Raw genomic sequence first — 114,513 nt, 5'->3', positions numbered from 1 at the left:
CTCCCCATTTGTGGCAGAGGCCAAAAATGGAGAGGATCTAAAAAGTTCAGCTTTCCTTCGCGCACAGAGAATTGCAACTTTGCGAGCACCAGCAAAGGTTGTGCTTGAAGAGTTTGAAGTCGCTGTCGCGCGAATTGTCGAAGTTGGTAAAGGGCGCGTCAAACCGGCGGAGTGATCACCGCGCGTACCCCTCCACCATCAGCTATGCGGATGGTCCCCCTCCCCGTAACGGGGAGGATTACAGCGCCGAAACGCCCAGGAAGCTTGGCACCGGGCCGTTCCATACACCCGGTTCGTCCTGCTCTTCGGCCTGGCGGCGGTCATCGCGGCGGGGCGGCTTGGTGCCGTCGCGCTTGGGGCGATCCTGGCGAGGCTTTTCGGCGCGCGGCGCTTCTTCCCGATCCTTCCGCTCTTCGCGCGGGGCACGTTCGCTGCGCGGTTCGCGCTTGGGCCTGTCTTCCCGCTTGGGCTTCTCTTCGCGGCGGGGCCGCTCTTCGCGCGGGCCCTTCCCTTCCAGCACCACTTCGAACACCGGAACCTTGCCGCCGGTCAGCTTTTCGACGTTCTCGATCGCTTCCTGATCTTCAGGCGCAACCAGGGTGAAGGCGCGACCGGTGGCGCCGGCGCGGCCGGTGCGGCCGATGCGGTGGACGTAATCGTCCGGGTGCCAGGGGGTGTCGAAGTTGAAGACGTGGCTGACGCCCTTGATGTCGAGCCCGCGTGCGGCAACGTCCGAGCAGACCAGAATGTTGACCGCGCCATCCTTGAACCGCTGCAATTCGGCCAGACGCTGCGGCTGGTCCATGTCGCCGTGGATTTCGGCGCTGGCAAAGCCGTGGCGCTGCAGGCTCTTGTTCAGTTCGCGCACCGTGGTCTTTCGGTTGCAGAAGATCATCGCGGTTGCGACATCGTCAGTCTTGAGCAGGTGCCGCAACACATCGCGCTTCACCCGGCTTGAGGCGACCGGCACCTTGTGCTGGGCGATGTTGGTGTTGGTGGTGGCGGGGCGGGCAACCTCGATATATTTGGGGTTGCTCAGGAACTTGTCGGCCAACTTCTTGATCGGCGGCGGCATGGTCGCGCTGAACAGCAGAGTCTGGCGGTTGGCGGGCAGCTTGGAACAGATCGTCTCGATATCGGGGATGAAGCCCATGTCGAGCATCCGGTCGGCCTCGTCGATCACCAGCAGATCGCAGCCGGTCAGCAGGATCTTGCCGCGTTCAAACAGGTCCATCAGCCGGCCCGGGGTGGCGATCAGCACATCCACGCCTTCGTTGAGCGCCTTGACCTGATCACCCATCTGCACGCCGCCGATCAGCAGCGCCATCTTGAGATCGTGGTTGACCCCGTAGAGCGCGAATTCATCGGCGACCTGGGCGGCCAGTTCACGGGTCGGTTCCAGGATCAGGCTGCGCGGCATCATCGCGCGGCGGCGGCCGTGGGCCAGAACATCGATCATCGGCAGCACGAAGCTGGCAGTCTTGCCGGTGCCGGTCTGCGCGATCGCGATCAGATCCTTCATCATCAGCACGCTGGGGATCGCCTGGGCCTGGATCGGCGTAGGCGCGTCGTACCCCTTCGCGGCAACCGCGCTGAGCAATTCGTCTGACAGGCCGAGATCGGCAAACTTCATAAGCGCTTCTTCAATGCAGGAGGAAATTCTGTGGTTTGGCCCTGAATGCCCCGGCCGAACACGCGCGCGCCCTAGGCGCATTGGGCGGCAGGAGTCAAGGAATCGCGCGTGTTATGCGCAGGTTTCAGCCGCCCAACTGGATGATCTGCTTGAACCCGCTGATCTGGCACGAGGCCCCCGTGCGCGAGAGCAGCGCATCGCGGCTGACGCAGACCTGCCCATCGGCGTTGGGCTTGACCAGGAAGCCCGAATAGAACTGACGGGCCTGGCAACCCTTTTCCAACTGGGCAGTGATCATCCGGTTGTCGCGCAGGATCAGCAGCAGCGAGCTGTTGGTAACCGGCTGGACCCCGAAAATCGCGTTGATCGGCAGGCACTTGCCAAACTTCCGCTCGATAAAACGCGGTTCTACCGTGTTGTCGAAACCGGGCGCGAAAAAGGCCGACTGCATCGGTGCGGGGGCCGGGCGCGGGCTGATCCGGACTGTCACGCTTTGCTGGATCGAAACCTGCTCGGCCACCGGCGCCGCCGCCGGATCAACCGACGGGTAGGCGCCCTGCGGCGACACGTCCCCGCCCAGGGCAGGAAGCACCATCACCAGTGGCGCAAGCAGTTGCACGACAGGATTCATCGACCCGTTATATAACCCCGATCCTTGAACCACCGCTTAACCCGCTGGCGCGCGGATTCAAGCCCCTCTGGCCCTGTCCCCCCGGCTTGTGCCATAGCCGGGTTGCAATGAACGGACCCGACCAGACCTTTCTTGATGCCGCCGCCGCGCTGCTAGGCCCGCGCGGGTTCACGCAGGATCCCGATTTGCTGGCGCCGTGGCAGACCGATTGGCGCGGGCGCTATACCGGGCAGGCCTGCGCCCTCGCCTCGCCCGCCGATGCGGCTGAAGTGGCAAAACTGATGCGGCTGTGCGCCGCGCACCGGGTGGCAATCGTGCCGCAGGGCGGCAACAGCGGCATGTCGGGCGGCGCCACGCCCGATGCCAGCGGACGGCAATTGCTGCTCTCGCTGCGGCGGCTCGACACGATCGGGCCGGTCGATGTGGAGGCGCGGCAGGTAACCTGCGGCGCCGGTGTGATCCTGCAGCACCTGCACACCGCCGCCGAGCAGGCCGGCTTGCGCTTTCCGCTCAGCCTGGGCGGCAAGGGATCGGCGACGGTCGGCGGGCTGATCTCGACCAATGCCGGGGGCACGCAGGTGCTGCGGCACGGCTCGATGCGGGCCATGGTGCTGGGGATCGAGGCGGTGCTGGCCGATGGCTCACGCTGGACGTCGCTCACCCCGCTCAAGAAGGACAATCGCGGCTTTGACCTCAAGCAGCTGTTCATCGGCGCGGAAGGCACGCTGGGGGTGGTTACCGCCGCGACGCTGGCGCTGGCCCCGGCACTCGCCGGGCGGCGGGTGGTCTGGGCCGGGGTGGGCTCGATCGAGCAGGCCCGCAAGCTGCTGGTCCTGGCCGATCGCGCGGCGGGAACCACGCTTGAAGGGTTCGAGGTGATCCCGGACAGCTGCCTGCACGCCGTGCTGGCCCACCTGCCCCAGGCCCGCGCGCCGCTGGCCGGATCGCACGCCTGGCACGCGCTGATCGAGCTGGCGAGCGAAGATCCGGACTGCGATCTTGATGCCCTTGCGCTGGACCTTCTCGAACAGGCCGCCGGGCAGACCCTGCTGGAGGATGCGACAATCGCCGCCTCGGAAGGCCAGGCCGAGGCCTTCTGGACGCTGCGCGAATCGATCTCCGCCGCGCTGCGCGCCAAGGGGGCGGCGGTGCAGCATGATATTGCCGTGCCGGTGCCCGACATGGCCGGTTTCATCGCCATGGCGATCCCGGTGATCGAGGCCGAGTTCCCCGGCTGCCGGGCCTTTGCGTTTGGCCACCTGGGCGATGGCAATGTCCATTTCCACGTTACCGGCCCGGCCGGCGCGGTGCGCGGCGAATGGGAAGAAGCCCAAGGCAAGGCCGCCAGCCGCCGGGTCCATGACCTCGTCACCCAGTGGCACGGGACCATTTCCGCCGAGCATGGCATCGGCCAGATGAAGCGCGATGAACTGGCGCGGCTGGGCGATCCGGTGGGGCTGGCGATCATGGCCAGCGTCAAGGCCGCGCTCGATCCGCTGGAGCTGATGAATCCCGGCAAGCTGCTGGCGCTTGCGCCCGGCGGCTCCAGCGCCTAAAGGCGCGGTTTCGCGCCGGGCGATCCGGCAATTCTGTTGCACTTACCGGAGATTACCCATGGCCAGCGCGCCCCAAGCCGCCAACCTGCCGATGTTCTACCAGGACCTGATGCCGCTCAACAGCCGCGATCACGCGAACTGGAGCAGCCGCACCACCGAAAACGCCAAGTGGCTGGTCGGCCAGCACGCGATTCCGCTGACTGCAGAGGAATTCGTCCACGCCTCGCGCCACTATCCGGTGATCTTCTCGATCAGCGACAACCCGGTGCCGCTGGCGCTGATGGGCCTGAACGAAAACGTCAACGTGTTCTTCGACGATGACGGCAAGCTGAGCACCCCGGTCTATGTCCCGGCCTATGCCCGCCGCTATCCCTTCATGCTGGCGAAGCTGACTCCGGACACCGAAGAGCTTTCGCTGTGCTTCGATCCCACCAGCGATCTGGTTGGCGAATTCCCGGAAGGCACGGCGCTGTTCAACGGTGCCGAACCCAGCGAAGCCTGCCAGGCGACGCTGGAATTCTGCCGCAACTTCGAGGAAGCCGGCTTCCGCACCACCGCCTTCGTGGAAGAACTCAAAAAGCTCGACCTGCTGATGGACGGCGAAGTTTCGATCCAGCAGCAGGGCAACGACCAGCCGTTCGTCTATCGCGGCTTCAAGATGATCGACCAGGAAAAGCTGCGCGAACTGCGCGGTGATGTGCTGCGCACGCTGAACCAGAACGGCATGCTGGCGCTGATCTATGCCCACCTGTTCAGCCTTGAACACATGAGCGAAGTGTTCGGCCGTCAGGTCCAGCAGGGCAAGGGCCCGGTCCCGGCACCTGCCGCCTGATCGAGTCGTAACGCCGAAGTATTGGGCGCGGTTCCGGCAAATAGCCGGAATCGCGCCTTTTCATTCGTATGCGCAAGACTTCGCTTGCGCCCGAAATGCATCAGGCCTATTTTAACCACCGTCTGGCTGCAGCTTCCCTCATGGCTCAGTTGGACATGGTGCGCGCAAGCGTACCTCCTCCCTGAACCTTGGCCACCTCGTGCTCCCTGCACGAGGTGGTTTTTTCTTGGGTTTGAGATTTTTCCACTGACGTGGAAACAACACCGGCCCGTTTCAGCGAAGCGGAAAGAAATCCCTATTCGGCCGCGTTGGCCCACGGCTGGCCGCCAAGCCGGCCCAGGTCCGCCACCTCGCCCGCCAGCCGCCGAACCAGCCCGGAAAGCAGGCCGACTATCCCGGCAAAGCCCGCCCCCGGTTCAACCATGCGCGCATCGAGATAGCTTGACCGATCGATCTCCAGCTGCAGGGCGTGGATGCCTTCATCCGGGCGGGCATGGCGTTCCAGCACATAGCCACCGGCATAGGGCCGGTTGTGCGCGGTGCCGCGCCGCATTTCCGCGAAATAGCCAAAGCAGCTGCCGACCAGCGAGCCGTGGCATGTCGCGCCAAACCGATCCCCCAGCACAAATTCTGGCGCAGCCTGCCCGCCCCTGAAGCCCAGCGGCGGCATCGAATGCAGGTCGATCAACAAGGCGGCCCCCCACCGGTCGCGCAGCGCGGTCAGCGTTTCAGCCAGACAGGCATGGTACGGCGCATGGATCGAATCGATCCGTGTGGACAGGTCTTCCTGCTCGTGTCGGCGCTTCCACAACTCGCCCAGTCCCGGCAGGCGGCGCGGGATCAGGCCCAGCCCGCTGCGCACCCGCATCCCGGGGGTGTAGCTGCCGAGGTTGTCGGGCCGGCCCCGGGCGAACATATCCCAGTCAACATCGTCGGTCGCGCGGTTGAGGTCGATCATCGCGCGCGGCGCGTGGGCCACCAGCAGACTGGCGCCGGTTTCGCGCGCGACCTGTTCGGCCAGCCGGTCAACATAGCGGTCTTCCAGCTTGAGCGCGGCAAACCCGGGATTGCGCATCCGTTCCAGCAGCGATCCCGGATATGCCCGCCCGGCATGCGGCACCGCAATCAGGACCGGCAATTCGGACGGCTCACGCGCGGACAGCGAGAAGGCCGGAATCCCGTTGGCACCCGGGATCGATCCCCCTTCGCGGCGCCGCGAATCGCCTGATCTGTCAGAACCCGATTCCATCCAGACTTGCTGGCCGCACTGGCGGTTTGTGTCAAAGTAAGTCAGCCCGGAAATGCAGGCGAGATTGTTAACCCGAAGGGTGTATAGAACCTGCCGAACGCGCCAAAACGCGCACAGTACAACACCAGCGACCAGGGATAAGCGCTCAATGATCCGCATCCTTCTTGCCGAAGACGAAGAGGCCATGCGCACTTACCTGGCCCGCGCGCTGGAAAACGCCGGCTATGATGTGACCGCGGTTGATCGCGGTACCCTGGCGGTTCCGCTGCTGGAAGATGGCGAATACGATCTGTTGCTGTCGGACATCGTCATGCCTGAAATGGACGGGATCGAGCTGGCCCAGCGCTGCGCCGAAATAAGCCCCAAGACCAAGGTGATGTTCATCACCGGATTTGCCGCCGTGACCCTGAAGGCCAGCCGCGAGGCACCGCAGGCCAAGGTGCTGTCCAAGCCCTTCCATCTCAAGGATCTGGTGCTGGAAGTGGAACGAATTTTCGGCCAACAGGCACAGGCGTCGATCTAGGCCTTGCCAATCCCCGGGAGCGCGGCTAATGGCGCTCCCCTGTCAGGGGCGACGGCCCCTGGCAGACCTGAATGGTGCGGGCGTATAGCTCAGTGGTAGAGCACTATGTTGACATCGTAGGGGTCGCAAGTTCAATCCTTGCTACGCCCACCATCAGGACTCAAAAGGGCGGCCATCAGGCCGCCCTTTTTGCATTTGGCTCCCCTCCCGCCTGCGGGAGGGGTCGGGGGAGGGAATGTTGGCGTGGGCTGGAACAGGCCCTCCCCTTGCCCCTCCCGCAAGCGGGAGGGGGATTTGGAGAGCGGCTTGCTGCGCTCGCCGCGCTGCTTCTACTTGCCCTTCCAGTTGGGCTTGCGCTTTTCGGCGAAGGCCGCTGCGCCTTCGCGGGCGTCTTCGCTGACGAACACCGGCATCACGATCGCGCCCTGGTTGGTCCACATGTCCTGATCGCTCCAGGTGTGCGACTGGCGAATCACTGCCTTCGAGGCGATCAGCGCCAGCGGACCGTTGGCAGCGATAGCGCGGGCCAGTTCCTTGGCCCCTTCGATTGCCGGACCTTCGACCACCCGGTTGACCAGGCCCAGATCATAGGCGCGCTGGGCGTCGATGAAATCGCCGGTCAGGGCCAGTTCCATCGCGATCCGCGGCGGGATCTGGCGCGGCAGCTTGATTAGCCCGCCGGCAGCAGCAGCCAGGCCGCGCTTCGATTCCGGAATCCCGAACTTCGAACCCGAGCTGGCCACGATCAGATCGCAGCTGATCGCCAGTTCCAGCCCGCCGGCCAGCGCATAGCCATCAACCGCGGCAATCACCGGCTTGCTGGGGGTCCATTCGGTCAGCCCGCCAAAGCCGCGTCCTTCGATGCTGGGCCGTTCGCCGCGCAGAAAGCCCTTCAGATCCATGCCTGAACAGAAAGTGCCATTCGCGCCGGTCAGGATCGCACAGCGCAGGTCACCATCGGCTTCAAGCCGGTCCATCGCCGCTGCGATCCCTTCGGCCTGGGCCTTGTTCATCGCATTCTTGGCTTCGGGCCGGTTCATCGTGACGATCAGCACGCCGTCTTCGACTTGGGTCAGGACGGGATTTTCCTCGCTCATGGTCTTGGTCCTCTCGTTGGGTCTTTAACCGTTCGATTAAAGCGCCACAGGCTTTGCGTCCAGCCCTTACTTGCGCGCGACAATCGACCTGCTAAGGGGACCCTTGAAACACCTTCCCCGGGAAAGAGAGCAGCATGGCCAAGATCAAGGTGAAGAACCCGGTCGTCGAACTCGACGGCGATGAAATGACCCGCATCATCTGGCAGTGGATCCGCGAACGCCTGATCCTGCCCTACCTCGACATCGATCTGAAGTATTACGATCTCGGCGTCGAAAAGCGCGACGAGACCAACGACAAGATCACTGTCGATGCCGCCAATGCGATCAAGCAGTACGGCGTGGGCGTGAAGTGCGCCACGATCACCCCGGACGAGGCCCGGGTCGAGGAATTCAAGCTCAAGAAGATGTGGAAGAGCCCGAACGGCACGATCCGCAACATCCTGGGCGGCGTGGTGTTCCGCGAACCGATCGTGATGCAGAACGTGCCCCGCCTGATCCCGGGCTGGACCGATCCGATCGTGGTCGGCCGTCATGCCTTTGGCGATCAGTACAAGGCGACCGACTTTGTCGTGCCCGGCCCCGGCAAGCTGCGGCTGGTCTGGGAAGGTGACGATGGCAGCAAGATCGACGAGGAAGTGTTCCACTACCCCTCGCCCGGCGTGGCGCTCGCCATGTACAACCTTGACGATTCGATCCGCGATTTCGCCCGCGCCAGCTTCAACTATGGGCTGGGCCTGGGCTGGCCGGTGTACCTCAGCACCAAGAACACCATCCTCAAGGCCTATGACGGGCGCTTCAAGGACCTGTTTGCCGAAGTGTTCGAAACCGAAGGTTTCAAGGAAAAGTTCGACGCCGCCGGGATCGTTTACGAACACCGTCTGATCGACGACATGGTCGCCTCCGCGCTCAAGTGGTCGGGCAAGTTCGTCTGGGCCTGCAAGAACTATGACGGCGACGTCCAGTCTGACCAGGTTGCCCAGGGCTTCGGCTCGCTGGGGCTGATGACCTCGGTGCTGATGACCCCGGATGGCAAGACCGTTGAAGCCGAAGCCGCCCACGGCACTGTGACCCGCCACTACCGCCAGCACCAGCAGGGCAAGCAGACCAGCACCAACCCGATTGCCAGCATCTTCGCCTGGACCCGGGGGCTGATCTATCGCGGCAAGTTCGATGACACCCCCGATGTGGTGCGCTTTGCCGAAACGCTGGAACGCGTCTGCATCGATACCGTCGAAGGCGGCCAGATGACCAAGGACCTGGCGATCCTGATCGGCCCCGACCAGCCGTGGCTGACCACCGAGGGCTTCTTCGAAGCGATCGTGCAGAACCTCGAAACCGAGATGAAGAACTGGCAGTGACCAAACGCTGGCGCCAGGGCATGCTGGGAATTGCAACGCTGGTTGCAATTGCACCGTTTCTGGCGCCAGAGGTTCTGGCCTTTCCCTACAAGCAGGAATTCGGCGCCGATCACGTCTGGTCCACCGCACCAATCCCCACCGCACGCATGTCGGCAATCCTGACTGATGCGAACACGCGAGTTGCGAAAAGCCCGCTTGCCAGTGGCAGCGAGGGGCGGCGGATATTCCTCACAGACGGTGGCTGGCGCTGGCGTGTCCTGGCACTGCAATCCCATTTCGCGTTCGGATTGACCCGTGCTCTTCGTGAAGACGTGATACTCAATCGCACTGACGTGCAATCCGACAAAGTCAACAACGGTCTGGGCGATGGCCGGACCAGAACGATCACTGGTGTGATCGCGCACGAAAAATGCCATGGCATGGAGCGACGCCATTTCGGCAACTTTGTGGATATGACCAAGCCCGTTTGGTTGCGTGAGGGCTATTGTGATTATGTCGCACGGGAATCGACACTCAATGCGGACGAAGTCGCAGCAATGAAGAAGTCCGACCCGAACAATCCCGCCCTGCCCTATTACGAAGGCCGGACCAGGGTCACGGCGATCTTGGAGGCCAACGGCGGCGACGTAGACGAGCTCTTTGCCCAGACGCGCTAGCCTGCCATAGTCGCACTATGGCCGAACCGACCACCATTGCCGCAAGTTCCTCACTATCCGATGCGCTGGTGATCCTGGGGGCAGCGGGCATCGTGATCCCGCTGTTTGCGCGCTTTCGCATAACGCCGGTAATCGGGTTTATCCTGGTCGGGATTCTGGTTGGCCCGTTCGGGCTGGGCGGTCTGGCGGTGAGCAATCCCTGGCTGGGCTGGGTGACGATCAGCGATCCGGTGCGGCTGGAACCCTTCGCCGAATTCGGGATCGTGCTGCTGCTGTTCTCGGTCGGGCTGGAACTGTCGTTCAAGCGGCTGTGGGCGATGCGGCAGGAAGTGTTCGGGCTGGGCGCAAAGGAGCTTTTTGGCAGTGCGATGCTGATCGCGCTGGTCCTGATGGTCCTGGGCAATTCGCTGGCCACGGCGCTCGCGCTGGGGCTCGCACTGGCCCTGTCCAGCACCGCACTGGTGCTGAAGATCGCTGGCACCAGCACCCCGGTCGGGCGGTCGGCACTGGCCATGCTGTTGTTCGAGGATATCGCGCTGGTGCCGATCATCTTCCTGCTCGGCGCGCTGGGCCGCGGCGATCAGGCCGGCGACCTGGGGGCTATTTTCAACACGCTGGTGCTGGGCAGCCTGGTGCTGGTCGCGTTGCTGGGCGGCGGGCGCTTCCTGCTGCCCAAACTGTTCGACCAGGCGGCACAGACCAAAAGCCCGGAACTGTTCTTTGCGGTCAGCCTGCTGGTGGTGATCGGCGCCTCGCTGGCAACCGGCGCGGTCGGGCTCTCGCCAATCGTCGGCGCGCTGGTCGCCGGACTGCTGATTGCCGAGACCGAATATCACGGCGAAGTCGAAGCGATGATCGCCCCGTTCAAGGGTCTCGCGCTGGGGGTGTTCCTGATCACTGTGGGCATGGGGCTGAACCTGGGTATGGTCTGGGACCGGCTGGGTGAGGTCCTGCTGGCTACCGCGCTGGTGCTGGGCGCCAAGGCGCTGGTCACCGCATTGCTGCTGCGCCTGTCGGGCGCGCGTGCGGGCACCGCGACCGAGGCAGGAATCCTGCTGGCCAGCCCGTCCGAAACCACCCTGATCGTGCTGGGTGCCGCCGAAGCCGGCAAGCTGATCCTGCCCAGCGCGGCGCAGTTCTGGGAAGTGGTCACCGCGCTGGGGCTGACCATTACCCCGATCCTGGCGATCGCCGGACGCTGGGCCGCGCGGCAGGTCGATCATGCCATGCAGCCCGGCAGCGACGAAGCGCTTGCCCCGCACCACGCGATTGTCGTGGGCTGCGGGCGCGTGGGCCGGCTGGTGGCCGAACTGCTGGTAGAGCACGACCAGCCTTATGTGATGATCGATGTCGATCCCGAACTGGTCAAGGAAGCGCGCGGCTTCGGGCTTTCGGCGCGCTTTGCCGATGCCGCCCGGCCCGATGCGCTGGAGCGGCTGGGGCTGGACGAGGCGACTGCGGTGATCCTGACGATGGACCAGCCGGTGGTCGCCCAGCGGCTGGTCCGCCGCCTGCGCGCCGCCCAGCCGGGCCTACCGATCATCGCCCGTGCGCGCGATGCCAGCCACGCCGCCGAACTCTATCGCGCCGGAGCCAGCCACGCGGTGCCCGAAACGCTCGAAAGCTCGCTGCAATTGTCAGAGGCGGTGCTGGTCGATCTGGGAGTGGCGATGGGCCCGGTAATCGCCTCGATCCATGAAAAGCGCGACCAGATGCGTGCGCTGATCATGGAACAGGGCGAGCTGGACGAGATGCCCAAGCTGAAGAGCACGTCCTTGCGCGAGCGCAGCCAATCCTGAATGACCAGCCGGTAAAATTGCAGAGCCCGCCTTTGGCGCTGGCTTAGCGCCGCGCAGTTACACCCCGCAGCCGATCCAATCAGCCTGCGGGGAATCCATGCCAAGCCGCCTAGCCCGTTCCGCCATTGCCGCCCTGCTGCTCGCCGCCCCTGCGCTGGCCAATTCCGGCCGCGCGCCGGGATCCCATGACCGGCCGGAACACCCTTCGGGCCCGGCCCCGGCCCACGCTGGCAGCGCTCCGCACTGGAGCTACAGCGGCGAAGGCGGTCCCGACAGCTGGGGCGCGTTGGCGGATGAGTTCAAGACCTGCAAGCTGGGCCGGATGCAATCGCCGATCGACCTGGGCGGCGCCGACATCGAAGGGCGGATCAGCGTGCGCGCGAACTACCGCCCGGGGCAGATGAGCATCCTCAACAACGGCCATACGGTGCAGGTGAATTTCCCCGACGGCTCGATCCTGTCGAGCGGGATTTCACACTACAAGCTGGTGCAGGTTCACTTCCACACCCCTTCCGAAGAGACTGTCTATGGCGTGCCCTACCCGATGGTCGCGCATTTCGTGCATGCCGATCATGCCGGCAATCTCGCGGTGCTGGGCGTGCTGTTCGAGGAAGGCGCACACAATCCCGAGCTCGACAAGGTCATCAAGGCTGCCCCCCGCCAGCAGGCGGCCGCGCATGTCGTGGGTGGGGTTACACTCGATCCGGCCCGACTGCTGCCCGCCAGCCTCGCGGTGTGGCGCTATGACGGTTCGTTGACCACCCCGCCCTGCAGCGAGGGCGTGCGCTGGCATGTTGCAATCCAGCCGGTCACGGCCAGCGCTGCCCAGATCGCGGTACTTCACGCGATTGTCGGTGATAACGCCCGCCCGATCCAACCGCGCAACGGACGGCTGCTGGTCGCCGGGGTGAACTGACGGAAACAGGGAATGGCCAAGCGGGCTGGTGCCTTGCGAGAAGACATCTCATGCACCAACGCTCACCAGGCCCACTCGATTTTTTGCACCGGGTCTCACTGCATCCCGACGAGAGCAAGGGCAAGATTTCGCGTCCGCAATGTGACGACTGCATCATATGAAATGTTCAAAGCGGCAGCGAAGCCAAGCGTTGTAGCACGAGCCCTTGGAACCGGAACTTAGCAATCCGGCGAACGCTATTCGGCGATTGCCTCGTTTCGCGTATCCTCGGCAGGGTACACAGCGGCGATGTGACAGGTAACGCCGTCGTCGGCGCACCATTTGGCGATTTGACGCTCAGCCTCATCCCGTCGCTGCGAGCCGGTCCAAAATTGGCCGCCCTTGCTAGTGCGAACCTGATGAAGCGCACCGCTCCCAATCACATAGATCGCCTGACACTGAATTTTCAGCTGTGCCTCGCACAAGGCGATCGCGTCCAGGTCCGCGCGCTCACGGGTCGGTCTGCCGCTGCTCAGGAAGTAGCGGCGCTTGACATCTTCGGGCTTTGGAACCGCCAAGCTCGCAAAGGACATCGCCAAAGAGGGTGATCGACCCGGCAATCGACCGTTTTGCCTGAGCGGAGGCGCTTCGCGCGGATCATGGCTGACCGGGGCGGCAGTGAAATGATCGATCAAGTCACATTGCCATCCGGCGGTTTGGCATTTTTCCAGCACGGCGCGATCTGCGCTGGCTGGATCGGGTCCTCCATCGGCAAAAAAGAAGCCCCGCGGATCGCGCGCAACAGAAATTGATGTGTTGTAGCCCCAGCGCTCGATCCAGCAGCCGTTGCCCATTGCCTTGCGGCAGGCCCCTAATGCCTTACTCTCGGCTTGCTCACGGCTTGGCACATTCGAGACGGCCCAGAAATCGCGCGCTTCAGGATGAAAGGCTACCGCAACGAAACTGTTGGACCAGACGGGATCTACCGACTCCGGTTCGTACGCCTCGGTCGGATCCGCGTCCTTGAGCTTTAGGCACCCAGTCGTGAAGCCATTGTTGTCGCGCACTTCGACTTCACATTGCGCCAAAGCCGGCGACACTCCGGACATGCCGAAAGCGAACCCTGCCAGCAACACGGCACAAGCCAAACGAAATGCTCTGCTGCACGGGTGAATGGCACGCAGATCGAGTCTCATACCGTCCGATACCACGGCGAGCCCATCCCTGTCCGATCGGCGTTGTACTAGGTCACTTTAGCACGGCCTTCACCGCGGCGATCGCCTCGGCGGCCTTGCTGCCATCGGGGCCGCCGCCCTGGGCCATGTCGGGCCGGCCGCCGCCGCCCTTGCCGCCCAGCGCCTCGACCCCGGCGCGGACCAGATCGACCGCGCTGATCTTGCCGATGAGGTCGTCAGTCACGGCCGCAGCGATGCTCGCCTTGCCATCGTTGACCGCAACGATTGCCGCCACGCCCGAACCCATCCGCTTCTTGGCCGCATCGAGCAGCCCGCGCAGTTCCTTGGGGTCGAGCCCATCGAGAACCTGGCCCGAGAACGTGACACCGCCCACCTCTTCGTCGGCAGCTTCGGCCTTGCCCCCGCCGCCGCCCAGCGCCAGCGCTTTCTTCGCCTCGGCCAGTTCGCGCTCCATCTTCTTGCGCTCGTCCAGCAAGGCAGCGATCCGGGCCTCGACCTCATCGGGCGTGGTCTTGAGCAGACCGGCGGCGTTCTTCAGCGCATCTTCGCGGCCGATCAGCCACTGCCGCGCGCCCTCACCGGTCAGTGCCTCGATTCGGCGCACGCCCGAGCTGACCGCGCTTTCGCTGACGATCCGGAACACACCGATATCGCCCAGCGCGCGCACGTGGGTGCCGCCGCACAGTTCGGTCGAATAGGTCTTGCCGCGTTCGGTGCCCATCGACAGCACGCGCACTTCATCGCCGTACTTTTCGCCGAACAGCGCCATCGCGCCGGCCGCGATCGCATCGTCGGGGGTCATCAGCCGGGTCACCACCGCCTCGTTGCCGCGCACCTGCGCGTTCACTTCGGCTTCGATCACCGCAATGTCCTCGGCCGAAAGCCCGGCGGGGTGCGAGAAGTCGAACCGCAGGCGGTCGGGCGCGACCAGCGAGCCCTTTTGCGTGACATGTGTCCCCAGCCGCCGCCGCAGCGCCTCGTGCAGCAAGTGCGTGGCTGAGTGGTTGGCCCGTGTGGCATCGCGGCGCGCCACATCGATATCGAGCTTGATCGTATCGCCCAGCTTCACCGAACCGGTTTCAACCACGGCATTGTGCGCATGGAGCCGGCCCAGCGGCTTGGCGGTATCGGTTACCACCAGTTTCAGCCCGTCGGCACCGGTTATCGAGCCGGCATCGCCCATCTGCCCGCCGCTTTCGCCATAGAACGGGGTCTGGTTGACGATCACGGTTACCCGATCGCCGGCATTGGCCTGATCGACTTCCTGGCCATCCCTGACCAGCGCCATCACCTGCGCCTCGGCAGTGACGGCGGTATAGCCGGTGAATTCGGTTGCGCCGACGCGTTCGGCGATGTCGTACCACACCTCGTCGTCGGCAGCCTGCCCGCTGCCCTTCCAGGCGGCGCGCGCGGCAGCCTTCTGCTGGGCCATCGCGGCGTCATAACCGGCGCGGTCGATCCCGATCCCGCGTGAACGCAGTGCATCCTCGGTCAGGTCATATGGGAAGCCGTAAGTGTCATAAAGCTTGAAGGCGACTTCGCCGGGCAGCTCTGCCCCCTCGCCCATCCCGCCGCTGGCTTCGTCGAGCAGCTTGAGCCCGTTGGCCAGCGTGCGGCGGAACTGCACTTCCTCGCGCTGCAGGGTTTCCTCGATCAGCGGCTGCGCGCGGCCCAGTTCCGGATAGGCCTGGCCCATCTCGGTCACCAGTGCGCCGACCAGGCGGTGCATCAGCGGATCCCTGGCGCCCAGCAGGTGCGCGTGGCGCATCGCCCGGCGCATGATCCGCCGCAGCACATAGCCGCGCCCTTCGTTCGACGGCAGCACGCCATCGGCCAGGAGGAAGCTGGTCGAGCGCAGGTGATCGGCGATCACGCGGTGGCTGGCCTGATGCTCGCCTTCGGCCTTGATCCCGGTCAGGCTTTCGCTGGCGGCGATCAGCGCCTTGAAGGTGTCGGTGTCATAGTTGTCGTGGACGCCCTGCATCACCGCGGCGACGCGCTCGATCCCCATGCCGGTGTCGATCGACTTCTTGGGCAGTTCGGAAACGATCTCGCCCGCCGTCTGCTCGAACTGCATGAACACCAGGTTCCAGATTTCGATGAACCGGTCACCATCCTCCTCCGGCGATCCCGGAGGGCCGCCCCAGATATGGTCGCCGTGGTCATAGAAGATTTCGCTGCACGGGCCGCACGGGCCATCATCGCCCATGGCCCAGAAATTGTCCTTGGTCGGGATGCGGATGATCCGGTCCTCGGGCAGTCCGGCGATCTTCTTCCACAGTTCGAACGCTTCGTCGTCTGTGTGATAGACCGTGGCCAGCAGCTTGTCCTTGGGTAGCCCCCATTCCTTGGTCAGCAAGGTCCAGGCATGGGTGATCGCCTGATCCTTGAAATAGTCGCCAAAGCTGAAGTTGCCCAACATCTCGAAAAAGGTGTGATGCCGCGCGGTATAGCCGACATTGTCGAGATCGTTGTGCTTGCCACCTGCCCGCACGCACTTCTGCGACGAGGTGGCGCGCGGTACGTCGCGAGTTTCAAGGCCGGTGAACACGTTCTTGAACGGCACCATCCCGGCGTTGACGAACATCAGCGTCGGATCGTTGTAGGGCACCAGCGGCGCGGAATGCACCACATCGTGCCCGTGCGAGCCGAAGTAATCGAGGAAGGAGCGGCGGATATCGTTCGTCGAGGTCATAACTCGCCGCCGATAAGCCACGCTTTGCCGTGCGGCAAGCGCGAAGGCGCCTATTTGCTGGCGGTGACGATCCAGGCAGCCGCCGGGAAGGCCACCAGATTGCCGCTGCGATGTTCAGCCAGCCAGTCCCGAATCCACTGCTCGGCCCGTTCGCGGGCATCGCCGCTCATTGCGCGCAGCGCCGGTGCAGCCGGCCCGATCCGCTTGAACAGCTCCAATGCGTCGTCGATCGGATCTTCCCCGACCCCGGCGACATAGGCAAAATCGACTTCCTCAAATTCGATCTCGCGCCAGCCGGCATTGTCGAGAATGCCATGGACGTACCCGCTATCGGCAAAGGCAAACGGACCCGGCGCGGTGCTGCTTCCCGGCGCCGGAACATTGAGAATTCCAGCAAGCTCGCTGGCCCAGGGATTGAGTCGGGCATCGCGGAAACAGGAAAAGACAATTCGCGCTTCATCGGCGGCGATTGCGCGCAGATTAGCAAAGGCCATCACCGGCACATCGAAAAACATCACCCCGTGGCGCGAAACCAGCAGGTGCGGTGAAATGTGCTCGGGCTTCCAGGTTCCCGCGTCGGCCAGCACGAAATCGACATTCTCCAGCGCGGCCCCGCGCTGATTGGCGGCTTCGATCAGATGTGGCGAAACATCCACCCCAACCACCTTCGCACCGGGATTGCCCCGCGCCAACGCCAGCGAAATTTCCCCCGCGCCGCAGCCCACATCGAGCACATCGCGCCCATCGCAGCCACCGATCCGCCCCAGCAATCGCTCGGTCAGCCCGGCAAAGGCGCGATCGGTCAGTCGATAGTTGTCGGCCCAGCTGCGGCCAACCTGCTCACGCCATTCGTTTCCGGTTGTCATGGCCCGAGGCTAGGCGCTGGTCGGTTGCGGCACAAGCAACAAACGCGGTGAAGATTTCACTTGCGACTCACCCGGGACAGGCAGAGCATCCCCCCATTCCCAGTGCGCGTCTGACGCACGCACAGCGCCCGGCGCGCCTTCGCAAAAAAGGAGGCGGACGATGGGCAACACCCAAAATGGTCAAGCAAACGGCAGTGCAGCAACCCGTGCGGTCGCTCTGGTGGGGCCGGCCGGCACGGGCAAGACAAGCCTCGCCGAAGCCCTGCTTTTCGCCAGCGGCGCGATCAATCGCCAGGGCAACGTGGAAAGCGGCAATACGGTGGGCGACAGTTCGCCCGAAGCCCGCGCCCGGGGCAGCTCCACTGAAATCAACCTGACCCATTTCGATTACCTGGGCGATCGCTTCGCGCTGATCGACGTGCCCGGTGGGGCCGGCTTTTCCGCCGACGGACTGGCCGCATTGCAATCGGCCGACATGGCGCTGGTGGTGATCGATCCCGCGCCCGAACGGGCCGCGCTGGCCGAACCGATGCTGCGCCAGCTTGATGCGCTGGGCGTGCCCCACGTCATTTTCATCAACAAGATCGAGCATGCCCGCGCCGGGGCGATCCGCGACCTGATCGGTGAATTGCAGCCGATGAGCCGCGAGCCGCTGGCGCTGCGTCAGATCCCGATCCGCGAGGGTGAACATGTCACCGGCTATGTCGATCTCGCGCTCGAACGCGCCTATCGCTATCGCCCTGGCAAGGAGAGCGAGCGGGTGGAAATTCCCGGCGAACTGCTCGATCGCGAACGCGAAGAGCGTGGCCATCTGCTGGAAACGCTGGCCGATTTCGACGATCAGCTGCTTGAAGCCTTGCTAATGGACGAAGTGCCAGACCAGGCCACCGTCATGGCCGACCTGGCGCACGACACGCAGGAGAACAAGGTGGTCCCGGTGGTGCTGGGTTCGGCGCTGAGCGATGGCGGGGTTCACCGTCTGCTCAAGCTGCTGCGGCACGAGGCCCCTGCCCCCGGTGCGGCGGCCGAACGGATGGGCGTGGCCCAGGGCGGCGCGTTGCATGTGTTCAAGATCGCCAACGGCGGCGCGATGGGCCGGCTTGCCCTGGGCCGCGTGCTTGGCCAGGGCCTGACCGAGGGAGACGAACTGGTGGTGGGCAACGAGCCCGAGCGAACCGGCTCGCTGTTCTTTGTCCAGGGTGACAAGACTGCCAAGCAACATACTGCGCAAGCCGGCGATATTGTTGCGGTGGCCAAGGTCGATGGGGCCCGCGCCGGGATGGTGCTGGGCCGCAAGGGCACGGCGGCGCCCGAAGGCGGGCTGCTCTCCTATCCGGCGCGCAATGCCGCGATCGCGATCACCACGCGTGACCGCAAGGATGACGTCAAGCTCTCCACTGCACTGCACCGTCTGTGCGAGGAAGACCCGGCGCTGGAATGGAGCCAGGACGATTCGAGCCACGAAACGATCCTGCGCGGGATCAACGACGATCATCTGGCGGTGGTGCTGGGCCGCCTGCAGCGCCGCTATGGCGTTGCGGTGGATACCCATGCCCCGCGGATCGCCTATCGCGAATCGATCCGCAAGCCGGCCTCGGTGCGCGGCCGGCATAAGAAGCAGTCGGGCGGGCATGGCCAGTATGGCGACTGCGTGATCGAGATCCGCCCGCTGGATCGCGGCGAAGGGTTCAAGTTCGAAGACAAGATCACCGGCGGGGCGATCCCCCGGCAATACATTCCGGCGGTCGAAGCCGGGGTGAAGGACGCGATGGAGCGCGGGCCGCTGGGTTTTGCGGTGGTCGATGTCGCGGTGACGCTGGTCGACGGATCGTTCCATTCGGTCGACTCGTCCGAACTGGCCTTCCGGATCGCTGGCCGCATGGCGATGGGCGATGCTCTGGCCCAGGCCGCGCCCTATCTGCTCGAGCCGATCGCCAAGGTGACGGTGGACACTCCGGCCGGAACCGGATCGAAGGCCGGATCGGTGCTATCGGCCCGGCGCGGGCAGATCCTGGGGCTGTCGCCGCATCCCGACTGGGCCCGGTGGGAACGGGTCGAGGCGCTGCTGCCCGAAAGCGGCATCCACGGCCTCGACGCGGAACTGCGTTCGCTGAGCCAGGGGCTGGCGAGCTTTGTGGCCGAATTCGATCACCTTGCCGAACTGGGTGGCAAACACGCCGACGATGTGGTCAAGGCCCGCGCGGCCGAGGCCCACTGAACGGAACGGCCGGACCTGGTGGTCCGGTCTGACCAACGTCAGGGGATCACGCGTACTTCGCGGGTCCATGGCGCCGAGGCGGAGAGTGTGCAGCCCGCGGAATCGAGCTTCACAGCTACGGTTCCGCCGGTGCTTTGGGTGCGGATCGTGCCGTCGCTTTCACCCCACAGGAGTGGGAGATAGATCGTTGACCAGTTGCCGGACGAATCCGCCAGCACGTTCCACGCGATCGGCTTCATCCAGGCATTGGTCATGGCAAAGCCGGCGCGGGTGCCGGGAACCATGCCCTTCACTGCGATCTGCATGAACTTGCCGTTGCCGGTAATCTGTAGCTCACACTGATCCCGCCGGTCAAAGGCCAGCAAGGTCCAGCTGTCGGTGAGCGAGCGGGCTGGTGCAGAGCTGGCGGTCAGCAGCACGGACAAGGCAAGCAAGGCAAGGCGGGACATGGCATTGGCCTCCGATCAGATTGAACGGAGGCCTAGCCTGCCGGACCTGGCTTCGTCGCCTGCCGTTTTGGGGCTGGTTCAGGCCGGGACACCCGGCACTGGCTCAGCCGCCAGTCGGGGCCGGTGACGATGCGGGCTCTGGTGTTGGCGTCGCAGCAGGACCGGTTGCCGATAGTCCGGCCGCTTCATTGCCAATCGTCTTGGCCACATCGACACGCACCTTGTCGTTGTTCGCGGCGACGGTGCCCAGTTCCTTGCCCTTCTTGTCGAACAACACTTCCTGACCCTGGCCATCCATCGGTACCAGCTTGACGATCACCGGGTTGGGCGTGAGCTGGTTGGTCGCGCCGTTCGAGCTGTCGACGATCCCGCCGATCAGGCCACCCGCGATGATGTTGCCGAAAGTTGCGCCGCCCAGCTTGGACTGGACCAGCACATAGACCGGACGGTAGCCTTCCTTGGCGATATCCACGCGCAGGTCATGCCGGCGCGGCAGTTCGGTCTTGCAAGGTGAGGTACAGGTGAAGCCGTTGGTCATCTTGACCGTCGCACCATCCGGGTCAGTCTTCACTTCGAAGTCCTGATTTGCGCCGTGCATGACCGTGGCACAGCCCTGAAGTGCGAAAGCACCGAAAGCAACAAGCATCGTATTGGTAATTTTGTTCACGCGCCCCTCCTTTTATTTATCAAGTGTTTGTACCCGACATTTTATTTGGTCAAGCGGCGAAATGCGTGATTGATGAAAAGATCACTATACTCGCGATCCACAGAAAACCGGCGCGGTGTTCGCTTCCGAACACCGCGCCGGTCCTGTTTGTTGGAGGACGTTCCCGAAGGGGTACGGGGGACCGGGAACGCCCTCCTTTCAACTCCGACCGGCGGACGGGCTCCGCCAGGCCGGAAGCTCTCGAAGATCAGATGTCCTCGTCCCCGTCGGGACCGGCCATCATTTCCCCGGACAGACCATCGGTTTGGCCGCGGATTGCAGCCTCCAGCCGGTCGCAGATTTCGCGATTTTCCTTGAGATAGGTCTTGGCGTTTTCGCGCCCCTGACCGATCCGGATACTGTCATAGGAGAACCAGGCGCCGCTCTTTTCGACGATCCCGGCCTTGACCCCCAGATCAAGGATCTCACCGATCTTGGAGATTCCCTCGCCGTACATGATGTCGAATTCGACCTGCTTGAACGGCGGCGCGACCTTGTTCTTGACCACTTTGACGCGGGTGGTGTTGCCGACGATATCGTCGCGGTCCTTGATCTGCCCGGTGCGGCGGATGTCGAGCCGGACCGAAGCATAGAACTTGAGTGCATTGCCGCCGGTGGTGGTTTCCGGATTGCCGTACATCACCCCGATCTTCATGCGCAGCTGGTTGATGAAAATCACCATGCAGCGCGAGCGGCTGATCGAACCGGTCAGCTTGCGCAAACTCTGGCTCATCAGGCGGGCTTGCAGGCCGACGTGGCTGTCACCCATTTCGCCTTCGATTTCGGCGCGCGGCACTAGCGCGGCGACCGAGTCCACCACCAGCACGTCAATCGCGTTCGAACGCACCAGCGTATCGACGATTTCCAGTGCCTGCTCACCCGTATCGGGCTGCGAAACGATCAGTTCGTCGATATCGACGCCGAGCTTCTTGGCATAGACCGGATCGAGCGCGTGTTCGGCATCGACAAAGGCCGCGGTCCCGCCGCTCTTCTGCGCTTCGGCGATGGCGTGCAGCGCCAGCGTGGTCTTGCCCGAGCTTTCCGGCCCGTAGATTTCGATCACCCGCCCGCGCGGCAGCCCGCCAATTCCCAGCGCGATATCGAGCCCGAGCGAACCGGTGGAAATCGCTTCCACCTCCATCGCTTCCTTCGAGCCGAGCTTCATCGCGCTGCCCTTGCCGAACGCGCGATCGATTTGCGCCAGCGCCGCCTCGAGCGCCTTTTGACGATCCATGTTGTCCTTGCCTTCCTGAATCAGCTTGAGCTGTGCACCCATTGTACGTCCCCTTGCCTAACCAGCCGACCCGGAAGGTCAACTTGGTACTGATGTATCGCATTTGTTCTCACGGAACAAGTGGGGAACGGAACATTTCTGGAACAGGCTGGAACCCGCAGATTTTCGGGTGAGTGGACACTATGGACACTGTCAAAACTGAAATTTCCTGCAAGGCGTCGACAGTTCGGTTCGCCGCGCCGATCACGCTGATTCGGCTGGATGCGAGCGCGCCCGGATTCGAATGGCAGACAAGCGCGTCGATGCCGCCGGTGATGGCTCATACCGGCAATGTAGGAAAGCCTTGCGCACCACCCCGGATCGGGCGCGCCCAAACCGGTTGATCAGGATCGCAGTCAGGTCCGGGTTCTGGTCCTGCAGTGAGAGGCAGGCCTCACCAGGTGCAAGCCGCCTGGCCGAACAGAAACACGTCTCGGCACCGCGCCGCACAGCAAGGCCTTGACCTGGCTCCGGCTCCGCACATATCCGGTTGCGTTGCGAGGTATCTGATATGGCTGGAAGAATTGAGAACAACAAGCGAAGCGCCAGATTGGATGAACCCAATAGCGAGTTGGGGTTGGTCGCCAGCGATGCGGTCACTCACCGGCTGAGCCCGGCCGAAGTCGAGGATCAGTTCCGCCAGTTGTTTCAACACCACCTGGAACGACGACAGATCACGCTGGCCCAGGCAGCCGGACGCATGCGGATGAGCCCGCGCAACCTCCAGCGAATCCTGGCGGGCGATCAGCGGCTGACCACGCAATTGCTGATCGAGTTCGGCAATGCGCTCGAACTCGACAAGAGCCGCGCAGTGATCGCGATCGAGCGCTTCCGCGACTGGCGGACTTACTACGATCCGACGCTGGAATCGGCGGTCGATCTGCTCCGCCCGGTGATCGAGCGGATCAATCAGGCTGGCGGAGTGTCCGAACCTCTGCACCCCAAGGCGATCGAGCAACTGGCCAGCTGGGTTGCCGAGGTCATTGTCAAACACCAGGAGCAGGTTGCCCGGCGGCGCGAAGAGATCGCGGTGCTGCGACAGGTTTCATAGACCGCCGCCGGGTAAGCGTTCGTTTGCCCGAACGGATCAGCCCCGTTCTGCGGCCCATTCATCAAACCCGCGCACCAGCAGCCACAGGCCCAGCACCAACTGAACCAGCGCCAGCGGGGCAAGGAAGTAGAACGACACGTCAAAGCCCAGCACCCCGGTGAACACCCCGGTCATCTGCGAAGCGGTTGCCAGCAGTCCGGCCAGGGCCAGCCAGCCCGGAACCCAGCGGCTTTGCTTGAGCAACAGGTAGAACGTGAAGGCCCCTGCCCCGCCCAGCAGCATGGTCGGGTAATGCAGCGCGTTACGTTGCTCGGTCACCAGGGTCCAGACCGGGCCGACCATCCTGGCCAGTTCGCCGCCCGGATCGGCCAGCATCGCATCCCCGAGCGCGCGATAGAGCTGGTAGCTGGCCAGTTCCGCCCCGCCCATGCCGAACGAAGTGGCCTTGAAGCCCAGAAACAGGAAGGCGAGCCAGGCGAAAGGCCGACCAACCGATTCACGGCACAACAGTGCAGCGATCAGCAGCGAAACCACGCCTGAAACAATTCCGATCAGTACCACGGTGCCAATCAGACCCGGCTGTCCGGCCGCTCCGGCAAACAGACCCATAGGCCCTTCGCCAGTGCGGATCCTTGGCTGGATGAAGAAGTTGTTGGCAATGTCGAAAACATAGCCGGCAACAATGCCGGCGCCGATCAGGCGCCCGGTCGTCGCAGTAGAAATCATGCTTGGCCCTTTTGGGTTAGTGCGGAGGAAGTCGAAGCGCCATCATCGGCTTTCGATCGGGTGAAGCCGATGATGGCGCCCAGCCAGTTGCGGGCGAAACGGACCCGCAGTATCCAGTAAAGCAGGAAGACCAGCGTCAGCAGCGAGGGCACCAGCAGCACCGGCGATCCCTGCATCCAGGGAAAGACATCGTCCTGCTGGCCCAGGAACAGCGAGGTCACCGCCAGGAATGTGGCGGTGGTCATCCGCCACAGGTGGCGAGCCACGCGTTGGCGCGGGGCCAGGGCCCGGCGCCAGATCAGACTGGCATCGAGCCCCAGCGATAGTGCCGTGAACAGGCCGAACACCATGAAACCGGCCATGCCGGTACCTTCGAACTGCCCGTCCTGGGCCTGGGCAGCCATCAGCGCCCCATCGCCAAATGCCAGCAGCGCGGCAAAGCCCGGGATCAGGGCCAGCAGCCCGGTTCCTTCCAGCTTGCCGGCACGGCTGCGCACGGCCTGTTGTGAGGTGTGGACCAGGTAGAGCGTCCACAGCCCGGCCCCCATGGTGAGCCGGTCAGGCTCCCACCAGGTGAGCACGACGGCACTGGCGGCCATCGCGCTCATCATCAAGACGAACAGGCTACCTGCCCGGGCATGCAGACCGCCGCCGCGCTTGCGGCTGGCCATGGCAATCAGGGCGGCCAGCAGAGCAAGGGCGCCGGCGGCGATATGCAAAACGAGAAGCGGGAAGAACATTGCGAATCCAGATATTGACACTGTCAATTTGCATTGCGTGATTGACGGTGTCAATATAGTCAAATGAAACGCGGTCATCATCATGGCGATTTGCGCGAGGCATTGCTGACAGCGGGCCAGCATCTGCTTGATCGCGAAGGGATCGAAGGGGTCACCATCCGCGCCTGTGCCCGCTCTGCCGGGGTCTCGCACGCGGCGCCAATCAACCATTTCCCCGATCGCCGCGCATTGCTGACCGCGCTGGCGGTGCAATGCATGGACCAGCTTGACCGCCAGACACGCGATGCGCTGGCGCTGGCCGAACCAGCACCGCGCGCCCGGCTTGAGGCGCTGTGGGACGTGTCGGTGGCCTATGGCCAAGCCTATCCCAATCGTTACCGCCTGATGGGCCGCGCCGACCTGCGCGATACGGAGGATCCGGCGCTGAAGGACATGCTGGAACGCTTGCTGGAGCCGATCGCTGCGCTGGGGGCACAGCTGGTTCCCGGTCGTCTGGCGGCCAGATCGCTGGTGCTGGCGCTGTGCGCCGCGTTGACCGGTTATGTCTTCATGATGATCGATGGCAACCTGGCCACGGCCCATGATCCCGACAGCGGCCAGCCGCTGCACCGCGCGATCCTTGACCTGTTGCTGGCCGGTCAGGGCTGAACCAAAGCGCGGCAACAGCACTCTTGCCCCCTCGTCCGATCTGGTTCACCTTTATCCTCGCGTTCCAGGCAAGGAGAGGGGCCCGTGAACCCGTCAGAACCGTTCCAGATTCCGCCAATCCAGGTTGCCAATGACCTTACGCTTGCCGATCTGCGCGTGGCGCTGGGCAAGGGTTGGGCCGATTTCCGTGCGCATCCGCTTTACGGGATGTTCTTCGCGTCGATCTATATCGCCGGCGGGCTGGTGCTGGCCTGGCTGTTGGCAACCTATGGCAATTCGATGTGGCTGATCCCGGTGGCCTCGGGCTTTCCGCTGATCGCACCGTTCACCGCAGTTGGACTCTATGAAGTCAGCCGCCGGCGCGAGGCCGGGCTGCCGCTTGGTTGGGGTGCGGTGCTCGGTGCGCTGCGCGGGCGCGGAGATGATCAGCTGCTGATGATCGGCGGCTTCGTTTTTGTCGGCTTCACCTTCTGGATGATCCTGGCCCATGGGATCTTCGCGATCTTCATGTCGGAAAGCGGGATGGGATCGCAGTCGCTGTCACTGCTGCAAAGCCCGGCAGGTCTGGGGATGCTGGCAGTGGGCACGGTGACCGGGGCGATGATGGCTTTCCTGTTTTATGCGGTGACGGTGATCAGCCTGCCGCTGCTGGTCGATCGCGACATCGATTTCCTGACCGCAATCATCCGCAGCCTGCGCGCGGTACAGCTGAACCAGCTGGTGATGACCACCTGGGCGGCAATCATCGCGCTGACGCTGTTCGCGGCGATGGTGCCGGCGTTTTTGGGGCTGCTGGTGGTTCTGCCGGTGCTGGGGCATGCGACCTGGCATCTGTATCGGCGAACGGTGGACTAGCCGGGACCTACTTTGGCAGACAGAAAGCTACCTCGCCTTTCGGGATTCGCACGCGGATTCGACACCGCGTTCGACATGCAGACTGCCGAGCTGGGGCAGGCGCGTGTGCGGGTGTGGTTTGGCCTGATCTGCGCCAGCTACATCGTGGCGCGCTGGGCGGGGCTTGGCCAGGCCCCCCTGCCCGATCAGTCCGCAATCCACTTGCTGGCGTTCACTGCACTCAGCACGGCTTACGCAGCGATCGTCTTCTGGATCGTAAAGCGATTTCCGGTCGATCGGGTCGGCCGAAAGTTCTGCACGCTGCTGATCGACATGTTCGTGCTGACCTATACCATGGCGATCGGCGGCGAGCCGATGATGCTGATCTATGCGCTGCTGGTCGGCGTGATCATCGGCAACGGGATGCGCTATGGTGTGCTCTACATGGCGGCTGCAGCGATCCTTGCGCAGGTGTCGCTGTCAACGCTGGCGCTGCTCAGTCCATTCTGGCGGGCAAATCCCGAACTGGTTTTCACGTTTTCGATCACCGCGATCGTCTTGCCCAGTACTGCCTTGGCGCTCTTGCGGCAGACCGCCAAGGCCCGCGACGCGGCGCTGGAAGCAATGCAGGTCAAAAGCCGGTTTTTGGCCCAGGCCAGCCATGACCTGCGGCAACCGATCCATGCAATAGGCTACTACCTGGGCAATCTGCGGGAATCGACCACCAAGGCGGAGCGCGAGGGGATAATCGACCGGATCGATCGCGCGCTCGATTCGGTGTCCGGCCTGTTCAAGTCGCTGCTTGACGTTGCGCAGCTGGACAGCGGCACGATCGCGGCGCGCCCCGAACCCACCAGACTAGGCCCGCTGCTTGCGGAAATCGTCCAGCAGAACGAGCAGTCAGCGCACTGGCACGATGTCCGCCTGCGACTGGTGCCGACGACCGCCGAAGTGATGGTCGATCCGGTGCTGCTTTCGACGATGATCCAGAACCTGGTATCGAACGCCATCAAACATGCGCGCGGCTCGTCTGTGCTGATCGGCGTCAGGCGAACCGGCCAGACCGTTTCGATCGAGGTCCATGACCAGGGAATCGGGATTGAAGAAGCGCATCTGCCGCACATCTTCACCGAATTCTACCGCGCCCACATGGCCGGTGACCGTGATGTCGGCGGGGTTGGCCTGGGGCTCAATATCGTTGATCGGCTGGCCAGACTGTGCGGCATGCGCCTTGAACTTCAGTCACGGCGCGGCGTTGGCACGGTTGTTCGGATTGCGCTGATACCGCGCACATCTGTTGCGCTGGACACGGCTGCTGCAGCACCGCAGCCAACCGGTACTCCCCTGTCTGGCATGCGGATCATTCTAATCGAAGACGATCAGGATGTGCTGGAAGGGGTCAGCGCGCTGATGGCCCGTTGGGGCTGCCAGATCCAGCCGTTTCTGACGATACCAGCGACGACCGAATTGGCCGACCTGATCATCGCCGACTACGATCTGGGCAATGGCCAACTGGGCATCGCTGCAATCCACCAGATCCGCAGTGCGCACAACCGGCCGATACCGGCTTTCCTGATGACCGGACACAGCAGCAGCGATGTCGAACAGCTGGCGGCCCGCGAAGGCGTCGAACTGCTTACGAAACCGGTGCATCCCGCACAGTTGCGATCGATGCTAGCTACCTTGCGCCTCTCGCAGCGTGACCAGGTTCAGGGACTTGACCCGCTGCAGGATCTGCCCCCGCCGGTTGGTGCCATAACGGCGCATCAGGGTTGAGACATGGTTGCGCACCGTAAACGGCGACAGCCCCAGCTCACGCGCGATGACCTTGTTGCTTTTGCCGCTGACGATCATTTCCAGAATTTCCAGCTGGCGCGGTGACAGGCTGGTCTCCTCGACCACCCCGACCGGACCGCTCATTCCCAGTTTGACCACGAAATCGCCGGCAAAGATCGCTTCGATACCAGCAATGATTTCACCGGCGGGCAGACCTTTGCCAAGATACCCGTCCGCCCCGGCTTCGAGCATCTGCTGCGCGACCTGCGGATCCTCCAGCATCGAAACCAGCACCAGCGATGCCGACGGGAATTCCCGCCTCAACCGGCTGATCGAAGTTGGGCCGTCCATTCCTGGGAAAAGCAGGTCGAGCACGAACAGGACCGGCGGGGTTCCGCGGCGCGCGCAGTCCAACATCGTGTCAAAGCAAGCCACCGCATCGATGGTTGAATCGGCGAAAACGCGGTCGAGCCTTTGCACCAGGGCATCGCGAAACATCGGATGGTCATCGGCAACTATGATGCGGTTGTGCACTTCCATTTCCAAACTACCTGTCGCGCCCTTCGGTTTGGTCAGCATGCATTGCATCAGGCCCCCGTTTGCCCTTCTCCCGGGCCGGAACTGTCGATAGATCATCATTGCTGTACGCTGAACATGCGGGCTCGACGGGCGGCGCATTCTGACCGGCAGGCGTATAATTCAGCGCATCGTCACCATGCGCCGAAAAAGCACATCCCAGGCCTTCAGCGCAGGCTTGCCCTTGAACTGCGGATCGGCCAGCCCGATCGAGCCAAACAGGGGGAGGCTGGGCGGGATCGGCGCCGGGAAAGTATCGAGATCGAGATCGGCGAATTGCAGTTGGAACCAGGCCAGCGCCTGAACGCCGTCGAGCAGATCAGCATGCCGTTCGATGTAGCGTGCCTGATTTTCGGGGGAGCTGACCACTGGTCCAAAGCTTGCGCTGGCCCAGCCGCCTTCGGTGACAATCACCGGCAAATTGCTCTTCCCGCGCAGGCGGCTGTAATAGTCCGCCGGCAAGTCGTCCGGCCGGCCCCATCCCAGATAGGGATAGGATGAAATGCCCAGCGCCTGGGTAAAGGCAAAGTCCGTCAGATCCTGGGCAACCCCCAGATAGCCCTTGTTGCTCATCACGAGCCGGCCCCAGGCAGATTCAGCCTGAATGCTGACAAACCTGCGCGCCCGCGCCCCGCTGCTGGCCAAGGCAGCTTCGATCAATGCCGCCGTAGCCTTGACCGCCTGATAGATCGGGGCCGGCGCAATCTCGCGGATCAGGTTCGTTTCGACAGCCAGACCCAGCCATTCGGGCGCCAGCATCCGTTCGACCGCCAGGGCATAGTCGCGGGCCAGTGCCTGCACCACAGGATCACCCAGGCTGCGGCCCGCCTTGACCAGTGCCGGGGCTTCCTCCTCCCGGGCCAGACCATTGGTCAGATCGAGCATGAAATGCAGGCCCAGCCCCTTGCCGCGCAAAAACTGAACCAGTTGCACCTTGTCGCGATTGAGCACCTCTTCGGCCGACATGCCGCGCAGCAAGTCGGCCCAGGGCAGTTCTTCATGGATGATTACCAGTTCGGCGCGCTGGCTCCAGATGCCGATCCCCTTCAGCACGTCCTCGACAGTGAAGCGCGGTGGATTGGGGGAAAAACCCATCCGCCAGGACCGCTTGCCGGGATTGCTTCTGGGCGGCATGGCTGCCTCACCCGAGCCGCAGCCAATCGTTGCGCAAGTCAGTCCGCCAAGAGCCAGTCGCCCCAGCGCCTTGCGCCGTGGGATAGAACGCCCGCTTGCTCCGTCAGACATCGTGGGGCTCCTTCCTATCCGCCGGCCAGCACTGCTCCCACCTTGTCGCAGATTTGCTGAACGGTGAATGGCTTGGGCAGGAATTCGACATTGTCGAGGTCCAGTTCCTTGCGCAGCTGTTCCTCGGCATAGCCCGACATGAACAGGATCGGCATGGACGGGCGCAGCTTGCGCACTTCGCGGGCCATGCTGGGGCCGTCCATCGCTGGCATTACGACATCGGACACGATCAGATCGAAGGGGGCGCCGCTTTCGATCACTTCCAGCCCTTCGTCGCCATCGCTGGCGGTGGTGACTTCAAAGCCGGCCCGGGTCAGCGCGCGTTCGGCGACCGCGCGGACCATGTCCTCGTCCTCGACCAGCAGGATCTTGCCTCCGCCCGACCATTCGCTTTGCGGCGCGGCTGCGGCGAGTTCGGCCGTGCCGACAGACTTTTCGACTGGGCCATGGTGGACCGGGAAATAGACCGTAAAGGTCGTGCCCTTGCCCATCTCGCTATCGGCAAAAATGAAGCCGCCCGATTGCTTGACGATCCCGTAAACGGTCGAAAGCCCCAGCCCGGTCCCCTTCCCCTGTTCCTTGGTGGTGAAGAAGGGTTCGAAAATCTTGCCCAGATTGTCAGGCGCAATGCCGGTGCCGGTGTCCTGCACCACCAGTGCGGTGTAATCGACTTGCGGCATGATCGCATTGCGCATGCCGCGCACCTGCGCTGCGGTAACCTTCCGGGTCGCGATCGCCAGCTTGCCGCTATCGCCCTTTGACAGCATGGCATCGCGGGCATTCACCGCCAGGTTGACGATCACCTGTTCCAGCTGGGTCGGATCGGCGCGAACCGGGCCCAGATCGCGGTCATGGGTGACGGTCAGCTGGATCTTCTCACCGATCAGGCGCTTTAGCATCTGCGAGATGTCGGAAACCACATCGGGCAGTTGCAGCACTTCGGGGCGCAGCGTCTGCTGACGGCTGAAGGCCAGCAACTGACGCGTCAGGCTGGCCGCGCGGTTCGAATTGGCGCGGATCTGCTGGATATCGTCATAGTCGCTGTCACCGGGGGTATGGCGCAGCAGCATCAGGTCGCAGGTGCCCAGGATCGCGGTCAGCACATTGTTGAAATCGTGCGCCACCCCGCCGGCGAGCTGGCCTACCGCCTGCATCTTGGTGGCCTGGGCCACCTGCCGCTTGAGCCGGGTTTCCTCGGTATTGTCGGTCAGCCCCAGCAGCACTGCCGCCTCGCCCAGCCCGCGCACACCCGCCAGGCTCAGCGTTACCGGATCTTCGGCCTGGCCCTTCAGCCGCACCGCCAGGTCGCCGCTGCTGGCGGGGCCCTGCGCAAAGCGGCGGATCGCGTCGGAGATCGGACCCTTGTCTTCCTGAACCACCAGATCGGTCGGGTAGATCGGCGGCGGATCGCCATCGCGCCCGGCGGCGCGCATGAAAGCATTGTTGGCAAACAGCAGTCGCCCATCGCGATCGGCCATGGCCAGGCCCAGCGGTAATTGTCCCAGCAAGGCTTCAAGGTGCGGAACCGAAGCCGCGCCTTCACTGGCCCCGCCGCCCAGCCCCACGCCGTGATCGGCAATCACGATCAGCGAGGGGGTGGAATCGTAATCGGGTTCGACGGCAGCATCGGGATCGGCAACCGGCATGTAGAACATCGTCAGCGGCGCGCCGCGCTTGCCATCGCGGGCCCAGGTGATCCGGTCCGCCTCGTCCTGACGCAGCAGGCTGGTGAATTCCTTGCCGGTCAGGATCGCGGCGCCATCACCAGTGGCGCGCGCAGCAAAACCGGAACTGGCGGCGCGGATCAGGCCATCGGGATCGACGATCGCCAGGCTGAACCCGGCCTGCGCCAGCGCCCGGCCCAGCTTACCATCAAGATGCGGAACCAGTTCGGCAACCAGATCAGGCGCGGACAGCGGGGTAATCGTCCAGACCAGATAGTCATCGCCGCGCCCGGCGCGCAGCACCTGCGCCTTCCAGCGGCCGGCTTCGCCCTCGATCAGGTCGGCCAGCCCCTTGCCATCACGCCAGGCCGCACGGCCAGCCTTGGCCAGCCGTTCAAGGCTGGCATTGTCGGCCGGCAGGCGCGGCGGTGCGTGGCCGATCCCGAACCAGCTTTCATAGCGCGGGTTGGCGCAGACCAGCCGTCCGGCGCGATCGGTGATCGCCACCGCGCAATCGCTGCGATCAATCGCGGCGACGGTAACCGACCAGTCGGGCAAGGCCAGCTCGGCCTCGGGCGTTTTGGCGGTGCGGCGGGTCAGCACCCAGGCGATCGCTCCCAGTGCCAGGACCCCGGCCAGGAACACCAGCAGTGTCATCCATTCGCCGGTCGCGAACCAGACCAGCGCCGCGCTTGCCAGCAGCGCCGCGCCGATCACCCCCTGCTCGCCGGCGGCCCGGCGCGGCGCGGCGGCGGGCAGGTTCATGGCGTTTTCGGTTCCGATGTAATCCCGCGCTGGAAGCGGGCGCGATGCTTGTGTCCGATCCACCAGTTCCAGCCGAACGAGGCGACCAGATAACCAACCGTCGCGGTAATCGTGGAGATCACGAACAGGCCGAACAGCACGGCGGGTGCGGCGTCAGACAGGAACCAGTTGGTCCAGTCGGCCAAACTCGCGCTGTGCGAATAGAGCATCTGCAGTGTGGACAGATCGGCATGGAAGCCGAACCGGTTGCCGACCCAGGCCGATCCGATCAGGATGAACGGCGTGGTTGCCGGATTGGACAGGAACGTCATCAGGGCTGCCAGCGGAATATTGCCGCGCACCGGCATGCACATCAGCGCCGCCCCCAGGATCTGGATTCCCGGGATCAGCGCAAAGATCCCCACCAGCAGTCCGACGGCCACCCCGCGCGGCACCGAGCGGCGGGTGAAACGCCACAGCTCAGGCCGGCGCGCGAACGGGCCCAGCCAGCGGTTGTGCTCAAGCTCTTCACGCTTGGGCATGTTACGGTGCGCCCAGGCGGCGATGGGTTGCAGCAGACGGATCATTTGTGTTCCCGCATAATCCGCTGCTGGTCTCGCTTCCAGTCGCGATCCTTGATCGTTGCGCGCTTGTCCGCCACATTTTTGCCCTTGGCCAGCGCCAGTTCAACCTTGGCGCGCCCGCGGCTGTTGAAATAGATTGCCAGCGGCACCAGCGTCATCCCCTTGCGCTCAACCGCGCCGGTAAAGCGCGCGATCTCGCGCTCGTGCAGCAACAACTTGCGGGGGCGCTTGGGCTCGTGGTTGAAGCGGTTGCCGTGGCTGAATTCGGGTACGTTCGAATTGATCAGCCAGACTTCGCCGTTCTTCACTTCAGCATAGGATTCGGCGATCGAGCCCTCGCCAAAGCGCAGGCTCTTCACCTCGGTACCGACCAGCGCGATCCCGGCCTCGGTCGTATCCTCGATATGATAATCGTACCGCGCACGGCGGTTTTCGGCGACGATCTTCTTCTTGTCGAACTGGGCGTGGGTCGGACGGGCCATGATTGAGGGGCATGTAGGGACTGTGTGGGCAAAAGGGAACGGGGGATCACACGATTGTCGCACATGACCGCCGATCAGGATGGCTAAGGTCAAAAGCTGTCGGGTTCGGTCATATCACGTGTATTGCCCAGACAATACGCCTCGCCGCAAGAAGCGCGCAGACATCCAACTTGCGAGGCAACCTGATGACAGCCCAATCCGAAGCGGCACCTGCCCCGGTTTTCCCTGAAGTCGCCATGTGGCGGATCAATGTGATGCGCCTGACCTTCCTGCTGATGGCGCTCGTGATGGGCAGCTTTGTCTGGTACAGACTGATCTTCGAATTCGCCGGCTGGCCGGTCGATCGCGGGCTATCCAAATCGATGCTGGGCGCACTGGCGCTGATGGCGCTGCTGGGCGTGCGCTATCCCATGCAGATGCTGCCGCTGATGCTGTACGAGACGCTCTGGAAAACCGTCTGGATCGTGATGATCGCGTTCCGGTCTTGGCTGGCCGGCAAATGGACGGCCGATATCGAGGCGCTGTTCCACGACTGCATCGGGATCATCGTCGCCTACATCGTGATGCCGTGGCGCTATGTCTGGGCCCGCTATGTCGCCCAGCCGATGGAGCCGCTGCGCCGGAAGCGCTGATCAAGACACTAGACCAGCCCAGCCCATTCCAGCGCGGAATCCACCGCCTTGCGGCTTTCCGCGCTGGCCTTGACCAATGGCAGGCGCACGTCTTCGCCAATCCAGCCCAGCACCCGCGACAGGGCATACTTCACCGGTGCCGGGCTGGCATCGGTGAACAGCGCCTGGTGCAGCGGGAACAGCCGCTCGTTGAGTTCGTGGGCCTTGGCCATATCGCCCGAAAGCGTCGCCGCCTGGAAATCCGCACACAGCCGTGGCGCGACATTGGCGGTGACCGAGATGCAACCCACCCCGCCCCCGGCATTGTAGTGCAGCGCCATGTCATCGTTGCCGCACAGCTGGATGAACTGGGTGCCCGCACCGATCCGGTGCGCGGTCAGCCGGGTCATGTCGCCGCTGGCGTCCTTGATCCCCACGATCCGCCCCGGAAAGCGGCGGGCCAGTTCGATCGTGGTCTCCGGCTTGATATCGGTCACCGTCCGGCCTGGCACATTGTAAAGCACCATCGGCAGATCGACCTGTTCGGCCAGATAGCTGAAGTGCGCCAACAGCCCTTCCTGGCTGGGCCGGTTGTAATAGGGCGCGACCATCAGCGCCGCCTGGCAGCCCAGATCCTTGGCAACCTGCATGTGCCACAGCGCGGTCTGGGTGTCGTTCGATCCGCAGCCAGCGATCACCGGAACCTTGCCGCCCGCCGCATCGACGCAGACTTCGAACAGGCGGTGCTGCTCCTCGCTGGTGATGGTCGGCGCCTCACCCGTGGTCCCGCAAGGCACCAAAGCGCTTGATCCTTCAGCCACTTGCCATTCGACCAGCCGCCGGAACGCACCCTCGTCAATCGTTCCGTCGCGAAAAGGAGTCACCAGAGCGGGTATCGATCCCGAAAACATTGCCTTGTTCCCCGTAACTGCCGCATAGGGCCGCCGTTCATCGCGCCATAAGGAGCCTTTGCCGATAATGTCCAGCATGCAACGCGCAACTCTTGCTTCGGCGCTGGCAATGCTGGCTTTCTCACCCACCCTGGCCCGTGCCCAGGACGATCAGCTGATGGGTGAGGACGGACGCCAGTGGGACCACGCCCGCGTCGCGCTGAAGGCGCTGCCGCCGGGCAACATGGTAATGGCGATCGAACGCTGGAAGCTGCTTTCGAAGAGCGAGCAATACCAGTTTTCCGACTATTCCGGCTTCCTGCTGGCCTATCCGGGCCTGCCCGAAGAGAGCAAGCTGCGCGCCGCGGCTGAAAAGGCGCTGGACCGCGAAGCGGTCGATCCGCGCCAGGTGGCCGGTTATTTCGACCGTTTCCCGCCGCTGACCAATCCGGGCCGCGCGCACTATGCGCTGGCGCTCTATGCGCTGGGCCGGCCCGAAGCCGCGCAGATGGCCCGCGAAGCCTGGCGCGGCGGGATGATGAGCGATGCGGCGGAAGCCACGCTGCTGGCCCGGCTTGGCACCAGCCTGACTCCCGACGACCATGACCGGCGGATGGACGCGCTGTTGTGGTCAAACGCGCCCGATCAGGGCGGACGCCAGCTGCCCCGGGTGTCGCCTGCGAAGGCCGCGCTGTTTTCGGCGCGACTGGCGATGGTTCAGGGGCTCGATCCCTATGTCGGCGGGGTGATGCCCCAGGCCGATGCGCTGGCCGATCCGGGCTATGTCTATAACCGCAGCCGCTACCTGCGGAACAAGGGGCTGGCGCAATCAGCGGCAACGCTGCTGACCACGCGCCCCCGTTTTGCCACGCCGCCGCGTGAACCGCGCAAATGGATCGGCGAACTGCTCGCCGTTGCCCGCAAAGCCGATGCCAGCGGTGCTGTCCAGGTCGCGGCTTCGGTGGACGACATGTTCGCCCCCGGCACCGACGTTTCTCTGCAAAGCTATGCGATCCGCGATGATTATACCTCGCTGATGTGGCTGGGCGGCTGGAAAGCACTCTATGCCCTGGGCGATGGCCGCCGCGCCGCGCCGCTGTTCTGGCGTTACGGCGCTGCCGCGCGGACCCCGCAGACCCGGTCCAAGGGCTTCTACTGGGCCGGACGGGCGCTGGCCCAGGCGGGCGATGCGCAAGGCGCCACGCGACATTTCCAGGAAGCTGCGCAGTACCCCGACCAGTACTATGGCCTGCTTGCACTTGAGCGGCTTGGCCTGCCGCTGCCTGCCCTGGCCGGAGCCCCCCGCTCCGTGCCCACTGCCAGCGACCGCGCGGCATTCAACGCCCGCCCGCTGACCCTGGCCGTGCGTGAAGTGGCCCGCGAAAGCGACTGGCCGACCGCTGTCCGATTCTTCAAGGAACTGGCCGATCAGGCCGAGAGCGAGACTGATCACGTGTTGGTGGCCGATCTGGCACGTGAGCTTGGTCGGCGCGATCTGGGCGTGATCCTGGGCCAGGCCGCCCACATCGACGGGCACGGCATCTTCCGCTCGACCAGCTATCCGCTGATCCCGGTTCCGGTCGGATCGAACTGGACCATGGTCCATGCGATCAGCCGCCAGGAAAGCCAGTTTGCGATGAACGCGCTGAGCCATGCCGGGGCGCGCGGCTTGATGCAACTGATGCCCGGCACCGCCAACGAACAGGCCGGCAAGATGGGCCTCGCCTATGACCGGCAGGCGCTGATGAGCGATGCCGGTTACAACCTGACGCTGGGCGACGGCTATTTCCGGCGCATGCTGGAATATTACGGCGGCAGCTATCCGCTGGCCGTCGCGGCCTACAACGCCGGTCCCGGCAACGTGAACAAGTGGCTGCGCGCCAATGGCGATCCGCGCACCGGCGCGATCGACTGGGTCGAATGGGTCGAACGGATCACCCTGCCCGAAACCCGCAACTATGTGCAGCGGGTGCTGGAAAACGCGGTGGTCTATGAAGCGATGTATCCGCAGCGCGCCCGGATGAAGGGTACCAATCCGCTCAGCCAGTTCCTGGGCAAGCGGTATCCGGGATGAAGCCAGAAGGTCCGCCGATCACGCCAGCCGGGATGGCGTCGCTGCGGGCGCGGTACGATCACCTGCTGGGCACCGAACGTCCGGCGATTGTCGAGATCGTCAGCTGGGCTGCGGGCAATGGCGATCGCAGCGAGAACGGCGATTACCTCTATGGCCGCAAGCGCATGCGCGAAATCGATCGTGAGCTGGCGCATCTGGCCCGGCGAATGAAGCATTGCCGGGTGATCGATCCGGTCCGGCAGCAGGACCATGGCCGCGCCTGGTTCGGCGCGACCGTGACCATCGCCGACGAAGATGACCTGCACCGCACGGTGACGCTGGTCGGCGATGACGAGCAGGATGCGTCTGCGGGGCTGATCGGCTGGAGCGCCCCGCTGGCCCGCGCTCTGCGCGGTGCGGCGGTGGGCGATCTGCGCAAGGTTCAGCTACCGGGCGGCGAAAAGGAGTGGGAAGTGATGGCAATCACCTATCCCGCCACTGCTTGAGCATGGCCGAAGTGATCAATCTGCGCCTGGCCCGCAAGGCCAAGGCCCGCGCCGAAAAGGCCGACCAGGCCCAGGCTAACCGAGCCAAATTCGGCCAGACCAAGGCCGATCGCTCTGCCCGTCAGGCCGAAGCCGCGCGGGCCGCGCGCGAGCTGGACGGCAAGAAGCGCGACAACTAGTCCGCCGCGAACGGGTCCGCGAACCCAGTGGCATAGTGCGCCATCGCCATGGTGGTGTACTGCGCGTTGACCCGGATGCAGCTGGGAAAGACGCTGGCATCGGTGACCAGCACATTATCCGCCGCGTGCAGGCGGCATTGCGGATCGACCACGCCTTCACTGGGATCTTCGTGGATCGGATTGCCGCCCTGCGGGTGCGAGCTGGACAGAGTGATGTCGTCAGCTTCCTTCACCGCATCGCGGTAGAACGCGTCAAGATCCACCCCCGGAGTCAAGGTCTGACCCTTGAGCAGCGCGGGATAGACTTCCTGCGCACCGCCCGCGAAATGGACCGCTGCCAGTGTGACCGAAGCGCGGCGGATCAGCTGGATATCGTCCAGCGTCAGTTTCACATCCAGCTTGCCCCCCACCAGATTGCCACGCCGGTCGGCCGGGAACAGGATACCGGCCGAAACGACCCGGTTGTAGGACCGCATCCGCCGGTCCATCTCGCCGAACCAGCCCGGCATCATCGAGGCCATCGACATCGGCGGCTGAAAGTGGCTTTCCAGCAGGAACTGGCCGCAATCGACCACGCTGGTCATCTGGTCCTCGTCCCAAGCGGGGCTACGACCCTCGGGCATCAGCGCGATGATCGGCGAGGCGACGTTGAGCGAGATCTGGTGACCGGTCCCGCCAATTCCGCTGCGTTCGAGCAGCAGCGAACTGGCGATCGTCCCGGCCGCGACCACCACCCCCTTGCGCGCCGGGATCACCCGGACCACGCCTTCAGGATCGATCACCTGCACGCCGGTCGCGCGCTTCTTGCCTCCGCCGCCGCGTGCCCAGAGGATCTTGTCGACTTTGGTATCGGCCAGGATCCGTGCGCCGTGGCGGCTGCAGGCCCAGGGCAGATAGGTCTGCGCCATGCCCAGCTTGCGGCCATAGGGGCAGCCGGTGTTGCAATAGCCGCAATAGGCGCAGGCCGCCGCACTTCCCGGCGGGCCAAAGTTCTTGGTGAACCAGCCGGATTTGGCCTGGCGGAACCAATCGTCCTGCGTGGCCGCTGAAAAATTGGTCCAGCTTTCAAGCAGGTGCGTGCCATTGCTCTTGCCCGATCGAGGCTCAGCCTCACCCAGTTGCAGCTCGGCGTGAACCGCATCATAGGCCTGCATGAACCGCGCCTCGTCGATCGGGGCGCCGATGCTGGCCCATTTGGCGAAAATGTCGGGTGCCATGGGATGGCTCAGCCGGTCGCCTTTCATGCGCAGGCAGATGCCGTTGTTGATCGTGGGCGAGCCGCCGACATTGCGGCCCTGGAAGACGATGAAATCGTTGTCGCGGCTCGATTGCAGGGCGCCGTGCTTGAACAGCGCGGGGACCATCCGGCGTTCCTCGTGGGTGATGCTCTGGCTGGGGTGGAACGGCCCGGCCTCAACAATCAATACCTTGTGCCCGCGCTTTGCGAGGTTGTGCGCCGCCACTGCACCGCCCGATCCGGAGCCGACCACGATCACATCAATGTCACCTGGCAACCCGGCAACAGGCACCACATGCTCACCTGCAATCTCGCGCCCCTCAACCCGTTCAAGCGGCACCTCGCCCGCCCCGCGCTGACGGAATTTGGGCAGGGTGAACCCGATCTGCTGCAGCACCGGATTGTCGCGGTTGGCACTCTGCCCGCCATCAGGGTTGGTATGGCCGATCGGATCGACCCAGTGCCCGTAATAGCCGAAATAGATGATCGCGCGCAGCTTGCCCATGTCCTGAAAGGCATCGAACTGGCTGTTCTGCATCCGGCTGCGGATCCGCTCCTTGCGATCGGCGATCGACAGCCGGTTGAAGAACGGGCCCATCGCCAGTTCCGCGATCCGCAGCGATGCGCTGATTTCCTGCGCCTTGGTCCCGCCGACCAGCGCGAAGAACTGCTGCACATTTTCGACCACCTGATCGACCCCGATCGCCATTTCCTCGAAATCATCGAACAGCGCCTCGGCCATCGCGGTCAGAAAGCGCAACTGGATCTGGTCGAATGGAAGCTTCACGATCGTCCCCCCAAAGGATTGGCAATGCCAGGCAAGTCGCGACCGTTTTCAATGCTCTAGCTGTGACCGATGATCCTGCCAAGTGGTGCGATGAATTCGATTGTTGCGGGCAAGTAGTTGTTTGACGGAAGCGCTACCATGCGGCAGGTTCTGATCATCGACAGAGGACATCAGTCAATGCTCCGCAAATATCTGAGCCTGGCCGCCGCGACAATTTCAATCGTTTCGGCATCTGCCCTTTTCGCCCAGACCGCCCTGCCCCCCGCCGCGCCGACCGCCGCGCCAGCCGCTGCGGTCACCGCGAAGCCGGGCGCGGCCGACTATGGCCGCCTGCCATTCATCGCCAAGCCGCGGATCTCGCCCGATGGCTTGTCGCTGGCCGGGCTGATCAACATCCAGGGCGAACAGGTGATTGCGATGCGCAGCCTGTTCAAATCCGATGAAAAGCCGGTCTATGTCCGCACCCCCGAAGGCACCCAGGTGACCTGGCTGCGCTGGGTTGGCGATAACAACCTGCTGGTCGGACTCTATGCCCTTCGGCCGGTTGAAGGGGAACGCTGGCCGATCCTGCGCATGGTCGGGATCGACCGCACCACCGGCAAGATCACGACCATCATGTGGGATCGCCTGGGCCAGAATGCCGCCGATGTGCTGTGGACCGCCACTGACGGAACCCCCAACATCCTGATGGCGGCGCAGAATTCGGTCTACATTGGGGAGGATTTCTGGCCCGAGGTCTGGCGGGTCAATATTGCCACTGGCAAACGCAGTTCCGTGCTGAAGGGGCGCACCGATGTGATGGACTGGTTTGCTGACAGCGACGGCAATATCCGAACCGGGGTCAGCTATGATGACGACCACCGCAAGTTCAAACTGTTCTATCGCGATCCGGGAGCAGGCTCGTTCAAGGCGGTCGATACCGCCGACGCGCGCCAGCAGGAAGCGCTGACCCAGCCCTTTCTGTTCATCCCCGGCACCACGCACGCCATGACCCTGCAGGACAATGACCAGGGCCTGACCGCAATCTATGAAACGGACCTGCTGACCCAGCAGAATGTGCGCACAGTCTATTCCGCGCCGGCCGGGTCCGAAGTGGACAATGTCTGGATCGCACGCGATGGCAAGACCTTGCTGGGCGCATCCTATTCCGGCGCCACCAGCGGCACCATGTGGCTGGACCCGGCCCTGGCCGAAGTGCAATCGGCAATCGACAAATCGGTGCCCGACAGGCGGGTACGGATCGTATCAATGAGCGATGATCGCACGCGCCTGCTGATCATCATCGACCGGGCCGATACGCCGGGCGCGCTCTATTACTTCGATATCACCAGCGGCAAGATGCAGCGCATCGCGGTGCAGAATGACAAGCTGGGTACCAAGCCGCTCAACCCTGCGAAACTGATCCGCTACAAGGCCCGCGACGGGCTGGAAATCGAAGCCGTGCTGACCCTGCCGCGCGATCGCCCGGCCAAAGCACTGCCGATCGTGATGCTGCCGCACGGCGGCCCCTGGGCGCAGGACACGCTCGACTACGATTACTGGGCGCAGTTCATCGCCAGTCGCGGCTATGCCGTGCTCCAGCCCAATTTCCGCGGCTCAACCGGTTATGGCACGCCGTTCATGCGCAAGGGCGAAGGCCAGCTGGGTCTGGCGATGCAGGATGATATCAGCGACGGGCTGGCCTGGGCAGCCAAGGAAGGGATCGCCGATCCCAAGCGCGCCTGCATCGTTGGTGCATCCTATGGCGGCTATGCCGCGATGTGGGGCATCGCCAAGGATCCCGACCTCTATCGCTGCGCGGTCTCGATCGCGGGGGTCGCCAACCTGCGCCGCGAAGTCAACGATTTCGGCAGCGCGATCATGGGAGGCAAATACCGGGATGACTGGAAACGGATGACTCCCGATTTCGCCACAGTCTCACCAATCAATGCGATCTCCCGGATCAAGGCCCCGCTGCTGCTGATCCACGGCAAGAAGGACATCACGGTCGATTACGTCCAGTCCGAAAGCATGTTCAACAAGATGCGCGGCGCCGGCAAGACGGTGGAGCTGGTGCCGATGCCACTGGCCGATCACCACTTTACCCGCGAGGCGGATCGTATCCTGCTGCTCAGCTCGATCGAGACATTCCTCGCCAGGCACAACCCGGCCGATCCGCCGCCTGCGAAATAGCTGTCAGCTCTCCCACTCGTGCACCGGCGCGCCGCTGCGCTGGTGTTCGAGGTAGTCCGCTGTCAGCCGGAACGGATCGCGGCAGCGTGCAAAATGCGCCAGTTGCCAGCTGGCCCCGTTGCGTCCCGTGGCAATGCGCTGTTCGATCACGCCCAGATAGCGATCGATCGCGCCGCTCGCCGTGCCCAATTGCTCCAGCCCCTGGCTCGCCAGCGGCAACAGGGCGGCCAGCACCTGCCGCGCCGGGCGCCGATCGCCACCGGGCCAGTCCAGTTCGGCCCCGATCCCGTGCCGCGCCGCGCGATAGAAATTGCCGCGTGCGGCAGCGAAATCCAAAGCCTGCGGGCGCGCCGCCAGCATGTAGACCAAGCCATAGAAGAAGGCGGCATTGGCCAGCATGTCGATCACGCTGGGCCCGGCCGGCATGATCCGCTGCTCGATCCTGAGGTGCGGCGTGCCATCGGCTTCAAAGCCCACCAGCGGCCGCACCCAGCGCCAGATCGTGCCGTTGTGGAGCCGCAGATGGGCAAAACGCTGGTCCGGATCCTCGCTGACGATCGGCAGCAGCACGGGATAGTCCGCCAGATTCTCGGCAAACAGCCCCGTCAGATCGGCTCCCGCGTAACCTGATCCGAACCCGACCCGGCCCAGCCCCAGCGCCTGTTCGAACACCGCGATCCGCGTTTCGTGCCACAGCGGCTGGCCGAACAGGAACGGCGAATTGGCCGACAGCGCCAGCAAGGGCCCCGAAAGCTCCAGCGCAGCGTCATAGGCCGCACCCACTTCAGCCAATGGCACCTGCCAGTGCAGCTGGAACGATGTGGTCGCGGCTTCAAGCATCACATCGACATGGCGCGAACGGAACCCCGGCCCGCCGCCAACCGCGCAATCGATCTCCAGCTCCACCGCCGCCCCGCCGCGCAGCCGCATGACTTCGCGGTTGAGCGCGGCATAGCGGTTGGACGGGGTCATCGCTGCCAGCGTCAGGTCAGCATCGCGCAGGCTGGGCAAGGTGCCGATCGCCACGGCGGTGTCGACATCGGCATGCGCGTTGGCCAGGCACCGGCCCCAGGTGGCGGCCAGTTCGGCCTCCATTTCGGGCAGTCCCTGCCCCGCCGGCGAGCGCGGCGTGCCGTTGATCTCGATATTGAACTGCGAAAGTTCGGCCACCACCAGCGGATCGCGCAGCCGGTCCAGGAACGACTGGTTGTGCGGCGCGGGAAAGAAGTTCCGGTCGATCAGCCAGGCTTCCAGTTCGAACCCGGCCAGCGGCCCGGCCGATGCCAGCTGGCCGGCGCGATGCAGATCGCCAAGCAGCCCGGTTTCGTGCGCCAGCCGTTCAGCAAAGCGCGCGCGATCGGCTGCGGAAAAGGTCGCTGCGGCGATCTCCTGTCCCATCGGCACTCCCCCTCCTGGCCGCGAAACCTAGGCATGCCGGTGCGATCCCGCCTTGCGCTGGGTCAATCCCAACTGCCTGCTTGCAACATGGCCACGCTCGGCTAGCTTTGCACCAAAGTGGGGAGCCCATAACACATGAAATCCGCATCAGACCAGCCGGCCGGAACCTTTGCCGGTCATCCCCGGGGGCTGGCCTATCTGGCCGGGACCGAACTGTGGGAACGCTTCTCGTTCTACGGGATGCAGGCCTTGCTGACGCTGTACATGGTCAAGCAGCTGCTGCTCCCCGAATTCGCCCAGCATGTCTGGGGCCTGGCTGCGCTGCGCAGCGCGGCGGAGGGGCTGTTCGGGCCGATGGGCGACGTCGGCTTTGCCTCGGTCGTGGGCGGGCTCTATTCCGGTTTCGTCTATTTCACGCCGTTCTTCGGCGGACTGATTGCCGATCAGTTCCTGGGTGCAAAGCGCACCGTGACGATCGGTGTGCTGCTGATGAGCGCGGGGCACCTGGCCATGACGTTTGACCAGTTGTTCGTGATCGCGCTGGTCTTGCTGATCCTGGGATCGGGTTTCCTCAAGGGCAACATTTCCTCGCAGGTCGGCACGCTCTATCCGCAAGGCGATGCCTCGATGCGCGATCGCGGCTTTGCGATCTTTTCGACCGGGATCAATATCGGTGCGGCCACCGGCCCGCTGGTGACCGGTGCCGTGGCCGCGATCTGGGGCTGGCATGCCGGTTTTGCCGTGGCCGCCGGACTGATGCTGGTGGCGCTGGCGACCTATCTGGCCGGGCAAAAGCACCTGCCCGAAACCCCGCCGCGCCGCCATGCCGATTACCAGCATCCCCCGCTCAGCAAGGCGGATACAAAGGTGGTGTTCGTCCTGATCGCCGTAATCCTGCTGACCATGCCGGCTGAAATCACCTATCCGATGGTCTGGACGATCGGGCCGGTGTGGGTCGATCAGTATGTCGATCTGGGCTTGGTCCCGGCCACCTGGTTTGGATCGATGGATTCGATCGGGTCGATCATCGCCGCCCCGCTTTTGGTGATGCTGTGGGCGGCGCAGGCCCGCAAGCGCCGCGAACCTGACAGTATTGGCAAGATCGCGATCGGCACCGGACTGGTCGGGATCGCCGCGCTGGGGCTGGCCGCCGGCAGCATGCTGTTTCCCGGCAAGGATGCGGTGCCACTGCTCTGGGCGATCGGCTGCTATTTCGTGATGGGCACCGGCTGGATGTACTACTGGCCGACCACGCTTTCGCTGGTGAGCCGGGTCGCGCCGCCGGCGGTGGTTGCCACGATGGTGGGCGGAGCGTTCATCTCGCCATTCATCGCGCACCTGGCGGCTGGCGCGATCGGCGTTTCGTATGAACGAATGAGCCCGCAGGCCTTCTGGGCCATGGATGGCGCGATCGGCCTGGCCGGTGCGGTCTTGCTGTTTGCCCTTCGCCCGTTCCTCAATCGGGGGATTTCGGCCCGCTCGGGCAGCTAGGCCCTTTCGCCCGGGTCCCGATTTTGCGATGAGCCGCCCCAGATGAAGCGCTGGACCGCCCTTGCCTTGTTTGCCGCCCTGTCCGCCCCGGCTATGGCGCGTGACAGTCTGGGCATGTTTGGCCAGTGGGCCGCGTTTCGCGATCCGGCAGTGCCGCGCTGCTATGCCATTGCCATGGCTGCGCCCAGCACCCTGCAACGCGAATTCCAGCCCTATGCCGATGTCGCCTGGTGGCCGCGCGCGCAGATCCGGGGTCAGGTCCACTTTCGCCTGTCGCGCAAGCTGGCGGCCAATGCCCCGATCTCGCTGGCGATCGGCGGACAGAAGATCCCGCTGGTCGGCGGCGGGGCCGATGCCTGGGCGGCCGACAAGCGCGGCGATGCGGCAATCATGGCGGCGATGCGGTCGGCCCGGGAAATGACGGTCAGCGCCCGCGGCGCGGATGGCCGGGGGTTCTCCAACACCTGGACCCTTGAAGGCGCGGCAACCGCGATGGACGCGGCCACCGTAGGCTGCGCCGCGCTGCGCTAGCTTTTGCGCGCGGTTCGCACTATATCGCGCGCCCTTATGGCCCACACCCCACTCATGCCGATCCCCGGACTGGTCGATCCTGTCCCCACCCCGCGCGACATTACCCCGCGCGAGGATGGCCGCGTTGACCTGCTGGGCCTGCCGCGCCAACGGATTGCCGAGCTGTTCGAGGCCGCCGGTCTGGATGCCAAGGCCGCCAAGCTACGCGGCAAGCAGGTGTTCCACTGGCTCTACCATCGCGGCGTGACCGATTTCGAGGCGATGACCGATATCGCCAAGACGATGCGCCCGTGGCTGGCCGAACGCTTTGTGATCGGGCGGCCCGAAGTGGTGCTCTCGCAGCACAGCTCGGACGGGACCCGCAAGTGGCTGCTGAAGACCGCTGACGGGCATGAGTTCGAAATGGTCTTCATCCCCGATGCCGATCGCGGCACGCTTTGCGTATCCAGCCAGGTTGGCTGCACGCTCAACTGCCGGTTCTGCCATACCGGGACGATGCGGCTGGTCCGTAACCTGACCCCAGGTGAGATTGTCGGCCAGGTCATGCTGGCGCGCGATGCGCTGGGCGAATGGCCCAAGGGCTCGATGGCCGGGCTGGACGATGATGAGGATGAAGGCGGCTATTCCGCCGACGGGCGCCTGCTGACCAACATCGTGATGATGGGCATGGGCGAACCGCTCTACAATTTCGACAATGTCCGCGATGCGCTGAAGCTGGTGATGGACGGTGACGGGCTGGCCCTGTCCAAGCGGCGGATCACGCTTTCGACCAGCGGCGTGGTGCCGATGATGGTCAAATGCGGCGAGGAGATCGGCGTCAACCTGGCGGTCTCGCTCCACGCGGTCAGCAAGGACGTGCGCGATGAGATCGTGCCGATCAACCGCAAGTACGGGCTTGAGGAACTGCTCCAGGCCTGCGCCGACTATCCCGGCGCCAGCAACGCGCGGCGGATCACCTTCGAATACGTCATGCTGAAGGACAAGAACGACAGCGATGAAGACGCGCGCGAGCTGGTCCGCCTGATCAAGCAGTTCAAGCTGCCTGCCAAGGTCAACCTGATCCCGTTCAATCCCTGGCCCGGCGCGATCTATGAATGCTCCAGCCCCGAACGGATCAAGCGCTTTTCCGATATCGTCTTCGAAGCCGGGATCAGCGCCCCGGTGCGCACCCCGCGCGGGCGCGACATCGATGCTGCCTGCGGCCAGCTGAAAACCGCCGCGCAAAAGCTCTCCCGCGCCGAACTTGACCGGCTAGCCGAGGAAAAACAGGCGGCGCTCGGTTAGGCAATTGGCAAATTATTGGCGCTAGGTACTGGCGCCATGAACAAGCGGATCACTTTCCTCACCCTTGCCGCCATGGCCATGGCGCTGGGCGGCTGCGGCGGCAGCAGCGAGCCGGAAGCCCCCAAGAAGGCCGAAACCAAGAAGAAGGGCGGCAAGCAAAAGCCGCACGAGAACCCCTGGGCGGTCGAAACCCCCAAGGCAGAGGAAAGCGCCAAACCGGCCGAAAAGAAGCCGGCCAAGAAGGGCAAGAAGGCCGAGGCCGAAAGCCCCTGGGCCAAGGAAAAGCCCCCCGCGCCCGACGCCACACCCACGCCAAAGCCCGAACCGAAGAAAAAGAAGAAGGGCAAGGAAGAACCCAGCCCCTGGGCCAAGGACACACCGACTCCGGCGGCGAGCGACGCCGAGTAACTCGGTTCGTCGCGCCACCTCCCCCATCCTGCCGCAGCCCAGCCTCCGCCCGTCTCTGACTGGCTCGGTTCGTCGCTGCGTTAATCCTGCGTTGTCATCCTTGGACGAGCTTGCCGAGCACAACACGTCCCTGCCAGCAGAAAGGAACGACAGCGATGAAGAAGACTGTCCTGGCCACCATGGTCGCCGCCACCGCCATCACTTCGATGCCGGCCCTTGCCCGCCCGCCGCATTGGGCCCCGGCGCATGGCTATCGCAGCCACGATGGCGATATCGAATACCGCCGCACCGATAACGGGATCCGTTACTGGCGCGGGGAAGACGGGCGCTATTACTGCCGCCGAGGCGACGGCACCGTCGGCCTGCTGGCCGGCGCGGTTGTGGGCGCGCTGCTTGGCCGCGCAGTTGACACCCGTGGCGAACGTACCACCGGCACCATCCTCGGCGCCGCAGCGGGCGCGCTGATCGGCAACGAACTGGCCAAGGGCCCCAGCCGCTGCCGCTGAGCCACTGCCGCTAGAGCTTGACCTGGCGGGTCATCCTCCGCAAAGCCACGGGGGATGGCCCGACCCGCAGTCCTGATAACCGGCGCCGCCCGGCGCATTGGCGCGGTACTGGCGCGCCGCTTTGGCTTGGCTGGATGGCACGTCGTGCTCCACGCCGGGCATTCGACCAGCGCCGCCAGCGAGCTGGCCGCCTCGCTCCCCTCCGCCGAAGTGGTCGCCTGCAACCTGATCGACGGCGCGGTCGCGCTCGACATGATCGAGGATCTGGCCGCGCGGCTGGATGATTGGCGCATGCTGATCAACTGCGCTGCAGTGTTCAAGCCTGACACCGCCGAAGCGATCAATCCCGCGATCTTTGCCGAGGCGATGCGGGTCAACGCCGAAACCCCGACCCGCATGGCCCAGGCCTTTCTGTCCGATGCCAAGGCGCAGGGCGGCAAGCGGGTAATCCAGTTCCTGGATATGAAGATCGCCAATCCGAACCCGGATTTCTTCAGCTACACCATGGCCAAGCACGCCCTGGCCAGCACGGTGAAGATGCTCGCCATGGCCCAGCGCGATCCCGCACACCGGATCTATGGCCTGGCCCCCGGCGCCATGCTGCCCAGCCACGACCAGCACAGCGAAGAGCATGAGGTGTCGGGCCGGATGAACCTGCTGCAGCGGCTGACCGATCCCGAGGAACTGGCCGATGCCGCTCTGTTCATGAGCACCGGCTGGCTGGCCAGCGGCGAAACGATATTCGTGGATTCGGGCCAGCATCTGCTTTCGCAGCCGCGCGACGTGCTTTACCTCGCCCGGCAATGACCGAAGCCTTCCTGACCTCGACCGCCGTGGTGGCCCTTGCCGAGATCGGCGACAAGACCATGCTGTTGGCCATCGTGCTGGCCGCGCGGCTGCGCGCGCCCTGGGCGATCCTGGCCGGGATCTTTGCCGCCACCATCGCCAACCACGCGCTCGCCGCATTGGTTGGCCAGCAGGTTGCCGGGCTGCTCGAAGCGCCCTGGTTCCGCATCGCGGTGGCGCTAGGCTTTGTGGCGATGGCCGCCTGGACGCTGGTGCCCGACAAGCTGGACGAGGATGAGGAAAGCGTCCGCAGCGCCGGTGGTGCCTTCCTGACCACGCTGGTCAGCTTCTTCCTGGTCGAGATGGGCGACAAGACCCAGATCGCCACCATCGCGCTGGCCGCGCATTACCAGTCGATCGTCACGGTTGCGGCAGGGACCACGCTGGGGATGATGCTGGCCAATGGCCCGGCGGTGTTCCTGGGCGAAGCGATCGAGCGGCGGCTGTCGATGAAATTGACCCGCACCCTCGCCGCATTGCTGTTCCTGGTGCTGGGACTTTGGCAACTCGCCGAAATCCTCGGTTGGTTCACCTGAATCAGGGTTACAACGGGCACGCGGAGGCATAGCCTGCGCGGCATGTGGCTGCTCGACAAGATGCTGCGCGCGATGGTCAGGGAAGGCCAGCTGCGTGTGCTCGATCATGACGGCAGCGAATACCGCTATGGCGATCTGGCCGCTGATCCGGTGACCATCCGTTTCACCGACAAGGGAGCGGCGCTGCATGTGGCCAGGGATCCACGCGTCGGTGCGGGTGAAGCCTATATGGACGGGCGGCTGGTGGTTGAGCCGCCGCATGACATCCGCGACATGGTCCTGCTGGTGATGAAGAACGCCAATCGCGGCCGGGGCAGCATTTCAGCCCCCAATCCGGTCAAGCGCGGGATCGACTGGGCCTTTGCCAAGGCCGACCAGATCAACCTGCGGCCCAAGGCCAGCAGCAACGTCACCCACCACTATGACCTGACCCGCCAGTTCTATGAGCTGTTCCTTGACGAGGACCGGCAATACACCATGGCCTATTTCACCGATCCGGCGAACTCGCTGGAGCGCGCGCAGCTGGACAAGAAAGCCCTGATCGCGGCCAAGCTGCGGCTGGAACCTGGCAAATGTCAGGGTATGCGTCTGCTCGATATCGGCTGCGGCTGGGGCGGGCTCGGCCTCTATTTGCACCGCCATTTCGGGATCGAGGTACTGGGCGTCAGCCTGGCGCCCGATCAGGTCCGCTTCGCCAACGAACGCGCCGAGCAAGCGGGCGTCGCCGACCGGGTGAAGTTCCAGCTGATCGACTACCGCGACGTCTCCGGCCCGTTTGACCGGATCACCAGCGTCGGCATGATCGAACACGTCGGTGCGCCGCACTTGCGCGAATATTTCGCCACGACCCACAGCCTGCTGGCCGACGACGGGATCATGCTGACCCACACGATCGGGCGCACCAATGGCCCGGGCACCACCGACAAGTGGACCCGCAAGTACATCTTCCCCGGCGGCTATATCCCGGCGCTGAGCGAACTGGTCAGCGCCTGCGAAAAGACCGGGTGGGAGATCGGCGATGTGGAGGTGCTGCGCTATCACTACGCCCACACGCTGGCCGAATGGTACCGCCGCACCACCCTGCACCAGGCAGAGATTACCGCGCTGTACGATGCCCGCCTGTTCCGGATGTGGCAGTTCTACCTGGCCGGGGCCGAGCAGAGCTTTCGCCACGGCAGCATGGTCAACTTCCACATCCAGAGCGTGAAGCGCCGCAGCGCGCTGCCAATGACCCGCGACTATATCGCGGCAGAGGCAGCGCGCCTTTCAGCACTGGACGCGGCGCCCGAATGGCACCTTGAGCGTAAGGCGGCTGAGTAGCGGCCTAGTTCCCGATCCGGGTAAAGCGGAAATTGCGGACGAAAGGCACACCCTGATCGTCAACATCAGCGGCGGATTCGGTCATTTCCTTGCCATTGGCCGAAATCGCATAGACGCGGACCGATTCCAGCTTCTTTTCCCTGGCCAGGCTCATCACCAGCACATTGGGTGCCGGGGAATTGACCGCTGCAGTATCGCCTTCCCCGCTATAGCCGCTGCCGGTATTCGCGTTTCCATCGCGGCGATAGCTGATCGCCATGTCACGCACCCCGTGCCCGTCATCGACAATGTGAATGCGCGTTTCCCAGCGCCCATCGCCCTTGTCGACGAATTCGTAAGTCACGCTTTTCGGCGGCGCTCCGTAGGTTACGGGCATGCTGTTCACATCCAGCGCCCATTTGCCAAGGAACGGTGAAGGCGCACTCTTCGGTTGGCCACCGATCGCCATGGTGGACAGGCACATGCAGGCCAGACCAATGGCCGCCACTTTCTTGTTCATAGCAATTCTCTCCCGATCTCATGACAATGTTGAAACGATATCCAGAGGCGAACAGCACGGCTTACCGTCTGGCAAATCGAAAAAATTGTCTCACCGCCGGTTTCGCCCCGGCCAATTTTTTTGGGCCTGCGCACCGGGCGGTGAATGGCGATTGACGCCATCTGTATTTGCGCCTTATATCAGTAACACACCAAGATGAGGTAACCGTGGCTACTCCCACTGCAGCATACCGGCGCCTTGCGTCCCGGCTCGTCATCGCCGCAATCGCGCTTGTCCCCTTCCCTGCGTTGGCGGCAAGCAGGCCCGCATCCAGTGCCTGTTCGCTGGCGCAAAGCGGCAACGGCAACCTGATCGACGTTCCCTTCCGCCAGATCGATGGCCGGATCTATGTCGAAGCATCGGTCAACAGCCAGGGACCCTACATCTTCGCGCTGGATACCGGGGCCAGCGGCATGGGCCGCGCCGACAGCGGGCTGACTGCCGCGCTGGCGCTGCCGCAGGTGTCCGAAGGTCAGACCTCCGACGGGGTGAAGCAGGCCAAGGTCCCGCTGGTCCGGATCGGATCGCTCAAATTCGGCGGACTGGTGCGCAAGGATATCGACGTCATCACCCGCGATTATCGCAGCAGGCTTGCGCCCGAAGCAGCCTTTGCCGGGATCCTGGGGCGCGAATTCTTTGCCGATGGCCTGTTGGTGATCGACTACCCCAAGGGCCGGATCCGTTTCACCCGCAGTGCCCGGCTGCGTCCGGACATGGCCGGCGCGATGACCTATGAGAAGGCGTTCCGCGTGCCGGTTTCGATCGGCGGGACCGTGGTGACCGGCAATCTCGATACCGGCGCCAATGTCGCCTTTGTTCTGCCCAAGACGCTCTATGAAGGCATCAGCAATGAGCCGTTGCTCGCACCGGTTGTCGGCACGCTCACCAACAGCAAGATCGAAACCCACCGGGTAACGCTGGCCGGACCATTCGGGCTGGGCGGACTGTCCGGCCGCAATCTCGAAGTGCGCGTCTCACCGCAGTTTTCGGAAGTTCTGGTGGGCGCACATTTCCTGAAAGGCGCGGCTATCCTGATCGACCAGCGCACCAGCACGGTCGCGGTTTGCCCGGCCTCGGGGAAATTCAGGCGCTAATGCGCAAACCTCGAAGTTGCCCGCCGACCCATACAGTCGTGCCCGAACCGCTAATAGCCGGCCAACATTGGCGTCAAGGCGGCTGATCCGATCATAAGAGTTGGTGGCGCCTACAAGGGGGTGCCTTACCATTCAACCTAATGATTTGTCACAAAATTTCAAAATCGCCAGAGTCCTTGGTAGATTCAACGGCAAAAAGGACCATTTACCTCCATTTAGGAACATGTCATTTCATATCGGTAACTGTGATTGATTAGCATAAGGAGACGATGGCGACGTCCGCAACCACGTCGCTCCGGGCCGCACAAATTTCTGTGTCTGCAGGGGGCAACTGCTATGAACGAGGCGAAGCCAAGTGATCTTTCCTGCTTGTCAGAAAAGCAGCGTGAAGCGCTTGACCTTCTGATTAAGCACATGACTTCAAAACAAATTTCACGTCATCTGGGAATTTCGCCACATACCGTCGATCAACGGATCGAAGCGGCTAAGCGAAAGCTAGGGGCGAGCAGCCGCAGTGAACTGGCATTGAGTTACAGGGAACTGGTCTCTGTGTGTCAGCAAGCGACATATGAAGAATCCCATATCGGCAAACCGGCCATCGAGCTGGAAGTTGGTGATCGGTCCGACCCGGAGCGTTTATTCATCCAGTCCGAACCGTTAGCAGGCAGGCAGCCTGCTCCGGAATGGAGCAATCAGCGCGTTCAGATCGTACCGAAGCTGTTCGAGGGGCGCTGGGGCATCCTTGCCAGGATTGGAGCGATCGCAGCGATCGCCTTTCTGATTGTGGCAAGCGTCCTTGGCGGGTTTGCGATCTATGTTGAATTGTCGACATTGATAGCAGCCCATCCTTGAGCGGTATCTGAAACCGAATAGGGGCCAGTTGGCCTGCTGGAGAAGATCCGATGTCGATGAGCGCTGACGTTGCACGAATCCGTATTTCTCGTGAGCTGAACGATGCCGAAGATGCTTTGAACGAAGCTCTGCTCAAGCAGACCGAGCTGTTCGCGTCCCTGGTTACCGCTCGACGCGATACAAATGCCAAACGCTTCGAAGGCCAGGATGCCCTGCTGCGCCTGTCCCGATCACAGCAATCACTGCTGTCAGCCGGTGGTGACCTTGCCCGCGTGCACGGACGCCTGCTGGAAATCGACCGTGAAATGGGCGGACCGGCGACCGATTGCCCCGACAATTGGCGAGAACCCATGAAGACGGCAAGGGTTGCAGCGGCTTAGTCCTTGACTTGTCAGTAACTTCGCCGTCGAATGGCTCAATGCGATTTTGGGTCAGCGTAATCCTTCTGGCATTTATTACACTGCGCGCCATGCGCAGCGGCGGTGCGCCAGAGAAGTACGCGGCGGCGACGTTCGTCATCGTATTCACGCTTGAACTCATGACCAACCTGATTGCGGGGCGACCGGACTTTAGGACAGTCAATTGGTTCCGTCTCGGGCTTGATCTTGGAGTTTTCGCCTGCCTTTTGTGGATTGCGCTGAGAGCAAACCGATGGTGGCCAATTTCAATCTGCGCCCTACAGCTAATTGTAGTCGCGGGACATTTGTCCGCGTTGATGAAGCTCAACGCCATTGTCGGCGTCTACTGGGGGATGACCGTCATTCCATTCTATTTGGAGTATCTGGTCTTGCTGGTCGGGATTGTCGCGCACTCTCGTCGCGAGGCGCGCTTCGGCAGCTATCCGGATTGGACTCGGTTTCAGAAAGTCGGCTAGCTGCGCCTGCCGAGGCGCGACATGGCTGAAACGCCCGATCAGATCGATCTCACTCGAAAGCTGCTTGAATTGGGACAGCAAATCGTTTCGCTTGCCCAAGAGGTATCGAACAGCAGCATCCGACCTACTGATCCGACTAGTGAATCGTCAATGCCTACGCGTTCCTTCCTTTTTGGTGAGCTGGCACGCACGGCGAGCGATCTTCGTGCAGATGAAGGCTCGCTCATCAAGCGCCAGGTCCGCCCGCCCCTGCCTGACCCCCGGTTGATCAGGAACATCTTGCGACAACGACGTTTGCGATCGCAGTATTTCGATGATGGACTATTTGCCGACCCTGCTTGGGACATCCTGCTCGACCTGACCGCCGCGCGCGCTGAGCACGAACGCGTGTCAGTCACATCAGCCTGCATTGCGTCAGGTGTACCCTCAACAACGGCCCTGCGTTGGATTCAGCAACTCCTTGAAGTTGGTCTGTTGGACCGCACTGAAGATGACCGAGATCGACGGCGTGCCTTCATTTCGCTTTCGGATAGCGCCGCTGAACGAATGGCACGTTATTTTGAACATCTGGGCGCTTCGGCTCGCCTGCTAACCTGAGCTTGCGACCTAGCGCGCAAACCGCCGCGCAAGCGTATAGGCCGGACCAAATCCCACTAGCGCCGCCCCGATGAAGGGCAGTGCCACCACCCAGACCCTGAGGCCCGTGACCCCCTCGGGGCTGGCGATGCTGATCGCCGCAGTCAGCGTCAGCCCCAGGCAGATCAGGGCCAGGCCCAGTAGCAGGCGCCAATGCGGCACCTGGCGAACCTCACCCTTGCCCGCCGCGCTGCCCATCCGCTCAAACGGAGAGAACACCGCGATCAGCGGCAGCAGCGCGCCGATGTAGAGCGCGAACCAGACCGGGCGGGCCAGCCACCACGCGCCGCTGCCCGGCGCGGCATGCAGCCCCGTCCCGCCCATCAGCCAGGCAGCGACCATCACCAGCACGAAGGCGGTCAGGTGCCACAGGTAGACGGTCATGATCATGCCGTTGACCAGCACGGTCGCGGTCCACAGCCAGGCCTTGTCGAGCAGGCGGCGCATCGTCGGCTCCACCGCCAACACCAGCCCGATCTGCATGTTGCCCAGCGCCAGCAGCGCCAGCGTGGGCGGCATCGAATTGGAGAGGTCGCTGCCCGGCACGCCGATCATCGCCAGCGGATAGGGCCCGAACTTGACCAGCGCGCCCAGAATGCCCAGCGAAACCAGTCCCCAGGCCAGCGGCGCCTTGAACCGGCCTTCCTGCCAGCAATAGCCAAGCTGGTGCACTGCCAGCCAGACGAACAGGAAGTTGAGCCAGTTGACCACCGGCACCCCGCCGAACACTGACGCCAGATCGACCAGCACCGCGGCCGCCACCAGCGCCCAGAAGCTGCCCATGCCCCAGCGCCGCCAGGCCGCGTGGCTCAGCGGCACCAGCGCCGAAACCAGCAGGTAAACCGCCAGGAACCAGACCGGGATCAAGGCCAGCTGCGCCGCCATCTTGACCACCCCGCGCTCCACCCCCGCTGCGGTACCGAACAGCGCAAACAGCGCCCAGACCAGAAACAAGGGCATCACCGGGTTGATCAGGCGCTGCACCCGGCCGCCCAGCCAGTCTGAATAGGACCCGCCCTTGCGCTGCGTGGCAGACCACGACATGCCGTTCGAAAAGCCGCCGACAAAGAAGAACACCGGCATCACCTGGAACAGCCAGGTCAGCCACTGGGTCCACGGCACGATACCCAGCAGATGCCCGCCCTGCACCGCCCCGTCCTGCATATAGGGCGCGGCGACCAGCCAGTGCCCCACCACCACTGCCAGGATCGACATGGCGCGCAGGAAATCGACATAGCGATTGCGCTCGGGCGGGGCCTTGCCGGCCATCTCGGCTGCTTTCGACCACATGCCCATGCTCAATCCCCTCTGCGGCCCGGTTCAGTCCGGGTATCGCGCATTCATGGTTTGCCAACTGATAACAAACAGTTGCTCCAGCACCGCCAGATCAACGTCGGCCAGCTTCCTGAAATAGAGGCAGCCCTTGCCGCGCTTGTGCTTGCCCAGCCGGGCGAGCAGCGCTTCGCCCTCAGCGCTTTCGGCCGGACCGCCCATCGCATAGATCACCAGTTCGGCCTTGCGCGGGCTGAACCCGGCGCGGCACATGGTGCCCTCGCGGCCGCTGTCGTATTTGTAGTTGTAGCTGCCATAGCCGATGATCGAGGGACCCCACATCTTCGGCTCGCACCCGGTGACCTTACGCAGCAACGCGTCGATCACGGCAGCCTCCTCGCGGCGGCTTGGATCGGGCACTGCGGCGAGGAAGTCCGCAACCCTGACTTCGGTTGCCGTGGTCTTGAGTTCCGCCTTGGCCATTTGCTTGCCCTCCCGCCATCCATGTCCTAGGGGCGCAGCCGAATCTTAACGCCAATCCAGCGGAAAACCAGCCATGTCCGATATCAAGCGCGTCGTCCTTGCCTACTCCGGTGGCCTCGATACCTCGGTCATCCTCAAGTGGCTGCAAGTAACCTATGGCTGCGAAGTGGTGACCTTCACCGCTGACCTTGGCCAGGGCGAAGAACTGGAACCCGCGCGCGCCAAGGCCAAGCTGATGGGCGTGCCGGACGAACACATCTATATCGATGACCTGCGCGAGGAATTCGTCCGCGATTTCGTCTTCCCGATGATGCGCGCCAATGCCCGTTATGAAGGCGACTATCTGCTGGGCACCAGCATCGCCCGGCCGCTGATTTCCAAGCGCCTGATCGAGATCGCCCGCGAAACCGGCGCCGATGCGATTGCCCACGGCGCCACCGGCAAGGGCAACGATCAGGTCCGCTTCGAACTGTCGGCCTATGCCCTCGCGCCCGAGATCAAGGTGATCGCCCCCTGGCGCGAATGGGACCTGACCAGCCGCACCGCGCTGATCGCCTGGGCCGAAGCGCACCAGATCCCGGTGCCGACCGACAAGAGCGGCGAAAGCCCGTTCTCGACCGACGCCAACCTGCTGCACACCAGCAGCGAAGGCAAGGTGCTGGAAGATCCGTGGGAAGAAACCCCGGACTATGTCTATTCGCGCACCGACCATCCCGAGGATGCGCCCGATACCCCCGAATATATCACCATCGATTTCGAGAAGGGCGATGGCGTGGCGCTGAACGGCGTGGCGATGAGCCCGGCGACCTTGCTGACCGAGCTCAACGCGCTGGGCAAGAAGCACGGCATTGGCCGGCTCGATCTGGTCGAGAACCGCTTTGTCGGCATGAAGAGCCGCGGCATGTACGAAACCCCCGGCGGCGAGATCTATGCCCGCGCGCACCGCGGGATCGAACAGATCACGCTCGATCGCGGCGCGGCGCACCTCAAGGACGAGCTGATGCCGAAATATGCCGAGCTGATCTACAATGGCTTCTGGTTCGCGCCCGAACGCGAAATGCTGCAGGCCGCAATCGATCACAGCCAGGCCCGCGTCAACGGTACCGTCCGGCTCAAGCTCTACAAGGGCCTGGCCCAGGTGGTTGGCCGCAAGAGCCCCGACAGCCTCTATTCGGAACGCCACGTGACCTTCGAGGATGACGCCGGCGCCTATGACCAGAAGGATGCGGCGGGCTTCATCAAGCTCAACGCGCTGCGCCTGCGCCTGCTGGCGACGCGCGACCGGCGCAATTTTTGAGCGCACAAAACGCACAAAGACACAAAGCTGACTGCGGCGAAGCCGCGCTAAAAATCCCGCGCCAGGCAACCAGGTGAAGCTGGAGGCCTGGGTGCAGCTTCGCCACGACTGCTCTTTGTGCCTTTGTGCCTTTGTGCGAGCAATTTTGAACCTCGCACAGCGACTCAAATTGCGCGCCAAAAGCGGATTCGGTTGCGCACAAGATCATCCGCAGACTTGTCCACCATTTGTGCGACGAGCTGTGGATAACTGCGCACGATTTCGCTTGTGCGACTCACTTTTGAGGCGCAGCTTTCAGGTGTCGAGAGAATGAAACCGCACTTGAAGTTCCGGCGGGAAACCGCTGAAACTGAAAGGGAAAACATAAGCTCAAGATCTGGCAGCGATGCCCGCAGCAGTGTTGGAAAACACGCCTCAGGAAGCCTTCGGGCGGAATCTGGCGAACCGCAGATGCAGCGAGCGGCAGCGCAGTCAGCAGGCTGGATGCAAGCAGCCATGAGCGACCGCAACGAAGCCCGGCCCCGGCTAGGTTCCAGGAACGGAAGCGAAGGCACTGCGGCAGTCAGTCACGGAACCGCCAGGCGGAAGGGAAAGGCTTTCGGGCCGGAACCAACCGCCTGACGGGACCGGACGCCGGCGAGGTGGCCGGGCGATGAAAGCCGGTTCCCTAGGGAACCACCGGAAAGCCGATCCAGATCGCAGCGGGCCGCGAGGTGCGCAGAGGATCAAGGCGAGGCAGACGGATACGGCGATCGCCCAAAATCGACCGGGCACAATGCAGGCGAGCGTGGGGCTGGCGGAAACGCCGGCCCCATTTTCGTTGGGGAGCCATTGGCCGCTATGGCGCGGATCGCTGTTACTTGTCCGATTGGAGCAGACTGATCTTCGCCTTTCCATCCGGGGAATCAAGTATCCAGATACGGCGATCCGGTGTTGCGATATACAGCGGCAGCCCTGCGGCAAGCATTGTAAAAACGCTCACTTCCGTTGGGTGCGGATCGAGGACGAGTGTAGCCATCGACATGACCGGCGCATTCTTGGCATTGCGCGTAGGTAGGTCCAGACAGCCCTTCGTAAAGGAATGCACCGGCCCAACAGTACCATCAGCAGCGATAAGAACCCTCGCGTGGCCGCCGAACGGTACTTTAGCCAAGTCGGTCTGGGGTGACAGCAGATAGACCGGAATTGGCCCCTCCGGCGTTTCTGGTGGCAGGACAATGGAATTGAACTGAGCCGATGCACAGCGCAGGATTCCCTGCTTCATCATGGCCTCGATACCGGCCCGCCTGGCTGTGATCATTCGCAAAGCCTGGGCATCGAACTGCTGCGAATTCTCATCGACAAACCCATGCGAGCGGACCACATCACCACTTGCCGAGGTAATCGCGCGATACAGCACGTTCGGTGAGCCAGGTTCCCTCTCGAAAAACAGCACTTCCAGAGTCTCGGAGTCCTTGGGCCGAACAATCCAACCGCCGAACTTCGCCCCCAGATCACCGGTTCGACCAAGCCGCTTTGCATCAGCAAGCAGCGCATCGGTGGCGTGCCACGCTGCCTGATCAAAGGCGTAAATCAGCTGCCCCCGATTGAGCGCCTGCTGAACGGCAGTTTCGTCTGTTGGCGTCATCGTCTGGGCATGCGACGAACCGGCAATGAGCAGTCCTGCAACGGCCAGAAGTAGTTTCGGCGATATTCGGGTCATGGGTAACAAATTATATGATTGGTCGCCGGACCACCAGAACTAAAGCGCGGAGAGCTATTACATAGTTTCGAACTGACTGAACGGTTGCAATTGTTTTGTTTCCCCCTAGGCCCTCACCATGTTCCGCCTGATCCTGTTCAACAAACCCTATGGTGTGCTGTGCCAGTTCAGCGCGGACGGCTCTGACAAGCCGACGCTGGCGCAGTACGTGAAAGTCCCTGGGGTCTATCCCGCCGGGCGGCTCGATACCGATAGCGAGGGGCTGCTGCTGTTGACCGATGATGGCACGTTGCAGGCGCGGATCGCCGATCCGAAGTTCAAGCTGGCCAAGACCTACCTGGTGCAAGTGGAAGGCGAGCCTGACGAATCGGCGCTGGACCGGCTGCAGCGCGGGGTGGAGCTGAAGGACGGCATGACCCGCCCTGCCCTTGCTGAACGGATCGCCCCACCCGCACTCTGGCCGCGCGATCCACCGGTGCGGTTCCGCAAGACCGTGCCCGACAGCTGGATCCGCCTGACCATCCGCGAGGGCAAGAACCGCCAGGTCCGCCGGATGACTGCCGCGGCGGGTCATCCGACGCTGCGATTGGTCAGGTGGCAGATCGGGGACTGGTCGCTCGACGGGCTGGCGCCGGGGGAATGGCGGGAGGTTGAGGCCAGCTAGATCCTCTCCATTTTCGCGAAGCGCAAATGGGGAGGGTCTGGTGTTACCGCACAAACAAACTCGCCAATTCCACGTGGGTGGACCACCTGAACTGCCCCACCGGGCGCAGGTCGGCCAGGCGGTATCCGGCCTCAATCAGCATAGCCGCATCGCGCGCCCAGCTTGAAGGGTTGCAGCTGATATAGACGACGCGCGGCACATCGCTTTGCGCGATCCGCTCAACCTGTTCGCGCGCACCGGCGCGGGGCGGATCGAGCAGTACGGCGGCAAAGCGGTTGAGCTCTTCGGGCAGCAGCGGATTGCGGAACAGGTCGCGGTGCAGCGCATGGACCGGCACTTGCGCACGCCCGGCGGCCAAAGCGCAGGCCGCGCTGGTATCGCGCGCGGCCTCCACCGCCAGCACCTTGCACTGCGGCCCGGCGAGCGCGAAGGCGAAGGTGCCCAGCCCGGCAAACAGGTCCGCCACACTGGCAGCCCCCGCCAGCCATTCACGCGCGGCAGCGACCAGCGCCGTCTCGCCATCGTCCGTCGCCTGCAGGAAACTGCCCGGTGGGAACGGCACCGCCACGCCCGAGAGCGTCACCGTCACCGGCTCAGGCTCCCACACCACATCGGGGCCGTAGCCGCCATCCACAGTGATCCGTGCGAGGCCGTGGGCACCGGCAAACGCGAGCAAGGCCTCGGTCAATGCCAGTCCTTCGGCGCTGAGGCCCTTGATGCCAAGGTCCACGCCCTGATCGGTCAGGGTCAGTTCGACGTCAGCGGCCATCCGCGGCATGGCATGCTTGCCTTTGGCCTTGCCCCGCCCCTTTGGCGCGGCCTGGCCCTGCCCCAGCGCGACCAGCAGCTTGCGCAGCGGACCCAGCAGCGCCGCCAGTTCTGGCCGCAGCACCGGGCATTCCGCCAGTTCGACCACCCGGTTCGAGCGTGCCTCGTTGTAACCCAGAACCACCCGTCCACTGCTCGACACCGCCTTCAGCGAAGCCCGGCGGCGGCTGTGCAGCGGTGACAGGTGCGGTTCCGCGATCCGCTCCGCTCCCAGTTCCTGCGAGGTCGATGCATTGCTGACCCGCGCGGCAACGAATTCGCCCAGGCTCTGGTCATCAAGCTGCTGCAACTGGCACCCGCCGCACTGGCCGAAGTGCCGGCACGGCGGGGTAACGTGGTGCGGCCCCCATTCAAGGCTGCCGTCTTCGCGCAGCAGGTCACCCGGCGCCGCTCCCCAGGCAAAGCGGCCCGAGGTGGTGACGCCATCGCCCTTGGCGGCGATGCGGATGATCGGTTCGGTGGTCATCGATATGGTGCGCCTGAAGGGGGGCACGCAGAGATCACAGAGAAGAAGAGGGAGGCGCAGAGATGTTTAGCAATCCGCCAAAGGCGGCTCTCCATTTTCGAGCTAGCGACATTAGCGACGCCCAAATCTGGAGAGCGGCTTCGCCGCAAACACTATATCTCTGCGCCTCTGCTTCTTCTCTGCGCCCTCTGCGTGAACCAAAAAATCACAAGCAAGCCGCGTAGGCCACCCTCACCTTTTCGGCAAGCTGCCCGGCTGAGAATGCCTGTCCGGCCAACCGCGCTGCCTCTCCGTGCAGCCAGACACCCTGGCAGGCGGCATCGAACGGATCTGCGGCGGTTGCCAGGCGGCTGGCGATCGTTCCCGCGAGCACGTCTCCGGTCCCGGCAGTGGAGAGCCAGCTGGAAGCGCGGTGGGCCAGCGCCAGGCGGCCATCGGGGGCGGCGATCACGGTATCGGCGCCTTTGGCCACCACCACCATGTCGCTGGCGAGCGCCAGCGCCGTGGCGCGTTCGACCTTGCTGCCCGCGCCGTCGAGCTCCCAGGCCCGTTCCAGCGCGAGCAGTTCGCCTTCGTGCGGGGTGGCGATCAGCGGCGCGCGGTGTTCGGCCAGCAGGCGCGGAGCGAGCAGCACCAGCGCATCGGCATCGAGCACTGCCGGCACCTGTTCGGCCAGCGCCAGCGTCAACTTCTCGCGCGCAGGGCCGTCGCGGCCCAGCCCGGGGCCGATCAGCAGTGCAGCCAGGCGCTTGTCGGACAAGGCATCGGCAAGCGGCTGGGTGCTGACCACCAGTTCGTTGGGCACTGCCAGCGGCGCGTCGGCGTGGAGCCGGACATAGCCCGCCCCCGCCCCTTGCGCGGCCTGCGCAGCGAGCAGTGCGGCACCCGGCATCGCGCCGACCACCAGCCCCAGCAGCCCGCGCGTGTACTTGTGAGCATCGGCACCGGGCGCGGCGAAGTGCGGGCGGGCAATCGCCTGAGCCGCACCGGCGACCGCAGCCACGCCGATATCGACCAGCTTGAGCGTACCCATCGTGGCCGCTGCGGGCATCAGGAAGTGCGCCGCTTTCCACGCCCCCAGGGCGATCGTCAGATCATAGCGCGGCAGGTCACGATTGAGCGGCAAGCCAAGATCGGCGTCGATCCCGCTGGGCAGGTCGATCGCCACGATATGCCGGTGGCTGGCAGCCAGGCGGCTCAGCAGCGCGCAGTGATCCGCTCCAAGCGGGCGGGTCAGGCCCGAGCCAAACAGGCAATCGACCAGCACTTCGCCCTGGTGATCGGTAACAACCTGGCCGCGATAGAGCGCGCGGGCGGTCCTGGCTGCGTCGGTCGCCGGTTCGGCTGCGGCGATCACCGCAACTTCACCGCCGCGCGTGCGGATTGCTTCGGCAATCACCCAGCCATCGCCGCCATTGTTGCCGGGGCCACACAGCACTGTCACCGCGCGCCCGCCGGCCAGCCGCCAGACCCATTCCGCCGCCCCGCGCCCGGCGCGCTGCATCAGTTCATCGACAGAGGTTCCGTCTGCGATCAGCGACGCTTCGGCATCGCGCATTTGCGCGACTGTTAGGACCTGATCGGCGGCGCTCACTTCTTGAGCTGCGAGATATCGCGCACCGCGCCGCGCGCGGCGCTGGTGGTCATCGCGGCATAGGCCTGCAGTGCGACCGAGACCTTGCGCGGGCGCTCCTTCTCGGGCTGCCAGCCTTTTGCGTCCTGTTCGGCGCGGCGCTGGGCCAGCTCGGCGTCGCTGACTGCCAGATTGATGCTGCGTCCGGGAATGTCGATCTCGATCCTATCGCCGCTGCGCACCAGCCCGATTGCCCCGCCCTCGGCCGCTTCGGGTGAGACATGGCCGATCGACAGGCCCGATGTGCCGCCCGAAAAGCGCCCGTCGGTCAGCAGCGCGCAGGCCTTCCCCAGCCCCTTCGATTTGAGATAGCTGGTGGGATAGAGCATTTCCTGCATGCCCGGCCCGCCCTTGGGCCCTTCATAGCGGATCACCACCACATCGCCTTCGACGACCTGCCCGGTCAGGATCGCGGTGACCGCGGCGTCCTGGCTCTCATAGACCTTCGCCGGGCCGGAAAACTTGAGAATGCTCTCATCCACCCCGGCGGTCTTCACGATGCAGCCTTCCAGCGCGATGTTGCCGTAAAGCACGGCAAGGCCGCCATCCTGGCTGAAAGCATGCTCCTTCGAACGGATCACGCCATTCTCGCGGTCGGTATCGAGTTCCGCCCAGCGGCGGTCCTGGCTGAAGGCGGTCTGGCTTGGCACCCCGCCGGGCGCGGCCTTGAAGAAGGTCTGCACCGCCGGATCGTTGGTGCGCTTGATGTCCCAGGCGTTGAGCGCATCGCCCAGAGTGCGGCTGTGAACCGTTGGCAGATCGGTGTGGAGCAGCCCGGCGCGATCAAGTTCACCCAAAATCGCCATGATCCCGCCGGCCCGGTGAACATCTTCCATGTGGACGTCGCTCTTGGCCGGAGCCACCTTGCTGAGGCACGGCACCTTGCGGCTCATCCGGTCAATGTCCTGCATGGTGAAGTCCACCCCGGCCTCCTCGGCGGCAGCCAGCAGGTGCAGGACCGTGTTGGTCGATCCGCCCATCGCGATATCCAGCGCGATTGCGTTCTCGAAGGCTTCGAAGCTGGCGATTGTGCGCGGCAGAACGCTTTCGTCGTCCTGTTCGTAATACCGCCGGCACAGCTCCACCGCGAGGCGGCCCGCCTGGAGGAACAGGCCCTTGCGGTCGGCATGGGTGGCCAGCTGCGAGCCATTGCCCGGCAGCGACAGGCCCAGTGCCTCGGTCAGGCAATTCATCGAATTGGCGGTGAACATGCCCGAGCACGAGCCGCAGGTCGGGCAGGCCGAACGCTCGATCGTCTGCACTTCCTCGTCGGTATAGGCTTCGTCGGCGGCGGCGACCATCGCATCGACCAGGTCGAGCGCCACTTCCTTGCCGCGCAGCACCACCTTGCCCGCTTCCATCGGCCCGCCCGAAACGAACACCACCGGGATGTTGATCCGCAACGCTGCCATCAGCATGCCGGGCGTGATCTTGTCGCAGTTCGAGATGCAGACCATCGCATCAGCGCAGTGCGCGTTGACCATGTATTCGACCGAATCCGCGATCAGGTCGCGGCTGGGCAGCGAATAGAGCATGCCATCGTGGCCCATCGCGATCCCGTCATCGACTGCGATGGTGTTGAATTCCTTGGCCACGCCGCCCGCCGCCTCAATCTCGCGCGCGACCATCTGGCCCAGGTCCTTGAGGTGGACATGGCCCGGCACGAACTGGGTGAAGCTGTTGACCACTGCGACGATCGGCTTGCCGAAATCGCTGTCCTTCATCCCCGTCGCCCGCCACAGCCCGCGCGCGCCGGCCATGTTGCGGCCATGGGTGGAGGTGCGGGAACGATAGGCAGGCATTGGCAGGACTCCATTTCGGTTCCGCTCTTGCGAGGTTGGAGTGGTGGGTCAAGAAGAAGATTGTCTCGCGCAAAGGCGTAAAGGCGCAAAGATGTTGCGCCCGCGGCGAAGCCGCCCTTTGATTTCAACTTTGTCCGCGGCAGCACCCGCGCGATGTGCAGTATGGCCTGCGGCCCGAAATACCTCTTTGCGCCTTTGCGCCTTTGCCCGCGAATTTCTATTCCAGCCGCAAGGCGACCTCATTGCCAATCCGCGCCAGCCGCTCGGCCCAGAGCGCCTGCCCGGCCGGATCGCCGATCTCGTCCTGACGCACTTCGATGCCCAGATAGGGCCGTCCATCGGCCTCGGCATGGCGGTTCATGGTGTAGTTGAGCAGCTGCCCGGAATAGGGTTGCTGGTCGCCCACCACCAGCCCTTCGGCCTCAAGCAGTGGGATCGCGATCCGGGCGGCGCGGTCGTCCTGGTTGTAGAGCACGCCGACTTGCCACGGACGCGGTTCGTCCGGGTGGGTGGCCAGGCACGGGGTGAAGCTGTGCAGCGAGACGATCAGCGCGGGCGGCGCAGAGTCGAGCAAGGCGGCAAAGGCGGCGTGATAGGGGTGAAAGAACCGTTCGAGCCGCGCCAGATGCCCGGCATGGTCGATCATGTTGCCGGGGATGGCGTGACCATCGCTGGCGATCGGGATCACTGCCGGGGCATGCGGTTCGCGGTTGACGTCGCAGACCAGCCGGCTGACCTGGGCCTGGAATGCGGCAATCCCGGGGCGCTGGGCCATGATCGCGCCGACTTCGGCGACGCCAATATCGACCGCCACATGCTGGGTCAGGATCTCAGCGTGGATGCCCAGGTCGATGTCATCGGGAACGTGGTTGCTGGCATGGTCGGACACCACCAGTATCCCGCCGAAGCGCGGCGTGCCAAGGATGCGGTAGGCCTCGCTCATCGCAGCGCCCCCGCCATGGTCCACCATTCGCGCGGCATCACCGCCTGCGCCCGGTCGCGCGTCTCGGCACTTTCATATAGGGCAAAGCAGGTCGCGCCCGAGCCTGACATCCGCGCCAGCCACGGCTGGGTATCGCGCAACGCCGCCAGCACGTCGGCGATCGCCGGACAAAGCGCGATTGCCGGCGATTCCAGATCGTTGCGCCCACCGCGCGCAATCGCCGAAACCGCGTCTTCGGGCATCGGCCCGCGATCCACCCCGTCCCAGCCCTTGAACACCGCCGCCGTGCTGAGCGGTACGCGCGGGTTGACCAGCAGTACGGGCATCCCGGTGAGATCGCTTTCGACCAGCTCAAGCTCAGTCCCCGTGCCGCGCCCCACGCAGGTTTCACTTCGCACGCAAGCCGGAACATCCGCACCCAGTCTGGCTGCGCGTGCTTGCCAATCATCGGGCAGGCCCTGTTCGCGCTCGACCAGCCGGAACAGCGCCCCGGCATCGGCAGAGCCCCCGCCCAGCCCGGCAGCGACCGGCAGGTTCTTCTCCAGCGTCACCGTCCAGCCCTGTTGCCGGGGCAGCGCGCCCAGCGCCTTCATCACGATGTTGCCAAACGGATTGTCGAGCGAACCGGCAAACTCACCAAGCGTCCGCAGGCTGTCCTGCGGTGCGGCAGTAACGCTCAGCACATCGCCGGCATCGACAAAGGCGAACAGCGTCTCAAGCTCGTGATAGCCATCCTCGCGCCGCTTGCGGACATGCAGCGCGAGGTTGATCTTGGCATAGGCGGTTTCGGTCATGGTCTGAATCCTCCCCCTCTGGGGGAGGTGGCCGGAGCGAAGCGGAGGTCGGAGGGGGGCTGGCTCCGCATCATTCCCCCTCCGTCAGCCCTGCGGGCTGCCACCTCCCCCACGGGGGGAGGATCGATTGCTTACATATTCGGATAGTTCGGCCCGCCGCCACCTTCCGGGGTGACCCAGGTGATATTCTGGGTCGGGTCCTTGATGTCGCAGGTCTTGCAGTGGACGCAGTTCTGAGCGTTGATCTGCAGGCGCGGCTCGCCTTCTTCCGCGCCGACGAATTCATAGACCCCGGCCGGGCAATAGCGTGCTTCGGGCCCGGCATATTGTGCCAGGTTGACCGTCACCGGGATCGCTGGATCGGCCAGCTGCAGGTGGCAGGGCTGGTCTTCCTCATGGTTGGTGAAACTGAAGCTGACGCTGGTCAACCGGTCAAAGCTGATCACGCCATCGGGCTTGGGATACTGGATCGGCTTGTACAGATCGGCCCGGTGCAGCGATTCCGCGTCGGCGTGGTGCTTCATCGGCTTGGCCACGCCAAAGCCGAACAGCGTGCGCAGCCACATATCAATGCCGGCCAGCATCGTGCCCACGCCTTCACCGAACTTGGCGACCAGCGGTTCGGCGTTCTGGACCAGCTTCAATTCCTTGGCGATCCAGCTGTCACGCACCGCCTCGTCGTAGTCCATCAGCGCGTCCTGCGCGCGGCCTGCGCCGATCGCCGCGGCGATCGCTTCGGCGGCAAGCATCCCGCTCTTCATCGCGGTGTGGCTGCCCTTGATCCGCGGCACGTTGACGAACCCGGCCGAGCATCCGGCCAGCACGCCGCCCGGGAAGGCCAGCGTCGGCACCGATTGCCAGCCGCCTTCGTTGATCGCCCGCGCGCCATAGGACACGCGCTTGCCGCCTTCCAGGATCTTGCGGATTTCCGGGTGCTGCTTCCAGCGCTGGAATTCCTCGAACGGGAAGACATAGGGGTTGGCGTAGTCGAGCGCGGTGACGAAGCCCAGCGAGACCTGGTTGTTCGCCTGATGGTAGAGGAACCCGCCGCCCCAGGTTTCGCTTTCCGACAGCGGCCAGCCCTGGGTGTGGATCACCCGGCCCGGCACGTGCTTGTCAGGATCGATATCCCACAGTTCCTTGATGCCGATGCCATAGACCTGCGGCTGGCAGTTCGCTTCAAGATCGTACTTGGCCTTGAGCCGCTTGGTCAGGTGGCCGCGCGCGCCTTCGCAGAACACGGTGTATTTGGCGAGCAGGTGCATGCCCGGCATGTAATCGGGCTTCTGGTTGCCTTCGCGGTCAATCCCCATGTCGCCGGTCTGCACGCCGATCACTGCGCCATTGTCATCGTAGAGCACTTCGGCAGCCGGGAAGCCGGGGAAAATCTCTACGCCAAGGTTTTCAGCCTGCCCGGCCAGCCAGCGGCACAGGTTACCCAGGCTGCCGGTGTAATTGCCCTTGTTGGAGAGGAATGGCGGCATGATCAGGTGCGGCAGGTTGATCTTGCCGCCACGGGTCATGTGCCAGTGCCAGTTGTCGGTCACCGGCACTTCGGCCATCGGGCAGCCCTGTTCGCGCCAATCGGGCAGCAGTTCGTCGATCGCCTTGGGATCAAAGGTTGCGCCCGACAGGATGTGCGCGCCCACTTCGCTGCCCTTTTCCAGCACGCAAACCGAAAGATCGGCGTTGACCTGCTTGAGCCGGATCGCCGTGGCCAGGCCCGCCGGGCCTCCCCCGACGATCACCACGTCATACGGCATCGATTCGCGTTCGGTCATCAGCTTCGTCCACACCCTGTTGATGGCTATTTATCGCGGTAACCCTTGATTGCTGCGCACCGGCAGGTCAAGACCGCATTCGTGACTCTTATGGCCCCCTTAAGCCCCTTCGCGGGTGAAATCGCCGCCGCGCTGCAGTGGTGGCGCGATGCCGGGCTTGAGCATGACTTTTCCGACGATCCGGCTGACTGGCTGGCCCGGAGCGAACCTGCCGTTACGGAAGCCGCGCCGCCGCCCCCGCCCAAGGCGATTGAGCGGCCGGTTGCGCCCCTGCCCAAACTGGGCGGAGACAGCGCTGGCTGGCCGCAGGACCTGGCCGCCTTTACCCAATGGTGGCTGGCCGAACCCTCGCTCGACAATGGCCATGTCGAAGGCCGGATTGCGCCGCGCGGACCGGCCGGTGCGGCCTTGGTGGTGATGGTTGATCACCCCGAGTCGCAGGATGCTGACCGGCTCTTGTCGGGTCCGCAGGGGCGGCTGCTTGATGCGATCCTGGCGGCATTGGGGATCGCCCCCGATCAGGTCTATGTCGCCAGTCTGCTGCCCCGGTACATGCCGCTGCCCGACTGGGCCTCGTTGCAGGCTGCCGGCCTGGGTGACCTGGCCCGGCATCATGTCGCTTTGGCGGCTCCGAAACGGCTGATTTCCTTCGGCCAGCACGTCTCATCGCTTCTTGGCCACGACCCGGCGAAAAGCGCTGAAAATTTGCCGCAAAATTATCAAGTAGGCGCGCAAGTCCCGGCCTTGGCTGCGCCGGGGCTCGAAACCCTGATGGCGCGGCCGCGGGGTAAGGCCCGGTTGTGGCAGGCCCTGCTCGATTGGCAGGCCGCCTGATCGCAAACGGCGAATGCGGGGACTGCGGTTGTTCAAATTTGGTGCCAAGGCACGGTTTTCGGCATTGCTGCTGGCAGGCTTGGGCGCTTTTGCGCCGCTGGCCGCGCAGGCCAACAGCGCAGCGATGAGCTATTTCGCCAATCGCGCCAATCGCGGTGCGGTACCCAGCCTGCTGACCCAGGATGAGCGGACCTATTACCGCGACCTGTTTGCCGCGATCGAGAAGGGTGACTGGGCCAGGGTCCAGGCCCTGTTCGCGCAGAAGCCCGATGGCCCGCTGCACCAGGTGGCCAAGGCCGAATATTACCTGGCGGCGGGATCGCCCAAGATCGAAGGCCCGGCGCTGGAAGCCTGGCTGGCGGGCGGCGTCCAGTTGCCCCAGGCCGAACAGATCAGCAGCCTGGCCGCCAAACGCGGCGCGAGCATGCTGCCGGCGCTGCCGCAGCCGCGCATGCTGACCAGCCTGCCCAGCCGCGCCAAGCGGATCCGCCCGCGCGAAAACGCCGATGGCACCATGCCCGGTACGGTCGCAGCCGGGATCAACGGCAAGATCAAGGGTGACGATCCGGCCGCAGCCAAGGCGCTGCTCGACGGGATCGACAGCGCACTTTCGCCCCGCGCCCGCGCCGAATGGCGCAGCAAGGTGGCGTGGAGCTTTTACATCGAGAACGACGATGCCTCGGCCTATGCGCTGGCGCAGACGGTGCAGGACGGTGAAGGCCCATGGGTGGCCGAAGGCTGGTGGATTGCCGGCCTCGCCGCCTGGCGGCTTGACGATTGCACCGGCGCCGCCGAAGCCTTTGGTCGCACTGCGGTGCTGTCTGAGAATGCCGAGCTGACCGCCGCCGCGCACTACTGGCAAAGCCGCGCGCTGGTCCGCTGCCGCCAGCCTGAAAAGGCCGCCGAGCCACTGCGCAAGGCGGCCCGGATGGACGAGACGCTTTATGGCATGCTCGCGGTCGAGCAATTGGGCGTGGCCCTGCCCAAGACCCACGAGGCGCCCGACGTCAGCCAGACCGACTGGCAGGCGCTGCGCGAAGTGCCCAATGTTCGTGTGGCGGTGATGCTGGCCGAGGTCGGCCGCGACGGCCTGGCCGACGAAGTGCTGCGCCACCAGGCGCGGATCGGTGATCCGGCGCTGTACCAGCCGCTGTCGCGCCTGGCGCGCAGCCTGGGTGCCCCGGCCACCCAGTTGTGGATGGCCTACAATGTGCCCTCCGGCGGCCGGGCCGAACCGGCCGGCCGGTTCCCTACCCCCAAGTGGACCCCGGCGACCGGGTGGAAGGTCGATCCCGCGCTGGTCTATGCCCACACCCTGCAGGAATCGGTGTTCCGCGCGGCGGTGGTCAGCCCGGCGGGTGCGCGCGGGCTTATGCAGATCATGCCCGCTGCGGCCAGGGACCATGCGGCCAGCCTGGGCGTTTCGGGCAATGCCCGCGATCTCAGCAAGCCAGAGATCAACCTCGCCTTCGGCCAGCAGCATCTGCAGATGCTGCGCGACAGTCCAGGCACCCAGGGCCTGCTGCCCAAGGTGATGGCCGCCTATAACGCCGGGCTGGTACCGATCGGGCGCTGGCAGTACGAAATCCGCGACAAGGGCGATCCGTTGCTGTGGATCGAAAGCGTCCCCTATTGGGAAACGCGCGGTTATGTGAACATCGTGATGCGCAATTACTGGATGTACGAACGCCAGGCCGGTGGCCCATCGGAAAGCCGGATGGCGCTGACCCAGGGCATGTGGCCAACTTTTCCGGGCCTGTCGGGCTCGCAAATGGTGCGGATGCGCGCCGATGGGACGATCCTGCGTGGCCGTTGACCCAACCCGCCCGTTCCGCCCGGTGAATCTGGCGGTGCTGACCGTTTCCGATACGCGGACGCTGGAAACCGATACCTCGGGCGCGATCTTGGCCGATCGGGCAAAGGCCGCCGGGCATCATCTGGCCGCGCGCGTCATCGTCAGGGACGAGGTGCCGCTGATCGTCGCCCAACTCAACGCCTGGATCGACGATTCGGCGATCGATTGCGTGATCACCACTGGCGGCACCGGCATGACCGGCCGCGACGTCACCCCAGAAGCGCTCGACCAGGTCAAGGACAAGGACATCCCCGGCTTTGGCGAGCTGTTCCGCTGGCTCTCGTTCAAATCGATCGGCAGCTCGACCATCCAGTCGCGTGCCTGCGCGGTGCTGGCCCGCGGCACCTATATCTTCGCGCTGCCCGGATCGAACGGTGCGGTGAAGGATGGCTGGGACGGGATCCTCGCCGAACAGCTCGACAGCCGCAACCGCCCCTGCAACATCGTTGAACTGATGCCGCGGCTCATGGAAATGTGACATCGCGCGGGACGATGTACCGGTAGACTTTTCCTTTCACCGGATTAGCCAATCCGAAGCCACTTCCGGATAGAGATCATCTGGTCATGGGCCCAAAAGCTTCCGACTCAATTCAAGCAAGGCTTGAACCCGGTCATCCCTTCTTCGCGGTGATCGAAGAGGCATACCGTCAGTTTGGCAGGAAAAAGCCAAACGATCTGGAGGTTTGCGAGTGCTGCATGGACCCGCAAACTCGGCGCGAATTTTTCAACCACCCTATCCGCGATTTGCCGTTGCATGACCTGCGTGAATGGTACTTCGCCGCCGCCGATCCTGGATGGGTCAGCCAGCCACTTTGGCAGTACCTGCTACCTCGCATTCTCGAGGTGCTGGCAGCCGGCGAGCCGGTTAGCGAAATCAGCGTTGAGATAAGCCTTAGCCGCCACACTACTGGCGATCCCGCCCTATGGTCTGCGGCGCAATGGGCCGTGCTCGATCAGTTTCAGCGCCGCTTTCTCGAACGGGCAATGATTCCCGCCAATCCATCGGCAGGTCGTCTTGCCCATTTGCGCCTGGACGATGCGCTTTGCATGTTCAGATTGAGCGGTTGGCCATTGCTCGATCTGATAGCTCAAGTGACCGCGATGCCAGGTCTGGCGCTGGCAGAGCGGCTTTGGCACGACTGGTGTGGGGATTTCTGGCCCGGCTACGGTGCCATCGCGCTGACTTCCTTCTGGCCAGCAGGGGACAACACACTTGTCCATGATTTCTATACCAGCCTGGCGTTGCAGGAACGGATGGAGGCGCTGGTGCTGGCCGAAGATGCAGCCCCGCTTGTCGCCGAACACGCCCTGGCAGTTATGCAGGTGATCGCCGACAATCGATAGCGAGCGCCAGCAGCTTGCATTTTTGTTCTTTATATGTTCCACCTTCACGATGCCCTCACCTCTCCCCATCCACGGCCGTGGTGCGCAATCGGCGCGGGTGCCGCAGCGCTTTGGCCTGGCGAGCCGCGAGGCTGACGGGGACTGGCTCGACGCGCGCGAAGGACTCGACGGACCCGGGCCCAAGCTGCGCACCGAAGTGGTCGAGGAACGCGCCCAGTCGATTATCACCTTCAACCAGTCACCCGACATTCCGTTCGACCGCTCGATCAATGCCTATCGCGGGTGCGAGCACGGGTGTGTCTATTGCTACGCCCGCCCCAGCCATGCCTGGCATGACCTGTCGCCCGGACTCGATTTCGAGACCAAACTGTTCGCCAAGCCCAACGCCGCCGCGCTGCTGCGCCAGACGCTGGCCAAACCCGGCTACAAGATCGCGCCGATCGCGATGGGCACCAACACCGATCCCTACCAGCCGATCGAGGCGCGCTATCGGATCACCCGTCAGGTGCTGGAAGTCTGCCTGGAGGCCGGCCACCCGGTAACGATCACCACCAAGAGCGCGCGGGTGGTTCGCGATCTCGATCTGCTGGCAGAGCTTGCGGCGCGCAATCTGACGGCTGTCTCGGTCTCGGTCACCAGCCTTGATCCGAAACTCTCCGGCCTGCTCGAACCGCGCGCAAGCTCGCCGATCAAGCGATTGGAAGCGCTGGAGAAACTCGCCGCCGCCGGCGTGCCCGCCCACGTCTCGGTCGCGCCGGTTGTCCCCGCGATCACCGATCAGTTCATCGAGGGTATTTTGGAGCAAGCCGCCGCGCGCGGAGTGAAAAGCGCCAGCTGGATCATGCTGCGCCTGCCGCACGAAGTGGCGCCGCTGGTCAGGGAATGGCTCCAAGTCCACTTCCCCGACCGCGCCGACAAGGTGATCCACACCGTCCAGTCAATGCGCCACGGCAAGGACAATGACCCGGGCTTCTTCACCCGGATGAAACCGCTGGGCGTCTGGGCCGATGTGTTCCGTTCACGCTTCCGGATCGCCTGCAAACGCCTAGGCCTCAACCGCGAGCAGCCTGTGCTCGATTGCGGGCAGTTTGTTCGGCCCGAGATGGATGGGCAGATGCGGTTGTTCTAAGGGCTTTTCGGCCTAGCAGGAGCAGGGCCTTACTGATAACCTTGCAGCTCATGTCGGCAGTTTCGAAAACAGCAGCATCCTTGCGCATTATTGGCGAGATGCTTGATCCTGACGAAATCTCGGTGATCCTGGGTACCAAGCCTTCGCTCTCCTATCGAAAGGGTGAAGTTATTCGCAACCCCACGACTGGCCGGGAGCGAATTCCGAAGTACGGGATGTGGAACCTGCGGACGGAAGATAGGTTTCCCGGTGATTTGGATGGCCAGATCGACGAGCTCTTGGGCAAGGTGACCGACGATCTGTCGATCTGGAAAGAGCTGAATGAGCGTTTCAGCCTTGACCTGTTCACAGGCCTATTCTTGGAAGAGTTCAACGAAGGGATTTCCTTGAAGCCTTCAACTCTGCTGGCGCTTGGCTTGCGCGGCATTGAGCTCGATTTGGATATATATAGCGGCGAAAATCGCGACGAAGACGACTAGGATCTCCCCCCAAACCGGATCAACCGGCTGTCCGCCAAAGCCGCCGTACGATGCGGCAGGGCGTCGCGGACATAGCTCTCGTTCTTGACCATCGCCATGAACACGCCCGAATGCGGATAGCCCATCACGAAGCCCGCATCCCACTCGCCGGCCGGGCCGGTCACCATGCATTCCAGCGGCATGTGCCAAACCATCGCCGCGCCATCGTCGGCGACCAGTTCCTGGAAGCGCTTTTCATAGATCGCATAGGCTTCGCGGCCGGTCAGACCCTGACCGTGCAGCTCATGATCTGCCGGATATTCCGCCAGGTCGCGGAACTTCAGCAGGTTGAGCATGTGGATCGGCGCATCGCGCGGCAAGTCCTTGAAGACCTGCCAGTTCTCACGGCTCGGGTCGATGTAGTTGGTCATTGAACACTCCAAATCCTCCCCCTCTGGGGTAGGTGGGCCGCAGGCGGGCCGGAGGGGGCGCGGCGGCTCAACTGCCCCCTCCGTCAGCGCTACGCGCTGCCACCTCCCCCAACGGGGGAGGATTGGTGCTTACGCATCCGCCAGCTTGTAATCCCTGAACTGGTCACGCAGGTCCTTCTTGCTGATCTTGCCGGTCGCCCCGTGCGGGATCTCGGCGACGAATTCGATCGCGTCGGGCAGCCACCATTTGGCGACGCTCTGGGCCAGATGCGCCTTGATCTCGTCCGCAGTGACTTCCACGCCTTCCTTCTTGACCACGACCAGGATCGGGCGCTCATCCCATTTGGGATGGTAGATGCCGATCGCGGCGGCTTCTGCCACACCGGGATGGCCGACTGCGGCGTTTTCCAGCTCGACCGAGCTGATCCATTCGCCGCCGGACTTGATCACGTCCTTGGTCCGGTCGGTCAGCTGCAGCGTGCCATCGGGATGCAGGATGCCGACATCGCCGGTGTCGAACCACTGTTCGGCATCGGTGGCATCCCGGTCTGCCTTGAAATAGCGCTTGATGATCCACGGCCCGCGCACCTGCAGTGCGCCGCTGGTCTTGCCATCGCGCGGCAGTTCCTTGGTGGGATCGCCCAGATCGACCGTGCGCAGCTGCACGCCGAACGGAACCCGGCCCTGCATCTGCTTGATGTCGAGCTGTTCTTCAAAGGTCTTGTCGGCCCAGTCCCAGGTCATCGCCCCGGTGGTGCCGATCGGGCTGGTTTCGGTCATCCCCCAGGCATGCGCGACATTGACCCCGGCCTTCATCAGCCGCTCGATCATGAAGCGCGGCGCCGCCGACCCGCCAATGATCGCGTGACGCAGCGTTGGCAGCGTGGTGCCGGTGGCGTCCATGTGCTGGAAGGTCGCGAGCCACACGGTCGGCACCCCGGCCGAATGGGTCACGCCTTCGCGGTTCATCAGTTCGCACAGCACCGCCGCATCGTTGACCGCGCTGAACACGAACTTGATCCCCGCTGCCGCGCCGGCCCAGGGCAGGCCCCAGCTGGCTGCGTGGAACATCGGCACCACCGGCAGCATGACCGAACGGGTATCGAAATCGAAGATCGAGGGTTGCAGCCCGGTGATTGCGTGCAGCATGGTCGACCGGTGTTCGTACAGCACACCCTTGGGATTGCCGGTAGTGCCGCTGGTATAGCACAGCATGCAGGGATCACGCTCGCCGCCGCTGGTCCATTCGGTCTGGCCGTCCTCGGCCCCGATCCAGTTCTCGAACTCACCATTGTCATAACAGATGTAGTGGCGGATCGTGGTCCACTTGCCCTTCATCCGCTCGATGATCGGGGTGAAGGCCTTGTCATACAGCAGGACCTGGTCCTCGGCATGGTTGGCGATGTATTCCAGCTGATCGTCGAACAGCCGCGGATTGATCGTGTGCAGCACCCCGCCCACGCCCACCGCGCCGTACCAGCTGACCAGGTGGCGGCTGTGGTTCATCGCCAGGGTTGCGATCCGGTCACCCTGCTGAATGCCCAGTTTGCGCAGCGCCTGGGTCATCTTCAGCGCATCGCGGCGGATCCCCGCCCAGTTCGTGCGCGTCTCGCTTCCATCGGCCCAGCGGGTTACCACTTCGCGGTTGGCGTGCTCTCGTGCGGCGTGATCAATCAGGTGGGTTACCCGAAGGTCCCAGTCCTGCATGGCTCCCAGCATTGCTACCTCTCCTGATGCTCTGACGGCTTACGCGACAAGCCTCAGGTTGGCCGAGCCCCGCCGCGCGCTTAGCGCTACATTGGCAAGACCTTCGACACTTGCCAAGCGTTCTGCGAGTTCTCCATCAAGATGAAAGTCACTCCCCAGCCGCACCAGCGGGTCGTGGCCGGTACCGGTGCGCAGCCGGGCAAGTACTTCGCCCCGCCCCGGTTCGCCCGGTTGCAGCAGCAGCGCCAGTTCGCCCAGCACATCGGGCCGCAGCACATCGAGCCGCAGCTGCATCGCGCTGGCTACTTTCACTTCGCTCAGCGGACGGGCGCCGCGCACGGTAATGCGGGGCGGTTCGTCCGGGCTGGGCGAATCGAGCTCAACCGTCAGCAGCACGCAGGTGCCATCTTTGGCCCATTGCAGCATCGGATCAACCAGGCTCTCTTCAAAGCAGGCAGCCGAAAACTGACCCGAACTGTCCGAAAAATCGGCGCGCACGAAGTCTGCACCGCGCCGGGTCTTGCCGCGGTTCACGCTTTCGATCATCGCCGCCATCATCGCCTGGCTGCGTCCGCCACCGGCGACCCCGCCTTCCATCAGCGCGGCATAGGTCCGCGCACCATTGGCCACCGCCACCGCGCGCCATTGCTCGACCGGATGGGCCGCGAAATAGAACCCGAAGTTCTCGCGCTCCTTGGCCATCTGCTCGGTCTTGGACCAGGGCTCGACCTCGGCCAGCCGCAACGCGGGCGCAGCATGATCGTCGCCGCCGAACAATCCGGCCTGCCCGCTTGAACGGGTGCGCTCGGCCTCGTCGGCCACGGCCAGCAGCATGTCGGCATTGGCCAGCACCTTGGCGCGATTGGGCTCCAGCTCGTCAAAGGCACCGGCACCGGCCAGCCCTTCCAGCTGGCGGCGGTTCATCGAGCCATAGGGGACCCGGCGGAACAGGTCTTCCAGGCTGGTGAAGCGCCCGTTCGCCTCACGTTCGGCATGGAGCGCGTCCATCGCCTTTTCGCCGACGTTGCGGATCCCGGCCAGGGCATAGCGCACCGCATAGCCTTCATCGGTCCGTTCGACCGTGAATTCGGCTTCGGAGCGGTTGATGCTGGGCCCTTCCAGCTCCACCCCGTTGCGGCGCATATCGTCGACGAAAACCGCCAGCTTTTCCGACTGGTGCATGTCGAAACACATCGAAGCGGCATAGAATTCATGCGGGTAATGGGTCTTGAGCCAGGCGGTCTGGTAAGCCAGCAGCGCATAGGCGGCGGCGTGGCTCTTGTTGAAGCCATAGCCGGCGAACTTGTCGATCAAGTCGAACAGTTCGTTGGCCTTGGCCGCCTCGATCCCCGATACTTCCTTGCAGCCATCGACGAAGCGGTGGCGCTGGGCATCCATTTCGGCCTGGACCTTTTTGCCCATCGCGCGGCGCAGCAAGTCGGCATCGCCCAGTGAATAGCCGGCCAGGATCTGCGCAGCCTGCATGACCTGTTCCTGGTAGACGAAGATGCCGTAGGTTTCGGCCAGAATTCCCTCCAGCCGGGGATGCGGATACTCGATCGATTCCAGCCCGTTCTTGCGCCGCCCGAACAGCGGAATGTTGTCCATCGGCCCTGGGCGGTAGAGCGAAACCAGCGCGATGATGTCGCCGAAATTGGTCGGCTTCACCGCCGCCAGCGTGCGCCGCATGCCTTCGGATTCGAGCTGGAACACGCCAACCGTGTCGCCCGATTGCAGCAGGTCATAGACCTCGGCATCGTCCCACGGCAGCGCATCGAGATTGATCGTGATCTCGCGCCGGGCCAGCAATTGCAGCGCCTTCTTCAGCACCGACAGCGTCTTTAGCCCCAGGAAGTCGAACTTGATCAGCCCGGTATCCTCGACATATTTCATGTCGAACTGGGTCACCGGCATATCCGATCGCGGATCGCGGTAGAGCGGCACCAGTTGCGCCAGCGGGCGGTCACCGATCACCACCCCGGCGGCGTGGGTTGATGAGTTGCGGTTGAGCCCTTCCAGCTGGATCGCCAGATCGACCAGCCGGTGCACTTCTTCGTCGTTATCGTATTCGCGCTTCAGCTCGGCCACGCCGTTGAGCGCGCGCGGCAGGGTCCAAGGATCGGTCGGATGGTTGGGCACCATCTTGGTCAGGCGATCGACCTGGCCATAGCTCATCTGCAGGATCCGGCCGGTATCGCGCAGCACCGCGCGGGCCTTCAGCTTGCCGAAAGTGATGATCTGGGCGACGTGATCGTGGCCGTACTTGGCCTGGACATAACGGATCACCTCGCCGCGGCGGGTTTCGCAGAAGTCGATATCGAAGTCCGGCATCGAAACGCGTTCGGGGTTGAGGAAGCGTTCGAACAGCAGCCCCAGCCGGATCGGGTCGAGATCGGTAATGGTCAGCGCCCAGGCCACCACCGAGCCCGCACCCGAACCGCGCCCCGGCCCCACCGGAATATCGTTTTCCTTGGCCCATTTGATGAAGTCGGCCACGATCAGGAAGTAGCCGGCAAAGCCCATCTTGTTGATCACGCCGGTTTCGAAATCGAGCCGGTCGAAATAGGCCTGCCGTTCTTCCTCAGGCAGTTCGCCATAGGGGGCCAGCCGTGCTTCCAAGCCGGCCCGGGCATCGTCGATCAGCATCTGTGCTTCGCCCGCCGCGTCGCCGGCCAGGCTGGGCAGCAGCGGCTTGCGCTTGGGCGGGGCATAGGCACAGCGCTGTGCCACCACCAGCGTGTTGGCAATCGCCTCGGGCAGGTCAGCGAACAGCTCGTTCATCATCGGCGCGCTCTTCACCCACCATTGCGGGCTGGAGCGCGGACGTTCGGGGGCATCGACGTGGGTCGAATTGGCAATGCACAGCATGGCATCGTGCGCGCCGTAAAAGTTGGGATCGCCATAGGAAGCCGGATTGGTCGCCACCAGCGGCACATTGCGGGCAAAGGCCAGCTCGATCAGCGCGTCTTCGGCCGCATCCTCGGCCGCATCGCCGCGCCGGGCCACCTCGATATAGAGGCGCCCGGGAAACAGGTGTTCCAGTCGCTCACAATAGGCTGCGGCGGCATCGTGCCGACCTTCGGCCAGCAGGCGAACCAGCGCCCCTTCCCCGGCAGCAGTCAGGCACAGCAGGCCATCGCTGTGCCCGGCAAGATCGTCGAGCGTGACATGGGCATCAAGCTCAAGCGGACGATCGAGGTGGGCGCGGCTGACCAGATGGCACAAGTTCTGCCAGCCCGCCTCGTTCTGGGCATAGAGCGCCAGCCAATCGATCGGGCCATCGTCGCTGCGCCGCACGCCCAGCAGGCAACCGATGATCGGCTGGATCCCGGCATCACGCGCCGCACCGGCAAAGGCCATCATCGCATACAGCCCGTTGCGATCGGCGATCGCGATCGCCGGGAATGCGCGTTCGACCGCCAGCTTGACCACGGCCTTGGGATCGATCGCCCCTTCGAGCATCGAATAACTGGACAGCACGCGCAGGGGAACGAAACCGGTGTGGGACATGGCCGTTAAGTAGGCACAGGGCAGCAGATTCGCAAAAGCGCTTTGCCCTTATCCACCGCCTCATCCCCAATCTGGCGCAAGCCCTTTGCAAATCCGGCGATCTGTGGTTCGATGCTGGCCAAAGCACAGGGTCGTTTCTGCAATTTCGCATCGCAAAAGAGGAACGGGACTATGGAACTGGGCAAAGGGCCTGAACTGGGCGGGCTGCTTGACCGCGCCAAGGCGATCATTCTGCAACCATCGGAAACCTGGCCGACACTGGCCGCAGAGCAGACCACGCCGGGCGATATCGTCACCCGCTATGCCCTGCCACTGGCCGCGATCGGTCCGATCGCCAGCTTCATCGGCGGGCAGGTGTTCGGGATCAGCCTGTTCCTGGTCACCTTCAAGCCGGGATTGATGACCGGGCTGACCATGGCCCTGACCAGCTTTGTGATGAGCCTGATCTCACTGGTGATCGTAGCGCTGGTGGCCGATTTTCTGGCTCCAAATTTCGGCGGACAGGCCAATCGCACGCAGGCGTTCAAGCTGGTCGCCGCGTCGATGACCCCGGGCTGGATCGCCGGTATCCTGGGCATCATACCGGCTCTGGCCGCGCTGGGGATCATCGCCTCGATCTATGGCATCTACCTGTTCTACAAGGGTTCGACGCCCCTGATGAAGGTGCCCGAAGACAAGTCGATCGTTTATACGCTGGTCACCGTGGTGGCCGCGATCGTGCTGGGCTTCGTTGCTGCGACCATCACCTCGACAGTAACTGGCGCGCTGGGCGTCGGCGCGGCCGGGCTGGCGGCCAATTCAGGCGACTCGGCAGAAGTAAACATTCCCGGGGTCGGCAAGTTTGATACCGCCAACCTCGAACAGGCCGGCAAGCAGATGGAAGCCGCCGCCAATGGTCAGGTGCCGCCGGTTGATACAGCCAAGCTGCAGGCGCTGCTGCCCGCCTCGCTGGGTGCCTACACCCGCACTGCGCTCGATACCGGGGCGATGGGCGCCATGGGCAAGGGCGTTTCGGCCACCTACACCTCGGGTGACAAGTCGATCAAACTGTCGGTGATCGATTCAGCCGGGCTTGGCGCGCTGGCCGGTCTGGCCGGAGCGATGGGCGCGGAACAGAGCCACGAGGATGCCGATGGCTATGACCGTACCAGCACCGTGGGCGGGCAGATCGTGGTCGAAAAGTGGAGCAAGGGTTCCAGCAGCGGCGAATTTTCGCAACAGGTTGCCAGCCGCTTCTTCATCAGCGCCGAAGGCGAAGCCGGTTCGATCGACGAGCTGAAATCGGCGGTGGCGTCGATCGATCAGGGCGCGCTGGCCGGGCTGGCGAAGTAGCGCCAAATCACCCCAATCCAACCTGCGCCAGCGAGCAAGCTCGCAAGCATCGGTATCCTTCCCCCAACAAGGGGGAAAGTAGGCCGCACCGGACCTTCCCCCTTGTTGGGGGAAGGATACCAAGGCTTAGGAGCGAAGCGAATTAGCCGCGGTTGGATTGGGGTGATGCCCCCCGATCAAAGCAGCTTTTCGATATCCTTCGCAATGCTTTCGGGCTTGTCGGTGGGGGCATAGCGGCGCACGACCTTGCCCTGCCGGTCGATCAGGAATTTGGTGAAGTTCCACTTGATCGACTTGGTCCCCATCAGGCCCGGAGCCTCGCTTTTCAGCCACGAATAGAGCGGCGTCTCGTTCGTGCCATTGACTTCGATCTTGGCCATCAGCGGAAAGCTGAGCCCGAAGTTGACCTTGCAGAATTCCTCGATCTGATCAGCATTGCCCGGTTCCTGCGCGCCGAACTGGTTGCAGGGGAAGGCCAGCACTTCGAAGCCCTGTGCGCCGTATTTCTGGTGCAACGCTTCCAGCCCATCATACTGCGGGGTGAAGCCGCACTTGCTGGCGGTGTTGACCACCAGCAGCACCTTGCCCTGCTTGTCAGCCAGGTTGAGCTGCTTGCCGCCAGGCAGGTCGGCAGTGAAATCGGCGATCGTGGTCATGCTGCTTCTCCCGAATTTTGCCGGGAGACTAGGCGAGCCGCCATCAAGGTCAACCGGCGGGTTTGCTGCGGCGATAAATGAAATCGAAATTGGTGGTCCAGGTCACCCCGTGGTCGGTCGATTGCTCACCGTGCTGACGCACCGTGTCCTTGTCGATCGGCGTATAGCTCATACGGATCAGGGCATCCTTGCCCGGGCCGTTCACCCCGGCCCACCAGCCGGTCAGCACCATCGCCTCGCCCACCCTGCCGCCGTCGAATTCGACCCGGCCCGGCTGCGATCCGATCCAGGTCTGATGCCAGCGACCGGTGGCGGGATCGACCGCGTTGAGACTGCCCCCGCCCGGCCCCTTCAGCGGCATCCAGTTCTCCCGCACCGCGCAGCCGGCATAAAGCCGCTCGATCTTGCTGTGGGCAATCAGCGGCGCCTTGGCCGCGTCCTTGATATTCGGATAGACGTCCCAGTCACCCACCCAGAAGTCGAAACCGGCGAAGACCGGGGCTGCACATGGCGGCGGCGGGGGCGCGGCTGACGCTCCAGCCGACTGGGCAACGAGTGCAATCGCGGCGACAAACGACATGGCTGTTCCCTTTCGGTCCGATCGCGGTCAGTTGATCACGCCCTCGTGCAGCCGCACTACCCGGTCCATCCGCGCGGCGAGACGCTCGTTGTGGGTTGCGACCAGCGCAGCGCTGCCCTGGGTGCGAACCAGGGTAAGGAACTGTTCGAGCACCTTGTCTGAAGTCTTCTCGTCAAGGTTGCCGGTCGGTTCGTCAGCCAGCACCAGCACCGGCTTGTTGGCCAGCGCCCGCGCCACGGCGACGCGTTGCTGCTCACCGCCGGACAATTGGCTGGGGCGATGGTCAAGCCGCTCGGCCAGTCCCAGTGCGATCAGCAGTTCCCGCGCGCGAAGCTCAGCCTGGCTCTGGGATATGCCGGCAACCAGTTGCGGCAGGACGACATTTTCCAGCGCGGTAAAATCGGGCAGCAGGTGATGGAACTGATAGACGAAGCCGATCCGGTCACGCCGCAGCACGGTGCGCTCGTCGCTTGACAAGGCCGAGGCATCGGTCCCGGCAATCTCGATCCGCCCGCCGAACCCGCCTTCGAGCAGTCCGACCGCCTGCAGCAGGGTCGATTTACCCGAACCCGATGGCCCCAGCAGCGCCACGATCTCGCCCGGCTGGACCGCCAGGTCCACACCGCGCAGCACGTCGATCCGCACCCCGCCCTGTTCGAAGCTGCGGGTCAGCCCGGAGAGCGCGATCACCGCCTCACTCATAGCGCAGCACCTGCACCGGATCGGTGCTAGCCGCCTTCATCGCCGGGTAGAGCGTGGCCAGGAAGCTGAACAGCAAGGCCATCAGCGCGATCGCTGCGATCTCCACCGGATCGCTGCGGCTGGGCAGTTCAGTGAGGAAACGGATCGATGGATCCCACAGGTTCTGTCCGGTCAGCAGTTCGACGACCCGCACAACCGATTGACGGAAGAACAGGAAGACAAAGCCCAGCGCCAGTCCGGCCAGGGTCCCGGCAGTGCCGATCGCGAAGCCCAGCACCACGAAGATCCGCAGGATCGACTGGCGCGAAGCCCCCATGGTCCGCAGGATCGCAATATCGCGGGTCTTGGCACGGACCAGCATGATCAGGCTGGACAGGATGTTGAACACCGCCACCAGCACGATGATCGACAGCACCACAAACATCGCCACGCGTTCCACCGCAAGCGCTTCAAACAGGCTGGCGTTCATCGATTTCCAATCGGTCACCACCGCGCGGCCGGAATATTTCTGCGCGATCGGCTGCAGGGTTTCGGACGCCACATCGGGATCTTCGACCTGCACCTCGATCATCCCCACTGCATCGCCCGAAAGCAGCAGCGTCTGCGCATCCTGCATCGGCATGACGACAAAGCGCTGGTCGAAATCATAGACCCCGATCTCGAAGATCGCGGCGACACGGTAGGCGATCTGGCGCGGCACGGTGCCGAACGGGGTCGATTGTCCCTGCGGGTTGATGATCGTGATCGAGTCCCCCACTCGCGCGCCAATATTCTGCGCGAGCTGCGATCCGATCGCCACTTCGCTGGCATCGGGCTTCAGCGCATCGAGCCTGCCGGACACTACCTTGTCGGCTAGGCGGTTGATGTCTTCCTGCGTCTGCCCGCGCGCAAAGATCGCCTCGACCCGGCCATTGAAGCTGGTCAACAATGGCTGCTCGATCAGCGGCGAGGCGCGGGTAACTCCGGGGGTCGCCTTCACATCCTTTAGCACCTCGCGCCAGTCATCCAGCCGCCCGCCATAGGCCTGCACCACCGCATGGCCATTGAGCCCTACGATCTTGTCGAACAGTTCGGCGCGAAAGCCGTTCATCACGCTCATCACGATGACCAGCGCGGCCACACCCAGCATCACCGCAACCAGGCTGATCCCGGCCACCATAGCGATAAACGCCTCTCCGCGCCCGGGCAGCATATAGCGCTTGGCGATGGTCCATTCGAACGGAGAGAGGATCAAGCCGGCATCCTTGCGCGAACAATCTTGGGGCCAGCGCGGTTTAGGCGGCCCTCCCCGCGCTGGCAAGGGCAGCAAGCCGAACAAAAAATGGCGGGCTGCACCAGGAAGAACCTGTGCAGCCCGCCTGCGACCCGGACGAAGCAAACGCGGGGGGCGTCAGTTACGCATCGGCCTGGTTGTATTCGGACCGCTCGCCGGCAGGATCGGGACGCGGACATCGGGTTGATCGCCTGTCAGCGAGCCAAGGAAAGCGACAATCTTGTCGGCATCGCCGTCACTCAGGTCCTTGCCGAGTTGGGCCTTGGCCATCACCTTTACCGCCTCGCGCAGATCCCAGACCGAGCCATTGTGGAAATAGGGTGCGGTCAGAGCTACGTTGCGAAGGGTTGGCACCTTGTAGGAATAGAGATCGGATGCCTGGTTGGTGACCGCCATCCGCCCCTTGTCACCCGGCGGGCGATATTTGGGGTCTGGATCGCTGGCCATCCCGAACTTGGCATACATACTGCCGCCCACGTTCATGCCATTGTGGCACGACGCGCAGCCGGTATCGACAAACAGCTTGAGCCCGGCCTTCTGGGTCTGGTCAAGTGCGCCTGGCTTGCCATTGAGATATTGATCGAAGGGTGCGTTCGGCGTGATCAGGGTGGCTTCAAATGCCGCGATCGACTTCTGGATATTTTCCAGTGTGATCGGATCCTTTTGGCCCGGGAACGCCTTGGCAAAGGCCGCAGCATAGCCCGGGATCGATTTGATCTGCTCGACGATATGCTCCTTGGGTGAATCCATTTCGATCGGGTTCACCATGGGTCCGCCGGCCTGCTCGACCAGATCCTTTGCGCGACCATCCCAGAACTGGGCGAAGTTGAATGTAGCGTTGAGCACGGTCGGCGCGTTGCGTCCGCCCTGTTGCCAGTTGTGGCCGATCGAGGTTGAGGCATTGTCGCCGCCGCCCAGACCAATATTATGGCACGACGCACAGCTGAGCGCATGGCTGCCAGACAGGCGCGGGTCATGATAGAGCATGGCGCCAAGGTCAATCAGGTCCTGACTGGCTGAAAAACCCTCAACTTCCTTGTAGCTCGCAGGCAAAGCCTTGAATTGCTCGCGAGCGGCCTTCATCAGTTCTTCGCTGGCCGGGCCAGTCGCCGACTGGCCATCACTGCCTGCTTTGCCGCAAGCGCTCACCGCCAACGCCAGTGCAATCAATCCTGCTGTCGCGAACTTGCTCATTGTGATTCCCATCAAGGCTTCAGCTGCTCAATACTGGATCAGACTGACGACACTCTGACGGCGATCATGCCAATGGGGCTGGAAACTCCATCGCAATGCTATGACTTGATGCTTCGCTACGCAGGCGACCACCATGCGCTTCGACGATCCGACGAACGATTGCCAAACCCAGACCGGCACCATCACTGCTGGCATGATCTGCTCTGACATGGCGATGGGAAAGGCGCTCCAGCTCATCCTGACCGAGCCCCGGTCCGCAATCAACCACCGATAAAACCGGCCCTGGCCCAGCGACTACGGTAACACTGCCGCCCGGCGGAGTTACTCTGAGTGCGTTTTCAACCAGGTTGCGGGTCGCCGCCGCAAGGGATTCGGCTTCCGCCAAGATCGAGGTAGGACCATTGTCTTCAAAGCCCAGCACCCGGCCTCCAGCCAGCGCCGTAGGAGCCATCTGTGCCACGACGTTACTTCCTACCAGAGCCAGATCGACTTCGCTGCCGCACTGTCCGTAAAGCTTGCGTGCATCGATCCTGGTGATCGTCATCAGCTGATCGACCAGCTTCTGCATGTCGCGGACCTGGCGCAGCAATGTCCCGGCTTGCGGATGCTCGAGCCGTTCAAGCTCCAGCCCGAGCAGGGTCAGTGGCGTGCGCAATTCGTGCGCAACATCGCCGGCAAATGCGGCATTGGCTTGCGAAATCTCCTCCATCCGCGCGAGCAACCCGTTCACACCATCTGCCAAGGGGGCGATTTCGGCAGGAAAATTGCAATCATCAATCCTCACCCCCAACGCCGCACTTGGCGCCTGGGCAACTGCTTGGGCAGCTTCCTCGATCGGTCGAAGTGCCCGGTGAACGATGTATCGACCGGCCAAGGCCATCGGGGTTATGATCACCAGGGCTGGCAGGAGGACATGCGCGCCGACTTCATACACAGCCTTCTGCAAGGCTTGCGGATCGTTCAGGGCACTGAAGGTAATATGATAGTCGAGCAAGATTGCGCCGAGCAGAACCAGCAATCCGACAAGACCAACCACCAGCAGGCCAAATGACAAACTTCGGGCAACCGATCGCATGGCCATCGTCAGGACTCGCTCAACAGGTAACCGACACCGCGCACTGTATGCAGAACATTGCCTGCGCCCGCTTCCTCAAGCTTGCGGCGCAATCGCGAAACCGCCGCTTCGATCGCATTTGGGGTGACCGGCTCGTCAAAGCCATAAAGCGCGACCTCGATCTGATCACGGCGCACAACCTGGCCAGCACGACGCATCAGCAGTTCGAGTAGACCAAGTTCACGCCGGCTGACGTCGATCCGCCGCTGCATGACCGATGCGACCATGGCAGCCGGATCGAAGGTCAGATCACCGACCTCGATTACGCTTTGCTGGCGCACGCCCGGCCGACGCAATACTGCACGAATTCGTGCCGCGAGCTCGTCGATCGCAAAGGGCTTGGGCAGATAGTCGTCGGCACCGGCGTCTAACCCCTTGATCCGGTCATCAATGCCGTCGCGCGCTGTCAGGATGATTGTCGGCGGCAACGGCCTGGTGGCCCGGGTAGCGAGCCATTCTACACCGTCTCCATCGGGCAGCCCCGCGTCCAGCAACATCACGTCGAACTGCGCGACTGCCAATGCGCCTTCCGCCGCGCCCAAACTGTTCGCGACATCGCAGGTGAACCCGCGTTCGTACAAACCCTGGGCAATCAGCTCACCCAAACGCAGATTATCTTCAATCACCAGTATGCGCATGTGCGTTTGGCCCGGAACAAGTCATTTCATGACATTAATCGGAGACACTGACCAGACGCTGACCGAGAGAGCGAACAGTGACTTTGCAATCGCGGTCGAAACCCTGCGCCGCGCCCTTGCCTTTAGCTGCATTCCCCGCCAAAGGCGGCGCGACAGGGCACAGCAAGGGCTTGGCGATTCCATGAACCTCACCCACCCCTTCCTTGACGCAGACGGTGACAAGCTGCGCGAGGAATGCGGCATTTTCGGCGTCATCGGCGCCAAGGAAGCTGCCGCGATGACCGCGCTGGGGCTGCACGCGTTGCAGCACCGGGGCCAGGAAGCGGTCGGCATCGTCAGCTATGACGGCAAGGATTTCTTCGCCCGCCGCGGGCTGGGCCATGTTGCCCAGGTCTTTTCCGATGCCAGCATGTTCGCCGAACTGCCCGGCGAAATGGCCAGCGGTCACGTGCGCTATTCAACCACCGGCGGCCAGGGGCTGCGCAACGTCCAGCCGCTCCACGCGGATCTGGCGCGCGGTGCTTTCTCGGTCGCGCACAACGGCAACATCTCCAATGCCATGCACCTCAAGCAGGAGCTGGTGAACAAGGGCGCGATTTTCCAGTCGACTTCGGACACCGAAGTGATCCTGCACCTGATCGCCACCAGCCGCTATCCCACGCTGATGGACCGGCTGGTCGATGCGCTGCGGATGATCGAGGGCGCCTATTCGCTGATCTGCATGACCCCCAAGCGGATGATCGCCTGCCGTGATCCGCTAGGCATCCGCCCCCTGGCAATGGGCAAGATCGGTGACGCCACCGTCTTTGCCAGCGAAACCGTGGCGCTTGACGTGGTCGGCGCGGAGTTCGTGCGCGAGGTTGAGCCTGGCGAAATTATCGAAGTACGCCAGGACGGCCGGGTTACCAGCCACCGCCCCTTCGGCGACAACTCGCCGCGCCCGTGCATCTTCGAACACGTCTATTTCAGCCGCCCGGATTCGGTGATGGGCGGGCATTCCGTCTACGAAGTTCGTAAGGCGATCGGCATGGAACTGGCCAAGGAAGCGCCGGTTGAAGCCGATCTGGTGATCCCGGTGCCCGACAGCGGTGTGCCCGCCGCGATCGGCTATGCCCAGCAAAGCGGGATTCCCTTCGAACTGGGAATCATCCGTTCGCACTATGTCGGTCGCACTTTCATCCAACCCAGCGACGGCGCGCGCCATGCCGATGTGAAGCGCAAGCACAATGCCAACCGGGCGCTGGTTGAAGGCAAGCGGATCGTGCTGATCGACGATTCGATCGTGCGCGGCACCACTTCGATGAAGATCGTGCAAATGATGCGCGATGCCGGCGCGGCCGAGGTGCATATGCGCGTCGCCAGCCCGCCGACCAGCCATTCGTGCTTCTATGGTGTCGACACTCCCGAACGACACAAGCTGCTGGCCGCGCGGATGGACGTGCAGGAGATGACCAAGTTCATCGTCGCCGACAGCCTGGCCTTCGTCTCGATTGACGGGCTCTACCGCGCGGTCGGTGCCAAGGGCCGCAACAACGCCTGCCCGCAGCACTGCGACGCCTGCTTTACCGGCGACTATCCCACCCGCCTGACCGACATGGCCGAACGCTCTGCGGATGAAGACCAGTTGCCACTTCCGGTCGGCAAGGTCGCATGAGCGCGCTTTCGGGGCAGATCGCTCTGGTTACCGGCGCCAGCAAGGGGATCGGTGCGGCCGTGGCCAAGGCACTGGCGGCAGCCGGCGCCCACGTGGTGATCACGGCGCGCGACACCAAGGGGCTAGAGGCGGTCGAGGAAGCGATTTTCCAGGCCGGAGGCGGAGCCACGATCGCTCCAGTCGATTTGGCCGATGCCGACGGAATTGCCCGGTTGGCTGCGGCTGTAACCGAACGCTGGAAGAAGCTTGATGTGCTGGTCCACTGTGCGGCGGTGCTGCCCGAGCTGACTTCGGTCCGCGATATCGACCAGACGCAGTTTTCGAAGGCACTGACGCTGAACGTGCTGGCCACCCAGGCCCTGATCGCACGGTTTGACCCGCTGCTGAAGGCCAGCGAGGACCCGCGCTTCGTGCACCTGACAACCAGTGTGGCCAGCGATCCGCGTGCGTACTGGGGTGCCTATGCGGCCAGCAAGGCGGCGGCCGAAAACCTGGTCAGCTGCTATGCCGAGGAAGCCCGCAACACTTCGAAGGTCAGGGTTGCGATCGTTGATCCCGGCGCGACAAGAACCGCAATGCGGGCAAAGGCTTACCCGGGCGAAGACCCGGCTTCGGTCAAGCCGCCCGAAGCAGTCGCTGAACGCTTGCTGACATTGCTTGGTGAACAATTCAGCAGCCCGCACCGCGAGCGCGTTAACCTTTCCTCATAATCCATCGGCAACTGCAAGCAGCGATACTTTGCCAATCCTGCCGGGAAAGGTCCCGGAAAGGAGCGGACATAGGGGCGCTGTGATGAACGAAAATCTGTTGCTGACCAAGGACCCGTATTTCTCAGCCGCGCAGGAAGATCGCAGCGCGCCGCGCACCCGCGTGGCGATTCCCGCGACCCTGCGCATGTCGGGTGGTCGCGGCTTCCAGACGGTGGTCCACGATCTTTCGCTTAGCGGCTTCTGCGCCGCGGCGGTCAACCGCATGGTACCTGGCACCGTCTGCTGGCTGACCCTGCCCGGCATCGAAGCTCTGCAGAGCGAAGTGGTGTGGTGGGACAACAGTCTGGCCGGTTGCGCCTTCGAAAAACTGCTCAGCCCGATCGTGCACGACAATATTCTGTCGCGCTGGCAGGCCAATTCGGCCTTCCGCCCGGTTTCCTGAGCCTGACAAACCGAATTCCGTCCGGGCGCCGGCCAGAGCCGCTGTGTCCCTTACCCCCCAAATCGCACGCGATTTGCCGTGCCCGGGCGGAACCCCTCAGCGCTTGACCAGCGTTACTTGCGAGACAGTGATCCCGCCGCCCCGGAATCCGCCCTCGCAATACATCAGGTAGAACCGCCAGAGCCGCTGGAACCGCGCATCGAATTCCGGCGGCAAGCGCCCCTCCGCAATCGCCAGATCAAACCGCTCGCGCCAGCATTTCAGCGTCTCGGCATAGTCGAGCGGGAAATCAGCCTGGTCGCACCAGTCCAGCCCGTGAGATGCGGCCAGAGCGCGAAACTCTGCCTCGCTCACCAGCATGCCCCCCGGGAAGATGTAGGCCTGGATGAAATCGGCACTGCGTGAATAGGCTGGGAACAGCGCCTCGCGGATCGCGATGTACTGGATCGCCGCGCGCCCGCCGGGTTTGAGGCAGCGCGTCAGGCAATCGAAGAAATCGGGCCAGTATTCCCGGCCCACTGCCTCGACCATCTCCACGCTCGCGATCGCCTCGAACTGACCCGACACGTCGCGATAGTCCTGTTTGCGGAATTCAATTTGCGGTGAACGGTTGCGGCGCGCCCACGCCAACTGTTCGTCGGACAGGCTGATCGCGGTAACCGCTGCACCGGCTTCATGCAGTCGCTGCGCCAGTGCACCCCAGCCGCACCCGATCTCCAGCACGCTGCCAGCGCCTGCCACCCGATCGACGATCGTCTGCAGCTTGTGCTGCTGCGCCGCCGCCAGATCCTCGCCAGCAGATGCCCAGCGCGCGCTGGAATAGACCATGTCAGGGTCCAGCCACTCGGCGTAGAAGGCGTTACCCAGATCATAGTGGGCATGGATGTTGCGCTGTGATCCGGTGCGGGTGTTGCGGTGCAGCCAGTGCGCCAGTCGTGCCGCGAGGCGCCAGGGGCCACGTGCCCGCGCCAGGTTGCCCAGGGCATCGGCATTGGCCACGAACAGCGCGAACATCTCCACCGGATCCGGGCTGGACCATTCGCCGGCTTCCCAGGCCTGATAGAGCCCGATTGAGCCCGAACTGGCCACTCGCACCAGACCGCGCCACGAATGCAGGGTTACCCGCGCCGCAAAGCCCGGCGCCCGGCCGCCCAGCAGCCGGGTCGATCCATCGGGCAGTGTGGCCTGCAAGCTACCGCTGACCAGCCCGGCATCGATCCGTTCAACCAGACGTGCGGCACTGCCAGTCCACAGCCGCGCCAGCCAGCCGGTCTGGCCACGCAGCACGGGTGCGCCAAGCGCAAGATCATCGCTGCTGGACTGGTGCGCGGACATGCCCGGCCTATGAACCGGGCGTCACGCCTCTGCAATGCCAGCTCAGTTGGAGCGGGTAATTGCGTCGAGGATAACCGGATTGAGCGGACGGATGAATTCGCAGCCGAATTCGAAATCAGTCACCCAGGCAACTTTGCACTCGATCGCTTCGATCGAAGCGAGCTTGAGGTAGAAGTGGTCACCCTCATGGACCAGGAACACACCCGAGATCCGCGCGCCAAGTTCAGAAATGTCCTGCACCTGGACATTGGCACGGCGCGTACCCGCACGGAACTGCACCGAAGCCTGATAGCGTCGACGATCGGCACGGCGGCCACTGGTCTGCTGAAACTGGGCTTCTTGCGACATGGCAGGCGGTCTTCTTGGTCCTCCGAACGCATCCACATTCACAGATCTTGGTAAAAACCGGGTTAATCATGAAATTATCAAGTATTTCAGAACTCTAACAAAAGGGCGCCGAAGCAAAACACTTCGGCGCCCCAATTTTTCACTTGGCTGATCGAATCAGAAGCGAACTTCCACCCCGACATTGAACGACCGACCGCGCGGATCGGCAACCCGCGGTTCCCAGCTGGAGCCGGCGCCAGTGTTACCATCATAGGTGATGGCAAACGGCGGATCGGTATCGAACAAATTCTTGATTCCGAAGTTGATCTTGAAGTCGGGGCTCAGCGCAGTGACGCTGGCACCGAGGTTATAGATCACATAGGCCTTCACCTTCTCATTGAACTCAGGCCGGGTCACCGCGCCGCTGGCGATTCCAGGAAGCTTCTGGTTGTTATAGCCAGCACGGTAAAGCTGAGTCAGCGTGATCGTGAAGTCCTTGTTGCTGTAGCTGATCCACGCGTTGTGCTTCCAGCGCAGCCCCAGATCGCCGGCAAAGGTGAAGATGCCGATCTGGCTAGGCCCATACGGCAAGGTCGGGTTGGCAATCAGTTTTTCCCGCTTTTTGAGCATCAGAGTGCCATCAAGGCCAACCGCCATGCTGCCACCAGCCATGTCCCAACCACCGCGCAAGGCGAATTCGACACCCTGGGTCCGGCGCGAGCCAGCATTTACCCAGCGCTGGTCGATTGCGGTGATCACGTTGGATGAATCGCGGATGAAATTGTCCGGGAACAGTGATGCGTTGTCGACCAACTGCCGCAGAGTCAGGATCGCGATGGTATTATCGACATTGATCATCCACCAGTCAGCCGAAAGGCTCCAGCGTGGCAAGGGTTTGAAGACCACGCCCACGCTTGCCATCTTCGCGGTTTCCGGCCCAAGGTTGAGGTTACCACCGGTCCAGATGTCTGGCCGGATGATCGCGCAGGGCAGACCGGAACCGAAGGCGCTGGTCGGCACGCCGCCCGGGCAGGCCACAGGATCTGCAAGATCGCTGCCGGAATAGGGGCTGGTTGTGACCCCGTTGAAGATCTGGTTGAAGCTGGGAACACGGAACCCGGTCGAATAGGAACCGCGGAACATCAGCCAGTCAACCGGTGTGAACTTGGCCGAAACCTTCGGATTGGTCGTCGTCCCAAAGCCGCTGTAGTCGTCGACGCGCACCGCAGCGGTGATATCGAGGATATCAAGGATGGGCAGATCGATTTCGCCATATGCCGCCTTGACCGTGCGAACCTTGGGCAGCAGCGCGTTGACGTTGTCAAACGCCGCGAGGAAAATCACCGGCTGGTTCGCTGCTGCCGCAGCAGAACCATTAAAGCTGTAGGTCTCACGCCGCCAGTCAAGCCCGAGCGCCACCTGGACCTTTCCGCCCGGCAATTCGAACAGCGAACCCGAGATCGAGGCATCAACCTCCTTGACCGTGTAACGCCCGCCATAGAGCGTGGATCCATTCGCCGAAACCGCTTCGAGTCCAGCCAATGCAGCCGCAGTCTGATCGAGCGAGAACGGGTTGAGAATGCCGGAATTGATCAGACCGACTAGACCTGGCGTCGTCGCACCTGGCGCAATCGGCGCGAGCGGGTCGGGCGAGCCGTTGTTCAGCGTACCACGATAATAGTAGCCGGAACCCAGCAGCGACTTCGTTTCGCTTTCCGAATGCGAAGCACCAATTTTATAATCCCAGTCACCAATCGGCAGCGGGCCTTCAATGCCGGCATAGGCGCGCAACGTGCGGCTGTTGGTGGTATATTCACGCGGCCCGCAGGCGATGCAGCGCCAGCGACCCGAAAGCGGTCGTCCATAGCGGGCGTTAAGCGTTGCGGCGCTGCCTGGGAACGTGGCCAGAAGCGCATTGAAGATCGAGTCGTAGGTACTCTGGGTCGTCGGGTTGAGCGGATAGGCCCAAGGCAAATTGGTGGTGTTTGCCGACAATTGCGCATGGCTGAAGCTCTTGGCCGAATCGGCGCTGGACCCCGTAACTTCGGCAAAGATCTGATGACCACCGCCCAGATTGACAGTAGCCTTCGTATAATAGGTCAATGTTTCGATCGGCTGTTGGATCACCGCCGCGCGACCGGTATCCCAAGCACATGCGTAATAGTTGTTCGGCGATGACCACAACTCCCAGTCGTAAGCCATTCCGCCGTCCATCGATTCGCAGCCAGCACCGCCCGGCAGATCGAGGTAGTTGATCCCGCCCGCAGCCGCGTTGCCTCCATTGGGCGCGGTCAGCGTCAGGCCGGCGAGCAGCGAGCCAGTAGGATTCTGGGAGGCATTGGCCCCGATGTTGAACAACGTCGCGATCGGCGTGCCGCGGGTATCGACCGAAAGGCCACGCAGCGGCTGATTGCCGTTGACGAAATCGCGCTGCGAGCCGCGCAGCATCTTGTTCCAGCTATAGGCAACCCCGCCCATCACGTTGATGCCATCTTCCTGCAGATCACCATAGCCGACCAAGCCGGAAACGCGGTAGATTTCGCCGCCGCCATGCTGGGTGAAGTCAGTCGATCCGGCCAGGCTGAAGCCTTTGAAATCCTTCTTGGTGATATAGTTGATCACCCCGCCGATCGCGTCGGTGCCATAGATGGCCGAGGCGCCGTCCTTCAGGATTTCGACCCGTTCGATCGCGGCATAGGGAATCTGGTTGACGTCAACAGCCCCGCCCGAAAGTCCGTGCGCAGCCACGCGGCGGCCGTTGAGCAGGATCAGCGTCGATGCGCTGCCCTGCCCGCGCAGGTTGGCGGCCGAAAGCCCGTTGGTGCCTCGCTGGGCACCGGTAACAACGTCGGCGTTCGAGGCCAGGTTGTCTGCCCCACTGCCGTTCGAGGTCAGGAACATGTTGAGCTGTTCGGGATTAGCCAGCCCGTTGCGTTCAAGATCGGCGGTCGAAATGATCTGCAGCGGCAGCGCGCTCTTGGTCGGATCCTGCTTGAGCCGCGAACCGGTCACCACAATTGCGGTGCTGTTGTCGCTGGCGCTATCCGCATTGGGGGTTGAAACATCGGGAGTGGTCTGCGCCAATGCCGGCGCTGCGAAAGCTACAAGCGAGACAGAGCTGGCAAGAATGCCGCGAGCAAGTGTGCGAAGTGTCATGAAAGCCCCCATTCTGAACACGAAATTCGATTCAACCTGACGAGACTATCAAGCGAGACGAGCTTGGCCAGAGCGCGGCGCGCAAAAAATCCCGTTTTGAGACCAGAATTGCCGGCAGCAGGGTGAATTGTTGCAGCGTTGCAACAAATCGCCCTGGAAGCGCTTTCAGTTGGCGGCGTAGATCGCCAGCAGCGCGGCCTCCATCGCAGGTATTGCCGACTCGCCATTGGGCACGTCGTTGGCAAAGAACGAAAAGGTCAGTCGCTTGCCGCTGGCTGCGCGAAACGTGCCTGACAGGGCGTTGGTCGCGTTAAGCGTGCCGGTCTTGGCGGCCAGGTTGCCCGCCAGCGGTGTGCCCAGGAACCGCCGCTTCAGCGTACCGTCCACCCCTGCAATCGGCAACGAAGCATGCCAGGCCTTGCCCCACGGCTGGCCATCGACCCAGCGCAGCAGGGCAACGCCGGCCCGGGGGCTGACCCGGTTGTAAGTGGACATGCCCGAGCCGTCGGAAAAATCGTAGCCTTCGCGCGGAATCCCGGCTCTTTCATAGAGTGCGCGAGTAGCGGCGAGGCCGTCTTCGAGCGAGCCGGTGCCCTCGACCCTTCCGATGCGGCGCAGCATGGTTTCGGCGTGATTGTTCTGGCTGACCTTGTTGATGATCACTATGTCTTCGGCCAGCGGTGGCGGGACCAGGCCGGCCAGCACGGGGCCGCCGCGTGCCGTGTCGATCGCCACGGCATTCCGGGCGCGCCAGTCGGGATCGTCAACCAGACCAACGGGACGATGGCTGGTTTGGATCTTGCCGGCGATTTTCACCCCCCGCGCTTTGAGCATCGCCGCAAAGGTCCAGGCGGTGAAATGCGCCGGATCATCGATCCCGATCCGCTCACGCCACTCGCCCGCGTCCGCCGGAAGTTCACCGTAGAGGCGGAAATCGCGTGAATTGACAGTGTGTTCGAGCACCAGGTTGGCCTTGCCTCCCGGCGCTACGGTCACCGCTTCGTTGCGCACCGTGACATAGGGTGGAACCACCAGTAGCGGCGGCTTGCCCAACGTGCCGGGCAAGGCCTTGACCATCAGCTCGTTGCTGTCGAGTGAGAGCGCGGACGTAGCGGTGGCATCGTTCGAGCCGAAATTGTTCCAGCTCATTCCCGGGCTCCAGCGCTGGTCGGGGAACCGGGTGTCATCGCCGATCACGTCGCCCGCCACCTTGGTTCGGGCGGCTACGGCATCGGCCAGGGTGGCAAGGCAATCCTGCTGGCAATTGGCAGCGGAGGACATCCGCGTGTCACCGCGGCCGGTCAATACGACGTTGAAAACGCCCTTCTTTTTGCCCGGCACAAGCGAGACTTGCGTAGCACCTTCAGCATCCGGCTGGTCCACCCCGGGCAGCAGGGCATAGGCCGCGGCGGTGGTGAACAGCTTGGTATTCGAAGCCGGGATGAAGCGCTGGTCGGGATTGATCGCAACCACCACCTTGCCGGAATCATCGACCACCAGAAGCCCGAAACGCGTGCCTTTTGGCGCCTTTGCCAGCTCCGCCTCGACCAAGGTCTGCTGGTTGGGAGGAGCGGGTTCGGCCAGGGCCGGGCTGGCGAACAGCAGGGCGAGCGGGGCGAGGTATCTCAGCATTCGCCCTGTCTGCCCAAGTGGTTAGCGCAAGTCCACCAGTTCGACCGGCGGGAGCGGCTGGGCGCCGGGCTGTTCGGCCCAGTGCCGGGCGTTGAGCACACCGCCTGAAGCACGCAATTCCGCCACTTTTGCCAGGTCGACTTCGGCAAAGAGCCATTGCGCCTTATCCATTTCACCCAGTGCCACGACACCGCTGGCGGGCATGCCGCGATCGGGCGGAGCGAAGACTCCGGCGGCTCCGCAATTGACGTCAACTGCCGGATTCCATTCGGCATTTCCGACGGTTGGCGACTGGACGGCATAGCATTGCCCCTCCAGCGCGCGGGCCTGGGTGCCAAGCCGGACCCGCCAGTAGCCGTGGAGACTGTCGGTGCAGCTGGGGACCAGCAGCAGTTCCATCCCGGCTTCAACCTGGGCGCGTGCCAGCAGCGGAAATTCGCTGTCATAGCAGATGTTTACGCCGATCTTCCCGAGCGATGTCTCAAACAGTCGCAGCGGCCCGGAGGCGCTGACGAACCACTCTTCGCGCTCAAAGCGGGTCATCACCAGCTTATCCTGGATTCCGACCTTGCCCGAGGGTGCAAACAGGTGCGCGCGGTTCACGTAACCAGCTGATGTCAAAACAGGAATTGAGGGTGCCAGGAGGTACATCTCGTGCTGCTTCGACAGTCCTTCAAACAGCACACAAAGGTCACTCAAGCGTGCCGCAACGGTGACCAGCGAGCCTTCAAGATCGCCCATCCTGCCGGAATCGAGCGCGGCGAGCTCCATCGCGCCATATTCGGGAAACAGCGCCAGCCGCGCCCCGCCCCGCGCCGCCGCTTCAACCCAGGCGGTCAGCTTGTCGGCATAGGCCTGCCAGCCGTCCAGCCGGTCAATCGGATACTGCGCCGCGGCAAGGGTAAAGCGGGTCACAGCTGGCGCAGCCAGTACTGCATCGGCTTGGGGCTCTCGTCCGCCTCGCCGTGTTCCTTCCAGGCCAGTTCGGTCACGAACCCGTCAACCGGAGCATAGCCGCGCCCGCGCCAGAATGCATCCAGCGGGGTATAGTCCGCCGGCCGGGCCGGATGGTCGTGGGGCCGGATTACCGCGGCAAAGGTCGCCGCCGTCGCCCCGCTGCGCCGGGCCTGCTCTTCGCGCTGGTCAAAAAAGGCATGGCCAATCCCCTGCCCGCGATATTCGGGCAGCAGCACGCTTTCGCCGAAGTAGAACAGACGGTCCGTCGCGATCCCGCGCTGCTCGAACGGCGCGCGAAATTCGGCCTTTTGCGCCCACATCGGGCTGGCCGTGGCCGCCCCGACGATCCGCGCGCCAGCGAAAGCCGCCACCAGCACCGCATCGGGCGCCGCGGCAAAGTGCTTCAGGTAGTCAGCCTCGTAACCGATGTCGCCATCGTAGAGGTAGGGAAAGGCCGCAAAGACCGCGATCCGCAGCGCCGCCAGATCGTCGATCGCCGCGGCGATCTCCCCACCGGTCAGCGGGCGGACCGTAACGCTCAAGCGCCCACCTGCGCGCACCAGTCATTGAGGTTGTAATAGACTGTCACCCGGTCAATCCGCCCGTTCGACATCGCAAAGAATGCGCCAGCCGGCAGGGTATAGGTCTGTCCGTTCGCTTCGGGCAGCCCCTCATCAGTGGCAAGGTATTCCCCATGGACGGTGAATTCCGCCGCGCCGCGCGATCCTTCCTCGCTGGCCATCAGCACGATCCCGTCGAGCCGTTCGCGGTAGCACCGCTCCATATGCGCCAGAAACGCGCGGAACGCGTCCTTGCCGCGCTGGGTGCCGCCCTGGTTGATATCGTGGGCGACATCGTCAGCCAGGCAATCGAGCATGCCTTCCCAGTCACCGGCGTTGAACGCGGCATAGTAACGGGTCAGCAAGGCAAGGGCGTCAGCGCGGTCCATCGGATACTCCACCATACAGGAGTGCGCGGATTAACCGCAGCCCCGTCCGCAGGCAACGCCAGCGAGCACGCTTCAGAATTTCTTATGCGCCGATCAAGCCCGGGCATGACCGGCAAAACAAAGCCGGGGCAACGCTGGTGCGTTGCCCCGGCCTGTCTTTTGCAATCGGCCTGCGATCAGAACTTGCCGCGCAGGGTCACGCCGAAGGTCCGCGGTTCGGCCAGGAACTGCGAGAACAGCTGACGGCCGTCGGGGAAGCTGTTGGCTTCGTTGAACGGTGCCGAGCTGGTCCCCGCCTGGAACGGCGAGTTGAACGCAACCTGGGCATAGTCCTGATCAAACAGGTTCTGCACCCACAGTTCAACCGACCACTTCTGGTCCGGGCCGCGCAGGCCGACGCGGGCGTTGACCAGCGCGAAGCCGTCCTGGCCCTTCTGCGGGAACAGGTCCGAACCGGTGTTGTAGTCGCTGGTCATGCGGGTATCGACATAGAACAACGCCGACAGGCCGGTGCTGCCGAGTTCGGGGGTCCAGGCCATGCTGCCGGTCACCACCAGTTCGGGGGCGTTCGACATGTTCTTGCCCGGCAGCCAGCGCAGCGCCGGATCAAGCGGAGCGCCCGCCGCATTGGCGACGAGATCCGACCGGTACTTGGTCTTGGCATGGGTCAGGCCGGCGGTAACGCGGAAGTTGCGCGCCGGAACCAGCGCGGTTTCCAGTTCGAAGCCTTCCGTGCGCACACCCCAGCCGACATTGCTGGAGGCGCAGGCGCCGGTCGCAGCGCTGGTATCACGATCCGCCCCGCCAAGGCTGGCTTCGCAGCCGTTGATGTTCTGGACCAGGAACACCGAACCGTTGAAGGTGTTGAGCTGGAAGTTCTCGAAGTCAGAACGGAACAGCGTCAGGCTGGCGCTGAACGGGCCGGTCGAATACTTCGCACCCAGTTCATAGCTCTTGACCAGTTCGGGAGCGAACTGAAGATTGCCGACCAGCGCCTGGGCTCCGCCCTGGCTGGCGAAGGTGGGCGTCGGAGCCTTGAGCGCCGAACGATCAAGGTTGAACCCGCCAGCCTTGTACCCGCGTGAGAAGCTCACGTAGGTCATCAGATCGTCGGTCAGCTTGTACGACAGGATCGCGGTGCCGGTGAACTCGTCCTCGGCGCGCTTGTCGGCGATCGAAACACCGTTCAGCTCTGCGGTCGAATTGCCCTGGCAAGCCAGGCCGATCAGCGCCCCCGCCAGAGCACGCGCGGTGCCGATTTGCGTGGGAGTGCCGGCCGTGGTGGTGGTCAGATCGTCGGTCACCAGGCCCTGCACGGTGGTGCAGACCGTGTTGTTGTTGCCGAAGGTCGCGCCGAAGTCCTTCTTGTCGTTGGTATAGCGCAGGCCAAGCGTCAGATCGAGGCGATCGGTGATGTGGAAGATGTTGTGGGTGAACAGCGCCCAGTTCCGGTCGTGCTGACGGTATTCATCCGTGGTCGAACCCAGGTTGTTCAGGCCATCGAGCGCGGTGAAAGCGGCAACGATATCTGCACCCGAGGTTCCGGTTGCACCGGCAATGGTGGCCGGGCCAACAACCGGGGCAACGCACAGCGGATTGGTGGGCGAATAGAGCCCGGCCAGGCCGCCCCCCGAAATGATCCGGCAGTTGGCAAAGCGGCCATACTGGCTGCCGAACCGCAGATTGTCGCGCACGGTCAGCTTTTCATCGGCGTAGAACCCGCCAACCAGCCAGTCGAGCTTGCCGTCGAAGGCTTCGCCCTGCAGGCGCAGTTCCTGGGTGAAGGTGTGGAACTGGCGATAGGCATCGTCGCTGGGCGTGCGGTAGAGGATATCGACCGCGCTGTAATCGGTGTCCGAACCCTGGCCCGAGCGGTATTCGCGGTAGGCCGTGATCGAGGTCAGCTTGGCGCCGCCCAGATTGTAGCTGATTTCGCCCGAGAAGCCGTAATCCTTGGTTACGCCTTCATAGCTGCGGCCAGCCGAGACATAGATTGTGCGGTCATAACCCGGAGTGAAGCCGGCCAGCGGCTGGCCCAGGTCGCGCAGCACGTTGATGATGTTGTTGCCGGTGGTCTGCAGCGGGCTGAGCGGCGAGGACAGGTTGTTGAGGTTGCCGATGAACGGATTGACGGTGTTGTCGACATAGATCGCGCCGCAGCAGCGTTCCTTGCGCCAGGTGTAATCGGCGATCAGCCGCACCGACAGATCGTTCGAGGGTTCGAACAGCACCTGCCCGCGCAGGAAGAAGCGGTTGCGGTTGTTGACATCGACGTTGTTGGTGTTGTCGGTCAGGAACCCGTCGCGCTTGACGAAGACACCGTCGAGCCGGGCGGCGATGTTCTGGGTGATCGGGCCGGTGACCGATCCGGCCACGCGCACGAAATCGAAGTTGCCATAGGTCGCTTCGCCGCTGGCGCCGAACTGGAAGGCGGGCTTCTTCGAATAGATCGAGATCAGGCCGGCCGAGCTGTTGCGACCGCCCAGCGTGCCCTGCGGGCCGCGCTGCACTTCCACGCGGTCGATTTCGCCCAGTTCGTTCAGGCCGATGCCCGAACGCGAACGATAGACGCCATCGATGAACACCGGGACCGAGCTTTCAAGGCCGGGGTTGTCACCCACCGTGCCGATCCCGCGGATCCGGGCCGAGCCGTTCGCTTCAGAGCCGGTCGAAGACACGATCAGCGAGGGCGCAACCTGGTTGAGCTGGCGAATGTCGTTCGCGCCGCTGTTGCGCAGCGTTTCCGCGTTCACCGCCGAGATCGCGACCGGCACGTCGGCCAGCGCCTGGGCGCGGCCCTGGGCGGTCACGACGATTTCGGGCTGGGCCTCTTCTTCGGCCACCGGCTGATCGGCTTCCTGGGCAAAGGCCGGAGCAACGGGGACAAGCAGCAACGCGGCAGCCGAGACACCGGCGCCGAGCACAACTGAAAACTTCATGGAAACACTCCCAATTTCAAAACGATGACGACCCTGCCCGGGGAGAAGAAGGGATCACGCCTAATGTGCGCGCACTAATTGAGAGCGACAGGTCTGTCAACTCTCAATGCGGGCCAAATCCGATCAAATGCTCTGCCGGATCGACCGGCGCCGATTGCCGTGACCTTACAGGCCCTAGCGGAATGCCCGCGCGAATCGTTTGATAAATGTCAATCAGCGATTGCGGATATTGGCTCAGGCCGACGCAGTCTGCGCCACCATGGCATTGCCCGCAGTGGTCATCGTGTTGCCCAGTTCATTGCCAAGGCCGCTCAGCGCGGCAACCGATGCAGCGCCGATCAGCGCGGCGATCAGACCGTATTCGATGGCGGTGGCGCCGCTTTCGTCACGACTGAGGGCAACAAGCAAAGACATGGACCGGGTTCCCTGGACTATCCTTTGCGCAGGCTCGCCGAATGCGGTTAAGCTTGGCTCTGCAAGCCTGCTTGGCATCTGCGGTTAATTGCTTTGCCAAGAACGGCGCGGCATTCGCCCTTGCCGGTTTACCATTCGTCGATTGCCCGGTTGCCCTTGACCACGGCACGCGCCACAAGTTGCGCCTGCCATTTCATTCACCGGGGAACCTGACATGCGTCGTCACCTGCTTGCCTTCACCGCCCTCGCCTTTTCCGCCAGCGCGCTGCACGCCCAGGAAGCGGCAGCGCCGCCCGCCGCAGCCAAGCCCGCCGCATTGGTTGCCGACGGGATCCCGGCTGTGCCGCAGGCGCTGGTAGAGGAAACGCGGCCCTACATGGAATTCCGCTCTGCCGTATTCCTGGGCTGGGATCCGGTTGGCAAGGGGATGCTGGTTTCGACCCGCTTCGGCAATGTCGCCCAGCTGCACAGTGTGGCAGGCCCCGGCATGGCCCGGCGCCAGATCAGCTTCGAGGCGGAACCGCTGAGCGGCAGTCATCTGCCGGGCGATGGCACGCTGGTGGTCAGCAAGGACAAGGGCGGGAACGAATTCTTCCAGCTCTATACGCTCAGGAACGGGCGGCTGAACCTGCTGACCGACGGCAAGAGCCGCAATGGCCTCAACGCCGCCAGCAAGGACGGCAAATGGATCGCCTTCAGCTCGACCCGCCGCAACGGTGCAGACAATGACCTTTACGTGATGGATCCGCGCGATCCGGCCTCGGCGCGGATGGTCAAGCAGGTGACTGGCGGCGGCTGGGGTCTGGCCGCCTTTGCCCCCGGCAATACCCAGGCGGTGATCGCCAACTATGTGTCGGTGACCAAGACCGACCTCTACTGGCTTGACCTGGCGAGCGGTGCCACCACCCCGATCGGCGATCACAAGCAGGCGGTGGCCTATGGCGGCATCCAGTTTGCCCCTGACGGCACACTGTGGGTCACCAGCGATCAGGGCAGCGATTTCCGGCGGCTGGGCACGCTTGATCCCAAGACCGGCAAGTTCACCCCGAAAAGCCCCGAGGCCAAATGGGATGTCGAAAGCTTCGACATTGCCGAAGACGGCAGCTTCATTGCCTACACCATCAACGAAGCCGGCGTTTTCAAGCTCAAGCTAATGGACCCCAGGACCGGCGCGGTGCGCGAAGTGCCGGGTCTGCCCAAGGGCACGATCGGATCGCTGCAGATCGCGCCGTGGGGCACGATCGGGCTGACCCTGTCCTCGGCCAAGGTTCCCGCCGATGCCTATTCGGTCGATCCGGCCAGTCTGGCGGTCACCCGCTGGACGTCCAGCGAAACCGGCGGGCTTGATCCGGCGGTCAATGTCGAGCCCGAATTCGTCGAGGTGAAGAGCTTTGACGGCGAAGCGGTCAGCGGCTTTCTCTATCGTCCCGATCCGGCGAAGTTCCCGGGCAAGCGCCCCCTGATCGTCAACATCCACGGCGGCCCCGAAGGCCAGTCCACCCCCGGCTTCCGCGGCCGGGCCAACTACCTGCTCAACGAGCTGGGCGTTGCGGTGTTCTATCCCAACGTGCGCGGCTCAACCGGGTTCGGCAAGCGCTTCGTCAGCCTCGACAATGGGCCGTTCCTGCGCGAAAATTCGGTGAAGGACATCGGCGCCTTCCTCGACCGACTGCAGGCCGATCCGGCGATCGACGCCAGCCGCACCGCGGTAACCGGCGGATCTTACGGCGGCTATATGTGCTATGCGGTCGCGATCCGCTATGGTGATCGGCTCAAGGCGGCCGACTGCATCGTCGCGATCAGCAATTTCGTCACCTTCCTGGAAAATACCCAGAGCTATCGCCGCGATCTGCGCCGGGTCGAATACGGCGACGAGCGCGATCCCAAGCAGCGCGCCAAGCTGCAGGCGATCTCGCCGCTGACCGCGATCGACAAGCTGTCGATCCCGCTGCTGGTGGTGACCGGGGCCAACGATCCGCGCGTCCCCAAGAGCGAGGCTGACCAGGCCGTCGCCGCCGTCCGCGCCAAGGGCCGAGCCGCCTGGCACCTGGTCGGGATGAACGAAGGCCACGGCTTCGCCAAGAAGGAGAACGCCGACTATCAGTTCTGGGTCGAACTGATGTTCTGGCGGGCGAATTTGCTGGGCCAGTAGGCCCCGCGTTGCGCCGCACCGCGTTTTCGCGTAAGGCGCTGGAAACCGCCCCGGCCGCGCGATTCCTCTGGGATCGGCACAGGCCGGGGCTTGCCGTTTAGCGCATAAGGAAGCCCAGCATGTCCCGTCGCCGCCAGATCTACGAAGGCAAGGCCAAGATCCTGTATGAAGGCCCCGAACCGGGCACGATCATCCAGTATTTCAAGGATGACGCGACCGCCTTCAACGCCCAGAAGAAGGGCACGATCAACGGCAAGGGCGTGATCAACAATCGCATCAGCGAATATGTCTTCACCCGCCTCAACCACATCGGCATCCCGACCCATTTCCTCAAGCGGCTCAACATGCGTGAGCAGCTGGTTCGCCAGGTCGAAATCGTCCCGATCGAAGTGGTGGTGCGCAATGTCGCGGCCGGCTCGATTTCCAAGCGCCTGGGCATTCCCGAAGGCGAGCCGCTGCCGCACACGCTGATCGAATACTATTACAAGGACGATGCGCTGGGCGATCCGATGATCGCTGAAGAGCACATTGCCTGCTTCGGCTGGGCCAGCAACGAAGAGATGCAGGACATCTCGGCGATGGCGATCCGGGTCAACGATTTCATGTGCGGCATGTTCGCCGCGATCAACATCCGCCTGATCGACTTCAAGCTGGAATTCGGCCGGCTGTGGGACGGCGATTACAGCCGGATCATCCTGGCCGACGAAATCAGCCCCGATGGCTGTCGCCTGTGGGATATGACCACCGGCGAAAAGCTCGACAAGGATCGCTTCCGGCGCGACCTGGGCGGTGAGGAAGAGGCCTATCAGGAAGTCGCGCGGCGCCTTGGCCTGCTCGATACCGACCAGGGCCCCAGCGAAGTGCTGGACCTCAACGCGCACCGCAAGCTGCGCGGCAAGTGATGCCGGGGGCGCCTGCCCCCGCCGCTGTGGTCGGCTTCTGGCAAGAGGCGGACCCGGCCAAATGGTTCGCCAAGGACGCGGCATTCGACGCCGAGATCGCTGAGCACTTCGGCGAAGCGCATCACGCCGCCGCGCGCGGTGAGTTCGATCACTGGGCGGCTGACTGGCAAGGCGCGCTGGCGCTGCTGATCCTGCTCGACCAGTTCCCGCGCAACCTGTTTCGGGGTTCGGCCCATGCCTTCGCGACCGACCCCAAGGCCCGGCAGATCGCCCGCGCGGCGCTGGCGGCCGGGCATGACCGGGCTGCGCCGGCCGCCTTGCGCTCATTCTTCTACCTGCCGTTCGAACACAGCGAAGACCTGGCCGACCAGGACCTGTGCCTGCGGCTATGTCAGGCGCTCGACGCGGAAACCGGCGGCGATGCCGCACACTGGGCAGCTGTCCACCGCGATATCGTGGCCCGCTTTGGCCGCTTCCCGCACCGCAATGCGGTGCTGGGCCGCGAAACATCTGATGAAGAGCAGAAATTTCTCGACCAGGGTGGATTCGCGGGCTGAGCAGGACTTGCCGATTACTTTGGTTTCGGTCACCAATAGCTGATGCGCTCACCCAAATTTCTGCTCGCCCTCACCATTTCCACTCTTGCCCTCGCGGCCTGCGCCCAGGGCGTCGAAACCGTCTCAAGCGCCGCGCCGCCGCCGACCTGGGCCTTTGAAAAGAGCGACGTACCGGTCGATCCCGCCTTCCGCTTTGGCAAGCTGCCCAACGGCATGCGCTATGTCATCCGTCCTAACGCCACGCCCAAAGGCACCGCGAAGGTCTATTTCCACATCGCCGCCGGATCGCTTGACGAGCAGGACAGCGAACGCGGCTTTGCCCATTTCATCGAACACATGGCCTTCAACGGCAGCAAGAACGTGCCCGAAGGCGAAATGGTCAAGCTGCTGGAACGCAGCGGCCTGAGCTTCGGATCGGATACCAATGCCGAGACCAGCTATGATCACACGATCTACAAGCTGGACCTGCCGCGCAACGATGCCGCGCTGCTCGATACCGCGCTGATGCTGATGCGCGAAACCGCCAGCGAACTGACGATCAGCCAGGGTGCGGTTGATCGAGAAAAGGGCATTCTGCTGTCCGAACTGCGCGATCGCAACACCTTCCAGCAGCGCAATTTTCTGGACCGGATCGAGTTCGAACTGCCCGGTTCGCGATTTGCCGCGCGGCACATCATCGGTACGCAGGAATCGCTGCAAGGCGCTTCGTCCGCTGCACTGACTGCATTCTGGCGGCGCGAATATGTGCCCACGCAGGCAACACTTTATGTGATCGGCGATTTCGATCCCGCGATAGTCGAAGCCAGGATTGGTGAGCGCTTTGCCAGCTGGCAGCCTGCGCCGGCTGAGCCGCGGCCCAGCGCCGGGCCGATCCCGGTCAAACCACGCGTGGCCAGCGATATCTACACCGATCCGGCGCTGTCCGAAGGCGTGCTGGTTATGACCACAGGCCCCTGGAAGGACGAACCCGACAGCCTGGCGCAGCGCAAGGAAAACGTGATGCGCTCGATCGGCTATTCGATCATCAATCGCCGCCTGCAGCGCCGCAGCCGTGAACCGGATGCACCGTTTCGCAGTGCCTCGTTTGCGTCGGGCGATCTGTTCCGCGATGGACAGGAAACCTGGCTGGGGATCGATACGGTCGATGGCCAGTGGCGGCGCGGGCTGGTAGAGGCCGGCAAGGAATACAAGCGGGCCATGCTCCACGGCTTCACGCCCGAAGAAGTGGCCGAGCAGGTGGCCAACCAGCGCACGGCCCGGCGCAATGCCGCCAAGGGCGAAACCACCCGTTCGAACGACACGCTGATGGGTGCGGCGATCAGCCTGGTGAAGAACGATGTGGTTCCTGTAACCCCCAGCAGTTCAGCCGAACGGTTTGAAGAGTTCGCCGCAGAGATCACGCCCGAAACGGTACTCGCAGCGCTGAAGCGCGAGGCGCTGCCGCTGGACAAGCCGCTGATCCGTTTTCAGGGCCGCACCGCCCCGGCAGACGGCGATGCGGGTTTGCGCAGCGCCTGGGCCGAAGCGATGGCTGCGCCGGTTGCCCCGCCCGAACGCAAGGCTGCAACCACGTTTGGTTACACCGATTTCGGTGCGGCGGGCAAAGTGATCAGCGACACCCGTGACCCGGCGCTGGGGATCCGGATGATCCGGTTTGAAAACGGCGTGCGGCTCAATCTCAAGAAGACCGACCTCAAGAAGGATCAGGTCTTGGTCCAGATTTCAGTCGACGGAGGCGCGATGCTCAACACCCGCGAAAACCCGATGGCCATGAACATGGCCGGAATGCTGGGTCAGGGCGGGCTGGGCAAGCATTCCAGGGACGAGTTGGATTCGATCCTGGCCGGCCATGCGGTTTCCGCCAACTTCCGGCCCGGCGAACGCAGCCTTGTGGCCGTGGCCGGAACCACGCCCGCCGACCTTGAATTGCAGTTGCAGTACCTGGCGGCGCAGATCACCGATCCCGGTTATCGCCCCGAAGCCGAGGTGCGCTTTACCCAGAACGTCAACAACATGTTCGCCGCGTTGCGATCGACCCCGGGGTCAGCGCTGGGCGCGGATCTGGGCAGCATCCTCAGCGACAAGGACCCGCGCTTCAGCCTGGGCAATGTGGAGGAATGGCGCAAACTCAACTTCGCCAAACTTAAAGGCGATCTGGGCGACCGGCTGCGCAATGGCGCCATCGAGATCGCCATCGTTGGCGATATTGACGAGGATGCGGCGCTGGCACTGGTGGGCAGAACCTTTGGCGCGCTGCCCGCGCGCGAACCGGACTTCCGCCCCTATGCCGAACAGCGCGTCCGCAGCTTTACCAGGGATCGAAAGCCGCGCGTCCTGCGCCACACCGGGGCCAAGGACCAGGCGCTGCTGACGCTGACCTGGCCCACCCGCGATGGCCAGGACCCGGTGGCCGACGTCCGCTTGGGCTTGCTGGAGCGGGTGATGGGCGTGGTCCTGACCGACAATCTGCGCGAAAAGCTGGGCAAGACCTATTCACCGCAGGTCGGCCAATCGACTTCGCAGACCTATCCGGGCTGGGGTACTTTCACTTTGGCCGTTTCGGTCGATGTCAAGGAAGTGCCTGCCACCCGCAGCGCGATTGCCGAGGCGCTGGCCGAACTGCGCGACCAGCCGATCAGCGATGATCTGCTCAAGCGCGCCAAGGCGCCGATGCTCGAAGGCTATGACAATGCGTTGAAGAATAACGCCGGCTGGCTGTCGATCGTCGATAACGCCCAGACCGAACCGGAATGGATCGAGCGTTACGTCAAGGGCCGCGAGCGGATCATGGCGCTGAGCGCCAAGGATGTGCAGGCAATGGCCCGGCTCTACCTTACCAGCATCGGCGGGCTGGAAATTCTGGTGCTGCCCGAGGGGGTGGACACGCCGAAGGGCAAATAGCCGGGTCTTGACCTTGCCCGCGGCACAAAGCATCCTGCACCGAAAATAGCGGGTTGCCTAACCTGGAGGATGCCATGCGCAAGTTCCTGTTCGGCGCGATACTTTGCCTGACCATCGGTGCTTCGGCGGCGGTGGCCGATCCCCGCCCCAGCCCGCCGCAGCCCCAGCTGTTCCTGCGTTTCACGGTTATGACCGGCGCTGATGACCTGCGCGGCGGGCGCGACAATGTTCGCGCCACGCTGGTCTTTGACGGTACGCCCAGCACCACCTGGATGCTGAACCAGCGCGCCATGCGCTGGGCCGATCGCTCCACCCACCAGACCACGGTGCCGTTGCCGCGCGGGGTCCGCGTTCATCAGATCCGTTCCGCGATCCTGCGCACCACTTTTGGCGGCGGCCTGTCTGGCGACAACTGGGACATGATGTCGGTCAAGGTCGAGCTGACCGATGAAACACGGCGCGCTTACATCACCATGGGGCACGGCGGGCCCAAGCGCTTTACCGGCAGCGACCAGCGGCTGGATGTGCCCCTGGCACCGCCGGCCGCAGATTCCCTCGCCAAATAGCGGTCAGGCCACCGTATCGCGGTAACGCTGCACGGCAATCGTCCCCAGGGTCACCAGCATCAGCAGCAGTACCGCGCTTTCGGGCACGGCCAGCCGCCAGTCCCAGCCCTTCAGCATGATCCCGCGCACCAGCCGGATATAGTGCGTGGGCGGCAGCAGTTCGGCCAGCCACTGCACCGGCCAGGGCATGCCGCGGAACGGAAAGGCAAAGCCCGACAGCAGGATCGAAGGCATCAGGTAGAACATGCTGGCCTGCATCGACTGGACCTGGCTGGAAACCAAGGTGGACATGGTGAAGCCCAGCGCCAGGCAGACCAGCGCGAACAGCAAGGTACAGGCCAGCAGCAGGGCAAGCGAGCCCAGGAACGGCACCGCGAAGATCACCTTGGCGGCAATCAGGATCACCACCGTCTGGACAAAGCCCATTGCGAAATAGGGCACGATCTTGCCCACCATCACCTCGATCGGGCGCAGGGGCGTGGCCAGCAGGTTCTCCATCGTCCCCTGCTCTTCCTCGCGGCTGACCGACATCGCGGTCAGCGCAACCATGGTCATCGACAGGATGATCGCCAGAAGACCCGGCACAGTGTTGTGGCTGGTGATCCCTTCGGGATTGTAGGCGCGGTGCAGCACCACGTTGACCGGCGGCGCGCTGGCTTGCCGGGTGGCCAGCGGGCCCACCAGTTCCTGCCCCAGCGCGCGGCTGACCGCCTCGTTCACCGCGGCCACGGCCGGACCGGTGCTGGCCGGATCGGTAGCATCAACCGTCAACAGCAGTTGCGGCCTTTCCCCGCGCACCACCCCGCGCGCGAAATCGGGCGGGATCGTCAGCAGGAACGAGGCCTTGCCCTCGGCGATCAGCCGGTCCCCCTCGCCATAGCCGCCCGCGATCTCGACCACGTCGAAGTAACTGGTGGCGCGCAGGCTTGAAACGATCGCGCGGCTGAACTGCGAATTGTCATTCGCCTCCACCGCCAGCGGCAGGTGCCGGGGATCGTTGTTGATCGCGATCCCGAAGATCAGCAGCTGAAGGATCGGGAACATGAACATCATCGCGATCGTGCCGGGATCGCGCAGCATCTGCCGCACTTCCTTGAACACCATGGCGCCAATCCGTTCCCACATCACGCAGTCTCCAGACGAGGTCCTTCCCCCTTGATGGGGGAAGGATACCGAAGCTTGCGAGCTTGCTCGCTAGCGCAGGTTGGATGGGGGTGAGGCTGGAGGCGGGGCAAAATCACCCCCATCCAGCTGCGACTAGGCGACAAGTCGCCAAGTCTTCGCATCCTTCCCCCATCGAGGGGGAAGAAGAAGTGCAGCCCCCACATCACGCGGTCTCCAGCACGGAATTGTCGGCCGCGCCCTTCATCAGGTGGATGAAGACGTCTTCCAACGTCGGGTCCGCCTCGGTGAAGCGGACCTGGTCGGCCCAGGGCGCCACCGCACGCCTGAGCGCGGCGATGTCGCGCCCGCAGACATGCAGCGAGGTGCCGAACGGCGCGGCCATCTCAACCCCCTCGCGCGCCTCGATTTGGGCCGAGAGCCGGTCTGCCCCCGGCCCTTCGCCCTGGAGGGCCTTCAGGCCCGAACCGGCGATCACATCACCGATCGTGCCGCGCGCCAGCATCACCCCATAGGCGATATAGGCGATCTCGTGGCAGCGTTCGGCCTCGTCCATGTAGTGCGTGGAAACCAGCACGGTCATACCTTCACGGGCCAGCGCGTGGATTTGGTCCCAGAACTCGCGCCGGGCCTGCGGATCGACCCCGGCGGTGGGTTCGTCGAGCAGCAGGATCCTGGGTTCGTGCAGCACCGCCGCGGCCAGTGCCAGGCGCTGCTTCCACCCGCCCGAAAGCTTGCCCGCCAGCTGGGTTGACCGGCTGGCCAGCCCCAGCCGCTCCAGCGCGGCATCGACCCGCGCCTTGCGGTTGTCGAGCCGATAGACCCGGGCGATGAATTCAAGGTTCTCGGCAATCGACAGGTCGGAAAACAGCCCGAACTTCTGCGTCATGTAGCCGATCTGGTGCTTGATCGCGCGGCGTTTGGTCGCCAGGTCCAGCCCCAGCACCTCGCCCTCGCCCTCATCCGGGATCAGCAGCCCGCAGATCATCCGCAGCGTGGTGGTCTTGCCCGAACCGTTCGGACCCAGGAACCCGCAGATCCGCCCGGGCTGGACCGTCAGGTCAACATGATCGACCACGGTCCGCCCGCCGAACCGCTTGGTCAGGCCGCGCACGGCGATGGCCGGCGCCTCGCTCATTGCGGCTTGACCTCAACCGGCAGCCCCGGCGGCAGCGGCTTGTCACCGGCAGGCAGCGCGGCCTCGACCAGAAAGACCAGCTTGGCCCGGGCGCGTTCGGAATAGATCACCGGCGGGGTGAATTCGGCGCGCGGGGAAATATAGCTGATCCGCGCCTGGCGCGGATCGCCGCAGCCATCGCAGCTGAAGGTCACGTTCATCCCCGGCTTGAGCGTCGCGATCCGGTCTTGCGGCACATAGAAGCGCAGCTTGCGCCGCCCGTCGGGCAGCACCGAAACCACCGGAGCATTGGCTGGCACCCATTCGCCGGGATTGTAGAAGGTCTGCTCGACCACGCCCGCTTCGGGCGCGATCGGCGCGATTTCGCGGCGGCGCTGGCGCTGGGCACGCAGCGCGGCCTGGTTCGCGGCGACCTCGGCCCCGGCTGCGGCGATCTGGCCCTGCCGCCCGGCGGTCAGCTCACCCGAGGCGACCTGCGCACGGGTCTGAGCAAGGCTGGCGGAGGCACTATCACGCGCGGCGCGCGCGGTATCGAGCTGCGAGCGGCTGGCAAAACCGCGCCGGGCCAGCGCGTCGATCCGGTTGAAATCGGCCTGGGCCTTGGTCAGCTGGGCCTGCGCCGCAGCCTCCGCAGCCCGCGCTGCCGCCAGTTCCGGCGCACGCTGGCGGGCCTGGGCCAGATCGGCCTGCTGCGCCTGCGCGGCCGAAACCTGCGCTTCAATCCGCGCGGTATCGGCATCGGTGGTTTCGGGATCGAGCGAGAACAGCACCGCGCCTGCGGCCACGCTGGCACCGCGATCGACCATCCGCTGCGCCAGCCGGCCCGACACCGGTGCGGCGACATAAGCCGTCTCCGCCTCGACATAGCCCAGCCACTGGGCCTGTTCCTCGCTGCGGGTCAGGTACCAGCCCGCGCCGCCGGCCAGCGCCAGCACCACAACTGCGATCAGGGGTTTGGGAAGGCCGCTCATAGCGTGGTCGTCCTTGTCAGCAGGCCGTTGAGAATGGTGTCGGCATGGCTTTGCGCCATGGCAGCCGGTTCGATCGGCTCTGCGCCGACCGGTTCGAAAGTGGTCTTCCAGATCGCCGCGATCAGCACCCCGCCGATGATCGTGCGGCAGGCCTGGACCGGATCGTCACAGGCGAATTCGCCGCGCGCGATCCCGTGCCGCACGATCCGTTCGACGATCCCCATCCCGCGCGAGATCACCTCTTCGTGATAGAACCGCGCCAGATCGGGGAAATTCGCCCCTTCACCGATGATCACCCGCGGCACGAAGGCCATTTCGGGCTGGGTCAGGCGGCTGGCCATGAACAGGATGAACTGGCGCAGGATCGCCTCGGCCGGCAGGTCACCAAATTCGGCGGGCGCGGCCTGCGGCAGCATGGTTTCGATCAGTTCGTTGACCAGCGCCTGGAACAACGCCTCCTTGCCATCGAACTGTAGGTAGAGCGCCGCCTTCGATATGCCCGCCGCCCTGGCGATATCGTCCATCCGCGTGCCGGCGTAACCGCGCGCGTTGAACACGTCGCGCGCCGCCAGCAGAATGTCGGCACGGCGTGTGGGGACGGAAGGTCGCGGCATGATTCGTTTTATAACTGACCAGTCAGTTATAATCAAGTCAGGTCATACGAATGAAAAAGCGGGCGGGCAACCTGTGCTGCCCGCCCCCATGGTGGAACCGTGTATCGAAGCTCAGTCGATCTGGTCGCGCTGCAAGACCAGTTCGCTCATTCCGTCTTCGCTGATCAGGGCCAGCCGGTTGCCCTTGATCCGGTAGTTGAACACCAGATTTTCGTCGATCAGCCGCAGCTGCCGGTCGTTGACCTGGATGGTCTGGCTGACATCTTCACCCCGCACGCGGGTGGTGATGAATTCACCGTCTTCGGTGATCTCAACGCTGTCGCCGCGGGCAATATCGGTCAGTCCGGATCGGCTCAGCACTTTCCATTCGCCTTTGAGCGCCAGCGGCCGAAGCGCCTTGGGCATTTCGCCGGCGTAACCGGCGACATAGGCCGCCCGGTCGCGCAACCCGTCAACCAGCTTGCGTTCGCCGTTCATGCCAGGAATGCCGCTCAGCGCCAGGCGTTTCGACAGGCCGTCCAGCTGATGGAACGCGCCCTTCTTGTCGTTCTTGTCGTGATAGACGGCCAGCGCCGAGCGCATGGTGACGAATTCGTCAACCAGCAGCTGCGCCTTGCCCAGCGCGACCGGTGCGGGTTCGTTGCCCGGGCGCAGCACGACGATCTTGTCTTGATCCACCTTGCCGGTCCGCGCATCGGCATAGCGCAGCGTGCCGGTCAGGAGCGGCGCGCCCTGGGCCAGACTTGCGGCAGGCAGATCGGCATGCGCGCTGTCCTTGGCCAATGTCAGGTAGATCCCGCCGCCGTTGCTGGAAAGGAACGCGGTCGAGATGTGGACCTTGATCGCCCCCTCGGGCGCGCTGGTCATCAGCTCGTCGGGTACCCCGAAGACCCCGGTGATCCTGAAGCCGGGCGGCGGCACGAAAGCCAAATCGATATCGTGCGCGACTTCGTTCACCATGTTGAAGAACTCGCGGTCGAAGACCTGCTTGGCCGACCCTTCGTTGTCGATGAAGAACAGGTTTCCGCCGCGCACGCTGGAAACGTGGGTGGCCAGCTCGGCATCGAAGTGGACGCCGACTCCAAAGGTGGTCAGGCCCACCCCGCTGCGCGATCCGGCCTCGGCCTGGGCCATGAACCCTTCAGCGCTGGTGTCTCCGACATTCGGATTTTCGTCGGTGAACAGCATCACGCGGGTCTTGCCGTGACTGCGCCGTAGCTCTTCGGATGCCATGGTATAGCCGGCTCGCAAGCCGTCTTCGAGCGCGGTGGAGCCCTCGATTGCGATCGAGTCGATCGCTGCGTTGATGCTGTCCTCGTTCCCCGACCATTCGGTCATCGGCAAATGCGTCAGCGGCTCATCACCGTAGATGATGATCCCGATCCGGTCCCCCTTGCGCAATTTGCCGGTAACCGAATGCAGCGCGTACTTGACCTGCTGCATCGGCCAGCCAGACATCGACCCTGAGCGATCCACCACCATCACCAGACTGAGCGGTTCGCGTTGCAGCTTGTTCGCATCGACGTTCGACGAAAAGCCCAGGCCAACGAACCATTGGTCATCCGGCCGCAGCGGCAGTGCCGCCGGCATCGCCGCGCCGGTCAGGCAAAAGGTTTGCCGGCACGGCCTGCCTTCGGGCAGGGTCAGATCGTGTTCGCCCATCAAGCCCTCGATCGTCAGATCGTTGGTTGCCGGCAGAAAATCGCCATTGAGCGAAACCGAACGGAAATGCGCGATATCCTGCGCCCCGCCCTGGCGAATCTTCGTGGCGGTGACGATAATCGTCCTGTCGCCGCCTTCCTCCTCTTCGGTCGTGGTGTCCTGCCCCCAGGCCGGCGGTGCAAGCAGCGCCAGTGCGAGAGTGAGTGCAAGGCCCGCCGGGCGGGTCCGCGATAGACCATGGAATGTCATGCCTTCGCCTCCTTCTCAAGTTGAAGGACTCGAAGGCTAACGTGCAATGTTATAACATGCAAATCGTTCTGTTTCGCAACTTTCATCAATGTAATCAGCACTCGCCCCTTCCCCAAAAAAGGCGGGCGGGCGACAGAGGTCACCCGCCCGTACAGGGAGGAAAGGTTTGCGCCAGCCTAGAACGAAAGCGTCGCTTCGACCCCGAAGGTGCGCGGGGCGTTGAAGTTGGCATAGTCGCCCACCACGGCACGGTAGTTGCCGTCGATCGGCTGGCGGTTGGCATTCGAACGGCGATAGATGTGCTGTTCGTTGAACAGGTTGCGCGACCACAGCGACACAGTCAGCTTCTGTCCGCCGCTCGACATCGGGATGTCGGCCACGGCCAGGCGGGCGTTGACCAGGAAGCTCTTGTCCACCAGCACCGGCTCGTTGTCGAAGCTGTAGTGCGGGTCGGAATAGTTGGCATCAACGTGAAACTTGAGCGCCATGCCGTTATCACCCGACAGCGGCAGGGTGTAGTCCATGTTGCCCGAGAACGCATGCGGCGGGGTGTAGACCAGGAACAGCGGCTGGAGCGGGTTGCCGGTCACCAGCGGGTTCGGGGTCGGCGGCACCTTCCACCAGGTGTAGGAATAGGACAGCCCCATCGAAAGTCCTTCGACCGGCCGCACGGTCAGATCAGCTTCCAGCCCGCGGATCTTGGTGACGCCGGCGGCATTGACCGTTTCCAGCGTGTGACGAACTGACCCATTGGTCTGAACCTGATAGAAGTCGAAGTCGAACTGGCTGTCGAACCGATCCATGATGTAACCGGCCAGATTGAAGCGCACCCGGCGATCGAAGAATTCGGTCTTGGCGCCAATTTCATAGGCCTTGACGTTTTCCGGCCCGAAAGTGGCATAGCTGATCGAGCGTGAGCTGGCCCCGCCGGCGCGGTACCCGGTCGAATACTTGGCATAGAGATTGATGTTGTCGCTGGCATCCCAGGCCAGCACCGCCAGCGGATCGAAGCGGTTGTACTTGAAGGCAAACGGGAAGGCCGAAGCGACGTTGTTGACCTTGTAAAGGTCGCCGCTTTTTTCGTCGTGGGTGTAACGCCCGCCCAGGGTCAGGTGCAGGCTGTCTCCGGCATGCCAGGTCATCTGCCCGAAGGCCGCATAGCTCTTCGAATTGGCATAGCTGGCGCGGCTGATCGACAGCGCCGAACGCTGCCAGGTCATCGCATCGCGAATGGTATAGCCGGTCCCGGTGGAGTTCCACTGGTTGGTGTTGGGGGTAGCCGCAACCTCTT

General features: G+C 63.8%; 102 protein-coding genes and 1 tRNA gene (1 of these 103 cut by a window edge). 48 read left to right on the top strand and 55 right to left on the bottom strand.

The window, feature by feature from the left end; all coding sequences use genetic code 11:
• Positions 1-238: 238 nt before the first annotated feature.
• Together IT549_RS06480 and IT549_RS06475 are read right to left on the bottom strand one after the other, a co-directional pair.
• Positions 239-1,633: a DEAD/DEAH box helicase gene (locus IT549_RS06480; RefSeq protein ID WP_292971043.1), complete on the bottom strand. Its 1,395-nt coding sequence runs from the start codon at positions 1,631-1,633 to the stop codon at positions 239-241.
• 124 nt (positions 1,634-1,757) lie between these two features.
• Positions 1,758-2,228 carry a hypothetical protein gene (locus IT549_RS06475; RefSeq protein WP_292971041.1) on the bottom strand — a complete coding sequence of 157 codons (471 nt, stop codon included), beginning with the start codon at positions 2,226-2,228 and terminating at the stop codon, positions 1,758-1,760.
• A gap of 143 nt (positions 2,229-2,371) precedes the next feature.
• Between IT549_RS06475 and IT549_RS06470 the strand changes: the two genes are divergently transcribed.
• Together IT549_RS06470 and IT549_RS06465 are read left to right on the top strand one after the other, a co-directional pair.
• Positions 2,372-3,820, top strand: coding sequence for an FAD-binding oxidoreductase (locus IT549_RS06470; RefSeq protein ID WP_292971038.1), 1,449 nt, complete (start codon positions 2,372-2,374; stop codon positions 3,818-3,820).
• Positions 3,821-3,878: 58 nt separating this feature from the next.
• On the top strand, positions 3,879-4,652 hold the full coding sequence (locus IT549_RS06465; RefSeq protein ID WP_292971036.1) for a SapC family protein: 774 nt from the start codon (positions 3,879-3,881) through the stop codon (positions 4,650-4,652).
• A gap of 295 nt (positions 4,653-4,947) precedes the next feature.
• Here the strand turns inward: IT549_RS06465 and IT549_RS06460 are convergent, their stop codons facing one another.
• Complete coding sequence (locus IT549_RS06460) at positions 4,948-5,901, bottom strand: N-formylglutamate amidohydrolase (RefSeq protein WP_292971033.1); 954 nt, start codon at positions 5,899-5,901, stop codon at positions 4,948-4,950.
• A gap of 148 nt (positions 5,902-6,049) precedes the next feature.
• Between IT549_RS06460 and cpdR the strand changes: the two genes are divergently transcribed.
• Entirely contained in the window at positions 6,050-6,424 is a 375-nt protein-coding gene (gene cpdR / locus IT549_RS06455) for a cell cycle two-component system response regulator CpdR (RefSeq protein ID WP_292971031.1), read from the top strand.
• A 78-nt stretch (positions 6,425-6,502) separates the two neighbouring features.
• Positions 6,503-6,577, top strand: a tRNA-Val gene (locus tag IT549_RS06450).
• Between the two features lie 176 nt (positions 6,578-6,753).
• Here the strand turns inward: IT549_RS06450 and IT549_RS06445 are convergent.
• Complete coding sequence (locus tag IT549_RS06445; RefSeq protein WP_292971028.1) at positions 6,754-7,521, bottom strand: crotonase/enoyl-CoA hydratase family protein; 768 nt, start codon at positions 7,519-7,521, stop codon at positions 6,754-6,756.
• Positions 7,522-7,655: 134 nt separating this feature from the next.
• Between IT549_RS06445 and IT549_RS06440 the strand changes: the two genes are divergently transcribed.
• The 4 genes from IT549_RS06440 (at position 7,656) to IT549_RS06425 (ending at position 12,250) form a co-directional block, all read left to right on the top strand.
• Positions 7,656-8,879, top strand: coding sequence for an NADP-dependent isocitrate dehydrogenase (locus IT549_RS06440; protein ID WP_292971025.1), 1,224 nt, complete (start codon positions 7,656-7,658; stop codon positions 8,877-8,879).
• On the top strand, positions 8,876-9,535 hold the full coding sequence (locus IT549_RS06435) for a hypothetical protein (RefSeq protein ID WP_292971022.1): 660 nt from the start codon (positions 8,876-8,878) through the stop codon (positions 9,533-9,535). Before IT549_RS06440 ends, IT549_RS06435 begins: the two co-directional genes overlap by 4 nt.
• Positions 9,536-9,552: 17 nt before the next feature.
• Positions 9,553-11,334: a cation:proton antiporter gene (locus IT549_RS06430; protein WP_292971019.1), complete on the top strand. Its 1,782-nt coding sequence runs from the start codon at positions 9,553-9,555 to the stop codon at positions 11,332-11,334.
• Between the two features lie 97 nt (positions 11,335-11,431).
• Positions 11,432-12,250: a carbonic anhydrase family protein gene (locus IT549_RS06425; protein ID WP_292971016.1), complete on the top strand. Its 819-nt coding sequence runs from the start codon at positions 11,432-11,434 to the stop codon at positions 12,248-12,250.
• A gap of 236 nt (positions 12,251-12,486) precedes the next feature.
• Here the strand turns inward: IT549_RS06425 and IT549_RS06420 are convergent, their stop codons facing one another.
• The 3 genes from IT549_RS06420 to IT549_RS06410 are packed head-to-tail and all read right to left on the bottom strand — an operon-like array spanning position 12,487 to position 16,986.
• Positions 12,487-13,425 (bottom strand): DUF4189 domain-containing protein, encoded by a 939-nt coding sequence (locus tag IT549_RS06420; RefSeq protein ID WP_292971014.1) that lies wholly within the window; start codon positions 13,423-13,425, stop codon positions 12,487-12,489.
• A gap of 52 nt (positions 13,426-13,477) precedes the next feature.
• Complete coding sequence (gene alaS, locus IT549_RS06415) at positions 13,478-16,120, bottom strand: alanine--tRNA ligase (protein WP_292971012.1); 2,643 nt, start codon at positions 16,118-16,120, stop codon at positions 13,478-13,480.
• Between the two features lie 50 nt (positions 16,121-16,170).
• The gene (locus tag IT549_RS06410) at positions 16,171-16,986 is read right to left on the bottom strand and encodes a class I SAM-dependent methyltransferase (protein WP_292971010.1); all 816 of its coding nucleotides are present in this window, start codon (positions 16,984-16,986) and stop codon (positions 16,171-16,173) included.
• Between the two features lie 160 nt (positions 16,987-17,146).
• Here IT549_RS06410 and IT549_RS06405 point away from each other — a divergent pair, with 160 nt between their 5' ends.
• Positions 17,147-19,204: an elongation factor G gene (locus IT549_RS06405; RefSeq protein WP_292971007.1), complete on the top strand. Its 2,058-nt coding sequence runs from the start codon at positions 17,147-17,149 to the stop codon at positions 19,202-19,204.
• Positions 19,205-19,242: 38 nt separating this feature from the next.
• Here the strand turns inward: IT549_RS06405 and IT549_RS06400 are convergent, their stop codons facing one another.
• The 3 genes from IT549_RS06400 to recA all read right to left on the bottom strand — a co-directional run bounded on the left by IT549_RS06400 (position 19,243) and on the right by recA (position 21,635).
• Complete coding sequence (locus tag IT549_RS06400; RefSeq protein ID WP_292971004.1) at positions 19,243-19,653, bottom strand: hypothetical protein; 411 nt, start codon at positions 19,651-19,653, stop codon at positions 19,243-19,245.
• 103 nt (positions 19,654-19,756) lie between these two features.
• On the bottom strand, positions 19,757-20,320 hold the full coding sequence (locus IT549_RS06395) for a hypothetical protein (protein WP_292971002.1): 564 nt from the start codon (positions 20,318-20,320) through the stop codon (positions 19,757-19,759).
• Positions 20,321-20,567: 247 nt separating this feature from the next.
• The gene (recA, locus tag IT549_RS06390; RefSeq protein WP_292971000.1) at positions 20,568-21,635 is read right to left on the bottom strand and encodes a recombinase RecA; all 1,068 of its coding nucleotides are present in this window, start codon (positions 21,633-21,635) and stop codon (positions 20,568-20,570) included.
• A 547-nt stretch (positions 21,636-22,182) separates the two neighbouring features.
• Here recA and IT549_RS06385 point away from each other — a divergent pair.
• Positions 22,183-22,683 carry a hypothetical protein gene (locus IT549_RS06385; RefSeq protein ID WP_292970997.1) on the top strand — a complete coding sequence of 167 codons (501 nt, stop codon included), beginning with the start codon at positions 22,183-22,185 and terminating at the stop codon, positions 22,681-22,683.
• Positions 22,684-22,719: 36 nt separating this feature from the next.
• Here the strand turns inward: IT549_RS06385 and IT549_RS06380 are convergent, their stop codons facing one another.
• Together IT549_RS06380 and IT549_RS06375 are read right to left on the bottom strand one after the other, a co-directional pair.
• On the bottom strand, positions 22,720-23,409 hold the full coding sequence (locus tag IT549_RS06380; protein WP_292970994.1) for a DUF4386 family protein: 690 nt from the start codon (positions 23,407-23,409) through the stop codon (positions 22,720-22,722).
• A complete protein-coding gene (locus IT549_RS06375; RefSeq protein WP_292970992.1) occupies positions 23,406-24,149 on the bottom strand; it encodes a hypothetical protein in 744 nt (247 codons plus the stop codon). The genes IT549_RS06380 and IT549_RS06375 overlap by 4 nt, the downstream gene beginning before the upstream one ends.
• Positions 24,150-24,212: 63 nt before the next feature.
• Between IT549_RS06375 and IT549_RS06370 the strand changes: the two genes are divergently transcribed.
• The 3 genes from IT549_RS06370 to IT549_RS06360 all read left to right on the top strand — a co-directional run bounded on the left by IT549_RS06370 (position 24,213) and on the right by IT549_RS06360 (position 27,407).
• Entirely contained in the window at positions 24,213-24,797 is a 585-nt protein-coding gene (locus IT549_RS06370) for a TetR/AcrR family transcriptional regulator (RefSeq protein ID WP_292970989.1), read from the top strand.
• An 84-nt stretch (positions 24,798-24,881) separates the two neighbouring features.
• The gene (locus tag IT549_RS06365) at positions 24,882-25,652 is read left to right on the top strand and encodes a DUF2189 domain-containing protein (protein WP_292970987.1); all 771 of its coding nucleotides are present in this window, start codon (positions 24,882-24,884) and stop codon (positions 25,650-25,652) included.
• Positions 25,653-25,727: 75 nt separating this feature from the next.
• Positions 25,728-27,407: a hybrid sensor histidine kinase/response regulator gene (locus tag IT549_RS06360; RefSeq protein WP_292970985.1), complete on the top strand. Its 1,680-nt coding sequence runs from the start codon at positions 25,728-25,730 to the stop codon at positions 27,405-27,407.
• Here IT549_RS06360 and IT549_RS06355 read toward each other — a convergent pair.
• From IT549_RS06355 to smpB, 5 genes are all read right to left on the bottom strand, one after another.
• A complete protein-coding gene (locus tag IT549_RS06355) occupies positions 27,306-27,986 on the bottom strand; it encodes a response regulator transcription factor (protein WP_292970982.1) in 681 nt (226 codons plus the stop codon). The genes IT549_RS06360 and IT549_RS06355 overlap by 102 nt on opposite strands.
• Positions 27,987-28,106: 120 nt before the next feature.
• Positions 28,107-29,228 (bottom strand): hypothetical protein, encoded by a 1,122-nt coding sequence (locus IT549_RS06350; protein ID WP_292970980.1) that lies wholly within the window; start codon positions 29,226-29,228, stop codon positions 28,107-28,109.
• A gap of 14 nt (positions 29,229-29,242) precedes the next feature.
• The gene (locus IT549_RS06345; protein ID WP_292970977.1) at positions 29,243-31,657 is read right to left on the bottom strand and encodes a response regulator; all 2,415 of its coding nucleotides are present in this window, start codon (positions 31,655-31,657) and stop codon (positions 29,243-29,245) included.
• A complete protein-coding gene (locus tag IT549_RS06340; RefSeq protein ID WP_292970975.1) occupies positions 31,654-32,223 on the bottom strand; it encodes a DUF2062 domain-containing protein in 570 nt (189 codons plus the stop codon). The genes IT549_RS06345 and IT549_RS06340 overlap by 4 nt, the downstream gene beginning before the upstream one ends.
• Entirely contained in the window at positions 32,220-32,702 is a 483-nt protein-coding gene (gene smpB, locus IT549_RS06335; protein ID WP_292970973.1) for an SsrA-binding protein SmpB, read from the bottom strand. The genes IT549_RS06340 and smpB overlap by 4 nt, the downstream gene beginning before the upstream one ends.
• Before the next feature lie 185 nt (positions 32,703-32,887).
• Between smpB and IT549_RS06330 the strand changes: the two genes are divergently transcribed.
• A complete protein-coding gene (locus IT549_RS06330; protein WP_292970971.1) occupies positions 32,888-33,334 on the top strand; it encodes a hypothetical protein in 447 nt (148 codons plus the stop codon).
• An 8-nt stretch (positions 33,335-33,342) separates the two neighbouring features.
• On the opposite strand, the gene dapA is transcribed toward IT549_RS06330, so the two are convergent.
• On the bottom strand, positions 33,343-34,224 hold the full coding sequence (gene dapA / locus IT549_RS06325) for a 4-hydroxy-tetrahydrodipicolinate synthase (RefSeq protein ID WP_292970969.1): 882 nt from the start codon (positions 34,222-34,224) through the stop codon (positions 33,343-33,345).
• Between the two features lie 76 nt (positions 34,225-34,300).
• Here dapA and IT549_RS06320 point away from each other — a divergent pair, with 76 nt between their 5' ends.
• The 3 genes from IT549_RS06320 to IT549_RS06310 are packed head-to-tail and all read left to right on the top strand — an operon-like array spanning position 34,301 to position 36,941.
• Positions 34,301-36,277 carry a lytic transglycosylase domain-containing protein gene (locus IT549_RS06320; protein ID WP_365776296.1) on the top strand — a complete coding sequence of 659 codons (1,977 nt, stop codon included), beginning with the start codon at positions 34,301-34,303 and terminating at the stop codon, positions 36,275-36,277.
• Positions 36,274-36,762, top strand: coding sequence for a GreA/GreB family elongation factor (locus IT549_RS06315; protein ID WP_292970964.1), 489 nt, complete (start codon positions 36,274-36,276; stop codon positions 36,760-36,762). Before IT549_RS06320 ends, IT549_RS06315 begins: the two co-directional genes overlap by 4 nt.
• Positions 36,763-36,764: 2 nt before the next feature.
• Positions 36,765-36,941, top strand: coding sequence for a DUF4169 family protein (locus IT549_RS06310; protein ID WP_292970962.1), 177 nt, complete (start codon positions 36,765-36,767; stop codon positions 36,939-36,941).
• Here IT549_RS06310 and IT549_RS06305 read toward each other — a convergent pair.
• Positions 36,938-38,965, bottom strand: a complete 2,028-nt coding sequence (locus tag IT549_RS06305) for a GMC family oxidoreductase (RefSeq protein WP_292970960.1) — start codon at positions 38,963-38,965, stop codon at positions 36,938-36,940. The genes IT549_RS06310 and IT549_RS06305 overlap by 4 nt on opposite strands.
• Before the next feature lie 177 nt (positions 38,966-39,142).
• Here IT549_RS06305 and IT549_RS06300 point away from each other — a divergent pair, with 177 nt between their 5' ends.
• On the top strand, positions 39,143-41,137 hold the full coding sequence (locus IT549_RS06300) for a S9 family peptidase (RefSeq protein WP_292970958.1): 1,995 nt from the start codon (positions 39,143-39,145) through the stop codon (positions 41,135-41,137).
• 3 nt (positions 41,138-41,140) lie between these two features.
• On the opposite strand, the gene IT549_RS06295 is transcribed toward IT549_RS06300, so the two are convergent.
• Positions 41,141-42,535 (bottom strand): glutamate-cysteine ligase family protein, encoded by a 1,395-nt coding sequence (locus IT549_RS06295; RefSeq protein WP_292970956.1) that lies wholly within the window; start codon positions 42,533-42,535, stop codon positions 41,141-41,143.
• Between the two features lie 135 nt (positions 42,536-42,670).
• Here IT549_RS06295 and IT549_RS06290 point away from each other — a divergent pair, with 135 nt between their 5' ends.
• From IT549_RS06290 to IT549_RS06255, 8 genes are all read left to right on the top strand, one after another.
• Positions 42,671-44,026 carry a peptide MFS transporter gene (locus IT549_RS06290; RefSeq protein ID WP_292970953.1) on the top strand — a complete coding sequence of 452 codons (1,356 nt, stop codon included), beginning with the start codon at positions 42,671-42,673 and terminating at the stop codon, positions 44,024-44,026.
• A 42-nt stretch (positions 44,027-44,068) separates the two neighbouring features.
• On the top strand, positions 44,069-44,557 hold the full coding sequence (locus IT549_RS06285; protein WP_292970950.1) for a hypothetical protein: 489 nt from the start codon (positions 44,069-44,071) through the stop codon (positions 44,555-44,557).
• Between the two features lie 36 nt (positions 44,558-44,593).
• Positions 44,594-45,841: a 23S rRNA (adenine(2503)-C(2))-methyltransferase RlmN gene (gene rlmN / locus IT549_RS06280; RefSeq protein WP_292970948.1), complete on the top strand. Its 1,248-nt coding sequence runs from the start codon at positions 44,594-44,596 to the stop codon at positions 45,839-45,841.
• A 36-nt stretch (positions 45,842-45,877) separates the two neighbouring features.
• On the top strand, positions 45,878-46,249 hold the full coding sequence (locus IT549_RS06275) for a hypothetical protein (protein WP_292970946.1): 372 nt from the start codon (positions 45,878-45,880) through the stop codon (positions 46,247-46,249).
• 155 nt (positions 46,250-46,404) lie between these two features.
• On the top strand, positions 46,405-46,755 hold the full coding sequence (locus IT549_RS06270; RefSeq protein ID WP_292970943.1) for a glycine zipper 2TM domain-containing protein: 351 nt from the start codon (positions 46,405-46,407) through the stop codon (positions 46,753-46,755).
• Positions 46,756-46,809: 54 nt separating this feature from the next.
• Positions 46,810-47,562, top strand: coding sequence for an SDR family oxidoreductase (locus tag IT549_RS06265; protein WP_292970941.1), 753 nt, complete (start codon positions 46,810-46,812; stop codon positions 47,560-47,562).
• Entirely contained in the window at positions 47,559-48,137 is a 579-nt protein-coding gene (locus tag IT549_RS06260) for a TMEM165/GDT1 family protein (protein ID WP_292970939.1), read from the top strand. The genes IT549_RS06265 and IT549_RS06260 overlap by 4 nt, the downstream gene beginning before the upstream one ends.
• 42 nt (positions 48,138-48,179) lie before the next feature.
• Positions 48,180-49,457 carry a cyclopropane-fatty-acyl-phospholipid synthase family protein gene (locus IT549_RS06255; RefSeq protein WP_292970936.1) on the top strand — a complete coding sequence of 426 codons (1,278 nt, stop codon included), beginning with the start codon at positions 48,180-48,182 and terminating at the stop codon, positions 49,455-49,457.
• Positions 49,458-49,461: 4 nt separating this feature from the next.
• Here the strand turns inward: IT549_RS06255 and IT549_RS06250 are convergent, their stop codons facing one another.
• A complete protein-coding gene (locus IT549_RS06250; protein ID WP_292970934.1) occupies positions 49,462-49,956 on the bottom strand; it encodes a hypothetical protein in 495 nt (164 codons plus the stop codon).
• Positions 49,957-50,243: 287 nt separating this feature from the next.
• On the opposite strand from IT549_RS06250, the gene IT549_RS06245 reads away from it, so the two are divergent.
• The 5 genes from IT549_RS06245 to IT549_RS16175 all read left to right on the top strand — a co-directional run bounded on the left by IT549_RS06245 (position 50,244) and on the right by IT549_RS16175 (position 53,412).
• The gene (locus IT549_RS06245; RefSeq protein WP_292970932.1) at positions 50,244-51,089 is read left to right on the top strand and encodes an aspartyl protease family protein; all 846 of its coding nucleotides are present in this window, start codon (positions 50,244-50,246) and stop codon (positions 51,087-51,089) included.
• A gap of 336 nt (positions 51,090-51,425) precedes the next feature.
• Positions 51,426-51,941, top strand: coding sequence for a helix-turn-helix transcriptional regulator (locus IT549_RS06240; protein ID WP_292970929.1), 516 nt, complete (start codon positions 51,426-51,428; stop codon positions 51,939-51,941).
• A 50-nt stretch (positions 51,942-51,991) separates the two neighbouring features.
• Positions 51,992-52,321 carry a hypothetical protein gene (locus IT549_RS06235; protein WP_292970927.1) on the top strand — a complete coding sequence of 110 codons (330 nt, stop codon included), beginning with the start codon at positions 51,992-51,994 and terminating at the stop codon, positions 52,319-52,321.
• A 38-nt stretch (positions 52,322-52,359) separates the two neighbouring features.
• On the top strand, positions 52,360-52,815 hold the full coding sequence (locus IT549_RS06230; RefSeq protein ID WP_292970924.1) for a hypothetical protein: 456 nt from the start codon (positions 52,360-52,362) through the stop codon (positions 52,813-52,815).
• A gap of 21 nt (positions 52,816-52,836) precedes the next feature.
• Entirely contained in the window at positions 52,837-53,412 is a 576-nt protein-coding gene (locus IT549_RS16175; RefSeq protein WP_365776287.1) for a hypothetical protein, read from the top strand.
• 9 nt (positions 53,413-53,421) lie between these two features.
• Here IT549_RS16175 and IT549_RS06220 read toward each other — a convergent pair whose 3' ends face one another.
• Together IT549_RS06220 and IT549_RS06215 are read right to left on the bottom strand one after the other, a co-directional pair.
• Positions 53,422-54,741 carry an acyltransferase gene (locus tag IT549_RS06220; protein ID WP_292970922.1) on the bottom strand — a complete coding sequence of 440 codons (1,320 nt, stop codon included), beginning with the start codon at positions 54,739-54,741 and terminating at the stop codon, positions 53,422-53,424.
• A 30-nt stretch (positions 54,742-54,771) separates the two neighbouring features.
• The gene (locus IT549_RS06215; RefSeq protein WP_292970920.1) at positions 54,772-55,206 is read right to left on the bottom strand and encodes a DUF1801 domain-containing protein; all 435 of its coding nucleotides are present in this window, start codon (positions 55,204-55,206) and stop codon (positions 54,772-54,774) included.
• Between the two features lie 73 nt (positions 55,207-55,279).
• On the opposite strand from IT549_RS06215, the gene IT549_RS06210 reads away from it, so the two are divergent.
• Complete coding sequence (locus tag IT549_RS06210) at positions 55,280-56,503, top strand: argininosuccinate synthase (protein ID WP_292970918.1); 1,224 nt, start codon at positions 55,280-55,282, stop codon at positions 56,501-56,503.
• A gap of 856 nt (positions 56,504-57,359) precedes the next feature.
• On the opposite strand, the gene IT549_RS06205 is transcribed toward IT549_RS06210, so the two are convergent.
• A complete protein-coding gene (locus tag IT549_RS06205; RefSeq protein WP_292970915.1) occupies positions 57,360-58,205 on the bottom strand; it encodes a hypothetical protein in 846 nt (281 codons plus the stop codon).
• 118 nt (positions 58,206-58,323) lie between these two features.
• On the opposite strand from IT549_RS06205, the gene IT549_RS06200 reads away from it, so the two are divergent.
• Complete coding sequence (locus tag IT549_RS06200) at positions 58,324-58,869, top strand: pseudouridine synthase (protein WP_292970913.1); 546 nt, start codon at positions 58,324-58,326, stop codon at positions 58,867-58,869.
• A 43-nt stretch (positions 58,870-58,912) separates the two neighbouring features.
• Here the strand turns inward: IT549_RS06200 and IT549_RS06195 are convergent, their stop codons facing one another.
• The 6 genes from IT549_RS06195 to IT549_RS06170 all read right to left on the bottom strand — a co-directional run bounded on the left by IT549_RS06195 (position 58,913) and on the right by IT549_RS06170 (position 67,116).
• Positions 58,913-60,163 (bottom strand): class I SAM-dependent RNA methyltransferase, encoded by a 1,251-nt coding sequence (locus IT549_RS06195; protein ID WP_292970911.1) that lies wholly within the window; start codon positions 60,161-60,163, stop codon positions 58,913-58,915.
• Positions 60,164-60,368: 205 nt separating this feature from the next.
• Entirely contained in the window at positions 60,369-61,721 is a 1,353-nt protein-coding gene (locus IT549_RS06190; RefSeq protein WP_292970909.1) for an NAD(P)H-hydrate dehydratase, read from the bottom strand.
• A 32-nt stretch (positions 61,722-61,753) separates the two neighbouring features.
• Positions 61,754-63,598: a dihydroxy-acid dehydratase gene (ilvD, locus tag IT549_RS06185; RefSeq protein ID WP_292970906.1), complete on the bottom strand. Its 1,845-nt coding sequence runs from the start codon at positions 63,596-63,598 to the stop codon at positions 61,754-61,756.
• A 217-nt stretch (positions 63,599-63,815) separates the two neighbouring features.
• Complete coding sequence (locus IT549_RS06180; RefSeq protein ID WP_292970903.1) at positions 63,816-64,541, bottom strand: N-formylglutamate amidohydrolase; 726 nt, start codon at positions 64,539-64,541, stop codon at positions 63,816-63,818.
• On the bottom strand, positions 64,538-65,335 hold the full coding sequence (locus tag IT549_RS06175) for a 4-(cytidine 5'-diphospho)-2-C-methyl-D-erythritol kinase (protein ID WP_292970900.1): 798 nt from the start codon (positions 65,333-65,335) through the stop codon (positions 64,538-64,540). The genes IT549_RS06180 and IT549_RS06175 overlap by 4 nt, the downstream gene beginning before the upstream one ends.
• A 131-nt stretch (positions 65,336-65,466) precedes the next feature.
• Positions 65,467-67,116 carry an electron transfer flavoprotein-ubiquinone oxidoreductase gene (locus IT549_RS06170; protein ID WP_292970897.1) on the bottom strand — a complete coding sequence of 550 codons (1,650 nt, stop codon included), beginning with the start codon at positions 67,114-67,116 and terminating at the stop codon, positions 65,467-65,469.
• Positions 67,117-67,197: 81 nt separating this feature from the next.
• Here IT549_RS06170 and IT549_RS06165 point away from each other — a divergent pair, with 81 nt between their 5' ends.
• The 6 genes from IT549_RS06165 to IT549_RS06140 all read left to right on the top strand — a co-directional run bounded on the left by IT549_RS06165 (position 67,198) and on the right by IT549_RS06140 (position 72,757).
• A complete protein-coding gene (locus IT549_RS06165) occupies positions 67,198-67,950 on the top strand; it encodes a hypothetical protein (protein WP_292970894.1) in 753 nt (250 codons plus the stop codon).
• A 124-nt stretch (positions 67,951-68,074) separates the two neighbouring features.
• Entirely contained in the window at positions 68,075-69,766 is a 1,692-nt protein-coding gene (locus tag IT549_RS06160) for a lytic transglycosylase domain-containing protein (protein WP_292971113.1), read from the top strand.
• On the top strand, positions 69,756-70,283 hold the full coding sequence (moaB, locus tag IT549_RS06155) for a molybdenum cofactor biosynthesis protein B (RefSeq protein WP_292970892.1): 528 nt from the start codon (positions 69,756-69,758) through the stop codon (positions 70,281-70,283). The genes IT549_RS06160 and moaB overlap by 11 nt, the downstream gene beginning before the upstream one ends.
• 149 nt (positions 70,284-70,432) lie before the next feature.
• Entirely contained in the window at positions 70,433-71,149 is a 717-nt protein-coding gene (locus IT549_RS06150) for a hypothetical protein (RefSeq protein WP_292970890.1), read from the top strand.
• A gap of 49 nt (positions 71,150-71,198) precedes the next feature.
• Entirely contained in the window at positions 71,199-72,278 is a 1,080-nt protein-coding gene (locus tag IT549_RS06145) for a PA0069 family radical SAM protein (RefSeq protein ID WP_292970888.1), read from the top strand.
• Positions 72,279-72,328: 50 nt separating this feature from the next.
• Positions 72,329-72,757 (top strand): DUF4279 domain-containing protein, encoded by a 429-nt coding sequence (locus IT549_RS06140; RefSeq protein WP_292971111.1) that lies wholly within the window; start codon positions 72,329-72,331, stop codon positions 72,755-72,757.
• Here IT549_RS06140 and IT549_RS06135 read toward each other — a convergent pair.
• The 3 genes from IT549_RS06135 to dnaE all read right to left on the bottom strand — a co-directional run bounded on the left by IT549_RS06135 (position 72,754) and on the right by dnaE (position 78,384).
• Positions 72,754-73,167 carry a DUF1330 domain-containing protein gene (locus tag IT549_RS06135; protein WP_292970886.1) on the bottom strand — a complete coding sequence of 138 codons (414 nt, stop codon included), beginning with the start codon at positions 73,165-73,167 and terminating at the stop codon, positions 72,754-72,756. The two genes, IT549_RS06140 and IT549_RS06135, sit on opposite strands and share 4 nt — an antisense overlap.
• A gap of 129 nt (positions 73,168-73,296) precedes the next feature.
• Positions 73,297-74,886, bottom strand: a complete 1,590-nt coding sequence (locus IT549_RS06130; protein ID WP_292970884.1) for a long-chain fatty acid--CoA ligase — start codon at positions 74,884-74,886, stop codon at positions 73,297-73,299.
• 27 nt (positions 74,887-74,913) lie between these two features.
• Positions 74,914-78,384: a DNA polymerase III subunit alpha gene (dnaE, locus tag IT549_RS06125; RefSeq protein ID WP_292970882.1), complete on the bottom strand. Its 3,471-nt coding sequence runs from the start codon at positions 78,382-78,384 to the stop codon at positions 74,914-74,916.
• 171 nt (positions 78,385-78,555) lie between these two features.
• On the opposite strand from dnaE, the gene IT549_RS06120 reads away from it, so the two are divergent.
• On the top strand, positions 78,556-79,716 hold the full coding sequence (locus IT549_RS06120; RefSeq protein WP_292970879.1) for a Yip1 family protein: 1,161 nt from the start codon (positions 78,556-78,558) through the stop codon (positions 79,714-79,716).
• A 176-nt stretch (positions 79,717-79,892) separates the two neighbouring features.
• Here IT549_RS06120 and IT549_RS06115 read toward each other — a convergent pair whose 3' ends face one another.
• The 7 genes from IT549_RS06115 to IT549_RS06085 all read right to left on the bottom strand — a co-directional run bounded on the left by IT549_RS06115 (position 79,893) and on the right by IT549_RS06085 (position 85,873).
• The gene (locus tag IT549_RS06115; protein WP_292970876.1) at positions 79,893-80,372 is read right to left on the bottom strand and encodes a glutathione peroxidase; all 480 of its coding nucleotides are present in this window, start codon (positions 80,370-80,372) and stop codon (positions 79,893-79,895) included.
• Between the two features lie 49 nt (positions 80,373-80,421).
• Complete coding sequence (locus IT549_RS06110) at positions 80,422-80,952, bottom strand: hypothetical protein (protein WP_292970873.1); 531 nt, start codon at positions 80,950-80,952, stop codon at positions 80,422-80,424.
• A gap of 27 nt (positions 80,953-80,979) precedes the next feature.
• Positions 80,980-81,654, bottom strand: coding sequence for an ABC transporter ATP-binding protein (locus IT549_RS06105; RefSeq protein WP_292970871.1), 675 nt, complete (start codon positions 81,652-81,654; stop codon positions 80,980-80,982).
• Complete coding sequence (locus tag IT549_RS06100; RefSeq protein WP_292970869.1) at positions 81,647-82,888, bottom strand: lipoprotein-releasing ABC transporter permease subunit; 1,242 nt, start codon at positions 82,886-82,888, stop codon at positions 81,647-81,649. Before IT549_RS06100 ends, IT549_RS06105 begins: the two co-directional genes overlap by 8 nt.
• 156 nt (positions 82,889-83,044) lie before the next feature.
• Positions 83,045-84,121 (bottom strand): cytochrome-c peroxidase, encoded by a 1,077-nt coding sequence (locus tag IT549_RS06095; RefSeq protein ID WP_292970867.1) that lies wholly within the window; start codon positions 84,119-84,121, stop codon positions 83,045-83,047.
• Positions 84,122-84,185: 64 nt separating this feature from the next.
• The gene (locus IT549_RS06090; protein WP_292970864.1) at positions 84,186-85,202 is read right to left on the bottom strand and encodes a HAMP domain-containing sensor histidine kinase; all 1,017 of its coding nucleotides are present in this window, start codon (positions 85,200-85,202) and stop codon (positions 84,186-84,188) included.
• Between the two features lie 2 nt (positions 85,203-85,204).
• Entirely contained in the window at positions 85,205-85,873 is a 669-nt protein-coding gene (locus IT549_RS06085; RefSeq protein ID WP_292970861.1) for a response regulator transcription factor, read from the bottom strand.
• Between the two features lie 181 nt (positions 85,874-86,054).
• On the opposite strand from IT549_RS06085, the gene purF reads away from it, so the two are divergent.
• From purF to IT549_RS06070, 3 genes are all read left to right on the top strand, one after another.
• Complete coding sequence (gene purF / locus IT549_RS06080) at positions 86,055-87,527, top strand: amidophosphoribosyltransferase (RefSeq protein WP_292970858.1); 1,473 nt, start codon at positions 86,055-86,057, stop codon at positions 87,525-87,527.
• On the top strand, positions 87,524-88,237 hold the full coding sequence (locus IT549_RS06075; protein WP_292970855.1) for an SDR family NAD(P)-dependent oxidoreductase: 714 nt from the start codon (positions 87,524-87,526) through the stop codon (positions 88,235-88,237). Before purF ends, IT549_RS06075 begins: the two co-directional genes overlap by 4 nt.
• Before the next feature lie 82 nt (positions 88,238-88,319).
• Positions 88,320-88,679: a PilZ domain-containing protein gene (locus IT549_RS06070; protein WP_292970852.1), complete on the top strand. Its 360-nt coding sequence runs from the start codon at positions 88,320-88,322 to the stop codon at positions 88,677-88,679.
• Positions 88,680-88,775: 96 nt separating this feature from the next.
• Here IT549_RS06070 and IT549_RS06065 read toward each other — a convergent pair whose 3' ends face one another.
• The 9 genes from IT549_RS06065 to IT549_RS06025 form a co-directional block, all read right to left on the bottom strand.
• Positions 88,776-90,014: a cyclopropane-fatty-acyl-phospholipid synthase family protein gene (locus tag IT549_RS06065; RefSeq protein ID WP_292970849.1), complete on the bottom strand. Its 1,239-nt coding sequence runs from the start codon at positions 90,012-90,014 to the stop codon at positions 88,776-88,778.
• A 42-nt stretch (positions 90,015-90,056) separates the two neighbouring features.
• Positions 90,057-90,362 carry a PilZ domain-containing protein gene (locus tag IT549_RS06060; RefSeq protein WP_292970846.1) on the bottom strand — a complete coding sequence of 102 codons (306 nt, stop codon included), beginning with the start codon at positions 90,360-90,362 and terminating at the stop codon, positions 90,057-90,059.
• A gap of 156 nt (positions 90,363-90,518) precedes the next feature.
• On the bottom strand, positions 90,519-93,497 hold the full coding sequence (locus IT549_RS06055) for a TonB-dependent receptor (RefSeq protein WP_292970843.1): 2,979 nt from the start codon (positions 93,495-93,497) through the stop codon (positions 90,519-90,521).
• A 165-nt stretch (positions 93,498-93,662) separates the two neighbouring features.
• Positions 93,663-95,129: a D-alanyl-D-alanine carboxypeptidase/D-alanyl-D-alanine-endopeptidase gene (gene dacB / locus IT549_RS06050; RefSeq protein WP_292970841.1), complete on the bottom strand. Its 1,467-nt coding sequence runs from the start codon at positions 95,127-95,129 to the stop codon at positions 93,663-93,665.
• 21 nt (positions 95,130-95,150) lie between these two features.
• Positions 95,151-96,044, bottom strand: a complete 894-nt coding sequence (locus IT549_RS06045) for a carbon-nitrogen hydrolase family protein (RefSeq protein WP_292970839.1) — start codon at positions 96,042-96,044, stop codon at positions 95,151-95,153.
• Positions 96,041-96,628 carry a GNAT family N-acetyltransferase gene (locus tag IT549_RS06040; protein ID WP_292970837.1) on the bottom strand — a complete coding sequence of 196 codons (588 nt, stop codon included), beginning with the start codon at positions 96,626-96,628 and terminating at the stop codon, positions 96,041-96,043. Before IT549_RS06040 ends, IT549_RS06045 begins: the two co-directional genes overlap by 4 nt.
• On the bottom strand, positions 96,625-97,035 hold the full coding sequence (locus IT549_RS06035; RefSeq protein ID WP_292970834.1) for a ketosteroid isomerase-related protein: 411 nt from the start codon (positions 97,033-97,035) through the stop codon (positions 96,625-96,627). Before IT549_RS06035 ends, IT549_RS06040 begins: the two co-directional genes overlap by 4 nt.
• 176 nt (positions 97,036-97,211) lie before the next feature.
• Entirely contained in the window at positions 97,212-99,974 is a 2,763-nt protein-coding gene (locus tag IT549_RS06030; protein ID WP_292970832.1) for a TonB-dependent receptor, read from the bottom strand.
• 234 nt (positions 99,975-100,208) lie between these two features.
• The gene (locus tag IT549_RS06025) at positions 100,209-100,388 is read right to left on the bottom strand and encodes a Flp family type IVb pilin (protein WP_292970829.1); all 180 of its coding nucleotides are present in this window, start codon (positions 100,386-100,388) and stop codon (positions 100,209-100,211) included.
• Positions 100,389-100,602: 214 nt separating this feature from the next.
• Here IT549_RS06025 and IT549_RS06020 point away from each other — a divergent pair, with 214 nt between their 5' ends.
• The 5 genes from IT549_RS06020 to IT549_RS06000 all read left to right on the top strand — a co-directional run bounded on the left by IT549_RS06020 (position 100,603) and on the right by IT549_RS06000 (position 107,466).
• On the top strand, positions 100,603-102,540 hold the full coding sequence (locus IT549_RS06020; RefSeq protein WP_292970827.1) for a prolyl oligopeptidase family serine peptidase: 1,938 nt from the start codon (positions 100,603-100,605) through the stop codon (positions 102,538-102,540).
• 119 nt (positions 102,541-102,659) lie between these two features.
• Positions 102,660-103,442 carry a phosphoribosylaminoimidazolesuccinocarboxamide synthase gene (purC, locus tag IT549_RS06015; RefSeq protein ID WP_292970825.1) on the top strand — a complete coding sequence of 261 codons (783 nt, stop codon included), beginning with the start codon at positions 102,660-102,662 and terminating at the stop codon, positions 103,440-103,442.
• On the top strand, positions 103,442-103,999 hold the full coding sequence (locus tag IT549_RS06010; protein WP_292970823.1) for a DUF924 family protein: 558 nt from the start codon (positions 103,442-103,444) through the stop codon (positions 103,997-103,999). Before purC ends, IT549_RS06010 begins: the two co-directional genes overlap by 1 nt.
• 42 nt (positions 104,000-104,041) lie before the next feature.
• Positions 104,042-106,900, top strand: coding sequence for an insulinase family protein (locus tag IT549_RS06005; protein ID WP_292970821.1), 2,859 nt, complete (start codon positions 104,042-104,044; stop codon positions 106,898-106,900).
• Positions 106,901-106,974: 74 nt separating this feature from the next.
• Complete coding sequence (locus IT549_RS06000) at positions 106,975-107,466, top strand: hypothetical protein (protein WP_292970819.1); 492 nt, start codon at positions 106,975-106,977, stop codon at positions 107,464-107,466.
• Between the two features lie 3 nt (positions 107,467-107,469).
• On the opposite strand, the gene IT549_RS05995 is transcribed toward IT549_RS06000, so the two are convergent.
• From IT549_RS05995 to IT549_RS05970, 6 genes are all read right to left on the bottom strand, one after another.
• Positions 107,470-108,591, bottom strand: coding sequence for an ABC transporter permease (locus IT549_RS05995; RefSeq protein WP_292970817.1), 1,122 nt, complete (start codon positions 108,589-108,591; stop codon positions 107,470-107,472).
• A gap of 202 nt (positions 108,592-108,793) precedes the next feature.
• Positions 108,794-109,726, bottom strand: coding sequence for an ABC transporter ATP-binding protein (locus IT549_RS05990; RefSeq protein WP_292970815.1), 933 nt, complete (start codon positions 109,724-109,726; stop codon positions 108,794-108,796).
• Positions 109,723-110,697, bottom strand: coding sequence for an HlyD family efflux transporter periplasmic adaptor subunit (locus IT549_RS05985; protein ID WP_292970813.1), 975 nt, complete (start codon positions 110,695-110,697; stop codon positions 109,723-109,725). The genes IT549_RS05990 and IT549_RS05985 overlap by 4 nt, the downstream gene beginning before the upstream one ends.
• Positions 110,694-111,311: a TetR/AcrR family transcriptional regulator gene (locus IT549_RS05980; protein ID WP_292970810.1), complete on the bottom strand. Its 618-nt coding sequence runs from the start codon at positions 111,309-111,311 to the stop codon at positions 110,694-110,696. Before IT549_RS05980 ends, IT549_RS05985 begins: the two co-directional genes overlap by 4 nt.
• Positions 111,312-111,422: 111 nt before the next feature.
• Positions 111,423-113,222, bottom strand: coding sequence for a VWA domain-containing protein (locus tag IT549_RS05975; RefSeq protein ID WP_292970807.1), 1,800 nt, complete (start codon positions 113,220-113,222; stop codon positions 111,423-111,425).
• A gap of 176 nt (positions 113,223-113,398) precedes the next feature.
• Positions 113,399-114,513, bottom strand: partial view of a TonB-dependent receptor gene (locus tag IT549_RS05970; RefSeq protein ID WP_292970805.1) — the end only. 1,333 nt of this gene lie beyond the right edge of the window; the window shows 1,115 of its 2,448 coding nt (coding positions 1,334-2,448); the start codon falls outside the window, past its right edge — the gene reads right to left on this strand; its stop codon occupies positions 113,399-113,401.

The organism is Novosphingobium sp. (assembly GCF_020852455.1).
In the GTDB taxonomy this organism is placed as follows: domain Bacteria; phylum Pseudomonadota; class Alphaproteobacteria; order Sphingomonadales; family Sphingomonadaceae; genus Novosphingobium.
This window is presented reverse-complemented; position numbering and strand designations above follow the sequence as displayed.

Excerpts from the sequence above, each read along its gene's own strand:
- IT549_RS06480 (WP_292971043.1), bottom strand. The coding sequence starts at position 1,633 with ATGAAGTTTGCCGATCTCGGCCTGTCAGACGAATTGCTCAGCGCGGTT.
- IT549_RS06475 (WP_292971041.1), bottom strand. The coding sequence starts at position 2,228 with ATGGTGCTTCCTGCCCTGGGCGGGGACGTGTCGCCGCAGGGCGCCTAC.
- IT549_RS06470 (WP_292971038.1), top strand. The coding sequence starts at position 2,372 with ATGAACGGACCCGACCAGACCTTTCTTGATGCCGCCGCCGCGCTGCTA.
- IT549_RS06465 (WP_292971036.1), top strand. The coding sequence starts at position 3,879 with ATGGCCAGCGCGCCCCAAGCCGCCAACCTGCCGATGTTCTACCAGGAC.
- IT549_RS06460 (WP_292971033.1), bottom strand. The coding sequence starts at position 5,901 with ATGGAATCGGGTTCTGACAGATCAGGCGATTCGCGGCGCCGCGAAGGG.
- cpdR (WP_292971031.1), top strand. The coding sequence starts at position 6,050 with ATGATCCGCATCCTTCTTGCCGAAGACGAAGAGGCCATGCGCACTTAC.
- IT549_RS06445 (WP_292971028.1), bottom strand. The coding sequence starts at position 7,521 with ATGAGCGAGGAAAATCCCGTCCTGACCCAAGTCGAAGACGGCGTGCTG.
- IT549_RS06440 (WP_292971025.1), top strand. The coding sequence starts at position 7,656 with ATGGCCAAGATCAAGGTGAAGAACCCGGTCGTCGAACTCGACGGCGAT.
- IT549_RS06430 (WP_292971019.1), top strand. The coding sequence starts at position 9,553 with ATGGCCGAACCGACCACCATTGCCGCAAGTTCCTCACTATCCGATGCG.
- IT549_RS06425 (WP_292971016.1), top strand. The coding sequence starts at position 11,432 with ATGCCAAGCCGCCTAGCCCGTTCCGCCATTGCCGCCCTGCTGCTCGCC.
- IT549_RS06420 (WP_292971014.1), bottom strand. The coding sequence starts at position 13,425 with ATGAGACTCGATCTGCGTGCCATTCACCCGTGCAGCAGAGCATTTCGT.
- alaS (WP_292971012.1), bottom strand. The coding sequence starts at position 16,120 with ATGACCTCGACGAACGATATCCGCCGCTCCTTCCTCGATTACTTCGGC.
- IT549_RS06410 (WP_292971010.1), bottom strand. The coding sequence starts at position 16,986 with ATGACAACCGGAAACGAATGGCGTGAGCAGGTTGGCCGCAGCTGGGCC.
- IT549_RS06405 (WP_292971007.1), top strand. The coding sequence starts at position 17,147 with ATGGGCAACACCCAAAATGGTCAAGCAAACGGCAGTGCAGCAACCCGT.
- IT549_RS06400 (WP_292971004.1), bottom strand. The coding sequence starts at position 19,653 with ATGTCCCGCCTTGCCTTGCTTGCCTTGTCCGTGCTGCTGACCGCCAGC.
- recA (WP_292971000.1), bottom strand. The coding sequence starts at position 21,635 with ATGGGTGCACAGCTCAAGCTGATTCAGGAAGGCAAGGACAACATGGAT.
- IT549_RS06380 (WP_292970994.1), bottom strand. The coding sequence starts at position 23,409 with ATGATTTCTACTGCGACGACCGGGCGCCTGATCGGCGCCGGCATTGTT.
- IT549_RS06375 (WP_292970992.1), bottom strand. The coding sequence starts at position 24,149 with ATGTTCTTCCCGCTTCTCGTTTTGCATATCGCCGCCGGCGCCCTTGCT.
- IT549_RS06370 (WP_292970989.1), top strand. The coding sequence starts at position 24,213 with ATGAAACGCGGTCATCATCATGGCGATTTGCGCGAGGCATTGCTGACA.
- IT549_RS06360 (WP_292970985.1), top strand. The coding sequence starts at position 25,728 with ATGCAGACTGCCGAGCTGGGGCAGGCGCGTGTGCGGGTGTGGTTTGGC.
- IT549_RS06355 (WP_292970982.1), bottom strand. The coding sequence starts at position 27,986 with ATGCTGACCAAACCGAAGGGCGCGACAGGTAGTTTGGAAATGGAAGTG.
- IT549_RS06350 (WP_292970980.1), bottom strand. The coding sequence starts at position 29,228 with ATGTCTGACGGAGCAAGCGGGCGTTCTATCCCACGGCGCAAGGCGCTG.
- IT549_RS06345 (WP_292970977.1), bottom strand. The coding sequence starts at position 31,657 with ATGAACCTGCCCGCCGCCGCGCCGCGCCGGGCCGCCGGCGAGCAGGGG.
- IT549_RS06340 (WP_292970975.1), bottom strand. The coding sequence starts at position 32,223 with ATGATCCGTCTGCTGCAACCCATCGCCGCCTGGGCGCACCGTAACATG.
- smpB (WP_292970973.1), bottom strand. The coding sequence starts at position 32,702 with ATGGCCCGTCCGACCCACGCCCAGTTCGACAAGAAGAAGATCGTCGCC.
- IT549_RS06330 (WP_292970971.1), top strand. The coding sequence starts at position 32,888 with ATGACAGCCCAATCCGAAGCGGCACCTGCCCCGGTTTTCCCTGAAGTC.
- dapA (WP_292970969.1), bottom strand. The coding sequence starts at position 34,224 with ATGTTTTCGGGATCGATACCCGCTCTGGTGACTCCTTTTCGCGACGGA.
- IT549_RS06320 (WP_365776296.1), top strand. The coding sequence starts at position 34,301 with ATGCAACGCGCAACTCTTGCTTCGGCGCTGGCAATGCTGGCTTTCTCA.
- IT549_RS06315 (WP_292970964.1), top strand. The coding sequence starts at position 36,274 with ATGAAGCCAGAAGGTCCGCCGATCACGCCAGCCGGGATGGCGTCGCTG.
- IT549_RS06310 (WP_292970962.1), top strand. The coding sequence starts at position 36,765 with ATGGCCGAAGTGATCAATCTGCGCCTGGCCCGCAAGGCCAAGGCCCGC.
- IT549_RS06300 (WP_292970958.1), top strand. The coding sequence starts at position 39,143 with ATGCTCCGCAAATATCTGAGCCTGGCCGCCGCGACAATTTCAATCGTT.
- IT549_RS06295 (WP_292970956.1), bottom strand. The coding sequence starts at position 42,535 with ATGGGACAGGAGATCGCCGCAGCGACCTTTTCCGCAGCCGATCGCGCG.
- IT549_RS06290 (WP_292970953.1), top strand. The coding sequence starts at position 42,671 with ATGAAATCCGCATCAGACCAGCCGGCCGGAACCTTTGCCGGTCATCCC.
- IT549_RS06285 (WP_292970950.1), top strand. The coding sequence starts at position 44,069 with ATGAAGCGCTGGACCGCCCTTGCCTTGTTTGCCGCCCTGTCCGCCCCG.
- rlmN (WP_292970948.1), top strand. The coding sequence starts at position 44,594 with ATGGCCCACACCCCACTCATGCCGATCCCCGGACTGGTCGATCCTGTC.
- IT549_RS06275 (WP_292970946.1), top strand. The coding sequence starts at position 45,878 with ATGAACAAGCGGATCACTTTCCTCACCCTTGCCGCCATGGCCATGGCG.
- IT549_RS06270 (WP_292970943.1), top strand. The coding sequence starts at position 46,405 with ATGAAGAAGACTGTCCTGGCCACCATGGTCGCCGCCACCGCCATCACT.
- IT549_RS06265 (WP_292970941.1), top strand. The coding sequence starts at position 46,810 with ATGGCCCGACCCGCAGTCCTGATAACCGGCGCCGCCCGGCGCATTGGC.
- IT549_RS06260 (WP_292970939.1), top strand. The coding sequence starts at position 47,559 with ATGACCGAAGCCTTCCTGACCTCGACCGCCGTGGTGGCCCTTGCCGAG.
- IT549_RS06255 (WP_292970936.1), top strand. The coding sequence starts at position 48,180 with ATGTGGCTGCTCGACAAGATGCTGCGCGCGATGGTCAGGGAAGGCCAG.
- IT549_RS06250 (WP_292970934.1), bottom strand. The coding sequence starts at position 49,956 with ATGAACAAGAAAGTGGCGGCCATTGGTCTGGCCTGCATGTGCCTGTCC.
- IT549_RS06240 (WP_292970929.1), top strand. The coding sequence starts at position 51,426 with ATGAACGAGGCGAAGCCAAGTGATCTTTCCTGCTTGTCAGAAAAGCAG.
- IT549_RS06235 (WP_292970927.1), top strand. The coding sequence starts at position 51,992 with ATGTCGATGAGCGCTGACGTTGCACGAATCCGTATTTCTCGTGAGCTG.
- IT549_RS06230 (WP_292970924.1), top strand. The coding sequence starts at position 52,360 with ATGCGATTTTGGGTCAGCGTAATCCTTCTGGCATTTATTACACTGCGC.
- IT549_RS16175 (WP_365776287.1), top strand. The coding sequence starts at position 52,837 with ATGGCTGAAACGCCCGATCAGATCGATCTCACTCGAAAGCTGCTTGAA.
- IT549_RS06220 (WP_292970922.1), bottom strand. The coding sequence starts at position 54,741 with ATGTGGTCGAAAGCAGCCGAGATGGCCGGCAAGGCCCCGCCCGAGCGC.
- IT549_RS06215 (WP_292970920.1), bottom strand. The coding sequence starts at position 55,206 with ATGGCCAAGGCGGAACTCAAGACCACGGCAACCGAAGTCAGGGTTGCG.
- IT549_RS06210 (WP_292970918.1), top strand. The coding sequence starts at position 55,280 with ATGTCCGATATCAAGCGCGTCGTCCTTGCCTACTCCGGTGGCCTCGAT.
- IT549_RS06205 (WP_292970915.1), bottom strand. The coding sequence starts at position 58,205 with ATGACCCGAATATCGCCGAAACTACTTCTGGCCGTTGCAGGACTGCTC.
- IT549_RS06200 (WP_292970913.1), top strand. The coding sequence starts at position 58,324 with ATGTTCCGCCTGATCCTGTTCAACAAACCCTATGGTGTGCTGTGCCAG.
- IT549_RS06195 (WP_292970911.1), bottom strand. The coding sequence starts at position 60,163 with ATGACCACCGAACCGATCATCCGCATCGCCGCCAAGGGCGATGGCGTC.
- IT549_RS06190 (WP_292970909.1), bottom strand. The coding sequence starts at position 61,721 with ATGCGCGATGCCGAAGCGTCGCTGATCGCAGACGGAACCTCTGTCGAT.
- ilvD (WP_292970906.1), bottom strand. The coding sequence starts at position 63,598 with ATGCCTGCCTATCGTTCCCGCACCTCCACCCATGGCCGCAACATGGCC.
- IT549_RS06180 (WP_292970903.1), bottom strand. The coding sequence starts at position 64,541 with ATGAGCGAGGCCTACCGCATCCTTGGCACGCCGCGCTTCGGCGGGATA.
- IT549_RS06175 (WP_292970900.1), bottom strand. The coding sequence starts at position 65,335 with ATGACCGAAACCGCCTATGCCAAGATCAACCTCGCGCTGCATGTCCGC.
- IT549_RS06170 (WP_292970897.1), bottom strand. The coding sequence starts at position 67,116 with ATGACCGAACGCGAATCGATGCCGTATGACGTGGTGATCGTCGGGGGA.
- IT549_RS06160 (WP_292971113.1), top strand. The coding sequence starts at position 68,075 with ATGAGCTATTTCGCCAATCGCGCCAATCGCGGTGCGGTACCCAGCCTG.
- IT549_RS06145 (WP_292970888.1), top strand. The coding sequence starts at position 71,199 with ATGCCCTCACCTCTCCCCATCCACGGCCGTGGTGCGCAATCGGCGCGG.
- IT549_RS06140 (WP_292971111.1), top strand. The coding sequence starts at position 72,329 with ATGTCGGCAGTTTCGAAAACAGCAGCATCCTTGCGCATTATTGGCGAG.
- IT549_RS06135 (WP_292970886.1), bottom strand. The coding sequence starts at position 73,167 with ATGACCAACTACATCGACCCGAGCCGTGAGAACTGGCAGGTCTTCAAG.
- IT549_RS06130 (WP_292970884.1), bottom strand. The coding sequence starts at position 74,886 with ATGCTGGGAGCCATGCAGGACTGGGACCTTCGGGTAACCCACCTGATT.
- dnaE (WP_292970882.1), bottom strand. The coding sequence starts at position 78,384 with ATGTCCCACACCGGTTTCGTTCCCCTGCGCGTGCTGTCCAGTTATTCG.
- IT549_RS06120 (WP_292970879.1), top strand. The coding sequence starts at position 78,556 with ATGGAACTGGGCAAAGGGCCTGAACTGGGCGGGCTGCTTGACCGCGCC.
- IT549_RS06115 (WP_292970876.1), bottom strand. The coding sequence starts at position 80,372 with ATGACCACGATCGCCGATTTCACTGCCGACCTGCCTGGCGGCAAGCAG.
- IT549_RS06110 (WP_292970873.1), bottom strand. The coding sequence starts at position 80,952 with ATGTCGTTTGTCGCCGCGATTGCACTCGTTGCCCAGTCGGCTGGAGCG.
- IT549_RS06105 (WP_292970871.1), bottom strand. The coding sequence starts at position 81,654 with ATGAGTGAGGCGGTGATCGCGCTCTCCGGGCTGACCCGCAGCTTCGAA.
- IT549_RS06095 (WP_292970867.1), bottom strand. The coding sequence starts at position 84,121 with ATGAGCAAGTTCGCGACAGCAGGATTGATTGCACTGGCGTTGGCGGTG.
- IT549_RS06090 (WP_292970864.1), bottom strand. The coding sequence starts at position 85,202 with ATGGCCATGCGATCGGTTGCCCGAAGTTTGTCATTTGGCCTGCTGGTG.
- IT549_RS06085 (WP_292970861.1), bottom strand. The coding sequence starts at position 85,873 with ATGCGCATACTGGTGATTGAAGATAATCTGCGTTTGGGTGAGCTGATT.
- purF (WP_292970858.1), top strand. The coding sequence starts at position 86,055 with ATGAACCTCACCCACCCCTTCCTTGACGCAGACGGTGACAAGCTGCGC.
- IT549_RS06075 (WP_292970855.1), top strand. The coding sequence starts at position 87,524 with ATGAGCGCGCTTTCGGGGCAGATCGCTCTGGTTACCGGCGCCAGCAAG.
- IT549_RS06070 (WP_292970852.1), top strand. The coding sequence starts at position 88,320 with ATGAACGAAAATCTGTTGCTGACCAAGGACCCGTATTTCTCAGCCGCG.
- IT549_RS06065 (WP_292970849.1), bottom strand. The coding sequence starts at position 90,014 with ATGTCCGCGCACCAGTCCAGCAGCGATGATCTTGCGCTTGGCGCACCC.
- IT549_RS06060 (WP_292970846.1), bottom strand. The coding sequence starts at position 90,362 with ATGTCGCAAGAAGCCCAGTTTCAGCAGACCAGTGGCCGCCGTGCCGAT.
- IT549_RS06055 (WP_292970843.1), bottom strand. The coding sequence starts at position 93,497 with ATGACACTTCGCACACTTGCTCGCGGCATTCTTGCCAGCTCTGTCTCG.
- dacB (WP_292970841.1), bottom strand. The coding sequence starts at position 95,129 with ATGCTGAGATACCTCGCCCCGCTCGCCCTGCTGTTCGCCAGCCCGGCC.
- IT549_RS06035 (WP_292970834.1), bottom strand. The coding sequence starts at position 97,035 with ATGGACCGCGCTGACGCCCTTGCCTTGCTGACCCGTTACTATGCCGCG.
- IT549_RS06030 (WP_292970832.1), bottom strand. The coding sequence starts at position 99,974 with ATGAAGTTTTCAGTTGTGCTCGGCGCCGGTGTCTCGGCTGCCGCGTTG.
- IT549_RS06025 (WP_292970829.1), bottom strand. The coding sequence starts at position 100,388 with ATGTCTTTGCTTGTTGCCCTCAGTCGTGACGAAAGCGGCGCCACCGCC.
- IT549_RS06020 (WP_292970827.1), top strand. The coding sequence starts at position 100,603 with ATGCGTCGTCACCTGCTTGCCTTCACCGCCCTCGCCTTTTCCGCCAGC.
- purC (WP_292970825.1), top strand. The coding sequence starts at position 102,660 with ATGTCCCGTCGCCGCCAGATCTACGAAGGCAAGGCCAAGATCCTGTAT.
- IT549_RS06010 (WP_292970823.1), top strand. The coding sequence starts at position 103,442 with ATGCCGGGGGCGCCTGCCCCCGCCGCTGTGGTCGGCTTCTGGCAAGAG.
- IT549_RS06005 (WP_292970821.1), top strand. The coding sequence starts at position 104,042 with ATGCGCTCACCCAAATTTCTGCTCGCCCTCACCATTTCCACTCTTGCC.
- IT549_RS06000 (WP_292970819.1), top strand. The coding sequence starts at position 106,975 with ATGCGCAAGTTCCTGTTCGGCGCGATACTTTGCCTGACCATCGGTGCT.
- IT549_RS05995 (WP_292970817.1), bottom strand. The coding sequence starts at position 108,591 with ATGTGGGAACGGATTGGCGCCATGGTGTTCAAGGAAGTGCGGCAGATG.
- IT549_RS05990 (WP_292970815.1), bottom strand. The coding sequence starts at position 109,726 with ATGAGCGAGGCGCCGGCCATCGCCGTGCGCGGCCTGACCAAGCGGTTC.
- IT549_RS05985 (WP_292970813.1), bottom strand. The coding sequence starts at position 110,697 with ATGAGCGGCCTTCCCAAACCCCTGATCGCAGTTGTGGTGCTGGCGCTG.
- IT549_RS05980 (WP_292970810.1), bottom strand. The coding sequence starts at position 111,311 with ATGCCGCGACCTTCCGTCCCCACACGCCGTGCCGACATTCTGCTGGCG.
- IT549_RS05975 (WP_292970807.1), bottom strand. The coding sequence starts at position 113,222 with ATGACATTCCATGGTCTATCGCGGACCCGCCCGGCGGGCCTTGCACTC.